The organism is Tardiphaga sp. 813_E8_N1_3 (assembly GCF_051811025.1).
Lineage (GTDB): Bacteria > Pseudomonadota > Alphaproteobacteria > Rhizobiales > Xanthobacteraceae > Tardiphaga.
The window spans coordinates 4,658,101-4,770,917 of record NZ_JBPWQE010000001.1; the positions used below are offsets into that span (position 1 = coordinate 4,658,101).

Annotated in this window: 108 protein-coding genes, 1 tRNA gene and 1 pseudogene (2 of these 110 only partly in view); 56 read left to right on the forward strand and 54 right to left on the reverse strand. The window is 62.0% G+C overall.

The window, feature by feature from the left end:
- The 4 genes from AB8A33_RS22090 to AB8A33_RS22105 form a co-directional block, all read left to right on the forward strand.
- On the forward strand, positions 1-465 hold the 3' portion of the coding sequence (locus AB8A33_RS22090; RefSeq protein WP_439094724.1) for a chlorite dismutase family protein. 93 nt of this gene lie to the left of the window's left edge; the window shows 465 of its 558 coding nt (coding positions 94-558); its start codon lies off the left edge, out of view; the stop codon is at positions 463-465.
- Between the two features lie 111 nt (positions 466-576).
- A complete protein-coding gene (locus tag AB8A33_RS22095) occupies positions 577-906 on the forward strand; it encodes a BrnT family toxin (protein WP_439094725.1) in 330 nt (109 codons plus the stop codon).
- Entirely contained in the window at positions 848-1,162 is a 315-nt protein-coding gene (locus AB8A33_RS22100) for a BrnA antitoxin family protein (protein ID WP_439094726.1), read from the forward strand. Before AB8A33_RS22095 ends, AB8A33_RS22100 begins: the two co-directional genes overlap by 59 nt.
- 174 nt (positions 1,163-1,336) lie before the next feature.
- Positions 1,337-2,554: an MFS transporter gene (locus AB8A33_RS22105; protein WP_439094727.1), complete on the forward strand. Its 1,218-nt coding sequence runs from the start codon at positions 1,337-1,339 to the stop codon at positions 2,552-2,554.
- On the opposite strand, the gene AB8A33_RS22110 is transcribed toward AB8A33_RS22105, so the two are convergent.
- Positions 2,551-2,946, reverse strand: coding sequence for a gamma-glutamylcyclotransferase family protein (locus AB8A33_RS22110; protein ID WP_439094728.1), 396 nt, complete (start codon positions 2,944-2,946; stop codon positions 2,551-2,553). The two genes, AB8A33_RS22105 and AB8A33_RS22110, sit on opposite strands and share 4 nt — an antisense overlap.
- 8 nt (positions 2,947-2,954) lie before the next feature.
- Complete coding sequence (locus AB8A33_RS22115; RefSeq protein ID WP_439096006.1) at positions 2,955-3,863, reverse strand: transglutaminase family protein; 909 nt, start codon at positions 3,861-3,863, stop codon at positions 2,955-2,957.
- Between the two features lie 115 nt (positions 3,864-3,978).
- On the opposite strand from AB8A33_RS22115, the gene AB8A33_RS22120 reads away from it, so the two are divergent.
- Positions 3,979-4,782: an N-formylglutamate amidohydrolase gene (locus AB8A33_RS22120; RefSeq protein WP_439094729.1), complete on the forward strand. Its 804-nt coding sequence runs from the start codon at positions 3,979-3,981 to the stop codon at positions 4,780-4,782.
- A gap of 49 nt (positions 4,783-4,831) precedes the next feature.
- On the opposite strand, the gene AB8A33_RS22125 is transcribed toward AB8A33_RS22120, so the two are convergent.
- The 3 genes from AB8A33_RS22125 to AB8A33_RS22135 form a co-directional block, all read right to left on the reverse strand.
- Entirely contained in the window at positions 4,832-5,806 is a 975-nt protein-coding gene (locus tag AB8A33_RS22125; protein WP_439094730.1) for a DUF3592 domain-containing protein, read from the reverse strand.
- Positions 5,807-5,885: 79 nt separating this feature from the next.
- Complete coding sequence (locus AB8A33_RS22130) at positions 5,886-6,503, reverse strand: LysE family translocator (RefSeq protein WP_439094731.1); 618 nt, start codon at positions 6,501-6,503, stop codon at positions 5,886-5,888.
- A gap of 166 nt (positions 6,504-6,669) precedes the next feature.
- Complete coding sequence (locus tag AB8A33_RS22135; RefSeq protein ID WP_439094732.1) at positions 6,670-8,280, reverse strand: acyl-CoA synthetase; 1,611 nt, start codon at positions 8,278-8,280, stop codon at positions 6,670-6,672.
- A 201-nt stretch (positions 8,281-8,481) separates the two neighbouring features.
- Between AB8A33_RS22135 and AB8A33_RS22140 the strand changes: the two genes are divergently transcribed.
- On the forward strand, positions 8,482-9,327 hold the full coding sequence (locus AB8A33_RS22140) for a DUF1499 domain-containing protein (RefSeq protein WP_439094733.1): 846 nt from the start codon (positions 8,482-8,484) through the stop codon (positions 9,325-9,327).
- Positions 9,328-9,352: 25 nt separating this feature from the next.
- Here the strand turns inward: AB8A33_RS22140 and AB8A33_RS22145 are convergent, their stop codons facing one another.
- On the reverse strand, positions 9,353-10,594 hold the full coding sequence (locus AB8A33_RS22145) for a PLP-dependent aminotransferase family protein (protein WP_439094734.1): 1,242 nt from the start codon (positions 10,592-10,594) through the stop codon (positions 9,353-9,355).
- A gap of 154 nt (positions 10,595-10,748) precedes the next feature.
- Here AB8A33_RS22145 and AB8A33_RS22150 point away from each other — a divergent pair, with 154 nt between their 5' ends.
- Complete coding sequence (locus AB8A33_RS22150; protein WP_439094735.1) at positions 10,749-12,479, forward strand: cation:proton antiporter; 1,731 nt, start codon at positions 10,749-10,751, stop codon at positions 12,477-12,479.
- A 13-nt stretch (positions 12,480-12,492) separates the two neighbouring features.
- Here the strand turns inward: AB8A33_RS22150 and AB8A33_RS22155 are convergent, their stop codons facing one another.
- Positions 12,493-13,899 (reverse strand): MFS transporter, encoded by a 1,407-nt coding sequence (locus AB8A33_RS22155; RefSeq protein WP_439094736.1) that lies wholly within the window; start codon positions 13,897-13,899, stop codon positions 12,493-12,495.
- Positions 13,900-14,024: 125 nt separating this feature from the next.
- Between AB8A33_RS22155 and AB8A33_RS22160 the strand changes: the two genes are divergently transcribed.
- The 7 genes from AB8A33_RS22160 to AB8A33_RS22190 all read left to right on the forward strand — a co-directional run bounded on the left by AB8A33_RS22160 (position 14,025) and on the right by AB8A33_RS22190 (position 20,390).
- Complete coding sequence (locus AB8A33_RS22160; protein WP_439094737.1) at positions 14,025-14,378, forward strand: hypothetical protein; 354 nt, start codon at positions 14,025-14,027, stop codon at positions 14,376-14,378.
- On the forward strand, positions 14,375-15,271 hold the full coding sequence (locus AB8A33_RS22165; protein ID WP_439094738.1) for a sigma-70 family RNA polymerase sigma factor: 897 nt from the start codon (positions 14,375-14,377) through the stop codon (positions 15,269-15,271). Before AB8A33_RS22160 ends, AB8A33_RS22165 begins: the two co-directional genes overlap by 4 nt.
- 159 nt (positions 15,272-15,430) lie before the next feature.
- On the forward strand, positions 15,431-16,507 hold the full coding sequence (ribB, locus tag AB8A33_RS22170; protein WP_439094739.1) for a 3,4-dihydroxy-2-butanone-4-phosphate synthase: 1,077 nt from the start codon (positions 15,431-15,433) through the stop codon (positions 16,505-16,507).
- A 139-nt stretch (positions 16,508-16,646) separates the two neighbouring features.
- A complete protein-coding gene (locus tag AB8A33_RS22175; RefSeq protein WP_439094740.1) occupies positions 16,647-17,858 on the forward strand; it encodes an acyl-CoA dehydrogenase in 1,212 nt (403 codons plus the stop codon).
- Positions 17,859-17,978: 120 nt separating this feature from the next.
- Positions 17,979-18,446: an RrF2 family transcriptional regulator gene (locus AB8A33_RS22180; RefSeq protein WP_315840684.1), complete on the forward strand. Its 468-nt coding sequence runs from the start codon at positions 17,979-17,981 to the stop codon at positions 18,444-18,446.
- Complete coding sequence (locus AB8A33_RS22185) at positions 18,443-19,342, forward strand: NAD(P)/FAD-dependent oxidoreductase (protein ID WP_439094741.1); 900 nt, start codon at positions 18,443-18,445, stop codon at positions 19,340-19,342. Before AB8A33_RS22180 ends, AB8A33_RS22185 begins: the two co-directional genes overlap by 4 nt.
- 112 nt (positions 19,343-19,454) lie before the next feature.
- Positions 19,455-20,390, forward strand: a complete 936-nt coding sequence (locus tag AB8A33_RS22190) for an MBL fold metallo-hydrolase (protein WP_439094742.1) — start codon at positions 19,455-19,457, stop codon at positions 20,388-20,390.
- Positions 20,391-20,437: 47 nt separating this feature from the next.
- Here AB8A33_RS22190 and AB8A33_RS22195 read toward each other — a convergent pair whose 3' ends face one another.
- Complete coding sequence (locus AB8A33_RS22195; RefSeq protein WP_439094743.1) at positions 20,438-21,589, reverse strand: lactonase family protein; 1,152 nt, start codon at positions 21,587-21,589, stop codon at positions 20,438-20,440.
- A 92-nt stretch (positions 21,590-21,681) separates the two neighbouring features.
- Positions 21,682-23,979 carry a TonB-dependent receptor gene (locus AB8A33_RS22200; RefSeq protein ID WP_439094744.1) on the reverse strand — a complete coding sequence of 766 codons (2,298 nt, stop codon included), beginning with the start codon at positions 23,977-23,979 and terminating at the stop codon, positions 21,682-21,684.
- Between the two features lie 96 nt (positions 23,980-24,075).
- Here AB8A33_RS22200 and nikR point away from each other — a divergent pair, with 96 nt between their 5' ends.
- Positions 24,076-24,516: a nickel-responsive transcriptional regulator NikR gene (nikR, locus tag AB8A33_RS22205; protein ID WP_320446859.1), complete on the forward strand. Its 441-nt coding sequence runs from the start codon at positions 24,076-24,078 to the stop codon at positions 24,514-24,516.
- 238 nt (positions 24,517-24,754) lie between these two features.
- On the opposite strand, the gene AB8A33_RS22210 is transcribed toward nikR, so the two are convergent.
- The gene (locus tag AB8A33_RS22210) at positions 24,755-25,573 is read right to left on the reverse strand and encodes an aldo/keto reductase (RefSeq protein ID WP_439094745.1); all 819 of its coding nucleotides are present in this window, start codon (positions 25,571-25,573) and stop codon (positions 24,755-24,757) included.
- Between the two features lie 125 nt (positions 25,574-25,698).
- Between AB8A33_RS22210 and AB8A33_RS22215 the strand changes: the two genes are divergently transcribed.
- The 5 genes from AB8A33_RS22215 to AB8A33_RS22235 all read left to right on the forward strand — a co-directional run bounded on the left by AB8A33_RS22215 (position 25,699) and on the right by AB8A33_RS22235 (position 30,988).
- Entirely contained in the window at positions 25,699-25,824 is a 126-nt protein-coding gene (locus AB8A33_RS22215) for a hypothetical protein (RefSeq protein WP_256461202.1), read from the forward strand.
- 109 nt (positions 25,825-25,933) lie between these two features.
- Positions 25,934-27,184, forward strand: a complete 1,251-nt coding sequence (locus AB8A33_RS22220; RefSeq protein WP_439094746.1) for a sarcosine oxidase subunit beta family protein — start codon at positions 25,934-25,936, stop codon at positions 27,182-27,184.
- 6 nt (positions 27,185-27,190) lie between these two features.
- On the forward strand, positions 27,191-27,451 hold the full coding sequence (locus AB8A33_RS22225) for a sarcosine oxidase subunit delta (RefSeq protein ID WP_439094747.1): 261 nt from the start codon (positions 27,191-27,193) through the stop codon (positions 27,449-27,451).
- On the forward strand, positions 27,448-30,414 hold the full coding sequence (locus AB8A33_RS22230) for a sarcosine oxidase subunit alpha family protein (protein WP_439094748.1): 2,967 nt from the start codon (positions 27,448-27,450) through the stop codon (positions 30,412-30,414). Before AB8A33_RS22225 ends, AB8A33_RS22230 begins: the two co-directional genes overlap by 4 nt.
- Positions 30,407-30,988, forward strand: coding sequence for a sarcosine oxidase subunit gamma (locus AB8A33_RS22235; RefSeq protein WP_439094749.1), 582 nt, complete (start codon positions 30,407-30,409; stop codon positions 30,986-30,988). Before AB8A33_RS22230 ends, AB8A33_RS22235 begins: the two co-directional genes overlap by 8 nt.
- A 1-nt stretch (position 30,989) precedes the next feature.
- On the opposite strand, the gene AB8A33_RS22240 is transcribed toward AB8A33_RS22235, so the two are convergent.
- The 6 genes from AB8A33_RS22240 to AB8A33_RS22265 all read right to left on the reverse strand — a co-directional run bounded on the left by AB8A33_RS22240 (position 30,990) and on the right by AB8A33_RS22265 (position 37,846).
- Complete coding sequence (locus AB8A33_RS22240) at positions 30,990-31,928, reverse strand: 2-hydroxyacid dehydrogenase (protein WP_439094750.1); 939 nt, start codon at positions 31,926-31,928, stop codon at positions 30,990-30,992.
- 19 nt (positions 31,929-31,947) lie between these two features.
- A complete protein-coding gene (locus AB8A33_RS22245; protein WP_439094751.1) occupies positions 31,948-33,567 on the reverse strand; it encodes an ABC transporter ATP-binding protein in 1,620 nt (539 codons plus the stop codon).
- Complete coding sequence (locus AB8A33_RS22250) at positions 33,567-34,406, reverse strand: ABC transporter permease (RefSeq protein ID WP_439094752.1); 840 nt, start codon at positions 34,404-34,406, stop codon at positions 33,567-33,569. Before AB8A33_RS22250 ends, AB8A33_RS22245 begins: the two co-directional genes overlap by 1 nt.
- Entirely contained in the window at positions 34,403-35,374 is a 972-nt protein-coding gene (locus AB8A33_RS22255; protein WP_315840671.1) for an ABC transporter permease, read from the reverse strand. Before AB8A33_RS22255 ends, AB8A33_RS22250 begins: the two co-directional genes overlap by 4 nt.
- Before the next feature lie 84 nt (positions 35,375-35,458).
- Positions 35,459-37,006 carry an ABC transporter substrate-binding protein gene (locus AB8A33_RS22260; protein WP_439094753.1) on the reverse strand — a complete coding sequence of 516 codons (1,548 nt, stop codon included), beginning with the start codon at positions 37,004-37,006 and terminating at the stop codon, positions 35,459-35,461.
- A 66-nt stretch (positions 37,007-37,072) separates the two neighbouring features.
- The gene (locus AB8A33_RS22265) at positions 37,073-37,846 is read right to left on the reverse strand and encodes a class II aldolase/adducin family protein (protein WP_439096007.1); all 774 of its coding nucleotides are present in this window, start codon (positions 37,844-37,846) and stop codon (positions 37,073-37,075) included.
- 128 nt (positions 37,847-37,974) lie between these two features.
- Between AB8A33_RS22265 and AB8A33_RS22270 the strand changes: the two genes are divergently transcribed.
- Genes AB8A33_RS22270 through AB8A33_RS22285 form a run of 4 tightly spaced genes read left to right on the forward strand, consistent with a single transcriptional unit; the run spans position 37,975 to position 42,349 of the window.
- Positions 37,975-38,682, forward strand: a complete 708-nt coding sequence (locus AB8A33_RS22270; RefSeq protein ID WP_439086421.1) for a GntR family transcriptional regulator — start codon at positions 37,975-37,977, stop codon at positions 38,680-38,682.
- Positions 38,679-39,704: a histone deacetylase family protein gene (locus tag AB8A33_RS22275; RefSeq protein ID WP_439094754.1), complete on the forward strand. Its 1,026-nt coding sequence runs from the start codon at positions 38,679-38,681 to the stop codon at positions 39,702-39,704. The genes AB8A33_RS22270 and AB8A33_RS22275 overlap by 4 nt, the downstream gene beginning before the upstream one ends.
- 47 nt (positions 39,705-39,751) lie before the next feature.
- Positions 39,752-41,029: a 4-aminobutyrate--2-oxoglutarate transaminase gene (gene gabT, locus AB8A33_RS22280; protein WP_439094755.1), complete on the forward strand. Its 1,278-nt coding sequence runs from the start codon at positions 39,752-39,754 to the stop codon at positions 41,027-41,029.
- A 30-nt stretch (positions 41,030-41,059) separates the two neighbouring features.
- Complete coding sequence (locus AB8A33_RS22285) at positions 41,060-42,349, forward strand: ArgE/DapE family deacylase (protein ID WP_439094756.1); 1,290 nt, start codon at positions 41,060-41,062, stop codon at positions 42,347-42,349.
- Between the two features lie 55 nt (positions 42,350-42,404).
- Here AB8A33_RS22285 and AB8A33_RS22290 read toward each other — a convergent pair whose 3' ends face one another.
- A complete protein-coding gene (locus AB8A33_RS22290; RefSeq protein WP_439094757.1) occupies positions 42,405-42,806 on the reverse strand; it encodes a hypothetical protein in 402 nt (133 codons plus the stop codon).
- Positions 42,807-43,036: 230 nt separating this feature from the next.
- Here AB8A33_RS22290 and AB8A33_RS22295 point away from each other — a divergent pair, with 230 nt between their 5' ends.
- From AB8A33_RS22295 to AB8A33_RS22320, 6 genes are all read left to right on the forward strand, one after another.
- Positions 43,037-43,444: a DUF6455 family protein gene (locus AB8A33_RS22295; protein WP_439094758.1), complete on the forward strand. Its 408-nt coding sequence runs from the start codon at positions 43,037-43,039 to the stop codon at positions 43,442-43,444.
- 498 nt (positions 43,445-43,942) lie between these two features.
- Entirely contained in the window at positions 43,943-45,166 is a 1,224-nt protein-coding gene (locus AB8A33_RS22300; protein WP_439094759.1) for an ABC transporter substrate-binding protein, read from the forward strand.
- Between the two features lie 131 nt (positions 45,167-45,297).
- Positions 45,298-46,152: a branched-chain amino acid ABC transporter permease gene (locus AB8A33_RS22305; protein WP_439094760.1), complete on the forward strand. Its 855-nt coding sequence runs from the start codon at positions 45,298-45,300 to the stop codon at positions 46,150-46,152.
- A gap of 1 nt (position 46,153) precedes the next feature.
- Positions 46,154-47,083, forward strand: coding sequence for a branched-chain amino acid ABC transporter permease (locus AB8A33_RS22310; protein ID WP_439094761.1), 930 nt, complete (start codon positions 46,154-46,156; stop codon positions 47,081-47,083).
- On the forward strand, positions 47,080-47,823 hold the full coding sequence (locus AB8A33_RS22315) for an ABC transporter ATP-binding protein (RefSeq protein ID WP_439094762.1): 744 nt from the start codon (positions 47,080-47,082) through the stop codon (positions 47,821-47,823). Before AB8A33_RS22310 ends, AB8A33_RS22315 begins: the two co-directional genes overlap by 4 nt.
- Positions 47,810-48,517 (forward strand): ABC transporter ATP-binding protein, encoded by a 708-nt coding sequence (locus AB8A33_RS22320; protein WP_439094763.1) that lies wholly within the window; start codon positions 47,810-47,812, stop codon positions 48,515-48,517. The genes AB8A33_RS22315 and AB8A33_RS22320 overlap by 14 nt, the downstream gene beginning before the upstream one ends.
- 179 nt (positions 48,518-48,696) lie before the next feature.
- On the opposite strand, the gene AB8A33_RS22325 is transcribed toward AB8A33_RS22320, so the two are convergent.
- Positions 48,697-49,905, reverse strand: coding sequence for a DUF3419 family protein (locus AB8A33_RS22325; protein ID WP_439094764.1), 1,209 nt, complete (start codon positions 49,903-49,905; stop codon positions 48,697-48,699).
- 169 nt (positions 49,906-50,074) lie between these two features.
- Between AB8A33_RS22325 and AB8A33_RS22330 the strand changes: the two genes are divergently transcribed.
- Complete coding sequence (locus AB8A33_RS22330) at positions 50,075-50,767, forward strand: class I SAM-dependent methyltransferase (RefSeq protein ID WP_439094765.1); 693 nt, start codon at positions 50,075-50,077, stop codon at positions 50,765-50,767.
- 1 nt (position 50,768) lies between these two features.
- Here the strand turns inward: AB8A33_RS22330 and AB8A33_RS22335 are convergent, their stop codons facing one another.
- Positions 50,769-51,647, reverse strand: a complete 879-nt coding sequence (locus AB8A33_RS22335; protein WP_439094766.1) for a lysylphosphatidylglycerol synthase transmembrane domain-containing protein — start codon at positions 51,645-51,647, stop codon at positions 50,769-50,771.
- A gap of 320 nt (positions 51,648-51,967) precedes the next feature.
- On the opposite strand from AB8A33_RS22335, the gene AB8A33_RS22340 reads away from it, so the two are divergent.
- Positions 51,968-52,189 carry a hypothetical protein gene (locus AB8A33_RS22340; RefSeq protein ID WP_092139391.1) on the forward strand — a complete coding sequence of 74 codons (222 nt, stop codon included), beginning with the start codon at positions 51,968-51,970 and terminating at the stop codon, positions 52,187-52,189.
- A 16-nt stretch (positions 52,190-52,205) separates the two neighbouring features.
- On the opposite strand, the gene AB8A33_RS22345 is transcribed toward AB8A33_RS22340, so the two are convergent.
- The 3 genes from AB8A33_RS22345 to AB8A33_RS22355 all read right to left on the reverse strand — a co-directional run bounded on the left by AB8A33_RS22345 (position 52,206) and on the right by AB8A33_RS22355 (position 55,840).
- Positions 52,206-53,033, reverse strand: coding sequence for an NAD-dependent protein deacetylase (locus tag AB8A33_RS22345; RefSeq protein WP_439094767.1), 828 nt, complete (start codon positions 53,031-53,033; stop codon positions 52,206-52,208).
- A gap of 858 nt (positions 53,034-53,891) precedes the next feature.
- Positions 53,892-55,121, reverse strand: coding sequence for an ATP-binding protein (locus AB8A33_RS22350; protein WP_439094768.1), 1,230 nt, complete (start codon positions 55,119-55,121; stop codon positions 53,892-53,894).
- Positions 55,118-55,840 (reverse strand): response regulator, encoded by a 723-nt coding sequence (locus AB8A33_RS22355; RefSeq protein ID WP_439094769.1) that lies wholly within the window; start codon positions 55,838-55,840, stop codon positions 55,118-55,120. Before AB8A33_RS22355 ends, AB8A33_RS22350 begins: the two co-directional genes overlap by 4 nt.
- 334 nt (positions 55,841-56,174) lie before the next feature.
- On the opposite strand from AB8A33_RS22355, the gene AB8A33_RS22360 reads away from it, so the two are divergent.
- On the forward strand, positions 56,175-56,996 hold the full coding sequence (locus tag AB8A33_RS22360; RefSeq protein WP_439094770.1) for a DUF3313 domain-containing protein: 822 nt from the start codon (positions 56,175-56,177) through the stop codon (positions 56,994-56,996).
- Positions 56,997-57,046: 50 nt separating this feature from the next.
- Here the strand turns inward: AB8A33_RS22360 and AB8A33_RS22365 are convergent, their stop codons facing one another.
- The 4 genes from AB8A33_RS22365 to AB8A33_RS22380 all read right to left on the reverse strand — a co-directional run bounded on the left by AB8A33_RS22365 (position 57,047) and on the right by AB8A33_RS22380 (position 61,083).
- On the reverse strand, positions 57,047-57,859 hold the full coding sequence (locus AB8A33_RS22365) for an ABC transporter permease (protein ID WP_439094771.1): 813 nt from the start codon (positions 57,857-57,859) through the stop codon (positions 57,047-57,049).
- Positions 57,860-57,868: 9 nt separating this feature from the next.
- Positions 57,869-58,753 (reverse strand): ABC transporter permease, encoded by an 885-nt coding sequence (locus AB8A33_RS22370; protein WP_439094772.1) that lies wholly within the window; start codon positions 58,751-58,753, stop codon positions 57,869-57,871.
- An 11-nt stretch (positions 58,754-58,764) separates the two neighbouring features.
- Positions 58,765-59,841, reverse strand: a complete 1,077-nt coding sequence (locus AB8A33_RS22375; RefSeq protein ID WP_439094773.1) for an ABC transporter ATP-binding protein — start codon at positions 59,839-59,841, stop codon at positions 58,765-58,767.
- 78 nt (positions 59,842-59,919) lie between these two features.
- On the reverse strand, positions 59,920-61,083 hold the full coding sequence (locus tag AB8A33_RS22380) for an ABC transporter substrate-binding protein (protein WP_439094774.1): 1,164 nt from the start codon (positions 61,081-61,083) through the stop codon (positions 59,920-59,922).
- A gap of 255 nt (positions 61,084-61,338) precedes the next feature.
- Here AB8A33_RS22380 and AB8A33_RS22385 point away from each other — a divergent pair, with 255 nt between their 5' ends.
- Positions 61,339-62,349: a Gfo/Idh/MocA family protein gene (locus tag AB8A33_RS22385; RefSeq protein ID WP_439094775.1), complete on the forward strand. Its 1,011-nt coding sequence runs from the start codon at positions 61,339-61,341 to the stop codon at positions 62,347-62,349.
- Between the two features lie 142 nt (positions 62,350-62,491).
- Complete coding sequence (locus AB8A33_RS22390) at positions 62,492-63,217, forward strand: FadR/GntR family transcriptional regulator (RefSeq protein WP_439094776.1); 726 nt, start codon at positions 62,492-62,494, stop codon at positions 63,215-63,217.
- Between the two features lie 106 nt (positions 63,218-63,323).
- Here the strand turns inward: AB8A33_RS22390 and AB8A33_RS22395 are convergent.
- Positions 63,324-63,400, reverse strand: a tRNA-Pro gene (locus AB8A33_RS22395).
- A gap of 93 nt (positions 63,401-63,493) precedes the next feature.
- Between AB8A33_RS22395 and AB8A33_RS22400 the strand changes: the two genes are divergently transcribed.
- From AB8A33_RS22400 to AB8A33_RS22410, 3 genes are read left to right on the forward strand one after another with little or no spacing between them, the layout of a single operon-like run.
- Complete coding sequence (locus AB8A33_RS22400) at positions 63,494-64,489, forward strand: L-threonylcarbamoyladenylate synthase (protein WP_439094777.1); 996 nt, start codon at positions 63,494-63,496, stop codon at positions 64,487-64,489.
- Between the two features lie 51 nt (positions 64,490-64,540).
- Positions 64,541-65,998, forward strand: coding sequence for an FAD-binding oxidoreductase (locus tag AB8A33_RS22405; RefSeq protein WP_439094778.1), 1,458 nt, complete (start codon positions 64,541-64,543; stop codon positions 65,996-65,998).
- The gene (locus tag AB8A33_RS22410; RefSeq protein ID WP_439094779.1) at positions 65,995-66,423 is read left to right on the forward strand and encodes a GNAT family acetyltransferase; all 429 of its coding nucleotides are present in this window, start codon (positions 65,995-65,997) and stop codon (positions 66,421-66,423) included. Before AB8A33_RS22405 ends, AB8A33_RS22410 begins: the two co-directional genes overlap by 4 nt.
- Before the next feature lies 1 nt (position 66,424).
- On the opposite strand, the gene AB8A33_RS22415 is transcribed toward AB8A33_RS22410, so the two are convergent.
- Positions 66,425-67,180, reverse strand: a complete 756-nt coding sequence (locus AB8A33_RS22415) for an SOS response-associated peptidase (protein WP_439094780.1) — start codon at positions 67,178-67,180, stop codon at positions 66,425-66,427.
- 61 nt (positions 67,181-67,241) lie between these two features.
- Here AB8A33_RS22415 and AB8A33_RS22420 point away from each other — a divergent pair, with 61 nt between their 5' ends.
- From AB8A33_RS22420 to AB8A33_RS22435, 4 genes are all read left to right on the forward strand, one after another.
- Entirely contained in the window at positions 67,242-67,757 is a 516-nt protein-coding gene (locus AB8A33_RS22420; protein ID WP_439094781.1) for a hypothetical protein, read from the forward strand.
- A 4-nt stretch (positions 67,758-67,761) separates the two neighbouring features.
- On the forward strand, positions 67,762-68,184 hold the full coding sequence (locus AB8A33_RS22425; RefSeq protein ID WP_092139465.1) for an NUDIX hydrolase: 423 nt from the start codon (positions 67,762-67,764) through the stop codon (positions 68,182-68,184).
- An 80-nt stretch (positions 68,185-68,264) separates the two neighbouring features.
- Positions 68,265-68,639: a TIGR02301 family protein gene (locus AB8A33_RS22430; RefSeq protein ID WP_439073186.1), complete on the forward strand. Its 375-nt coding sequence runs from the start codon at positions 68,265-68,267 to the stop codon at positions 68,637-68,639.
- A 15-nt stretch (positions 68,640-68,654) separates the two neighbouring features.
- Positions 68,655-69,290 carry an HAD family hydrolase gene (locus tag AB8A33_RS22435; protein WP_439096008.1) on the forward strand — a complete coding sequence of 212 codons (636 nt, stop codon included), beginning with the start codon at positions 68,655-68,657 and terminating at the stop codon, positions 69,288-69,290.
- Between the two features lie 9 nt (positions 69,291-69,299).
- Here AB8A33_RS22435 and AB8A33_RS22440 read toward each other — a convergent pair whose 3' ends face one another.
- Entirely contained in the window at positions 69,300-70,574 is a 1,275-nt protein-coding gene (locus tag AB8A33_RS22440) for an acyl-CoA dehydrogenase family protein (protein WP_439094782.1), read from the reverse strand.
- 146 nt (positions 70,575-70,720) lie between these two features.
- On the opposite strand from AB8A33_RS22440, the gene AB8A33_RS22445 reads away from it, so the two are divergent.
- Positions 70,721-71,500 carry an enoyl-CoA hydratase-related protein gene (locus AB8A33_RS22445; RefSeq protein WP_116661614.1) on the forward strand — a complete coding sequence of 260 codons (780 nt, stop codon included), beginning with the start codon at positions 70,721-70,723 and terminating at the stop codon, positions 71,498-71,500.
- 11 nt (positions 71,501-71,511) lie between these two features.
- Here the strand turns inward: AB8A33_RS22445 and AB8A33_RS22450 are convergent, their stop codons facing one another.
- From AB8A33_RS22450 to AB8A33_RS22460, 3 genes are read right to left on the reverse strand one after another with little or no spacing between them, the layout of a single operon-like run.
- A complete protein-coding gene (locus AB8A33_RS22450) occupies positions 71,512-71,886 on the reverse strand; it encodes a DUF6285 domain-containing protein (RefSeq protein WP_439094783.1) in 375 nt (124 codons plus the stop codon).
- A gap of 60 nt (positions 71,887-71,946) precedes the next feature.
- Positions 71,947-72,945 carry a phosphotransferase family protein gene (locus tag AB8A33_RS22455; protein ID WP_439094784.1) on the reverse strand — a complete coding sequence of 333 codons (999 nt, stop codon included), beginning with the start codon at positions 72,943-72,945 and terminating at the stop codon, positions 71,947-71,949.
- Between the two features lie 3 nt (positions 72,946-72,948).
- Positions 72,949-73,743: an enoyl-CoA hydratase/isomerase gene (locus tag AB8A33_RS22460; protein WP_092139475.1), complete on the reverse strand. Its 795-nt coding sequence runs from the start codon at positions 73,741-73,743 to the stop codon at positions 72,949-72,951.
- 163 nt (positions 73,744-73,906) lie between these two features.
- Here AB8A33_RS22460 and AB8A33_RS22465 point away from each other — a divergent pair, with 163 nt between their 5' ends.
- The gene (locus AB8A33_RS22465) at positions 73,907-74,698 is read left to right on the forward strand and encodes an SDR family NAD(P)-dependent oxidoreductase (RefSeq protein WP_439094785.1); all 792 of its coding nucleotides are present in this window, start codon (positions 73,907-73,909) and stop codon (positions 74,696-74,698) included.
- Positions 74,699-74,829: 131 nt separating this feature from the next.
- On the opposite strand, the gene AB8A33_RS22470 is transcribed toward AB8A33_RS22465, so the two are convergent.
- The gene (locus AB8A33_RS22470) at positions 74,830-76,491 is read right to left on the reverse strand and encodes a flavin-containing monooxygenase (protein ID WP_439094786.1); all 1,662 of its coding nucleotides are present in this window, start codon (positions 76,489-76,491) and stop codon (positions 74,830-74,832) included.
- A gap of 210 nt (positions 76,492-76,701) precedes the next feature.
- Between AB8A33_RS22470 and AB8A33_RS22475 the strand changes: the two genes are divergently transcribed.
- The 3 genes from AB8A33_RS22475 to AB8A33_RS22485 are packed head-to-tail and all read left to right on the forward strand — an operon-like array spanning position 76,702 to position 79,832.
- Positions 76,702-77,835: a nitronate monooxygenase gene (locus AB8A33_RS22475; RefSeq protein WP_439094787.1), complete on the forward strand. Its 1,134-nt coding sequence runs from the start codon at positions 76,702-76,704 to the stop codon at positions 77,833-77,835.
- A 17-nt stretch (positions 77,836-77,852) separates the two neighbouring features.
- Positions 77,853-79,370 carry an acetyl-CoA acetyltransferase gene (locus AB8A33_RS22480; protein WP_439094788.1) on the forward strand — a complete coding sequence of 506 codons (1,518 nt, stop codon included), beginning with the start codon at positions 77,853-77,855 and terminating at the stop codon, positions 79,368-79,370.
- Between the two features lie 6 nt (positions 79,371-79,376).
- On the forward strand, positions 79,377-79,832 hold the full coding sequence (locus AB8A33_RS22485) for a PaaI family thioesterase (protein ID WP_439094789.1): 456 nt from the start codon (positions 79,377-79,379) through the stop codon (positions 79,830-79,832).
- A 64-nt stretch (positions 79,833-79,896) separates the two neighbouring features.
- Here the strand turns inward: AB8A33_RS22485 and AB8A33_RS22490 are convergent, their stop codons facing one another.
- The 5 genes from AB8A33_RS22490 to ltnD form a co-directional block, all read right to left on the reverse strand.
- Positions 79,897-81,102 (reverse strand): efflux RND transporter periplasmic adaptor subunit, encoded by a 1,206-nt coding sequence (locus AB8A33_RS22490; RefSeq protein WP_439094790.1) that lies wholly within the window; start codon positions 81,100-81,102, stop codon positions 79,897-79,899.
- Entirely contained in the window at positions 81,092-84,289 is a 3,198-nt protein-coding gene (locus tag AB8A33_RS22495) for an efflux RND transporter permease subunit (RefSeq protein ID WP_439094791.1), read from the reverse strand. The genes AB8A33_RS22490 and AB8A33_RS22495 overlap by 11 nt, the downstream gene beginning before the upstream one ends.
- Positions 84,290-84,747: 458 nt before the next feature.
- A complete protein-coding gene (gene otnK / locus AB8A33_RS22500; protein WP_439094792.1) occupies positions 84,748-86,025 on the reverse strand; it encodes a 3-oxo-tetronate kinase in 1,278 nt (425 codons plus the stop codon).
- Entirely contained in the window at positions 86,022-86,804 is a 783-nt protein-coding gene (otnI, locus tag AB8A33_RS22505) for a 2-oxo-tetronate isomerase (RefSeq protein WP_439094793.1), read from the reverse strand. The genes otnK and otnI overlap by 4 nt, the downstream gene beginning before the upstream one ends.
- Positions 86,805-86,821: 17 nt before the next feature.
- Positions 86,822-87,754 carry an L-threonate dehydrogenase gene (gene ltnD / locus AB8A33_RS22510; protein WP_439094794.1) on the reverse strand — a complete coding sequence of 311 codons (933 nt, stop codon included), beginning with the start codon at positions 87,752-87,754 and terminating at the stop codon, positions 86,822-86,824.
- A gap of 133 nt (positions 87,755-87,887) precedes the next feature.
- Here ltnD and otnC point away from each other — a divergent pair, with 133 nt between their 5' ends.
- Positions 87,888-88,553 carry a 3-oxo-tetronate 4-phosphate decarboxylase gene (gene otnC / locus AB8A33_RS22515; protein ID WP_439094795.1) on the forward strand — a complete coding sequence of 222 codons (666 nt, stop codon included), beginning with the start codon at positions 87,888-87,890 and terminating at the stop codon, positions 88,551-88,553.
- Positions 88,554-88,574: 21 nt separating this feature from the next.
- On the opposite strand, the gene AB8A33_RS22520 is transcribed toward otnC, so the two are convergent.
- The 6 genes from AB8A33_RS22520 to AB8A33_RS22545 form a co-directional block, all read right to left on the reverse strand.
- Positions 88,575-89,279: an ABC transporter ATP-binding protein gene (locus AB8A33_RS22520; protein ID WP_439094796.1), complete on the reverse strand. Its 705-nt coding sequence runs from the start codon at positions 89,277-89,279 to the stop codon at positions 88,575-88,577.
- On the reverse strand, positions 89,263-89,997 hold the full coding sequence (locus AB8A33_RS22525; protein WP_439086464.1) for an ABC transporter ATP-binding protein: 735 nt from the start codon (positions 89,995-89,997) through the stop codon (positions 89,263-89,265). The genes AB8A33_RS22520 and AB8A33_RS22525 overlap by 17 nt, the downstream gene beginning before the upstream one ends.
- Positions 89,994-90,977 carry a branched-chain amino acid ABC transporter permease gene (locus AB8A33_RS22530; RefSeq protein ID WP_170849756.1) on the reverse strand — a complete coding sequence of 328 codons (984 nt, stop codon included), beginning with the start codon at positions 90,975-90,977 and terminating at the stop codon, positions 89,994-89,996. Before AB8A33_RS22530 ends, AB8A33_RS22525 begins: the two co-directional genes overlap by 4 nt.
- Positions 90,977-91,810 carry a branched-chain amino acid ABC transporter permease gene (locus AB8A33_RS22535; RefSeq protein WP_439096009.1) on the reverse strand — a complete coding sequence of 278 codons (834 nt, stop codon included), beginning with the start codon at positions 91,808-91,810 and terminating at the stop codon, positions 90,977-90,979. The genes AB8A33_RS22530 and AB8A33_RS22535 overlap by 1 nt, the downstream gene beginning before the upstream one ends.
- A gap of 258 nt (positions 91,811-92,068) precedes the next feature.
- On the reverse strand, positions 92,069-93,319 hold the full coding sequence (locus tag AB8A33_RS22540; protein WP_439094797.1) for an ABC transporter substrate-binding protein: 1,251 nt from the start codon (positions 93,317-93,319) through the stop codon (positions 92,069-92,071).
- A gap of 81 nt (positions 93,320-93,400) precedes the next feature.
- Positions 93,401-94,219, reverse strand: coding sequence for a putative hydro-lyase (locus tag AB8A33_RS22545; protein WP_439094798.1), 819 nt, complete (start codon positions 94,217-94,219; stop codon positions 93,401-93,403).
- Positions 94,220-94,338: 119 nt separating this feature from the next.
- Here AB8A33_RS22545 and AB8A33_RS22550 point away from each other — a divergent pair, with 119 nt between their 5' ends.
- The 3 genes from AB8A33_RS22550 to AB8A33_RS22560 are packed head-to-tail and all read left to right on the forward strand — an operon-like array spanning position 94,339 to position 97,473.
- Positions 94,339-95,256: a LysR family transcriptional regulator gene (locus tag AB8A33_RS22550; RefSeq protein ID WP_439094799.1), complete on the forward strand. Its 918-nt coding sequence runs from the start codon at positions 94,339-94,341 to the stop codon at positions 95,254-95,256.
- A 41-nt stretch (positions 95,257-95,297) separates the two neighbouring features.
- Complete coding sequence (locus AB8A33_RS22555) at positions 95,298-96,545, forward strand: Zn-dependent hydrolase (protein WP_439094800.1); 1,248 nt, start codon at positions 95,298-95,300, stop codon at positions 96,543-96,545.
- A 19-nt stretch (positions 96,546-96,564) separates the two neighbouring features.
- The gene (locus AB8A33_RS22560) at positions 96,565-97,473 is read left to right on the forward strand and encodes an NAD(P)-dependent oxidoreductase (RefSeq protein ID WP_439094801.1); all 909 of its coding nucleotides are present in this window, start codon (positions 96,565-96,567) and stop codon (positions 97,471-97,473) included.
- A 71-nt stretch (positions 97,474-97,544) separates the two neighbouring features.
- On the opposite strand, the gene AB8A33_RS22565 is transcribed toward AB8A33_RS22560, so the two are convergent.
- Complete coding sequence (locus AB8A33_RS22565) at positions 97,545-98,621, reverse strand: tartrate dehydrogenase (RefSeq protein WP_439094802.1); 1,077 nt, start codon at positions 98,619-98,621, stop codon at positions 97,545-97,547.
- 144 nt (positions 98,622-98,765) lie between these two features.
- On the opposite strand from AB8A33_RS22565, the gene AB8A33_RS22570 reads away from it, so the two are divergent.
- The gene (locus tag AB8A33_RS22570; protein ID WP_439094803.1) at positions 98,766-99,545 is read left to right on the forward strand and encodes an SDR family oxidoreductase; all 780 of its coding nucleotides are present in this window, start codon (positions 98,766-98,768) and stop codon (positions 99,543-99,545) included.
- 16 nt (positions 99,546-99,561) lie between these two features.
- On the opposite strand, the gene AB8A33_RS22575 is transcribed toward AB8A33_RS22570, so the two are convergent.
- The 3 genes from AB8A33_RS22575 to AB8A33_RS22585 all read right to left on the reverse strand — a co-directional run bounded on the left by AB8A33_RS22575 (position 99,562) and on the right by AB8A33_RS22585 (position 104,233).
- Positions 99,562-100,461 (reverse strand): 4-(cytidine 5'-diphospho)-2-C-methyl-D-erythritol kinase, encoded by a 900-nt coding sequence (locus AB8A33_RS22575; protein WP_439094804.1) that lies wholly within the window; start codon positions 100,459-100,461, stop codon positions 99,562-99,564.
- A gap of 16 nt (positions 100,462-100,477) precedes the next feature.
- Positions 100,478-102,265, reverse strand: coding sequence for a tetratricopeptide repeat protein (locus AB8A33_RS22580; protein WP_439094805.1), 1,788 nt, complete (start codon positions 102,263-102,265; stop codon positions 100,478-100,480).
- Between the two features lie 309 nt (positions 102,266-102,574).
- Entirely contained in the window at positions 102,575-104,233 is a 1,659-nt protein-coding gene (locus AB8A33_RS22585) for an electron transfer flavoprotein-ubiquinone oxidoreductase (RefSeq protein ID WP_439094806.1), read from the reverse strand.
- 155 nt (positions 104,234-104,388) lie between these two features.
- On the opposite strand from AB8A33_RS22585, the gene AB8A33_RS22590 reads away from it, so the two are divergent.
- Positions 104,389-105,222: a uracil-DNA glycosylase gene (locus tag AB8A33_RS22590; protein ID WP_439094807.1), complete on the forward strand. Its 834-nt coding sequence runs from the start codon at positions 104,389-104,391 to the stop codon at positions 105,220-105,222.
- A 14-nt stretch (positions 105,223-105,236) separates the two neighbouring features.
- Here AB8A33_RS22590 and AB8A33_RS22595 read toward each other — a convergent pair whose 3' ends face one another.
- The 4 genes from AB8A33_RS22595 to AB8A33_RS22610 all read right to left on the reverse strand — a co-directional run bounded on the left by AB8A33_RS22595 (position 105,237) and on the right by AB8A33_RS22610 (position 109,371).
- The gene (locus AB8A33_RS22595) at positions 105,237-106,745 is read right to left on the reverse strand and encodes a glycosyltransferase family 39 protein (RefSeq protein ID WP_439094808.1); all 1,509 of its coding nucleotides are present in this window, start codon (positions 106,743-106,745) and stop codon (positions 105,237-105,239) included.
- A gap of 82 nt (positions 106,746-106,827) precedes the next feature.
- Positions 106,828-107,556, reverse strand: coding sequence for a ribonuclease HII (locus AB8A33_RS22600; RefSeq protein ID WP_439094809.1), 729 nt, complete (start codon positions 107,554-107,556; stop codon positions 106,828-106,830).
- 75 nt (positions 107,557-107,631) lie between these two features.
- Complete coding sequence (locus AB8A33_RS22605) at positions 107,632-108,090, reverse strand: VOC family protein (protein ID WP_439094810.1); 459 nt, start codon at positions 108,088-108,090, stop codon at positions 107,632-107,634.
- A gap of 117 nt (positions 108,091-108,207) precedes the next feature.
- Entirely contained in the window at positions 108,208-109,371 is a 1,164-nt protein-coding gene (locus tag AB8A33_RS22610; RefSeq protein WP_439094811.1) for a PA0069 family radical SAM protein, read from the reverse strand.
- Positions 109,372-109,574: 203 nt separating this feature from the next.
- Here AB8A33_RS22610 and AB8A33_RS22615 point away from each other — a divergent pair, with 203 nt between their 5' ends.
- Together AB8A33_RS22615 and AB8A33_RS22620 are read left to right on the forward strand one after the other, a co-directional pair.
- The gene (locus AB8A33_RS22615) at positions 109,575-110,144 is read left to right on the forward strand and encodes a glycosyl transferase (protein ID WP_315840616.1); all 570 of its coding nucleotides are present in this window, start codon (positions 109,575-109,577) and stop codon (positions 110,142-110,144) included.
- Between the two features lie 32 nt (positions 110,145-110,176).
- A pseudogene (locus AB8A33_RS22620) lies at positions 110,177-110,653 on the forward strand (GNAT family N-acetyltransferase); the annotation flags it as partial.
- Here the strand turns inward: AB8A33_RS22620 and moaB are convergent.
- On the reverse strand, positions 110,650-111,213 hold the full coding sequence (gene moaB, locus AB8A33_RS22625; RefSeq protein ID WP_439094812.1) for a molybdenum cofactor biosynthesis protein B: 564 nt from the start codon (positions 111,211-111,213) through the stop codon (positions 110,650-110,652). The pseudogene AB8A33_RS22620 and the gene moaB overlap by 4 nt on opposite strands.
- Positions 111,213-112,154, reverse strand: coding sequence for a KPN_02809 family neutral zinc metallopeptidase (gene ypfJ, locus AB8A33_RS22630; protein ID WP_439094813.1), 942 nt, complete (start codon positions 112,152-112,154; stop codon positions 111,213-111,215). The genes moaB and ypfJ overlap by 1 nt, the downstream gene beginning before the upstream one ends.
- 240 nt (positions 112,155-112,394) lie before the next feature.
- Between ypfJ and AB8A33_RS22635 the strand changes: the two genes are divergently transcribed.
- A protein-coding gene (locus tag AB8A33_RS22635) for a site-specific DNA-methyltransferase (protein WP_439094814.1) crosses the window boundary here: on the forward strand, positions 112,395-112,817 show its start. The gene runs 711 nt beyond the window's last position; only the first 423 of its 1,134 coding nucleotides appear in the window; it begins with the start codon at positions 112,395-112,397; the stop codon falls past the right edge of the window.

Consider the following 112,817-nt stretch of genomic DNA (forward strand, 5'->3'; position numbering starts at 1 on the left):
CTGTCCATCACTCATGCCGACGCGATCTCGCTGCCGCTGCTGCCCTCGCAGACATCCTGGCGCCTCGCCGGCGTCGCCAGCCACGTCCGCTATGTCGAGCGTACCGAGAAGATCGCGCTGGTCGCCGCGCAGGCCGGGCTCGGCCGAACCGAGGCAACCCATGGCGCGCTGATCCCGATCAGGAAGAACGCGGCCTGGTGGGACATGACCCAGAACGAGCGCCGTCGCATCTTCGAGGACAAATCCCGCCACATCGCCGACAGCCTGAAATACCTGCCCGCCATCGCCCGCCAGCTCTATCATTCGCGCGATCTCGGCGAGCCCTACGATTTCCTCACCTGGTTCGAATACGCGCCGGAACACGCACAGGAATTCGAGGATCTCGTCGGCGGCCTGCGCGAGACGGAAGAGTGGAGCTATGTGGAGCGCGAGGTCGATGTGCGGGTGGTGAAGGCGGTGGTGTAGCTGCAATCGCGTTGACAAGAGAAATACAATTGTATATACAGATACTGACCCGGCGATTGTGCCAAATTGAAAGGAAGTCCATCAAAAAAGAGAGCTGCGAGGAAGTTGAAGATGGCAGGCGACGATGACACTTCGGACTTCTCTCGATTTGCTTCTTTTGAATGGGACGAACAAAAAGACCTCATCAATCGCACCAAGCACGACATTGACTTCGATAGTGCGATCGAGGTGTTCGATGGGCCAATCATTCTTCACCGCTCAGATCGAAATAATGAGGAGCGCTGGACCGCCTTGGGCGAATTGGGAGATCGGTTGATCGTCGTCGTGTTTACGCGGCGAGAAAACACCGTCCGAATTATCTCAGCGCGGCGCGCAAGGAAAAATGAAGAAAGAGAATATCGTAACCAGAAAATGGGGAGATCGTCGCAAGGGCAAGACTGACTGGGCCCGTTTCGACAAACTCACCGATGAGGACATCGCGAAGGCTGTTGCGGATGATCCCGACGCGGCTCCCATTGATATAGACTGGTCTAAAGGGACTCTCATCATTCCCGCAAAGAAGAAAGCCATCTCAATCCGCATCGACGAAGACGTGTTGGATTTCTTCAAGAGCGAGGGCGAAGGCTATCAGCGTCGCATGAACGCCGTACTCCGGTCTTACATGCAGCAAAAGGCGAAGCCTAAAAAACGCGCATAGCTATCGCCGAAGTTGCGAGCACGCACCCTCTTCACGTCCCCCTGCGAAACGTTCAAGATCCGGCAGTGCCGATGATGGATCCTTGCATGGCTCCTATCCGGCACGCCGCCCTTACGCGTGCGGCCTGAATATTCCATATCTCTCCACAATCGCCCCGCCCGCCTGAAAGCCTCCATGCCCCTCTCGTCCGAACATCCCGCCCGCGACTCCGGTCCCGGCGGCTGGCTGATTTTTTCCTTTGCCGTCGCCTGCGGCGTCACCGTCGCCAATATCTATTACGCGCAGCCGCTGGTGGGGCCGATCAGCGAGAGCTTTGGGATCGACCTGTCGTCGGCCGGCATCATGCTGACCATGGTGATGTTCGGCTATGTGCTGGGCCTGCTGTTCCTGGTGCCACTCGGCGATCTCGTCGAGAACAAGCGCCTGATCCTGATCACGCTGGGCAGCCTGATCGTGAGCTTGCTGATCGCCGCAGCCGCACCCACTGCAGCGATCTTCATCGCCTCGACCTTGCTGCTCGGCGTCGCCGCCGTGGGCACGCAGATGATCCTGCCGGTGGTGGCGCATCTGGCGCCGGAGCAGCGGCGCGGACAGATCGTCGGCACCGTGATGAGCGGGCTGTTGTTCGGCATTCTGCTGTCGCGGCCGCTGGCCACCATGGTGGCCGGCTCGTTCGGCTGGCGTGCCGTGTTCGTGATGTCCGCAGTGCTGATGTGCGGCGTATTCGCACTGATGGTGATCGCGCTGCCGCGCCGGCAACCGAAGCATGAGTTGACCTATGCGACCCTGATCCACTCGTTATGGGACCTGATGCTGACCACGCGGGTGCTGCAGCAGCGCTCGGCCTATCAATGCCTGCTTTACGGCTCCTTCAGCCTGTTCTGGACGGCGATGCCGCTGGTGCTGGACCAGCCGCCATTTTCGTTCGGCCATATCGCCATGTCCGCGTTCCTGCTGTCCGGCGCCGGCGGCGCATTGGTGGCGCCGCTTGCGGGACGCCTCGCCGATCGCGGCCGCGGCGATCTCGTGACCGTCACGGCCATGCTGCTGGTGCTGGTGAGCTTCGTGCTAACCTGGATCGGCGGCCACACCGGCGGCGCAACGGCCGTGACGCTGTTCGTGATCGCGGGCATCCTGATCGATGCCGGCACACAGGGCAATGTGGTCGCCGGGCAGCGCGCCATCTATGCCCTCGCCGGCCATATCCGCAGCCGGCTCAACGCGCTGTTTCTCGCCTGCGCCTTTTTCGGCGGCGCGATCGGTTCGGGCTTCAGCGGATTTGCGGTGGCATCAGGCGGCACATCGATGATCGCACTGATCGGCATCGGGGCATCGCTGATTGCGCTGGCGCTGTTCGGGCTGGAAGTCGCCAGCAGACGCAAGGCTGGTTAAGGCGCCAGGAAACGACCGGACATGATGCGTTTCGTCTCATCGACCGGCTTGTTGTAGATATAGGTCCAGGCTTCGCTGACGCTGCCATCAGCGAGCGTCACGGCGATCCGCTCGCGCAGATACAGCGCCGGCTGCGGATGGCCGGGGCCGACGCTCTCATAGTCGTCGAGCGCGGCCATCAGTTCATCAACATTCCGCAACCGGAACAGCTCGCCGAACACGACGTCATGAGCATCGTCGGAATGCAGCAGGCCGGGATAATGCGCAATCATGTAAAGCTTTCCGCGACAGGAGGCTTCACCAAGGAAATCCGCACCGGCCGAGAGCAGCTTCGACATCGGATGATCGAAGCCGCGCATCAATGTGCCGTAGACGAAAACGCGATCGGGCATGATGGCAGTCAGACTTTCTCGGCCAGTGCAGCGGCAACATCATCGCCCGCGGAGACCACATTGATACTCACATCCATGCCGAGAAACGCATCGGCCGAGCCCATATAGGTGCCGTGCAGTGGCACCGCCTGGCGCGGATCGCGCGCCACGGCGACGCGAATGAGATCCTTGCTGCCGATGATGCCGTTGGTTGGATCGAATTCGATCCAGCCTGCGGCCGGCAGATAGACCTGCACCCAGGCATGCGTGGAGCCGCCGCCCACATAATTGTGCTCGCGGTCGCCATGGATGAACAGATAGCCCGACACGAAGCGCGCGGCGATGCCGAGCCGGCGCAGCGCCTCGATCATGAACAGCGCGAAATCGCGGCAGGTGCCGGATTTGGTCTGCAGCGTATCGAGCGGATGCTGGGTGCCGTGTTCGTAGCGCTTGCGATAGGCGAACTGCTTGCGGATGCCGAGCGTCATGCCGGACAGAATATTGAAGGTCGGTGTGCGGCCCTGCGGATCGAGAAACCCGCGCGCCCATGTCGCCAGCTCTCCATCAGGATCGCCATATTGCGGCCGGATGAATTCCTGCAGATCGGGCAGTTCTTCGGCGTCGTAGAGGAACGGATAGAAATAGGCCTTGTCGTCCGCCGTGAGCGCGAACTCGTCCGACGGCAGATGTTCGATGGTTGCGGTGGATACGAAAGTGAGTTTGCGCGCGTGCTCGTCGAAGGTGGCGATCGCCACCGAATTGCCGAACACGTCATGGATCCAGCGCAGCGACAGCGGCTCGGGCGTAATCTCGAGCTTGCCGTTGAGCATGCGCAGATCATGGCCATCGCGCGGCCGCAACATGATCCGGTGCTCGCCGAATGCGACCGGATGTGCGTAGCGATATTCGGTCTTGTGATGAATCGTGAGCAGGGGCATCAATGGTTCGTTCATGCGTGATTTGTCCCGTGTAATTTATACGGAAGATGTTTTTACGGAAGGCCCGGCAATCACAGGCCGGGATGCCGCATCGTTAGGCAGATTGGGAAAGCCTTTGGACAGCCATCAGGACACAGTTCTACGCCTCGGGCCAGAGGAGGTTCCTCCGGTTCTGGAGCTCAATAGCCGGGGAACGTCTCCCTTTTTGCTGACCTGCGATCACTACGGCCGGCTGATTCCCGAGATGCTGGGCGATCTCGGCCTGCCCGAGAGCGAGCTCCTCCGCCACATCGCCTGGGATGTCGGCATCGCCGGCGTGGCCGAGCAGATGGCTCGGGCGCTCGATGCGCATCTCGTGGCGCAGCGCTATTCGCGGCTCGTCATCGACTGCAACCGCCCGCCGGACGCCGTGAGCGCGATTCCGCTGATCAGCGAGGCGACCACCGTGCCCGGCAATGACGGTCTCACGTCCGATGCGAAGGCGCGCCGGCGCGAGCTGATCTTCGATCCGTATCACCGCCGCATCGACGAGGTGATCGATGCAAGGCTGGCGAAGGGCCAGCCGACAGTGCTGGTGTCGCTGCACAGTTTCACGCCTGTCTATGCCGGCATTCCCCGCCCCTGGCATATCGGCACGCTCTATCAGCACGACAGCAAACTGCCGCCATTGCTGCTGCATCATCTGCGCGCCGAGGCCGATCTGGTGGTGGGCGACAACGAACCCTATGCGGTGTCCGATGCCACCGACTACACGATCCCCGTGCATGGCGAAAAACGCGGACTGATGAATACGGGCATCGAGATCCGGCAGGATCTGATCACCGACCCAAGCGGCCAGACCGAATGGGCGGAGCGGCTGACGCGCATCTTCAGCGAGATCGCGGCGGCGCTGATCACGCCGCGCGCCTCGCATCTCTAGGCCTTGACGTCGACGTAGCTGCCTAATGCACCCGCGTGGCATGCGGTGCCTAGCCGTGCGTCGCGATGAAATAAGCCACCACCACAAATCCCGCTGCGACCGCCCACAGGAAATAGGCCGCGCCGCCACCAGGGCTCAGCGTCGAGTCAGACGGATTGTCCGGATTGACGAAGACCTTCACGGCGTCACCGTTCTTGTAGTCCATTCCGAACAGCCGCAACTGCCATTTCGGCGGGTTCGGGTTGCTCGTGCTCAAGCTCCCGGCGGATCCGATATAGGCGACGTGCTTGAAACGATAGTTGTATTGCACGTTCCGGGTCTGCATCACGGGCCCGCTGCGGCCGGTGTCGCTGTCCCGACTCACATAGGTCTCGGGCGCGCCCAGCTTGACGATGCCGGGCACCACCGGCCACTTCTTGGCCAGAGACCCCTGCCGGTGTAGCGCCAGGCCGAACAAGGCAACGAGGAAGCCGAACCCGCAAAGCGCCGTCACAATCGGGGATCGTTTCGGATCGGCAAGATGCTCTGCGATGAATTCGTTGATGCGGGCGCCGCCAAAGATGCCACCAACCACAATCACCAGCACGATGACGGCAGCGATGCCAAGGCAGCCGCCAATGCCCTTCGGCATCTCGCGATCGAGTACGGCGTCGCGCGGGTGCCGCGGGTTGTAGTAGACCATAACGGAGGTACCAACCGGATAGCGCGCGATTGTTTCCGCGACTTCAAAATTGCCACGGTCCTCGCCGATGCTGACGCGGTTGTTCGTAAGCTTCTGTCCGCTCACGGTGTATTCGTAGACGATATTCGCAAAATTGCGCTGCTCGGTGCGCTTGCGCTCCTCGCGCGTGTCGTCGAGTACCTCGACGTTACGTACTTCGGAGGTCGAAACGGTCACCTTGCCGAATGTGGATGGCCAGTCGCTGGCAGCGCGGACCTGCAGATATTTATAGCCGGCGGCGACCAGAATCAGGCCGAACGGCGCCAGCAGCATTGCATAAACGAACCAGGGAATGTCGGGCACGGCGAAACCTCATGACGCGGCGCGGCGCGCCCCGAGGTTTGACGTGACGATGCGGCGAAAGGTTCAGCGCGATGAAAGGTCAGCGGGCTCGTGTCAGCGCCAACCAGACGCCGCCGCCGATCATGAAGCCGCCGGAGACCCGCGACAGCAGCCGCGTCCGCCGTGCCGAGAAGAATTGTCGCGCGCGGCCCGCGGCCACGGCATAGACCATGTCCGTCAGTGCCGCCGTGACCATGAACGTGGCGCCGAGGATCGCGACCTGAACGATATGGTTCTTTTCCATGTCGACGAATTGCGGAATGAAGGCGCCGAAGAACACCAGCACTTTCGGATTGCTCAGCAGCACCATCATGCCCTGCAGGAAGAACCCGCCACGCGGCGGCGCCGGCGGCGTATCCGCGTCGATGCCCTCGACCGGCGCGCGGACCATCTTGATGCCGAGCCACACCAGATAGGCCGCACCGGCAAAGCGCACCCAGTCGAACCAATAGCCCATGGTGGCCATCAGCGTCGCAAGCCCGAGCGCAACGATGCCGATGACCACGGCAAGCCCTGCTTGCGTGCCGGCAATGCTGATCATCGCCGCGCGCGTGCCGTAACGCAGGCCGTTGGCGATCACCAGCGTGACATTCGGACCGGGCAACAGCGCCAGCGCGACGCAGGCAGCGACAAAGGCGAGATAGACTTGCAGTGACATGGGCGTTTACTCCATTCCAGATTTGTTGTCTCCGTCATGCCCGGCCAGCGCGAAGCGAGACTTCGCTAGGCGTGCCGGGCATCTACGCCTTGGCGGCAAAGAAGAAAGGCGTGGATGGCCGGGACAAGCCCGGCCATGACGCGGAGAGTACAGAATATCTGCCACCCTACCCCAGCGCCCGCAATTCCCGCCTGAGCACCTTGCCCGTCGCCGTCATCGGCAGGCTCTCAGCGAACTGCACATGCCTTGGATATTCATGCGCGGCGAGTTGTGACTTGACGAAATCCTGCAGCTCGCGCGCCAGTGCATCGCTGGGCGCAAAGCCCGGACGCAGCACGATCCAGGCCTTGATGGCTTCGGTGCGGATCGGATCGGGAATACCGACCACCGCCGACAGTGCGACCGCGGGATGCTTGAGCAGCGTGTGCTCGATCTCCGAAGGGCCAATGCGATAGCCGGCGCTGGTTATCACGTCATCTTCGCGCGAGACGTACCAGAAGTAACCGTCGTCATCCTGGATGCCGAGATCGCCCGTCAGAAGAAACTCGCCGGCGAATTTCTTCGCGGTGCCTTCGGGGTTCTGCCAATAGCCGAGCATGGTGCAGGGATTGGGCTGTCTGATACCAACGATGCCCCGCTCGCCGCGCGGCAATTCCTCGCCCAGCTCATTGACGATACGCACATCGAAACCCGGCGTCGGCTTGCCCATGGAGCCCGGCCGGATCGGAAACAGATCGGCATTGTTACCGACGACGAGATTGCATTCGGTCTGGCCGTAGATCTCATGCGCGTCGATGCCGAACGTATTGCGCACCCAGTCGAGCAACTCCGAACCGAGCGACTCGCCGCCGGTGAGCATGCTGCGCAGCTTCACGCCATCATGTTGGACGTTGGCCTGCCGCATCAGCTTCAGCGCCGTCGGCGGCAGGAAGACATTGCGCACCCCGTGATCGGCCATCAGCTGCATCGCGGCGTCAGGCTCAAATTTCCTGGCGCGATAGCCGACGATCGGCACGCCGTGATACCAGGCCGGAAACAGCGCATCGAACAGCCCGCCGATCCACGCCCAGTCGGCCGGCGTCCAGTAGACGTCGCCGGGCTTGGGAAAGAAGCCGTGCACCATCTCCACATTGGGCAGATGGCCGAGCAGCACGCGATGGGCATGCAGCGCGCCCTTGGGATTTCCCGTGGTGCCCGAGGTGTAGATGATGATCGCGGGATCGTCGCAGGACGTATCGACCGTGGTGAAGTCTTCGGACGCCGCCTCGATCGCCGACCAGAACGGTTTGGCGCCGGCATGCGGTGCACTGTCCGTGACGTAGATATCTTGTAAATGAGGCAGCCGCTCGCGGATTTTCGACAGCTTGTCCCAGCCACTCGCGTCGGTGACGATGGCCTTGGCCCCAGAATTGGCAAGGCGGAATTCCAACGCGTCCTCGCCGAACAGCGTGAACAGCGGCACCGAGACCAGCCCGGACCGGAACGCCGCGAGATGCGCCACCGGCAATTCCACCGATTGCGACAAAAACACCGCAATGCGGTCGCCGCGCTGCAGGCCATCCGCCTTCAGCACATTGGCGAAGCTGCGCGAGAAAGCCTGCATCTCGTCGAAGGAGAAACGATGCGTGCCGCGGTCCTCGTCCACATAGATCAGCGCCAGCCGCCCGCTACCGTCGGCATGACGGTCGCAGGCCACCGTCGCGATGTTGAATCGCTCCGGCACATCCCAGCGAAAATTGCGGGCGAGCGTCTCATAATCCGTGGTTTCGACCAGCATGGCAGGCGGCTCCCTGCGGCCTCGTTTGCTTCTTCTCGTTATTCCAGGGGAGAAGTCTGAACGGCCGCGGCCCCATTCTTAAACGAGGAGTCCCGTCTGCCAAAGTGCCTTGAAATTCCCGGCCCGGCATGGTCTCAAGCACCCTATTCGGAACCCGGCGCTATCAGCGCCTTCGCAAGCTCAATCCGGCAGAAATTCCCCATGGCACGCAGGTTTTCGGCCGCCTACCAGTCGGAGCCAGTATCCAGCCTGGCGCTGTGGGCGCGGCGCCTCGCGGTTTTCGCCGCCATTGCCGCCATCACCTCGATCATCATCGTCCGCTTCGGGTTCCTCGAAGTGAAACCGGCCGTCATGACCTTCTTCGGGGCATTGGGATTCGCCGGCCTGTCGATCCTGGTGGCGCTCGCGGGCTTTGCAGCGATCTGGCAGAACGGCTCGCGCGGCATGAGCGTGATCATGGTGGCGCTGATGCTCGACGTCGTGATTCTGGCGTATCCCGGCTACCTTGCGTACCAGTATCGCAAGCTGCCGAAGATCCACGACATCACCACCGACCCGATCGACCCGCCGCGCTTCGAGGCTCTGGCGCGGCTGCGTATCGGCGACGACACCAACTCCGCCGTCTATTCCGGCCTTTACTCCGCCGAACAGCAGCGCGCCGCCTATCCGGATATCGAGCCGGTCGAACTCGAAGTACCGGTGCAACGTGCCTATGACGTGGCACGCGCGCTGGTCGACAAGCGCAAGTGGACGATCATCGACGAGCGTCCGCCACAGCCGCCGCGCCGCGTCGGACGTATCGAGGCCGTGGCGCGCACGCCGATCATGGGTTTCCGTGAGGACGTCGCGATCCGCATAACACCGGACGGCGAGGGTTCGCGCGTCGATATCCGTTCGTCGTCACGCTATTTCGAAGGCGATCTCGGCAGCAACGCGGCGCGCGTCACCAAGCTGATCGACGATATCAACACCGCCGTCGACAGCGCGCCGGCGCCAAAGAAGGCGGCGACGCCGGCGAAGGCTGCGGCGAAGGGCGCGAAGAAGTAGGCTCCCGCCCCTCCTCGACAAGCTCTCACCCCCGCGCCCGTTTCTCCACATTGGCGATCCGCTCGGGCACACCGAACTCCTGCCGGCAGACATCAGCGAGTACAGCAATCCCGTCGCGGATTTCCTGATGGGTCGGACTGGCGAAGCAGATGCGAATGTGACTGTGCGCATAGGCCTTATCGACAGACCACTCCGGGCCGGGATTGATCGACACGCCGGCCTTGAGCGCGGCCTGATAGAGCTTCATCGCATCGACATTGGCGGGCAGTTTCACCCACAGGAAGATGCCGCCTTTGGGTTCGTCGAATTCCGCCGCCGTGCCGAACTGCTCGTTGAGCGCGTCCATCAGCGTCTCCAGTTTGGCGCGCAACCCGCGCGTCGCCTTTGGCACATGGGTGGCGAAATGCGGCACGCAATATTCGGCGAGGACCATTTGCTCCAGCGCGCCGGAGCCGGCATCGGTCTTCAGCGCCAGCATGCGTGACATGATTTCCCAGGGCGCGACGATGTAGCCGACGCGGAGAGCAGGCGCGATCGACTTGGAGAATGAGCCGATATGGATCACGCTGCCGGTCTTATCCATCGCGTGGAGCGCCGGCGGACGCTCGCCGCTCCAGATCAGGTCGGCATAGCAATCGTCCTCGAAAATCGGGACGCCGTATCTGGCCGACAGCGCCAGCAGTTCGCGGCGACGGCTTTCTGGCATGATGGTGGCGGTCGGGTTCTGCACGGTCGGGATCGTATAGATATATTTCGGCCGGATGCCCTTCGCCTTCAGATCTTCCAATGCCGTGGCCAGCGCGTCCATCCGCATGCCGTCGTCATCCAAGGGGATGCCGACGATATTGACGCCGAGACGGGTGAGTCGGTTGATGGAGCCTTGATAGCAATCGCGCTCGATGATGACGGTGTCGCCCTTGGTCAGCAGGCTGTGATTGACGAGGTCGAGCGCCTGCAGCGAGCCGGAGACAACCAGGATGTCATCGGCGCTGCAATCGATGCTTGCGTCGCGCTTCAGCTTGCCAGCGATGAAGGTGCGCAGCGGCAGATAGCCCTGCGGACCGCTCGCCAGACCGTAGGTTGCCAGCGTGCGTCCCTCGCGCAGCATGACGGCATTGGCGGCGGCAGTCAGGCCCTCCACCGGCACCTGATCCATATCGTTGTTCCCGCCGACGAAGCTGTATTTGGCGAGACCGGTCCATTTTGCCGCAGCCGCGGGCAGGCCCGGCGGCAGCAATGGCGCGTAGTCGAACCGTGTGGTGGTCATGAGCGTCGTCTCCCTGAAGCTTTTTATGATGAAGGCTGCCTCGTTGGACCGCCCTCCGCGTGTATCGCGCGCCGAATGCCGGATATTACCCCTTTGCCCTCACGCGGCGCACCATTAGAGTGCCGCCGAAATGTAAGGTTTTTCCGGCAGGGGCATGCACGACTTAATCCGCGATATCACGCTGTGCATCCTGTTTGCGTGGGGCATCGGGCTTATTGCGCATTTCACCCGTCAGCCGTTGATTCTTGCTTATCTGATCGCCGGCTTCATCATTGGGCCATTCGGCATCGGCTGGGTCAAGTCGGACGAATCCATCAGCACGATCTCCGAACTCGGCCTGATCTTCATGCTGTTCATGATCGGTCTCGAGATCGACCTGAAGAAGATCATTCGCGCCGGCAAGGTCATTCTGTTCGCCGCGGGCGGCCAGTTGATCGCAGGCTGCGTGCTCGGTGCCGCCTTCTTCATGGCACTCGGGCTGAAGCTCGGCGGCGGTGGGTTCGATGCGCTGTATCTCAGCGTCGCATGCGCACTGTCTTCGACAGTGGTCATCGTCAAGGTGCTGTATGAGAAGCGCGAACTCGACACGCTGCCGGGCCGTATCACCCTCGGCATCCTGGTGCTGCAGGACATTTTCGCGATCCTGTTTCTGGCGGTGCAGCCGAGCCTCGCCGATCTGCAGGTCAGCGTCATCGCCCTGTCGATCGCCCGCGTCGGCGTGCTGGTCGCCACCGCGCTGATCCTGAGCCGCTATGTGCTGCCGGCGCTGTTCCACCAGATCGCACGGCGGCCGGAACTGGTGCTCCTGGGCGCGCTGGCCTGGTGCTTCCTGATCGGCGAAATCGCCGAGCGGCTGCATCTGTCTCGCGAGATGGGATCGCTGGTCGCCGGCGTATCGCTGTCGACCTTCCCCTATGCACTGGACGTCACCGCTAAGGTGACGACGCTGCGGGACTTCTTCATCACGCTGTTCTTCGTCGCCGTCGGCATGACGATCCCGATCCCGAACGGCGCGACCATCGGTCTCGCACTGATCATCGCCGTGTTCGCCGTGATCAGCCGCATGCTCACGACCTTCACGCCGCTGTATCTGATGAAGCAGGGTCTTCGCGCCAGCCTGCTGCCGGCGCTCAATCTGGCGCAGATCAGCGAATTCTCGCTGGTGGTGCTGCAAACGGGCATCGCCGCCGGCCATATCACCACACAGACCTCCAGCGCGGCGTCCTTCGCCTTCGTGATCCTGGCGGTCCTCTCCACCTTCGCGATGATGCGCAGCGACCAGATCACGCGCCTCTTGATCGGCCCGATGAAGCGCATCGGGCTGCGCGACCTCGACCACGGCCAGAGGACTCATGACGCCGATCACGCCGCCGGCCATGGCGAAGCCCGCCGCATCGTCATTCTGGGCTTCTTCCGCACGGCGTCCGCCCTGCTCGCCGAGATCGAGCGCCAGAACGAGTCGCTGCTCGATCAAATCAGCGTCGTCGACTTCAATCCGAACGTCTTCCGCACTCTGGTCGGGCGTGGCCAGCACGTGATCTATGGTGACATCAGCAATGTCGACACGCTGGTCCATGCCGGCGTCGGCAATGCAGAGATCATCATTCTCAGCGTGCCGGACTCGCTGCTCAAGGGCGCCAATAACGAGAAGCTGGTCCGCCATGTCCGCTCGATCAACCCGAACGCCAGGATCATCTCCACGGCGGACGTGCTCGGCGACGTTAACGATATTTACGCCGCCGGCGCCGACTACGTCACCGTGCCCCGCCTCTGCGACGCCCATGCGCTGTATGAGGTGATCGAGGCCATCGATCAGGGCCTGCTGGACGCCAAACGCGCTGAAATGGACGCGCAACTGGCGGAGCGGCGGGAAGTGCTGCCGTAGCTTCTGCCGACGGTTACGTCGCGGCCCTAGCGGGCGCGAGCGCTGGCCGTATGCGGTCCGGCAGTACCAGCGCGATCGCGGCGCCGCCGGCTGACAGAACGGCAGCCACGCCCAGCGCAGCCCGGAAGCCGGCGCTGAACGTCTCCGGCGTCTGCAACCCGCCGAACCGGTTGAAGACCGCGACCATAAGGGCGATGCCGAGTGCCCCGCCAAGAAAGCGGAACATGTTGAAGGCTCCCGAGGCCTTGCCGATGTCGGCGGGCGAAACCGCACTAATGACGGCATTTTGGGCGGCGGGCATCGCCAGCGATACCCCGGCGCCGGCAAGGATCATCGGCGCCACCAGCGTGGTGAAGGCTCCATCGGGCGCTGCGATCATCGCGATCCACGCCATTCCGGTCGCCTGTAGCAGCAAGCCACCGACGACCAGCGGCCGCTCGCCGAGCCGGTTGACCAGCCGCCCGCCGAGCGGCGCGAACACGAACAAGGTGGCGGTCCAGGGCATCATGCGCAGCCCGGCACCGAGTGGCCCGAAGCCCTGCGCGGTCTGAAAGAACTGCGCGATGAAGAACAGCACGCCGTACATGGCGGCATAGAGCAGCAGGCTGGCCGCGATACCGGACGATAGAGCGCGGCTGCGGAACAGCGGCATCGGCAGCATCGGCTGCGGCGTGCGCCATTCGAACGCGACAAAGCCAACCGCCAGCAGGATGCCAGAGGTCAACGCCGTCACCACTTCGGGCGCGGTCCAGCCGGCCGTGTTGGCGCGCGTCAGGCCCCAAACGATTGCAAACGCGGCGCTGCTGACCAGTGCGATGCCACCGATATCCAGCGCGGCGGCCGGGCCCCGGCTTTCCGGAATCCGCAAGTAGACCAGCGGTAGCACCACCAGGCCGACCGGCAGGTTGATCCAGAAGATCCATTGCCAGGCAAAGCCCGCGGCGATGGCGCCGCCGACAATTGGCCCGGCGATCAGCGCCAGTCCGGTGATACCGCCCAGGATACCCAGCGCTCTGGCGCGCTGCTCGCGCGGGAAAGCGACGCCGAGCAGCGCCATGGCCAGCGGCATCAGCAGCGCGGCCCCGGCCCCCTGCAACGCGCGACCTGCGATCAATGCGCCGGCGGTTTTCGACATCCCGCATATCCCGGATGCGACGACGAACAGGCCGATCCCTGCGGCGAACAGGCGGCGGCGACCGAACCGGTCACCAAGCGCGGCCCCGGTCAGCAGCAGTACCCCGAAGGACAGGTTGTAGGCGTTGACGGTCCATTGCAGCATCTCGATGGAAGCGCCCAGGTCGCTGCGGATGGTGCCGAGTGCGGTGGTCACGACCAGCGAGTCCAGTGCCGCCATGAAAGATGCGGCCGAGGTTAGTGCCAGCACCCAGGTTTTCATCGTCGTCTCGTTGCCCTGTGTCATGTCAGATCCCGCTTCAGGAGCCCGCACCTTGCAGACTGTGTCCCGAGGACGAACGAGGGGCGGCGAAGGATGCAGGAAAAAAGAAATTTCGTGCCGGCGCATCCTTTGCGCCACCAGCATCGTCCTTGGATCAGGAGCCCGGCGGTGTTGCCGGTGCGAAACGACGGAGCATTCAAATGAAGCGGACTTTGATACGCTACCGGACCAAAGACGATGCGGCTGCGGAAAATCAGCGCCTCATCGAGAACGTGTTCCGGGAGCTGCAGGCCAAGGCGCCGGAGGGAGTTCGCTACATGGTGCTCAGGCTGGGCGACGGCAGTTTTGTTCACCTTGTCGAGGACGTTGACGGGCGCAATTCGGTGCCCGAGCTTGATGCCTTCAAGTTGTTCCAGAGCGGCATCAAGGAGCGCTGCGCTGAACCGCCGGTGGCGCATGCCGCGACCATCGTCGGCAATTACCGCATGCTGGATCCACAATGAGCGATTTCGCCGCGCCGGCCGCTGGCCGTCCTGCGTTCGATCGATTGCTCAGTGAGCTCCGGCCGAAGCTTCATCGCTATTGTGCCCGCATGACCGGCTCGGTTATCGACGGCGAGGACGTGGTTCAGGAGGCGATCATCAAGGCGCTCGAGGCCTTTGCTGATGCGGGCCCGATCGCCAAGCCGGAAGGCTGGCTGTTCCGGATCGCCCACAACACTGCGCTGGATTTCCTGCGCTTCCGCGCCCGGCGCGCGGCCGACCTGTCCGACGAGGATCTGGCGATGCTGATCGAGCCGACCGATACTGTGCAGGACCGCGAAATCGCCGCCACCAGCTTGCGCACTTTCATGCGGTTGCCGGCGGCGCAGCGCTCCAGCGTTATCCTGATGGATGTGCTCGGCTACACCCTGGACGATATCGGCGGCGTGACCGGCACGACAGTGCCCGCCGTCAAGGCCGCCCTGCATCGCGGCCGCGCGCGGCTGCGCGAACAGGCAGCCGAACCCGAGGACGCGCGACCGCCTGCGCTATCGGCCCGCGAGCATGCACTGCTGACCGCCTATATCGACCGCTTCAACGCGCGCGATGTCGATGCTGTCCGTGCCATGCTGGCGGATGAGGTACGGCTCGATCTGGTTGCCCGCCACAAGCTTGCCGGCCGTGCGGAGGTCTCGAAGTATTTCACCAACTACGACAAACTGAAGGACTGGCATCTGGTCGCCGGTATGGTGGAAGGGCGCGCCGCGGCGCTGGTGTGCGATGTCCGCGATCCCGGCGGACCGCCGCTGTATTTCGTGCTGCTCGCCTGGAGTGAAGACCGCCTGCTGCACATCCGCGACTTCCGCTATGCGCGTTATGCGATCGAAAGTGCAGCCGTGGTCGCGCTGTGCTAGGCTGACGGCGCTGTGCAATTCCCCCGCTTTCTGCAGATGTGGGGGTGAATCGGGCTCAATTCCGCTCTGCGAACCCGGTACCCGCCCATCCGTTCCCGTGGGTTGCACCGCCCCCCGCTCTGCGCCATATCACTGGCCACACAGAGCAAGAGTGCACTCATGGCCGACCCGATTTCAGACGTTCTGCAAGCCTTTGCCGCCGGCGAAATGGTCGTGGTGACCGACGATGACGACCGCGAGGGAGAGGGCGACCTCATCGTTGCCGCATCGTTCTGTACCGCCGAGAAGATGGCCTTCATCATCCGGCATACCTCCGGCATTGTCTGCGCGCCGATCACCACCGAGGATGCGCGCCGGTTGCGGCTCGATCCGATGGTCGTCAACAACGATAGCAACCACACCACCGCCTTTACCGTCTCCATCGACTACAAGCCCGATGGCGGTACCGGTATTTCAGCCGATGAGCGCGCTTCCTGCTGCCGCGCACTGGCCAATCCGAACGCCGGCGCCAATGACTTTGCCCGCCCCGGTCATATCTTTCCGCTGATCGCCAGGGAGGGCGGCGTGCTGATGCGCTCCGGCCATACCGAAGCCGCCGTCGATCTCTGCAAGCTGGCCAATCTTGCGCCCGTCGGCGTCATCAGCGAATTGATGAACGACGATGGCTCAGTGATGAAGGGCCAGCAGGTCGTCGACTTCGCGGCCAAGCACAAGCTCAAGCATGTCACGATCGCTGACATGATCGCCTATCGGCAGGCGCGCGAAAAGCTGATCGAGCGCGTCTCGACCTTCACCACCGACAGCCCGATCGGCCCGCTGCACGGCTATTCCTATCGCTCGCCCTTCGATCCGATCCACCATGTTGCCTTCGTTTACGGCAGCGTCGGCGACGGCAAGAACGTGCTGACGCGCTTCTACAAGCCGAACATCGTGCGCGACGTGTTCACGGGTCCGGCCAAGATGAATGTCATCCTGGAGCGCTTCAGGAACAACGGCAGCGGCGTGCTGGTCTATCTGCGCGACGGCGCCGCGGGTGTGCCTGTCGAGCCGCTCGATGCACCGAAGTCGGCGGAAGCCGACCGCAACCGGCAGTGGCGTGAAATCGGCGTCGGTGCGCAGATCCTGCGCGATCTCGGCGTCACCTCGATCCGCCACCTGACCTCTTCGGTCCATGACTACAAGGGCCTGTCGGGTTTCGGCATCGAGATCGTCTGCAACGAACAGCTTGAAGGCTAAAGGTCGAAGACCTAAAATACCGCATTCCACATAGGCTAAGGTCACCTCTGGCGGCAATGACCTATGTGAGACGTAGATGCGCAGGCAAGGAAACCAAAAAGCCTGCGCACTAACCAGCCACGATATGAAAGGGATTTCGATGAGCGTTGCCCCCAAGGGTAAGGACAAGCCTGCTGCGAATTTTCAGTGGGACGATGCGTTCCTGCTCGATAGCCAGCTCACCGAAGACGAGCGCATGATCCGCGACACCGCGCGCGCCTATGCCCAGGATAAGCTGCTGCCGCGCGTCAACGACGCTTATCTCAATGAGCATACCGACCGCGAAATCTTCAACGAGATGGGCGAACTCGGCTTGATCGGCATCACGCTGCCGGAAGACTATGGCTGCGCCAATGCCAGCTATGTCGCCTACGGCCTCGTGGCCCGCGAAATCGAGCGCGTCGACTCCGGCTACCGCTCGATGAACTCGGTGCAGTCGTCGCTGGTGATGTATCCGATCTATGCGTATGGCAGCGAAGATCAGCGCAAGAAGTACCTGCCCAAGCTCGCCACCGGCGAGTGGGTCGGCTGCTTCGGCTTGACCGAGCCCGATGCTGGCTCCGATCCCGGCGGCATGAAGACCCGCGCCGAGAAAGTCTCAGACGGCTACAAGCTGTCGGGCGCGAAGATGTGGATCTCCAACGCGCCGATCGCCGACGTGTTCGTGGTATGGGCGAAGTCCGCAGCGCATGACAACCAGATCCGTGGCTTCATTCTCGAGAAGGGTATGAAGGGTCTGTCGGCGCCGAAGATCGGCGGCAAGCTGTCGCTGCGCGCCTCGATCACCGGCGAAATCGTCATGGACGGCGTGATCGTTCCCGAAGAGAACCTGCTGCCCAACGTGTCGGGCCTCAAGGGTCCGTTCGGCTGCCTCAACCGCGCCCGCTACGGCATCTCCTGGGGCGTGCTCGGCGCCGCCGAGGACTGCATGGCCCGCGCCCGCCAGTACACGCTGGACCGCAAGCAGTTCAACCGCCCGCTCGCGGCCACCCAGCTGGTGCAAAAGAAGCTCGCCGACATGCTGACCGAAATCTCGTTGGGCTTGCAGGGCTCGCTCCGTGTCGGCCGCCTGATGGACGAAGGCAACTTCCATCCGGACATGATCTCGGTGGTGAAGCGCAACAATTGCGGCAAGTCCCTCGACATCGCCCGCATGGCCCGCGACATGCACGGCGGCAATGGCATCCAGGCCGAATACCATGTGATGCGCCACGCGCAGAACCTGGAGACGGTGAACACCTATGAAGGCACCCATGACGTGCACGCGCTGATCCTCGGCCGCGCGATCACGGGCATCCAGGCGTTCGGTTAAGTCTACGCTTCGGACTTCAAAGCTTCGAAATGCCCGGCCTCGCGCCGGGCATTTTTCGTTTGAGGGCTTCAAAAAGGGGGCGACTTGACGCGCCCGACATCATGTATCATCATAAGTTACATGAGACGAGACAACCGCCTCTCCGCCACGTTGCATGCGCTGCTGCACATGGCCGAGCAAAACCGCCCGATGACCTCGGCCGAACTCGCAATGTGCATGACCACCAATGCGGTGGTCGTTCGCCGCACCATGGCTGGGCTGCGCGAAGCGGGCCTCGTGCGCTCCGAAAAGGGTCATGGCGGCGGCTGGGAGATCGCGCGCGATCTGTCCACGGTGACGCTGAAGGACATCTATGACGCGCTGGGCAAGCCCAGCCTGATGGCCATGGGCATTCATCTTGAAAGCCCGACCTGCCTCGTCGAGCAGGCCGTCAATCACTCGCTCACATCGGCCTTCGCGGAAGCGGAGGCAGTTCTGATCGGCCGCCTTGCGGATGTCACGCTGGCGCAGCTCGCCGCGGATTTTCACGCGCGGGCGGAGGATCATCGCAGCAAAATTCAGAGCAAGAGTTCAAGGAAGACAAAATGAGTTTCGATGCCATCGTCATCGGCGGTAGCTATGCCGGCCTCTCCGCAGCGCTGCAATTGGCGCGTGCGCGCCGCAAGGTCCTGGTCATGGATTCCGGCCAGCGCCGCAATCGCTTCGCGGCGCATTCGCATGGCTTCCTCGGTCAGGACGGCCGCGCCCCCGGCGCTATCGCCGCGGATGCCCGCGCGCAATTGCTGGCCTATCCAACAGTGCAATGGGTCGATGCAAAGGCCACCGCCGGCAAGGGCCTGGCCGATGAGTTCACCGTCAGCGCGGAGAACGACGCGCAATACGAGGCCCGGCGTATCATCCTCGCGGCCGGTGTGGTCGATGCACTGCCGGATGTCCCCGGTCTCGCCGAGCGGTGGGGCAAATACGTTTTCCATTGTCCGTATTGCCACGGCTACGAACTCGATCAGGGCCGCATCGGCGTGCTGGCGTCGTCGGAAATGTCGATGCATCACGCGCTGATGCTGCCCGATTGGGGATCAACCACGCTGTTCCTGAACGATGCCTTCACGCCAGACGCTGAGCAGATGGCTCAACTGAAGAAACGCCACGTCGCCATCGAGCACGCACCGATCGCGAAACTCTCCGGAACATCGATCGACGTCGAACTCACTGACGGCCGCGTCGTTCCGCTCGATGGCATGTTCACGCTGACGCGCACCAGCCCCGCCAGTCCGCTTGGCGCGCAGCTTGGCTGCGCCATGGAAGACGGGCCGATGGGGCCGTTCCTGCAGACCGACATGTTCAAGGAGACCACGGTTCCCGGCATATTCGCCTGCGGTGACATGGCCCGCGCAACGGGGTCCGTGGCGCTTGCGGTGGGCGATGGCGCGATGGCCGGGGTCGGCGCGCATCGGTCGCTGATGTTCGGGACGGGCCACGGCTAGAGTTGGACGCCTGGCGGCTTCAGCGCATGGCTGCAGCGAATTGTCGTGGTTTGATTTCCCCGCTCCCCTTGCTAGTCATCACAGGCCAAGAACATGCTGGGAAGGACCGACCATGAGCGACAAGGAAAACGGCGCCAACGACGACGTTCCGTTCAATCGCGAATATCCGCTGAAGCCCGGCGTCGTCGATCAGGTTCGTCCGGGTGTGCGCCGGGTTCTCTGCAACAACCCCTCGCCTTTCACCTTTACCGGCACCAACAGCTACATCGTCGGCACCGGCAAGGTCGCGATCATCGATCCCGGCCCGGCCAACGACGCCCATCTGCAGGCGCTGCTCGATGCCGTGAAGGGTGAGACCGTAACGCATATTCTCGTCACCCATACCCATAGCGACCATTCGCCGAATACCGCGGCGCTCAAGGCCGCCACCGGCGCCACGGTCTATGCCGAAGGCCCGCACCGCGCCTCGCGGCCGCGCTTCGAGAGTGAGAAACACTCGCCGGAATCCGGCAGCGATCGCGACTTCAAGCCGGACGTGCTGGTGGCGGACGGTGACGTGATCGAGGGCGACGGCTGGGCGCTCGAAGGCGTCTTCACGCCCGGCCACACCGCCAACCACATGGCCTTCGCCTGGCGCGAGAAGAAATATTTGTTTGTCGCCGATCATGTGATGGGCTGGTCGACCTCCATCGTGGCGCCGCCCGATGGATCGATGATCGACTACATGGCCTCGCTCGACAAACTCGCGGGGCGCGACGAAGACCTGTATTTCTCAGGCCACGGTCCGGATATTCCCGATGCGCAGCGCTATGTGCGCTTTCTCATTCGCCACCGCCGCGCCCGCGAGGCCTCGATCCTGCATCGCCTCGGCAAGGGCGAGGCGGATATTCCGACCATTGTGCGTGCAATCTATATCGGGCTCGATCCGCGCCTGACGGGTGCCGCCGGCTATTCGGTGCTGGCGCATCTGGAAGACCTCGTCGCTCGCGGCCTGGTGCTGACGGACGGCGATCCGGTCATTGGTGGCAGCTACCGCGTGGCGTCTTAACCCTCCCCGGCCATGCGAAGAGAGCAAGCGCTTAGCGAAAGCTTCGGCTACGGCAGATTCACGATCTCCACCCAGTTCGGATTCTTGCCCACTGCGGTTTCGCTCAGCTTGGTCAGGCTGCCCGTCGCCTTGTCGATGGAATAGGCCGTCATACTGTTCGACAACTGCCCGACCGCCAGCAGATAGCGACCTGACGGATCGATGTTGAATCCGCGTGGCTGCTTCTCCGTCGCGGTGGAGCCGAGCGATGTCAGCGCGCCGGTCTTGGGATCGATACGAAATGCCGCGATCGTGTTACTGGTGCGCTCCGATGCATAGAGAAACTTGCCGTCCGGCGTCAGATGGATATCCGCCGCCCAGGGCTTGCCGTCAAAGCCCTTCGGCAAGGCAGAGGCGACCTGCGTTTCCTTCTTCAGCGTCCCGGTCGTCGCATCCCACGGAAATACGTAGATCGCCGCGTCGAGTTCGTTGAGCAGATAGACGAACTTCTTGTCCGGCGAGAACACCAGATGGCGCGGCCCGCCCTTGGCCTTCACGCTCACGGTCGGCGGATCGTTCGGCGTCAGCTTTCCGGCCTTGGCGTCGAATTTCTGCTGATAGATGACATCACCGCCGAGGCTCGTATGCAGCACGTAGCGATTGGTGGGATCAACGATGATGCAATGCGCATTCGGCTCGGTCGCGACGACTTGCTGCGCCGGCGCGATCACGCCATTCGGCCCGATGGCATTCACCGTCACCTTGTTGCCGCCATAGGACGCGCTGAGCAGGAAGCGCCCGGTGCGATCAACCGCAATATAAGCCATGGAATCCGCCAGCGGCCCGGGGCCGACCAGTTTCAACTTGCCGGTTTTGGCATCGATATCGAAGGTCACCGCTGTGTATGGCTCGTTGCGCAAGCCGGCATAGAGCCGGTGCTTCTCGGGGCTGATGGCCAGCGGCAGCGAGCCGCCGGGCTTTGTCGGCCCCGGCACCGCGACAGTCTCGATAGGAGCGAGATTGCCATTCGCCTTCAGTTCGAGAACGCTGATGTTCTGACTGTCGGCATTGCCGACATAGACGATAGTGGCGGCGCTGGCCGATGGCATGATGGACCCTATTGCGAACGGGAGCGACACGATCGCCAGCAGCGCCTTCAAACCGGCACCAACATGCGTGAACGGCCAACGACGCGAAACGGAACGAACCCGTACGAGCATCAACGCCTCCCTGCCTCTTTTAATTAAGAGGGATGATGCTACCGCCTTCTCGAATAGGCAAGCTGCGCTGCGGCAAAGTCAGAACCGGGAGATCAGAAAAGGCCGGCCACCGTCACCCGCAGTGCCAGCGGCTCCACCGGATGCAGCACGCGGTCCATGATGCCGGTCTGGCACACTGCGGCCGGCGCTGTCGGCGCCCCGCCGCCCGCCGGGAAGCACGCGGCGAATAGTGAGTCCGTCTTCAGCAGCGAGCCATAGGCATAGGTGATCTGGTCGGACTTGCTGTCGAGAATGTTGAACGCGTCGAGCTGGATGCGCCAGCCGTTGTCGAAGCGATAGCCGACCTGCCCGTTCAGCAGACCCGTGGCTGGCGAGATGAAGGCCGCGTCTTCAGTCAGCGGACGCGGGCCGAAATAGCGATAGCGCAGCGCGCCGAACCAGCCGGTCGCTTCGCCCAGACGAATGCCGGCCGAGGCGATCATGTTGGGGGCACCAGGAATGAAATTGCCGGGCGCGTTGCCGATCTGCGAGGCCAGATAGCCGTCGAGCTCCGCATAGGCCGCCGCCTGATCGGCATTGCTGCCACGGAAGCGCGCGCGCGTCATCGCGAGATCGGCCTCGAGGCTCAGCCATGACGTGGGCTTGTAGTCGTTGGTCCATTCGAAGCCGACGCGGCGGCTGGGGCGGCTTGGTTCGGTATCGCCAGCGTCGCCGACGAACAGGATTTCCGAGGCGGAATCCAGCATGAAGAAGGCGACCGAACTGGTCAGCCCCGGAATGAGTTTGGTACGCAGTCCGATCTCGGCGCCCTTGGTCTTCACAAGAAACGGAGAGCTATCCACCGGCGAGCCATCCGACGGCGATTCCTTGATGGTCACACCGCGCGCATCGTTGCTGTGAAAGCCCTCGCCAGCATTCAGGAACAGCTCGGTCTTCGCAAAGGGACCAATCACCAGACCTGCCTTGGGGCTGCCAATGATGGCGGTGGCAGTGCCGGAATTGGCAGGATTGAAGAACGAATTGACCGTGGTGTCGTAATAGTCGCCGCGCCAGCCGATATTGGTGCGCAGCCAGTCGGTCCAGAATGTCGTGTTCTGGACGAACAGGCCGACGCTGCCTTCCTTCACGCCGTCGCTGCGCGTGGTCGACAGATATTGCCGCTGAATGGTGTTGCCGAGGCTGACATTGATATCGTCGTAGCGGCTCTGGATGCCGACCTCGGTCTCATTGCGGAAGCCCGCGATATTGTACTTGAATGTATGCGCGGCATTGATGCCGCCGAGCACGCGGTCGTCATGTTGGTGAAACTGATCGCCATTGATGGGATCGCTCAGAAAAAACGTAAAGTTGTTCCACAGATTGAGCTTGCTCTTGATGACGTAGAAATCGAGCTTTGTCGCGCTGTCGACGTCGGTCTGCCGGAGACGGCCGGACAGCGAGAAGCGCTCCGCATTGCCGCCATCGGTGGGATCGAGCGCGCCGTAGCGGCCAATCTCGCCGGAAGTGATCGCCCGCAGCGGCACCTGATCGGTGGAATTCCACTTGTTGCCATAGGCCATGCCGGTCAGTGACAGGCCATTGTCGGCGGTGCCCTGGCTGTAGCGGATCACGCCGTTGAGCTTCTGAAGCTTGTCGGGATTGTCCCACGGGCCGTTATAGAGATTGGCCTCGGCGGCCACCAGCAGCGTGCCTTCGCCGACTTTGCTCGACGTGACGCCGAAGGCGCGGTTATAACCGAAACTTCCTGATGTGATCGACGCCATGGTGCGCGCGACACTGTCGATCAGGCTGACATGGATCGCGCCCACCGAGGAGAAGTCGCCTTCGTCGGCGAAATACGGTCCCTTGCGCACATTGACTGAGCTGATCAGCTCCGGAATCAGGAAGTTGGTATCGGCATAGCCCTGGCCGTGGCCATGGGTCCGCATGTTCACCGGCATGCCGTCGACGGAGATCGCGAGATCGGTGCCGTGATCGAGATTCACGCCGCGCAGGAAGTACTGGTTGGCTTTGCCGTCACCGGAATGCTGGGTGATGATCAGACCCGGCGCCACCTCCAGCGCCTCGGCCGTACGCGACAGCGGCCGCGCATTGACCTCGGTGCCGCTGATATTCTTCTCGCTGGCAGAGGCGACCGACGCCTGCGCTGCACTGGCGCCGGGCGTGACACTCATGCCGCCGGCCCCCAACGTCGGTGCGGCAACATGGCGTGCCGCCGGGCGGCCTGCCTCATTCCCGCTGCGCGGTATGCGCGGCTTGGCTGTATGCCGCGGCGGGGCCTCGACTTCGACCGGGGACAACACCGTCGCCGGCTGCGCGGCTGAGGGCGTGATGGCTGCAAGTAACGAGGCCAGCGAGAGTCCGGCCGATGGGAAGAGAGAGCGATGCATCGGTCAGTCGGCCGGGCTATGCTGGGTTCAACCGGAACACACTGACACACCGAGTATGACGAAGTCAAAGATTCGTCATACTTTTTGAGGGGACCGATGCAGCGCATTACGATCACGCTCGACGACGACCTGATGGAAGAGCTGGATGCGATGATTGCCGAACACGGCTATCAGAATCGCTCCGAAGCGATCCGCGATTTCGCCCGTGCCGGCATGCAGCAGGCTGCGCAGGAAAAGGGCAAGGCCGGCGAATGCGTCGCCGCCCTGGTCTATGTCTATGATCACGCCCAGCGCGACCTGTCACGCCGGCTGGTCGATACCTATCACCATCACCACGACCTCTCGCTGGCGACGCTGCATGTGCATCTCGACGGCGACAACTGCATGGAAGTCACGGCGCTGCGCGGCTCGGGCAGCGAGGTGCAGCACTTTGCGGATCACATCATCGCGGAGCGCGGCGTGAAATATGGCCGGGTGGTGATGATGCCGACGGGGAAGAAGGCGGAGGGAAAGAAGAAGGGGCATAGCCACGGGTGAATGCGGAGTGCGCCACTGCCGATGGCCTCCCTCCCCCAAGCGAAGCGCGGTGGGGAGGGTCGGCCGAGCGAGGCGATGCGCAAGCATCGACGAAGTGGAGGCCGGGGTGGGGGTAGCCCCACACTCAGGTCGGAGTTTGTCGCACCCCATCCGTCACGTTTGTTCGCTACGCTCTCAAACGCGCCACCCTCCCCACTGCGCGCGGGCTACGCCGCGCTTGAGGGAGGGAGAAGCAAGATCAATCCCAATCCGGCGCGAAACCCGGATTCACCAGTCGCTGGGTCTTCGGCAATGCCGCGATCGCCTTGCGGTCGTCGTCGTCCAGCGTCACCTTCAGCGCGTCGAGATTGGCCTGCTGGCTCTCCTTGCGCGAAGCCTTCGGGATCGCAGCCACGCCATCCTGATCGAGCAACCACTTCAGCGCCACCTGCGCCGCTGACACGCCGTGCTTGGCGGCGATCTTTTTCATCACATCGTTGTCGGCCAGCCGGCCCTGGCCGAGCGGGCAATAGGCCACCAGCGGGATCGACTTCGACCGCAGGTAAGTCAGCAGCTTCGTCTGGTCGAGCAGTGCATGATATTCGACCTGGTTGCAGGCAACCGGCGCGTCGATCTCCTCCACCGCCTGCTTCATCAGCTTGACCGGAAAATTCGCGACGCCGATGGCACGGACACGGCCCTCATCCTTCAGCTTGAGCAGCGTCTCGAAGATCGCCGGCAGGTTCATGCCCTTCGAGGGCCAGTGCACCAGATAGAGATCGATGACATCGAGACCGAGTTTCTTCATGCTGGTGTCGAAGGCGCGCCTGATGGCATCTGGCGCGAGGTTCTCGTGCCAGACCTTGGTGGTGACGTGGAGATCCTTGCGGGCGATGCCCGAGGCCTTGATGCCGGCACCGACTTCGGCCTCGTTGCCATACATCTCGGCGGTGTCGATGTGGCGATAGCCGAGCCCGATCGCGCTTTCCACGCCGGCGACGCAGCCGTCGCCCGTGAGCTTGAATGTGCCGAGGCCGAGCTTCGGCACTGAAATGCCCTGCGTGTTCAGATTGTCCATGTCACTTCCTCAAGCATGTCAATTCTTCAATATGGCGAAACCGTCCGAGACGACGGCGCCTGAAGTGTTTGATACGGTGCCGGCCTGCAACGATAAACTCAAATCACCGGGAGAGTTTCAGCACCATGGAAAAGGCATTACGCGGATGGCTCGACTCCCACGGCCTGCTGGCCATCACTGCAGCCGTGCTCGGGGTCATCAGCCTGCTGGCCATGATCCTGGTGGTGGGCGGCTTCTGGCTGGCGCGCTGAGCGGCATCATCTCACGATGTCGCTGATGGGCTTCTGAATGTCGCCCATGGACTGGTGCCGCTTCCCGAAATACGCGACACTCCGGGCCTGATCGCCACCCGGATTCTCCATGCGCTATTCGCTGACGTCGCTGCTCAGGCAAACCCTCACCGGCCACAAAGGCTGGACGCCGCAATGGCGCGATGCTGCGCCGAAGCCCGAATACGACATCGTCATCGTCGGCGGCGGCGGCCATGGACTAGCGACGGCCTATTATCTGGCGAAAGAGTACGGCCTCACGAACATCGCCGTCCTCGAGAAGAGCTGGATCGGGTCAGGCAATATCGGCCGCAACACCACGATCATCCGTTCCAACTATCTGCTCTCCGAGAATATCTCGCTCTACGAGCTGTCGCTGAAACTGTGGGAAGGCCTCGAGCAGGACTTCAACTACAACGCCATGGTCAGCCAGCGCGGCGTGCTGAACCTGTATCATTCCGACGGCCAGCGCGACGCCTATGCCCGGCGCGGCAACATGATGCGGCTGAACGGTGCGGACTCGGAACTGCTCGACCGCGAGGGTGTGCGGAAACTCTACCCGTTCCTGAATTTCGATGCCGCGCGCTTCCCGATCCAGGGCGGATTGCTGCAGAAGCGCGGCGGCACCGTGCGCCATGATGCGGTGGCCTGGGGCTATGCCCGCGGCGCCAGCGACCGCGGCGTCGATGTGATCCAGAATTGCGAGGTCACGGGGATCGACATCGTCGACGGCCGCGCGGTGGGCGTGGAGACCTCGCGCGGCGCGATCAGGGCGAAGAAGATCGGCATCGCCGTTGCCGGCTCGTCGTCGCGCGTCGCGGCAATGGCGGGGATGCGACTGCCGATCGAAAGTCATGTACTGCAGGCCTTCGTCTCCGAAGGGCTGAAGCCGATTATTCCCGGCGTCATCACCTTCGGCGCCGGTCATTTCTATATCAGCCAGTCCGACAAGGGCGGGCTGGTGTTTGGCGGCGATATCGACGGCTACAACTCCTATGCCCAGCGCGGCAACCTGCCTGTGGTCGAGGACGTCTGCGAAGGCGGCATGGCCTTGATGCCGGCGATCGGCCGCGCGCGGATGCTGCGCAATTGGGGCGGTCTCGTCGACATGTCGATGGACGGCTCGCCGATCATCGACCGCACCCATATTCACGGGCTCTATCTCAATGCCGGCTGGTGCTATGGCGGCTTCAAGGCGACGCCCGGCTCCGGCTTCGTCTTCGCGCATCTGCTGGCAAAGGACGAACCGCATCCTGCCGCTAATCGCCTGCTGCTGGATCGCTTTCGCTCGGGCCATATCGTCGATGAAAAGGGCCAGGGCGCCCAACCGAACCTGCACTGAGGCCTCATGCGCATCCCCTGCCCATATTGCGGATCCCGCGACGCCTCCGAATTTTCCTATTCCGGCGATGCCACGCTGACGCGGCCCGCGCCCGACAATGCCCACGCGATGTTCGACTATGTCTATCTGCGCGACAATCCCGCAGGCATACATCAGGAACATTGGTATCACGCCGCCGGCTGCCACGCCTGGTTGAAGGTGACGCGCAACGTCTCGACGCATGAAGTGATCGACGCCGTGCTCGCCCATGACGAGGCAGCGTCATGAGCATCTCGCGTCGCCTCGCAGCCGGTGGTCTGATCGATCGGTCCAAGCCGCTCAATTTCACCTTCGATGGCAGAACCTATGGCGGCTATGCCGGCGACACGCTGGCCTCGGCGCTGCTCGCCAACGACACGATGCTGGTCGGCCGCTCGTTCAAATATCACCGCCCGCGGGGCATCTTCTCCGCCGGGCCGGAAGAGCCGAATGCGCTGGTGACGCTGCGCTCCGGTGCGCGCGCTGAGCCGAACACCAAGGCGACCACGGTAGAACTCTTTGATGGGCTGGACGCATCGAGCCAGAACTGCTGGCCGTCGCCGAATTTCGATCTGCGCGCGGTGCATCAGCTCGCCGGCCCGCTGCTCAATGCCGGCTTCTACTACAAGACCTTCATGTGGCCCGCTGCGTTCTGGGAGAAATTCTACGAACCCGCCATCCGTGCCTCGGCAGGCCTGGGTGCGCTCAGCGGTCTCGATGATCCCGATACTTATGAGAAGTCACACGCCTTCTGCGATCTGCTGGTGATTGGTGCCGGCCCGGCGGGCCTCAGCGCTGCGCTGTCCGCGGGCCGTGCCGGCGCGCGGGTCATCTTGGCGGAAGAAGACTTCGTGCTTGGCGGCCGCCTGCTCAGCGACAGCGCGCAGATCGATGGCGTCTCGGCGGCGTCATGGGCGGCGCTGGCGGAGGCCGAACTCGGCACGCTGCCAAATGTCCGCATCCTCACGCGCACCGCCGTGTTCGGCGCCTATGACGGCGAATATGGCGCCATCGAGCGCGTCAGCGATCACCTGCCGGTGCCCCCGCCTTTCGCGCCGCGCCAGCGGCTGTGGAAGATCGTCGCCAGGCAATGCGTGCTCGCGGCTGGCGCACAGGAGCGACCGCTGGTGTTTCCCGGCAATGACAGGCCCGGCATTATGCTGGCTTCGGCAATGCGCACTTATGCCAACCGCTTCGGCGTCGTACCGGGTCAGCGCATCGCGATTTTCACCACGTCGGATGACGGCTGGCGCAGTGCGTTCGAACTGCAGAAGGGCGGTGCGGAGATCGCCGTGATGATCGATGCTCGTGTGGAGGTCGCGCCCGATGTGCGCAAGCTCGCCGGCGATGCACCGCAATTTCTTGGAGCCCATGTCTCGGACACCTCGGGCTATCGCAGGCTGACCACAATCGAGATCACCGACAGCACCGGCAAGACTCGCAGCGTCGCTGCCGACACGCTCGGCGTGTCCGGCGGCTGGTCGCCGAGCATTGGCATCGCCACGCATCTCGGCGGCAAGGGAAGCTGGTCGGAGGAGCGATCGGCGTTTCTCTGTAGCGACATGCCACCGGGCATGCAGATCGCAGGTGCCGCGGCAGCGCAATGGACGCTCGCAGAAGCGTTACAACATGGCGCGCTCGGGGGCGCGAAGGCCGCCTCGCATGCTGGCCTCGAATTGCAGACGCAGAAGCCAATCGTCGCAAGTAGCGAAGCATCCGGCAACACCTCGGTCTGGCTGTTCAAGGGATCGCGCCGCAAGGCATTCGTCGATCTGCAGAACGATGTCACCGCGACTGATGTTGCTCTCGCGGCGCAGGAAGGCTTCCGTTCGGTCGAGCAGCTCAAGCGGTACACGACACTCGGCATGGCGACGGACCAAGGCAAGACGTCCAACGTCAACGGCCTTGCCATTCTCGCCGGCGAGATCAGGAAGACCATCGCCGAGACCGGCGCAACGCGCGCGCGCCCGCCGCATGTGCCGGTCGCCATCGGCGCTTTTGCGGGCCTGCACAGCGGCAAGCATTTCAAGCCGACGCGGCTAACGGCGAGCCACGCGGCCTCCGCCACGGCGAACGCCACCTTCGTCGAGGCTGGCCAATGGATGCGCGCGCAATGGTTCAGTGCGCCCGGCGAAAATGACTGGCTCACGAGCGTCACCCGTGAGGTGAAGGCCGTCCGCTCCAGCGTCGGCATCTGCGATGTCTCGACACTCGGCAAGATCGCGCTCTGCGGGTCCGATGTCGGAACGTTCCTCGACCGCGTCTATATCAACACCTTCTCGACACTCCCTGTCGGCAAGGTGCGCTATGGCGTGATGCTGCGCGAGGACGGGTTCGTCATGGACGACGGCACGACGGCGCGCCTGTCAGCTGATCACTGGGTGATGACGACCACCACGGTGAATGCCGGCAAGGTGATGCAGCATCTGGAATACTGCCATCAGGTGCTATGGCCCGAACTCGACGTGCAGATGGTCTCCGTCACCGAACAATGGGCGCAAGTTGCGGTCGCGGGACCGCAATCGCGCGACCTGCTGCAGGCGCTGCTTGGCGATGCCTTCGATGTCTCGAACGAGGCCTTTCCGTATATGGGCTGCGCCGAATTCCATGTGGTCAACATCCCGCTGCGGCTGTTTCGCGTCTCGTTCTCCGGCGAACTCGCTTATGAGATCGCCGCGCCCGCGGGCTATGGCGAGGCGCTGTTCAATGCATTGATGCAAGCCGGCAAGCCATTCGACGTCATGCCCTATGGCACCGAAGCACTCAGCGTGATGCGGATCGAAAAGGGCCATGTCGCCGGCTCCGAACTCAATGGCCAGACCGTGGCCCGCGATCTCGGGCTTGGACGGATGATGTCGGCGAAAAAGGATTATATCGGCCGCACCATGGCCGCACGTGACGCGCTGATCGATTCCAACCGGCCGACATTGGTTGGCTTGCGGCCGGTCGATCGCAGCCATCGCCTGCGCAACGGCGCGCTGCTGTTCGCGCGCGGGGTGACGCCTGCGCCGGACAACTATGCCGGCTTCATCACCTCAACGGCCTTCAGCCCGAGCAACAATCACTGGATCGGGCTCGGCCTGCTGGCGCGCGGCCCGGAGCGGCATGGCGAGATCATCCGCGCCTGGGACCCCGTACGCTCCGGCGATCTCGAACTTGAGGTCGTCGATCCCGTCTTTATCGATGCAGAAGGAGCGCGGCTGCGTGCTTGATCTCGCTCACATCTCCGCTTTCGCAGGCTTGCGATCCATCGGCGATGGCCGCGGCGTTATCGCCAGGGAACGTCGCGGCATCGCCATTGCCACAGTGATGGCGCGCAAAGGCCAGGGTGCCGCGCTCGCTGCTGCCGTGAAAGAGCAGTTCGACATCAACCTGCCGCTGGGGCCGCACGGCTCCGGAAGCGATGCGACCTCGTTTCTCGGCACCGGTCCCGGCCGCTGGCTGGTGACGCACGATGCGGGCACACCGCGTTTCGTCGATAGCCTTGCGCAGCAGCTCGATGGCCTCGCCTCCGTCGTCGATCAGTCCGACAGCGTTGGCCTGCTCCGGCTGTCAGGCCCGGCCCTGCTCGACGTGCTGGCCAAGGGTGTCGCCATCGATCTCAGCGCGACGGCCTTTCCGGCAGGCAGCGTTGCCGTCACGCAAATCGCGCATATGGGCGTGACGCTGTGGAAGGTCGACGAGACGCCGACGTTTCACATCGCGGTTGCGCGCAGCATGGCCGGCAGTTTCCTGCACTGGCTGGAAGCGTCGGCGGCCGTGACGGGACTGGTGGCGGACGGCTAGCTCAGTAACCCCGGCTGCGATCTACCGAGTCCTTCGGCTGCACACCCGCCTGCACCGCCTCGGCCGTGGCGAGGATGGTGTCACCGATGGCGGTCATGGTGACCTCGCAAGCGTCGTGCGGCGTCAGCACGATCTGCGGATGCGACCAGAACGGATGGTCCTTGGGCAGCGGTTCGGTGTGGAAGACATCGAGCGTCGCGCCGGAGAGTTGTCCGCTGGCGAGCGCATCGAGAATATCCTGCTCGACCGAGTGCTCGCCGCGACCGACCTGAATGAGATAGCTGCCGCGCGGCATTTTCGCGAACAGGTCCACATTGAGAATGCCGCGCGTTTCTTCGGTCAGCGGCAGCAGGTTCACCAGCACCTCAGAGCCCGCGAGCATCGCGTTGAGCCCGTCGCCGCCGTGAAAGCCCGTCACGCCCGGCGTCGTCGGCTTGGCCGAGCGACTCCACACCCTGACGGGAAAGCCGAGCATCGCCAGATCGGACGCGACCCGCGCACCGATGGCGCCATAGCCGAGAATGCCGATCGGAACCTCGGACGGGCGGCGTCCGCCGCCGAGGCGCTTCCACACGTGATCGCGCTGGTTCTGCAAATAAGTGCCGAACTGGCGCTGGTGATAGATCACGTTCCAGATCACGAAGCCGGACATCATCTGCGCCTGTGCCGGTTCGACCACGCGCACCACGTCAATCCCGTCGCGCAGGCTCGGGCAATTCAGGATGCTGTCGGCGCCGGCGCCGATGGAACACGCCGCCTTCAGGTTCGGATAGTGATCGAACCCATCCGCATGCGGATGCCAGCTCACCGCCATGTCGACTTTGGCAGGATCGGTACCGTCGAGGTGATCGACAAAATTGACCTTGCCGTCGAGCCGGGCGATTTCGTTGGTCAGGTATTTCCGCAGGTTGATGGTCCTGCTCAGGAAAACGCAAGTCACGGGAGACGTCGGCATAAGGTCAGGCGGCCTGGGATGGCGAACTCTGGCCGGGGACGGCGCCGAGCAATTCGCGGGTATAGGGATGTTCCGGCGATGCGAACAGTTGCGCCGTCGGCTTCAGCTCGACGATGACGCCACGCTGCATCACGGCGATGCGATCGCAGATCTGCGCGGCGACACGCAGGTCGTGGGTGATAAACAGCATCGACAGACCGAGGCGCGCCTTGAGATCTTCAAGCAGTTTCAGCACCTGCGCCTGAACGGAGACGTCGAGCGCGGAGACGGCTTCGTCGGCGACGATGATCTCCGGATCCATCGCGAGCGCGCGGGCGATGCCGAGGCGCTGACGCTGGCCGCCGGAAAACTCGTGCGGATAACGGTCAAGCGAGCCGGCATCGAGGCCGACCATACCGAGCAGATCACGCGCACGTTGCATCGCGACCTTGGGATCGGTGCCGCGAGCGATCGGGCCATCGGTGATGATCTGGCCGACCCGGCGGCGCGGATTGAGCGAGGCGAACGGGTCCTGGAAGATCATCTGGATGCGGTGGCGCTGCGCGCGCAGCGCCTTGCCTTCGAGAGCTGTAAGATCGACATCGCCGATGCGCACCGTCCCGCGGTCCGCCTCGATCAGCCGCATCACCAGACGCGCGACGGACGACTTGCCCGAACCGGACTCGCCGACCAGACCGACGGTCTCGCCCTTGGAAATCGAGAACGTCACTTCGTTCGCTGCCTGCACGCGGCGATCCGGCTTGAACCAGCCGCCCGAGGTTACATAGGTCTTGTCGAGGCCTATAACTTCGACCGCTTTGGCGTTCTCGTCGAGCGGCGCGCGCACCGGCGGGTGCATCGACGGCACGGCAGCCAGCAAAGCCTTGGTGTAATCGTGCTGCGGATTCCTGAAGACGGCGTCGATCGAACCTTCCTCGACGATCTTGCCGTGGCGCAACACCACAACGCGATCGGCGATATCGGCAACGACGCCGAAGTCGTGAGTGATGAACATCACGGCCATGTTGCGGCTCCGCTGCAGGTTGCGGATCAGCTTGAGGATCTGCGCCTGGGTGGTGACGTCGAGCGCCGTGGTCGGTTCATCCGCGACGAGCACCGATGGCTCGAGCGCGAGTGCCATGGCGATCATCGCGCGCTGGCGCTGGCCACCGGAGAGCTGGTGCGGATAGGCGCGGATGATGCGCTCGGGATCGGGCAGACCGACTTCCTTGGCGAGGCTGAGGGCCTTGGCGCGGCGCTCCTTCGGCGTCAAAAGATTATGTGCCTCGAACATTTCCATCATCTGCTCGCCAATCCGCATCAAGGGATTGAGCGCGGTCATCGGCTCCTGGAACACCATGGCGATGCCGCGGCCGCGCACTTCGCGCCAGCCGCTCTCATCGAGCTTCAGGAGATTCTGGCCCTCGAACAGAACTTCGCCGGTCTCGGTCTTCACGGTGTCCGGCAGCAGGCCCATCAGCGCGTGCGCGCACATGGATTTGCCCGAGCCGGATTCGCCGACAACGCAGACGATCTCGCCGGGAATGAGATCGATGGAGACGCCATCGACCGCATAGGGGCGCTCAGCGCTCTTCGGCAGAGCAATCTTCAGGTTCTTGATGGAAACGGCGGGGGTAGCGGTCATCAGCGGCTATCCTTCGCCAGGCGCGGATTGAGCGCGTCGTTGAGGCCTTCGCCGATCAGGTTCATGCCGAGCACCGAAATCAGGATGGCGACGCCGGGGAAGACTGTAATCCACCAGGCCTGACGGATCACCGTCCGACCCGCGCCAACCATATAGCCCCAGGACATCAGGTTGGGATCACCAAGGCCGAGAAACGACAGCGAGGACTCCAGCAGGATCGCATTTGCCACCATCAGCGACGCCAGCACGATCACCGGCGACAGCGCGTTCGGCAGAATCTCGCGCGAGATGATCCAGGTATTGCTCTGGCCGGTCACGATGGCCGCCTGGACATATTCGCGCGTCCGCAGCGACAGCACCTCGCCGCGCACCAGACGCGCCACCGGCGGCCACGAGACGATGGCGATGGAGCCAACGATGGAATAGATCGACGGCTGCAGGATCGCCACCAGCACGATAGCCAGCGGGAAGCTCGGAATGGTCTGGAAGAACTCGGTGAAGCGCATCAGGGCGTCGTCGACCTTGCCGCCGAAATAACCGGCGATGGCGCCGAGCGGCACGCCGATGGTCAGCGCCACCGTGGTCGAGACGAGACCGACGAGCAACGACACGCGGGCGCCATAGATCAGGCCGGCAAACACATCGCGACCAAGCGCATCGGTGCCAAGCGTCACCATCGGGTTGGTGAAGGGCGGCAGGAACGGCCGCTGCACCATGCGCCAGGGCGAGGTCGGGAAGATCATCTGCCCGAACAGCGCGATGAAGATCGCAATCGTGATGATGGTCAGACCGATAACGCCGCCGGGATTGCGCAGCATCAATTTCCAGAACTTCTTCATGATGCAAACTCGATGCGTGGATCGACCAGTCGATAAACGAGGTCAGTGACGAGATTGAAGATCAGGACCATCGCCGAGCAGACCACAAAGACGCCGAGCAGAAGGTTATAATCGCGTTGCAAGAGCGCCTCATAGAGCAACCGGCCGATGCCGGGCCATGCAAACACCGTCTCGGTGAGCACGGCGCCGCCGACCAGCGTGCCGGAGTGGACGCCGGCCAGCGTCACCACCGGCAGCAACGCGTTGCGCAGCACGTGGCGGCGCTGGATGATATTGTCGCGCAGGCCCTTGGCGCGGGCCGTCTTGACGAAATCCAGACGCTTGACCTCGAGCATCGAGGCCCGCGTCATGCGCGTATAGGTCGCCATGAAGAACAGGCCGATGGTCATGGCCGGCATCACCAGATGCAGAGCCACGTCCTTGACATGGGCGAGCCCTGTATAGTTCGCGCCGATGGTCTCGTAGCCGAAGCTCGGCAGCCAGCCGAGATAGACCGAGAACAGCAGGATCGACATCAGCGCGACCCAGAAGATCGGCGTGGCATAGAACAGCAGCGCCGAGACAGTGATGGCGGTGTCCGCCCATGTCCCCGCAAATCTCGCAGCCAGTGTACCGAATGTGATGCCCAGCAACAGCGATATGCCGAATGCCGTCAGCGTCAGCAGCAGCGTCGCAGGCAGCCGCTCGGCGATCAGCTTCGCGACCGGCATCTGCTGGCGGAACGAGAAACCGAGGTCGAGGGTGACGACACCCTTCACGTAAATGAACAGCTGCTCCGGCAGCGGCTTGTCCAGTGAGAACTTTTCACGCAGTTGCTGCACGAATTGCGCATCGCTGGCGCCGGCCTCACCGGCCATCACCGCAGCGGGATCGCCGGGCGCAAGACGGATCAGGAAGAAGTTCATCACGATGATCGCAATCAGGACGAACACGCCCTTCACGATCCTCTGGGCAACGAATGACAGCATCAGAGGTCCATCGCATTCAGGTCAGAGTACACAAGGAAAACCCGTGACGATCACAGAGATCGTCACGGGCATCAGGCTGAAAGCTTACTTGTCGATCCAGGCGTCGCGGAAGCCGTCATTAACGCCGATACCGGTCGTGATCAGGTTCTTGATCTTGCAGTTCGAGATAGTCGGGAACTGCAGCTCAAGCTGCCAGGCAACGGGCACATCCTCGACGAGGATCTTCTGGACCTTCTCGTAGATCTCCTTGCGCTTCGAATCCGGCGTCGCGACGGCGCCCTCTTCGAACAGCTTGTCGACCTCGGGATTGGAGTAGCCTTCCAGGTTGTTGAACAACTGGCCCTTCTGGATCGCGCTCGTCACGTAATTGCGGCCAACGCCAAGCGCCGGATCGCCGTACTGATACAGATAGGTGAACGAGATGTCGTAATCCCATTCGCTGTTCTTCTGGTTGGAACCGGGAACGTCGGTGGCGATGGTCTCGATATTCATGCCGACGTCGACGAGGTTCTGCTTCACGGCTTCACCCCAGCGCGACCAGGTTTCACCGTAGGGCAGCGGCATCAGGCGGACTTTCTCGCCCTTGTAGCCGGCTTCCTTCAGCAGCGCCTTGGCCTTGGCCGGATCGTAGGGATATTTCGGCACGTTGTCGGTGTAGAACTTGATCGCCGACGACGACGGGCCGGTGGCCACCTTGCCGAGACCGTTCCAGATCACGTCCTTGGCGAATTCGCGGTCCACCGCATACATGATCGCCTGACGAACCTTCTTGTTGGCGAGCACGGGATTGCGGTTGTTGAGCCACATCCAGGCCATCGGCGAGAAGAATTCCCAGCCGTCGCCGGTGACGCAGGTGTTCGGCAGCTTGCTGACGCGCGGCACGTCGAAGTTCTCGATCGAACCGCCGGGCAGCACATCGACCTTGCCGGTCTCGTAGGCCACCGAACGCGCAGCAGCGTCCGGAATGATCTGCCAGTAGATGCCGTCGATATAGGGCTTGCCCTGGACGTGGTAGTTCGGGTTCTTCACCAGCTGGATGAACGAGCCCTTCTTCCATTCCTTGAACATGAACGGACCAGTACCGATCGGCGTGTTGTTCGCCGGATTGGTCTTGACGTCCGTGCCTTCATAGATGTGCTTCGGGATGATCGGCATCGAACCGACTTCGAAGATGCCAATGAACGGACCGAAGGGCTGCTTCAGCGTGAAGACGACGGTGTAATCGTCCGGCGCTTCGACCTTGTCGAGCTGCACGAGGTTGTTGCGCGCACGCGCGTGGGTCACCTTCAGCGTCTCGATGGAGAACAGCACGTCGGCCGCGGTGAACGGCTTGCCGTCATGCCAGGTCACGCCCTGCTTGAGCTTGAACGTGTAGGTCTTGGCATCCGGGCTGATGGTCCAGCTCTCGGCGAGACCCGGCTGCGGCTCCAGCGTCTTGCTGTAACGCAGCAGGCCTTCATAAATGTTGCCCGAGACCATCTGCGTCGGGCCATTCTGAACCAGCGCGAGCATCAGGCCCGGCGGTTCAGGCTGGATCACCGCATTGATGGTGCCGCCGATCTTCGGCTCCTGAGCGAGCGCCATTGTGCTTACGCCGCTCAGTGCCAAAGCCAGTACAAATTTCTTCAACATATCTTTCCCCTTAGTGCCGGCTGGCACGTAACCCAGATCAGTTGACGATGTGTAGCGGAAGTCGGATCAATTTCTGTAATCGGCGTCCGTGCGCTCGAGCATGCGCTTGAAGGCCTCCCACTCGCTGTCCGGCTTGCCGCCTTCGGTGCCATGCACCTTGTCGTAACCGCGGTCATACTGGCCGGCGGTGTGTGCGGCAATGGCGTGGGACGGGCGAATGACTTCTGCGCCGGTTGAAAGAATCGCGAGCTGCGCGCGGCAGGAGCGCTCCATGTTGAACATCAGCTTGAAGGCCTCGCCAACCGAGCGGCCGCAGGTGAGCAGGCCGTGATTGCGCAGGATGAGAACCATCTTGTCGCCGAGATCGGCGACCAGACGCTCGCGCTCGGACAGGTCCAGCGCGATGCCTTCGAAGTCATGATAGGCGATACGGTCAGTGAACTGCATCGACCACTGGTTCAGCGGCTGCAGACCGTCCTTCAGGCACGACACGGCGACGCCGGCAACGGTATGCGTATGCAGCACGCACTGCGCATCATGGCGCGCAGCGTGAACGGCGCTGTGAATGGTGAAGCCAGCCGGGTTGATGCCCAGGCCGAGCGGATCATCGACAACTTTACCGTCGACATCGACGGTGACGAGGTTGCCGGCCGTCACTTCCTCGAAGCGCATGCCATAGGGATTGATCAGGAAGCGGTCCTGCGTGCCGGGGACGCGCACCGAAATATGCGTGTAAATGCTGTCATCGAGGCCGAGGCGATGGATCAGACGATAGGCCGCAGCAAGATCGATACGAACCTGCTTGGCGGCATCGAGGGTCGGCGTAAGGTTTGCATGCATGTTCACAGGCGCGGTTCCCGGCTTTTTTTAAGGTGCGGGCAGGAAACACAATCGCATGGCAGCTCGCAAGATTAAACTGTCGACAATCGACGATTAATTCTTGTACAGGGGAAGAAACGGGTCCCCGCATGCGTTTGATTACTCCTCCAGTTGGTCTGACCGCCCTCGCCGACACCGATCTTGTCGGGCAGGTCGCACGCATCCTGACCCAGGCCATCATCAAGGGGCAGCTGCTGCCCGGCGCCAAAGTCGTCGAAGCCGGCATCGCCCGCGAGCTCGGCGTCAGCCGCGCTCCTGTCCGTGAAGCGGCACGGCTGCTTGAGCAACAGGGCCTGCTGGTCTCGCATCCGCGCCGTGGCTTCTTCGTCCGCAAGCTTGAAGCAACGGATATCGACGAGATCTACGACCTGCGCATTTGCGTCGAATGTCACGCCGGCGTGCTCGCCTCGAAGAACATGACGCCTGCCAATCGCGACATGCTGCGCCGGCAGATCGACGTGATGCACGAGACCGCCGGCATCGATGATCATGCCCGGCAGATCGAGGAAGACTACAAATTTCACCGCATGATCTGCGAGATCGCCGGCAGCAAGCGTCTGCTGCGTCTGTTCGACGACCTCGCCTCGGAACTGCGCATGACGATCGGCCTGATCGGCCGGCTCTATGACGATCCGCATCGCATTGCGCAGACCCATGAGGCGCTGCTCGAAGTGCTCGAACAGGGGCATCCCGACATCATCACCGCGCGGATCGACTATCACATCGGCGCTGCCTGGCGCGAAGTCGGCAAGCTGGTCCGCGAACTTCCCTCCTCAACGAATGGAGCCGCCACGTGAAGGCAGTGTATTCCGACAAGCACAAGAGCCATGATCCGCAGTTCTTCCTTGTGCGTGGTCAGGTCCGCAAGACCACCGAGCAGCCGGAGCGCGCCGAGCGCCTGCTGAAAGGTCTTGCCGACGGCAAGCACACGATCGTCGCGCCGACCGAATTCGGCCAGGGCCCACGCGCCCGCGTGCACTCGCCGGAATATCTGCGCTTCCTCGAAGGCGCTTGGGAAGAATGGATCAAGCTGCCGGATTACGGCCCGGAGATGATCGCCAATATTCACCCGAACCGCGTGGCGGGCAGCTATCCGACCCACATCACCGGCAAGCTCGGCTGGCACACCGCGGATACCGCAGCACCGATCGGTCCTGGCACCTGGCTTGGTGCCTGCGCCTCCACCGACGTCGCCGTCACCGCGGCGCAGATGGTGATGGACGGCGAGGACGCCGTTTACGCACTCTGCCGTCCACCCGGCCACCACGCCTATCGCGACATGGCCGGCGGTTTCTGTTTCATGAACAATTCGGCGATCGCCGCCGAGCATCTGCGCACCAAGCACGAACGCGTCGCCATCCTCGATGTCGACGTACATCACGGCAACGGCACCCAGGGCATCTTCTATGCGCGTCCGGACGTGCTGACAGTGTCGATCCATGCCGATCCCATCGGCTACTATCCCTTCGTCTGGGGCTATGCCCATGAGAAGGGCGAAGGCAACGGCCTCGGCACCAATCTCAATCTCCCGCTTGCGCTCGGCACCGGCGATGACGGCTTCATCGACGCGCTCGCCGTCGCCGAGAAGACCATCAAGTCATTTGCGCCAACAGCGCTCGTGCTCGCGCTCGGCCTCGACGCGTCCGAACACGATCCGCTGGCCGCACTCAAGGTCACCACCCCGGGCTTCAGGCGCATCGGTGAAGCCGTCGCGCGCATGGGCCTGCCCACCGTGCTCGTTCAGGAAGGCGGATATCTCTCCGACATCCTGGGTGCCAACCTCACCTCGACCCTCGCCGGTTTCGAAGCCGCGCGCTGACCAGACCACCAACAATACGAAACGCAATCAAACTCGAAGGACACGATATGTCGACCAATGCAGAAATCTTCGCACGTCGCGAAGCCGCCGTTCCCCGCGGCATCGGCCACTCCACCCCGATCTCGGCGCAGCGCGCGCTGAATGCCGAAGTCTGGGACGTCGAAGGCAAGCGTTATGTCGACTTCGCCGGCGGCATCGCCGTGCTCAACACCGGCCACTGCCACCCGACCATCATGGCCGCCGTGCGTGCGCAGATGGAGAACTTCACGCACACCTGCTTCCAGGTGCTGCTGTATGAATCCTACGTGACCCTCGCCGAGCGCCTGAACAAGCTGGCGCCGATCGACGGTGCCACCAAGACCGCCTTCTTCACCACCGGCGCCGAAGCGACCGAAAACGCCATCAAGATGGCCCGCGCCGCCACCGGCCGTGCCGGCGTGATCGCTTTCACCGGCGGCTTCCATGGTCGCACCCATATGACCATGACCATGACCGGCAAGGTGTTCCCCTACAAGAAGGGCTTTGGCGGAGCCATGCCGGAAGTCTGGCACGTGCCGTTCCCGGCCGCGCCGCTTGATGTCACCGTTGAGGAATCGCTCAAGTATCTCAGCTTCCTGTTCAAGGCCGACATCGATCCGGCCCGCGTCGCAGCCATCATCATCGAGCCCGTGCAGGGCGAAGGTGGCTTCCACCAGGCGCCGCCGGAATTGATGCGCGCGCTGCGCAAGATCTGCGACGAGAATGGAATCGTCTTCATTGCCGACGAAGTGCAAACCGGTTACGGCCGCACCGGCAAGATGTTCGCGATGGAACATTACGACGTGAAGCCCGACCTCATCACCGTGGCGAAGAGCCTCGCCGGCGGTTTCCCGCTGTCGGGCGTGATCGGCAAGGCCAAGATCATGGACGCCGCCGATCCCGGCGGCCTCGGCGGCACCTATGCCGGCAACCCGCTGGCGATTGCCGCGGCGATGGCTGTGCTCGACGTGTTCGAGAAGGAGAAGCTGGTCGACCGCGCCAACCATATCGGCGAGCGCATCACCACACGCCTGAAGAAGATGCAGCAGCGCAACGATCTCGTGCCGATCGCCAGCATCCGCAATGTCGGCGCCATGATCGCCTTCGACATCGTCAAGGAGCGCGGCTCTGACACGCCTGATGCGGAGCTGACTAAGAAGGTGACGCAGAAGGCCACCGAGGAAGGCCTGATCCTGCTGTCCTGCGGCGTCAATTTCAACACCATCCGCGTACTCGTTCCGCTGACCGCCCAGGACGAGATCCTGGACGAAGGCATGGAAAAGCTCGAGCGCGCGCTGACCGCCTGAGCCCCCTCACAAAAAAAAAGGAAAAACAAAATGGCTCTCGATCCCGCTCTCCGCGACAAGATCATCGCTGCCGTCGACAAGGGCTTTGATGCCCAGGTCAAGTTCACGCAGGACATGGTGCGCCACGTCTCCACGCGCGGCAACGAACACACGATGCAGGACTTCATGTTCCGCGCCATGAAGGCGCGCGGCTACAAGATGGAGCGCTTCGAGATGGACCGCGCCGCGCTCGGCCATCATCCCGGCGCCGGCGCCTGGGACGACCTGCATTCGACTGCGCCGATCGTCGTCGGTACGCACTATCCGCGCGAGGAAAAGGGCCGCTCGCTGATCATGCAGGGCCATGTGGACGTGGTGCCGGAAGGTCCCCACGACATGTGGACCACCCCGCCCTACGACCCGGTCATCCAGGGCGACTGGATGCAGGGCCGCGGCGCCGGCGACATGAAGGCGGGCTGCGCCTCCAACATCTTCGCACTCGATGCACTGAAGAGCCTCGGCCTGCAGCCGGCGGCGACGGTGTATCTGCAGTCGGTGGTGGAAGAGGAATCCACCGGCGACGGCGCGCTGATGACGCATCTGCGCGGCTACAAGGCCGATGCCGTGGTGGTGTCGGAGCCGTCGCATGAGACGATCACCCGCGCCAATATCGGCGTGGTCTGGTTCCAGGTCGAAGTCCGCGGCGTGCCGGTGCATGTGCAGCGCATGGGCACCGGTGCCAATGCCATCGACGGCGCCTATCGGATCATCGGTGAATTGCGCAAGCTGGAAGCCAAGTGGAATGCGACCAAGGACCAGCATGAGCACTTCAAGAACATCGAGAAGCCGGTCAACCTGAACATCGGCAAGATCGCCGGCGGCGACTGGGCGTCATCGGTCCCGGCCTGGTGCAAGGTGGACTTCCGTATCTCGCTGCTGCCCGGCAAGACGGCCGAAGCGGCGAAGAAGGAGATCACCGACTGCGTCGCCGCTTTCGCGCATCAGGATCCGTTCCTGTCGAACATCCCGCCGACCGTGACCTTCAACGGCTTCCAGGCCGAAGGCTACGAACTCAAACCGGGATCTGATGCAGAAGCCACACTGGCCGCAGCCCATGAAGCCGTGTTCGGCCAGAAGCCAAAGCCGGAAATCTCGCTCGCCTATCTCGACAGCCGCGTCTATGCGCTGTTCGACAATGTGCCGACGTTGAACTACGGCTGCATCTCGCGCGGCGTCCACGGCTTCGACGAAGGCGTCAACCTGCCCTCGTTGAAGAAGACGACGACGGCACTGGCGCTGTTCATCGCTGAATGGTGCGGCGTGGAAGAGATCAAAGGCTAATCATTCAGGTCTCAGCCTGAAGACCGAATGGGCGGCGGAGAAATCCGCCGCCTTTTCATTTCTGCCAGCTACAGATGCCGCCTGTACGGCACGGCCAGACCTGAACGCGCGTGTCCGCTGCATTGGAATCCAGCGGATTGCCGCGGCGAGCGACCTTCTTCTGCGCAGCAGCGCGCTGCGCCACCGGCTTCGCGGTCTGCGCGCGTGCAACGCGCGGCGCTGCCTTCACCAGACCGGCTTTCACATCAGTCTTTGCATCGGCCTTCACATCAGTCTTGGCCTGAATCTGTACCTGCTCGAATGATGCGGGCGGACCAAGCAATTTCGGCGACAGCACGGCCTTCTGCAGGTCGAGCAGCAAGAACTCGCCGGGCTTGTATGTGTCCGCTTGCGCGGCACCAAAGCACGCCAGCAGACTGACGCCGGCCGCAATCATACTCAAACGCTTGCAACTCATTTACGCCTCCTGAGGCCGGTTCCCGGCTTCCGGACTAACAATGTCTCTAAGTTAAGCACGGATAACGCTGAATCCAGCCCTGTGTTTCGCCGAAAAGTGCCTGCAGCGCAGGGATTTCCGGCGGTAAGACTAACCGCGTATAGCTCCCGCCTCTGATTGATCCAGCGCAATGCGACTCCGCGCTGCTGGGCAGACCCTCTGCTGGACTACATTTTTCAGCGGAGACCGCCATGACATCCGTCCAGCCCTACCCCGTCGTCAGCAATCTCATCGAACGCATTGGCGACTGGTTGATCCGGCGCCGCCAGCTCAACGAACTCGGTGCACTCGACAGCGGCGAGTTCAAACGCATGGCCCATGAGCTTGGCCTTGCGCCAGGCGATCTCGATACGATCGTACGCAGAGGCGTGAATGGTGCGGAGGAATTGCCGCAGATGCTCCGTGCGCTCGGCTTTGACGAGGCCGCCATTGCCAAGATCCGGCCGCCTGACATGATGGAGATGCGCCACGCCTGCGCCGGTTGCGCGCACAAACGGGCCTGCAGGACTGACCTCGCAGCCAAGACGGCGGCGGCGAATTACGAGAACTATTGCGCCAATGCCAACGACATCACGCTGCTGGCTAGGACTGCGGAGTAGATTATTCTCCACCTCCGCCGGAAATGCTCGAAAAGCCGGCCAAGTAAGCCTAATCGGTTAGGTTAAGATTTGGTTTAAGTTGCGACAAAACCGGGCTGGGATAGCGTCGATCGCGTCGCGCAGTGGGGCGCGGAAGTCGCTTTCCAGCCCCGAATTTCAATGCACGGCACGGGACCGCCGTTATTACCTGCGTCGGCGGTCCCACCCCTTGGCAGCCCCGGCTGTACCCAACGACACCTCCCAACCAGCCACTTGAGAATGCGCATGTTGCAGCTGCTCGCAACTTGCAATGCGCTACCCGCGCCGCAGCATCGTTACATGTCATGCAAGCAGTCATCGCATCGCAGCAGAGAAACACTTTGTGAATGCTCGCAATTTAATCCGCGACACAGTGTTGCTGCGCGCAATCTTCCTTGACTTGCTCTCGCCGCACTTGGCAGTCTGAGGTCACACAAAAAGCATCGGGCAACGACCCAGATGCACCTAGGGAGAGACACCATGGACTCATTTCTGAGGCCGCTTGCGGCTGCGAGTATGATTGTTGCTGGCGCCCTTGCTTCCACTGCTCCAGCATCTGCCCAGCAAGCGCCGATCAAGATCGGCATTCCGACATCGGTCCAGCTGCAGGTCGGCCGCGACACCCAGAACGCCGCCAAGCTGGCCATTGAAGAGATCAATGCCAAGGGCGGGTTGCTCGGCCGCAAGCTCGAAATGGTTGTCGCCGACGAGACCGAGAATCCCGAACAGGGCATTGCTGCAATCAAGAAGCTCACCGCCGATGACAAGGTCAACGTGCTGATCGGCGGCTACACGTCAGGCGTGACGCTGGCCCAGCTGCCGCATATTTCCAACGCCAAGACAATCTATCTCGGTGTCGGCGCTGCGTCGCCCGCGATCACCGCCAAGGTGAAGTCGGACTACGAGAACTACAAATACATCTTCCGCGCCTTCCCCATCAACGCGGCGCATCAGGCCCGCGCGCTGGTCGACTTCATCAATGGCAAGCTCAAAGGTGAAATGGGCCTGAAGAAGATCGCCATTGTCGGGGAAAACGCCAAATGGGTGCAGGACCTCGTGCCGATCCTGAAGAAGGGCGCGACCGACGGCGGCACCGACGTGACGCTGGCCGAATTCTTCGACACCTCGACCTCCGACTTCTCGCCGCTGTTCGCCAAGGTGAAGAATTCAGGTGCGCAATATCTGATCGTCGTCCTCTCGCATGCCTCATCAGACATCTTCGTCAAGCAGTGGCATGACGCTCAGGTGCCGATTCCGATCGGCGGCATCGACGTGAAGAGCCAGGACGCCGACTTCTTCACCCGCGTCAGCGGCAAGGCCAATGCCGAGACCGTCGGTATGTTCGCAATCCGCGCTCCGCTGACCCCGAAGACCATTCCGTTCTGGGATGAATTCGTGAAGCGCTTCGGCACCGCGCCCGTCTATACCGGCATCGGCGCCTATGACGCGGTCTATGTCTATGCCGACGCCGTGAAGCGTGCCAACTCCATCGAGCCCGACGCTGTCATCAAGGAACTGGAGAAGACCGACCATGTCGGCATCGCCGGCAAGCTGGTGTTCGACGAAGTACACGACGTGAAGACCGGCCCGGGACTGCAGAATCTGCTGTTCGTGCAGTGGCAGAAGGACGGCGCCCGCGTTGTGGTCTGGCCGAAGGAAGCCGCTACCGGTCCGATGATCGCGCCGCCCTGGATGAGCAACTGATCTGTTGATCGCGGTCCTTACGGCCGCAACGTAACCGCACGGCCGGCGATCCCCTCGCCGGCCGCGAAAACGGGAGGCGCGAACTTTCACGCGTTCGCCCTCTTCTGTCCGGTCTTCAACAGCGGGTTCTCATGCTTCAGATTCTGATCTACGGCGCGGTTTCCAGCGCCATCTATGCGATGCTGGCCGTTGGCTTCACCCTGATCTTCGGCGTCGCCCGCATCCTCAATCTCGCCCATGGCTCGTTCTACGCACTCGGCGCCTACGCGGCCTATGTCCTCACCTCGCTCCTCGGCGTTCCGCTCTTCATCGCGGCTCCGCTGGCAGTGTTGATTGTCGCCGGCTTCGGCGTGGTGATGGAGCGCTTTCTGGTGCGTCCGCTGCGCTCGTCGCAGCTTGCGGTACTAATGATTACCCTCGCGGTCTCGCTCGCGGTCGAACAGGCGCTGTTCATCACCTTCGGCTCCGAATATCGCAACGTTCCCTCATTCGTCGCTGACAAGCTGTCGATCGGCGGCGTCGATATCTCCGGTCAGCGTTTGCTCGCTCTCGTCGCCGGCGTCCTCGTGCTGCTTAGCCTCTGGCTGTTCATCCAGCGTACGCGGCTCGGCGCCGCGATCCTCGCGGTGTCGCAGGATCCGGAAGCCGCGCAATATATGGGCATCCCGACCAATCGCATCTTTTCCATCGTGATGGCGATTTCCGCCGGCACCGCGGCGCTCGCTGGCGTGCTGGTGTCGCCATTCCTCACGGTGCAGCCGACCATGGGCCTGCTGCCGATGGTGAAGGCCTTTGCCATCGTCATCGTCGGCGGGCTCGGCTCGATCCCCGGCAGCATTATCGCGTCGCTGATCCTCGGCTATTCCGAGACCATCGTTGCCTATCTGATTTCGACATCATGGACGGAGCTGGTGTCGCTGGTCGCGGTCGTCGTCACGCTGATGATACGTCCGTCGGGACTCCTCGGGCGACGAGCGGCATTCTGACATGAAACGCATTGCACCTATCGACATCGCGGGCGGCATCGTCGTCGTCGCCTTTCTCGCATTGCTGCCCATGTTCGCCGCCAGCAACTATCTCACTGGCGTGCTTACTGTCTGCGTGATCTACGGCATCTGGGCATCGAGCTGGGACTTCATGTCCGGCCTCACCGGGCGCGAGAATTTCGGCCATTCGCTGTTCATCGGCGCTGGCGCCTATACCGCGGGCTTCCTGTCTTCGATCTGGTCGACAAATCCGTGGGTCAGCCTGCCGCTCGGCGTGGTGATCGCCATCGCCTTCAGCCTGCTGGTCGGCTTCCCGACGCTGCGGCTGCGTGGGCCTTATTTCGCGCTGGCAATGCTCTCCGCTTCGGCGATCCTGCAGCGTCTGTGTCTGATCTTCTGGGAATATACTGGCGGCGAGGAAGGCATCTACGGCCTCGATCCCTTGATGAAGAATCCGCTGCATTACTACTGGTTCGTGCTGGCGATTCTCGCGGTCACGGTGATCGCGCTGACACTGCTGGCGCAGTCGCATTGGGGACTCCTGCTGCGCGCGATCCGCGGCGACGAGGCGACCTGCCAGGCCGCCGGCATCAATGTCACCTTCTACAAGATCGTGTCGCTGATGATCTCGGCCGGCTTCGCAGGCTTGGGCGGCGCGCTCTACGCGCACTACCAGCTACAGGTCTCGCCACCGCTGTTCTCCGTCGTGGTGTCGATCACGGTCATCATCATGGTCTATGTCGGCGGCATCGGCTCGATCTACGGCGCTGCAGTGGCCGCAATCCTGTTGACGCTGCTCACCGAGATGCTGCGCGGCTTCGGCGAATACCGGCTGTGGATCTATACGCTGACTTTGATGCTGATCCTGTTCTTCCTGCCCAATGGACTGATCGCGCCGCTCTGGCGCCGGCTGACGGAGCGCCTGCGATGACCGATCTCCTCGAAGTCAACGGCGTAACCAAACGCTTCGGCGGCCTCACCGCCGTCAAGAACGCGAGTTTTACGCTGAAGAAGGGCGAATTCACTGGCATTCTCGGCCCCAACGGCGCCGGCAAGACGACATTGTTCAACATCCTCACCGGCTTCATGCAGCCGACCACTGGCAGCATTCACTTCAACGGCGAACTGGTGCGCGAGCTCGCCCCCTACAAGGTGGTCAATCGCGGCATGGCGCGCACCTTCCAGCTCACGCGCCCCTTTGTCGGCATGAACCTGCTGGAGAACGTGCTGGTGGCCTGCATGTCGCCGCGCGCCAGCGAGGACAAGGACAAGGAGGCGCGCGCCAGCTACCTGCTCGCCCAGGTCGGTCTCGGCGGACGCGACAAGGAGCCGGTGGAGACGCTGCCTTACGGCGACCTGCGGCGGCTCGAAATCGCCCGCGCGCTGGCGACCCGGCCGGACCTGTTGCTGCTTGACGAGCCCTTCGCAGGACTTGGCAGCAGCGAGATCGAACAGCTGGCACAGCTGATCCGCCGGCTGCACCGCGAGGAGAACCTGACCATCCTGCTGATCGAGCACAAGCTGCGCGAATTCATGGCGCTGGTATCGCGCGTCATTGCGATGAATTTCGGCGAGATCATCGCCGTCGGCCCACCGGAAGAAATCGTGAAGAACGAGAAGGTGATCGAGGCCTATATCGGCAAGACGGAGGACACCCATGCCTCTGCTTGAAGTTACCGATCTCAAGGTCAGCTACGGCAAAGCACTGGCGATCGAATCCGTCTCGATCAGGGTCGAGAAGGGTGAACTCATTGGCGTGCTCGGCCCCAACGGCGCCGGCAAGACCACACTGCTGAAGGCCATCTCGCGCAGCATTGCCTCGCAAGGCACGTTGAACTTCAAGAACGCCTCGCTGCACCCGATCGAGCCGTATAACGTCGTCGCCAAGGGCATCTGCCACTGTCCCGAGGGGCGAAAACTGTTCTCGGAACTGTCGGTGCTGAAGAACCTGCAGCTTGGCGCTTACCTCCGCAAGAACAACGCGGACGTCGAGAAAGACCTGGAGCGCGTCTTCACGCTATTTCCGGTGCTGCGCGAACGGCAATGGCAGCAGTCCAGCACATTGTCCGGCGGCGAACAGCAGATGGTGGCCATCGGCCGCGCGCTGATGGGGCGGCCGGAACTGCTGCTGCTGGACGAACCCTCGGTCGGCATCGCACCGCGACTGAAGGGGCTGATCTTCGACTCGATCCAGCAAATCCGGAGAGACGGCACCGCGATCCTGATCGTCGAACAGGACGCGACGTCAACGCTGCGGATCGCGGATCGCGTCTATGTGCTCGAGCATGGACGGACGATCCGTGAGGGAACGTCCGCAGAGATTGCTGGCGACAAGTATATCCAGCAGATTTATCTGGGGGTGTAGCTCTCGCATGTCGTCCCCGCGAAGGCGGGGACCCATACACTCTGGAGCAAAAGTTAGAGCGAGATGGTTGTGGCTCTGCCGCTTCTATCACGCTGCCCTGGTTATGGGTCCCCGCCCCGCGCACGCCTTTGGCGTGCTAGGCGGGGACGCAGGCTGAGATTCTTCGCGGATAATCCCGCTTACGCCTTCCGCGTATACAGATGAAACCCGCCATAGATGCCCGAGCGATCCGCAGCCAGACCTTCGGCACTGCGCGCCTCATCGCGCTGCCACGTCTCACGCAACGATGCATGTTCCGGATCGTCCAGCGGCGACTCGGCGCCGGCGGTGCGGAAAATTACCCGGATGCCGTCATTGCCGGCACGATCGATCGCATCCCACAGCGCACGGATTTCATCCGGCGCCATCCAGTCCTGCGAATCCAGCAGCACAACCGCGTCGATCTGGCGAGCCGGAAGGCTCTCAATGAACACACGCAGATTGGCATGCACCGGCGTGACCAGAGCGGCGCGGCTGGCGGTGTCCGCGTAACGGCTCTGCTGCAGATAGAGCGGCAAGCACTTGTCACCGGGGCCGACATAGCTGCGGCTCAGCGCCTGCCAGGCAAAATAGTTGTTGGCGTTCGGATGCACGTCGATCAGAGCGAGCAGACGCTGATGCAGCACTTCGTTGAGTGGCTGGTTGCCGCCCAGCAGCGTGCGCTGCTGCGGCGGGATGCCGAGGCTGAATAGTAGAGCGGGTGTTTTCGTCATCAGGCGGGCCAGCCGCGAATGAAACAGCCAGTGCAGGCGTTCCAGCGCGCGCTTGCGCGCCGGGGACTGCTTGTCCTCGTGCAACAATGCCTTGAGATCGATGCGGGCGAGCTTCGCCAGCGAATGCGCGAAGCCGATGAAGCGGCCGAGTGCGCCGTGACGATAGAAGCCGTCACTGAAGTAACCGTAGCGCGGGCGGCCCTGGATATCGCGCTCGTCCCAATAGCCGCGCGCTTCGGCATCGAGCAGCGGCCGCAGCCGTTCGCGATAGAGGCCCACATTGGTATCGGATGCGCCTTCGCCGAAGAATTTCCAGAAGTCCTGATAGTTCGGCAGTGCGCGCAAGCCGGCGAGCTTCAGCTTCAGCAGCGACAGATGCGCCTCGTTGAGATCGACCGCATAGACATGTTCGGGCTTCGCCGACAGATAGGACAGCGCATTACAGCCGCCGCTGGAGATCGTGACGATGGTCGAACCGGGCGCCAGTTTCAGCGCGGCCATGTCCGCCTCAGGATCTTCCCAGATCTGGGTGTAGACCAACCGACGGAACCAGAAGGCGAACAGCCTGTCCCAAATCGTCGTTTCTTCGCGACCACGGCTATTGCGAACGGCGTCGGCGATCAGATGCGTATTCATCGGCTTCTTGGACCCTTCGAATCGACAATCTGAAATTTTTATCAAGCGCAGACTGCGGTTTTGCGACAGTCATTCTAAATTTCGGCCGATTCCCGCGACGAAACTACTGTCACACCGCTGTCGTGTTGCGATGAAATGGATCGCTCATCCGGATGCGATGAGGTGCGCCATGACGATTGTCTCCGAATACGAAGACGGCGGTCAGCCCGCGTGGTCGAACGAAGCCACGCATCGCATGAACCGGATGTATCGTTGGCAGCGCTTCATCTATGACGCGACGCGCCGGTACTATCTGCTTGGCCGTGATCAGCTCATCGCGGAACTCGCGCCTGCGCCGGGTGCAATGGTACTGGAAATCGGCTGCGGCACCGGCCGCAATCTGGTTCAGGCCGCGCGGAAATATCCCCAGGCAAAATTCTACGGTATCGATATTTCGACCGAAATGCTGACCACCGCGATCGCCTCGATTGCGCGCAACGATCTCACGGATACCGTTCGCGTCGCCCATGGCAATGCGACGAATTTCGATCCGGCGCGCATCTTTGCCGTTCCGTCATTCGATCACGTCATGATTTCCTACAGCCTCTCGATGATCCCGGGCTGGCAGGATGTGCTCGACCACGCTGTCTCCCAGCTCAAGCCTGGCGGCCGACTGCATATCGTCGATTTCGGCCACCAGGAGCGGCTACCAAAGATCGCGAGCAAGCTGCTATTGCGCTGGTTGACGCTGTTCGATGTGACGCCGCGCCGCGAGCTTCTCGATGTGCTGAAGGCGCTCGCGGAGCGTTACCACGCCAATCTCGATTTCAATCGCCCGTTCCGCGGTTACGCGCAGTCCGCAGTGTTGACGCTGCCGAAGTAACTCAGGCGAGCTTGCGCCTGTTCACATTCCGATACGCCTCGACTGCACCAAACAGCGTCAGCGAGAGCACGAACGGGATCAGGTGATAGAACAGCCGGAAGAGCAACAACACGGCCAGAAGCTGTTCGGTATGTTCGCCGCCAAGCCCGACAAGGATCGTGGCGTCGAACACGCCAATACCCGCGGGTGCATGGCTGGCGAATCCCAACAGCGTCGCGGCGATGAAGACGACGATCACCTGCGCGACGCCGACATCCATCGTCTCCGGGATCAGCACATACATCGCCAGCGCCGCCGCTCCGAGATCGACGAGTCCAATGCCGATCTGGAAGAACACGTTACGCCCGCTCGGCACCGGCACCGACCAGTTGCGGCCACCAAGCGTGCGGATACCGTTCCACGTCCAGCCGACATAGGCGATGATACCCGCGAGAATTGCGACCGCGATGAAGCGGTTGATCTCGGGCGAGAGCTGATCGATACGGCTGATGGCACCGGGTTCATGCAGAGTGCTGAGCGCCAGTGCGGTGAGATTGCCGAGCCAGAAGGTCAGGCCGGTGAGAAAACAGATGCGGGCGACGCCGGCGGGGCCGATGCCATGCGGCGCGTAAATCCGGTAGCGCACTGCCGATGACACCAGCAGCACGGCGCCGGTTCCATGCGAGATCGGATAGCTGGTGAAATTGGCCAGCGCTGCAATCCTGAAGGGAATGTCCCGCCGGCCGATCATCTGCAGGGCCAGCCAGTCATACAGCGTCAGGCTGCCATAGGAGATCGCCACTAGCGCCAGCGCCAGCGCGATGCTGCCTGGCGGTACCATATGCATGGCAGACAGCACATGGGCGAAATCCACGCCCTTGAGCGCCTTGGTCAGCGCCATAAACGCAATCGTAGCAATTGCTATGCTAAGGAGCGCGCCAAGCCACCTCCAGCTGAGGCGTGTACGCATCAGCTGCATGATATTTTTCAATGCGGGTGGCACATTGTTCTACTTTTCATTAGGTCTGAGCACGCCGTGATTCGCGCATGTGTTCGCGCGTTCTGTTGCACGTCCATGTGACAGCTGCGCAAAAGCAGCGTTTTGGCGTCATCCAACAATCCGGTGATTTCCAGATTTCGCCCCCGCCATGTCGCATCAAGGTCATGCGGGTTCCGTAAGCCATGCGCATTGAATGCACCGATTCATCCAAGCAGGACACCATGTCGACCGAGACCGAATATCAGCTCACCGAAAACCAGTGGGACACACTGCGGATGCTTCGCCCCGCGATCCTGCCACCGGCCAAGCTGAACCGTTACGTTCTCGATCAGCTGGTTGCGATGGGACTGGTTGCGCTATCGGACACTGATCCGGCGCTGACGCCCACGGGCCGCGCCGTGGTTCTGCGCGGCTGTCCGCGACTGTGGGATCTAGCGGCCTGAAGCGAGGCTTGCGCCGTTAGGGCGCATCCGCCCGCTGAAGCAGAAATGCAAGCGCGTCCTCGCAGCGATCTTCAACCTTGAAGCTGAGAAACTCGTCGGCGCGCGTGCGGCCAAGATTGACCGCGGCGATGGGAATCTGCGCGCGCACCGCCGCTTGCACGAAGCGAAAGCCGGAATAGACCATCAAAGACGAACCTGCGATCAGCATGGCGTCGGCCTTATGCAGGTGGCCAAGCGCGGCATCGACGAATTCGCGCGGCACGTTCTCGCCGAAAAACACCACATCCGGCTTGAGAATACCGCCACAGATCTCACAGGCCGGAACGATGAAGGATGCGAAATCGACGCCATCCAGATCGGCATCCCCATCGGGCGCAACGGCCGCGTCGAGATCCAGCCAACCTGTGTTCAAGCGGCCCATCTCGTGCTGGAATTCATCGCGCTGGATCCGGCGTTCACATCCCATACAACGCACGAGATCGAGCCGGCCGTGAAGGTCGATGACCTTCTTGCTGCCGGCCGCCTGATGTAGCCGGTCCACATTCTGGGTCAGCAGAACTTCGCATTTTCCGATCTGTTCGAGACACGCCAATGCGTGATGCGCATCGTTCGGCCGCGCCTGACCGAACCGACGCCAGCCAATGAGACTGCGCGCCCAATAGCGCTGCCGCGTCAGTTCCTCCCCCATGAAGGCCTGAAAGGTCACCGGCTGCGTGCGCTTCCAGTTGCCGTCGGTGTCGCGATAGTCGGGAATGCCCGAATTGGTGCTGCAACCAGCGCCGGTCAGGACAAAAAGACGTTCGTGGCGATCGACGAAATCGCGAAGGGCATTGGGTGGAGTCATGCGGGAGGCATTTATCTCTCGGCGGCAAACCATGCCAAACCGCCGCGGACGCGGCATCTGGGACTGCATATGTGGGGACGGAATTTGGCGAGTCCACCCCGCGAGATCATGCCACGGCGTCGAACATCACTGGCGAGCGGATGAACCTTTTCTTCATGAGTGGAGACAAGGTGCTTGCGACACTTGGAATGACTTATTTTATCTCTGCAATTGATCGACGTGAATTGCTCAAGACCTTCTTGCCAAGGCTTCAGACCCTGGCAGAGAACATTTCTCGAAGCGCCGCGGCACTCAGGTAAATGAACGCAACAGAAGCGATCTGTCGGCAGCTAACACACGCGGTCCCTTGCCAAAACGAAATCAATGAATGCTCCGCTTGGCCCAGCCATAGGCGACCATTGCATCGTGAAGTGCATTCCTAGCGTCAACAGTGCTGACCGGATCTTCGCTCGCAGCGGTTAGCCTGCTGACGACGTCAACCCATTGAGGGGACGCGCGGGTTTCAGATCCGACGTAGCGCTGAGTCCATCTCAGCGCCGAAACAACCGACAACAGCTTCCGATCGCCCGTCGGAGTCTGGCCAGGAGCATCAGCGGTCAAAGTGATCGGCGCGAAGATGATCTGCACCGTTCCCCCGTCGGTTAGCGGATGAAGTTCCAAGCCTGTGTGGCGCGAAATACAACGTATCCGCAAAGTCTCGGAATTCAATTTGAAAAAACAGGTGCCGCAGGACTGCGCTGATGCCCATGAACCAATATGCTAACGAGAGCCCAACCGGCTGCTCGTCATCGGACTGCTCAACGTTCCATCGATCCGCGCCTCGAGCGCAGGTTCAAGATCACAACAAGAATAGATCTATCAATTTGCGATTGTCGGCAGTTCGACTACCTGCACCAGGCCACCGTCACGACCGTTGCTGATTTTTATATCGCCACCAGCCCGGCGAATGATTTCACGTGAGATCGTAAGGCCAAGTCCCGCTCCCGGGATGCTCTGAATGCGCGCCGGGTTGGTGCGAAAGAACGGTTCGAATACCTGGTCCAAAAGATCCGGAGAGATTCCCGGGCCGTCGTCGCAGATGATAATGCGTGCAGTTGCGCCGCCGGTTACGCTGACTCTGCCGCGCTCGCCATGAGTTGCCGCATTGATCAGCAGATTGCGCAACGCGCGGCTCAGAGCGACACGATTTCCCTTTACGCATGCCTTGGCGGTATCGGAGACTTCTATCTTGAAATCCTGCTCCTGCAATTCCGTCGCGACGCTCCCCACCAGGCCTTCAATACAAATGACCTCCGACAACGCACTCGTCGACTCCTCGCGCACCAGCTCAATGGCGCTGTCTGCGATATGGTCGAGCTCCTTGATGTCCCGGAGCCACAATTCGCGCTCCTCCTCGTCTGCGACGAATTCCGCGCGCAATCTCATTCGGGTAAGCGGCGTACGGAAATCATGACCCGCGCCGGCAATGAGGCGCATGCGGCTTTCGACTGCTCGCCTCAACCGGGTCGACAACGAATTTAGTGCAGCCGCAGTCGCCCGGACTTCAGCTGGACCGCGCTCGGGCAGGTGCGGCAGAATGCCGTCGGCGCTGACCATTTCGACGGCACTTTCAAGCATGACCAGCGGTCGGATCATCCGGTTCGCGGCGAGCACCGCAACGCCCCCGACTCCGATTGTGATGAAGGCAAGCCACCACAGGCGCTCGATGCTCGGCGGAAGATCGAGATCTACGATCAACCATCCTCGCGGTCCGACTCGGACTGACGCGGCCTGAAACCATCGACCTTCAAGCCCATCCTTACGCGTAACGATGACATCTAGCGGTGAACCAAGTCGCGCGGTAACAGAGCTAAAGATTTTCGTCTGCTTTTCGTCCGGCAAACCGTTCGCCGGGCTCTGGATGAGCGCACGGCCTTCAGGATCGTTCGCTGCGAGGCGCTCCATCAAGATTAGCTGCCTGGCTAGCAGATTGATGACCTCCTCGTCTGGGGCCTTGAAAATATACATTGTCGCGATCGTCATGAACATGACAACTGCAACGATCGACGAGACGAGAAGCAGAGCAATCTTTGCGCGAAGAGTGTTCATCTCTGCTCCTCCACATGGACAACCTTGGCAGCCAGTTGATAGCCGCCGTTGCGCACGGTCCTGAATAGCTGGGCAACGACACCGTCTGATAATTTGCGGCGCAGGCGGCTGATGAGAACATCAATCGATCGATCGAGCACATCGCCATCGCGACCGCGCGTCAGATCGAGCAATTGATCGCGCGACAATACGCGGCCGGGACGATCAAGAAACGCCACCAGGAGATCGAATTCCGCGCCGGTCAGTTCGATGTCTTCACCCTTCGGATCGGTCACCGAACGCGTGGACGGATCGGCCGTGAAGCCTTCGAAGACATACCGGCCGGCATCGTCTGGCGTAGAGCGGCTATTCCGACCGCGACGCAAGACCGCGCGAATACGCGCAACGAGCTCACGCGGGTTGAATGGCTTGCCGAGGTAATCGTCGGCTCCGATCTCAAGGCCGATGATCCGATCGATATCCTCTTTCAGCGCGGTGAGCAGGATGATCGGGATGTTTGATTTCATGGCCCTCAAATCACGGCAAAGGTCGAGCCCGGATCCGTCCGGCAACATCACATCGAGTACGATGAGATCAATCTGGTTAGTGACGATGCGCTCGCGAACCTCCCGGCATCTTGATGCAAGCTGGACGCGAAAGCCCTGCTCTTGCGCGTAACGCGCCAGGAGCTTTCGGATTTCGAGATCGTCGTCAACAACCAGAATTTGCGGCACATGCATGGAAATGAAATCCGTCTTACTCCCTGAGGAGCAGTAGTCGCCTCAGGGGAAACTGGAGAAGAACTTTTGTAACGAAGCATGTCCCGGGTCGATTGCGGCGGGTTTTTGACACGAAAATCGCCTGCAAAGAAATGTTTCGACACATTCGGCCGGAGTGCGAGCAACCTGGCATCCCTATGAATTGTGCAGCGACAATACTCAGGGGTTTCGAATGCACTTCCTCGCCAGTCTCCGTCAATCGACGGCTATGAAGACGGCTCCATCCTGCGGTCAGACATGCTCAGTCGGGCATCGGTCATCGATGCGGAGACAATATCATTCGCTATCCTTCGCGATGCTCGCCGTCGCAACGTTTCTGCCAGGTTGCGCGACGGTGCCTGCTGTTCAGGGAAATCGGCTCTCGTCCTACGAAGGACTCACTCCGTCCGACGGCAAGCTCACGAAATCCAGGCTCATGGTCAGGAAAGAGCAGGTTCTGGCGGCAAAGACGATCAACATTGCTCCGACAGTGTTCCCATCCACGATTGCGCCGAAGTTATCCGGAGAACAGCGAACTCTGGTGGCGAACGCCGTGAATCGCGCGTTGTGTATCAGCCTCAGCGATCGCTTTCAGGTCGTGATGCCCCATGAGCCTGCGGATCTGACTGTCCGTGCGACGGTGACGCGGGCGACGGAAACCGACGAGATTGCAGCTGGCGCTTCCGTCGCGGCGTCACTCAGCACAAGCTTCATCGACATGGGCACCAATGTGCCGATACCGATCCCGCGCATACCCTATGGCTTGGGAGATCTCGCCATCGAAGCCGAAGCAGTCGATGTGACCGGCCGGCAGCAAGCCGCCATGCTATGGGGCAGAGGCGCGGGTGTCTTTTTTAGTTCGCCGCGCGCCTCGAAAGCGAGCGATGCCTACGAACTTGCGTCGGCGTTCGGCGACGACTTCGGACATTTGCTGGTGAAAGGGGAAACTCCCTTCAAATCCATGGGGATCAACATCCCCACATGGCAGAAGGTGAACTCGAATATCGGCCTCGCACCGAAATACGCGGCCTGCGAGGCCTACGGTCGGGCTCCGGGCATTGCAGGAATGGCCGGCGCCAAGATCGGGCTGCCGCCCGAGTGGACCGATAACGGTCCACGAACATCCGCAAAACCCTAGGGAAAGCACGGCGCGACGAGATTCCTCGTCGCGCATCTTCAAAGGTGAATTTACTTGTCGAGCTTGAACACCATCTGTGTCGGGCGCACAAACCGCAAAGCGATCAGAAGCAGCGTCATCACCATCACCATGTAGATCACCGCCATGGCATCTATGGAATAGACGGGGCGAACACCACCGGCAAACATGTTGTAGAATAACGCGACGACGAGCGTCTGCGATCCACCGCCGCCGAGGAGAAATGCGAGCTCGAAATTCGATATCGTATTGACCAGCACAAGAACGCCCGCGGTCAATATTCCCGGTACCATCAGGGGAAACAGAATCCGCCTGAAAATCTGAGCCCGGCTTGCGCCAAGCATTGACCCGCTCCATTCCAGATTGACACTGATCTGCTCGAAAAATGGCATCAACACGAAGACGGCCAACGGGACCATCGGCACCAGGACCGCCAGAATCACGCCGACGACGGACCCGCCGACGCCATATCGGTAAAGAGTCGTCGCCAGCGGAATCCCGTAGGTCATCTGCGGGATCACCAACGGCAGAAAATACAGCAGCAGGATGACCGATTTGAATCGGAAATTTCGCCGGGCCAGGATGTAGGCCGCCGGAAATCCGATTGCCAGCGCAAGGACGACGACGACGACCACGATCAGCAGCGTGACACCCAGCACCTGTCCCAGATCGAAATTCTTCCACGCATAAGCGAACCAGTCAGTTGTATAGGCCGGCGGCAGCAGGCCACCGAACCAACGCTTGGCAAACGAGCTCACCACGACATGCGACACGATCCCAAGCATGTTGAGGATGAAACCCACGATGAACAGATAGAGCGAGAGCTTCCACATTCTGGTTCGCATTGTGCAGCCCTATCTCTTTCCGACGCCCATGGTCGCTGCTGGCGACAACCGTCGACGGAACAGAATGATGACGAGCAGTGCCGCCAGCTGACACAGGCCCATAACCACCGCAATCGCTGAGGCAGCCGACATGTCATATTGTTCGAAGGCCTTCTGATAGGCCGCAATAGAGATCGTGCGCGTGGTACCCGCCGGCTGCCCGAGCATGATGGCCGAGGGAAAGACCGCGAAGCTCATGACGAACACCAGCGCGAATGCGATGGCAAGACCGGGCGCGATGAGCGGCAGCATCACGCGCCGGAAGACGATCGAAGGTGTCGCACCCAGCATCCGCGCCGAGCGTTCAAGGCTGGGATCGATGCCGGATATGTATCCCAGCAGCATCAGGAAGCAGAACGGAAACTGCTGCATGAACAACGCCAGCATAACGCCAGCATAATTATGGGTCAGAATGAACGGCTCTTTGATAAGCCCTAATCCGAGAAGGACCTGATTGAACCAACCCTGCGAACCATAGAAACCCAAGATACCTTCCGAGAGCAGGATCACGCCAAGCGAAATGGGCATGATCAGGATCGTGGTCACGGTGCGCTCCATGAAAATGCCGCGACGCATGCCGTAGGCCAGCCAGAGAGCGAGCAGAAGAACAACGATCGTCGTGGGGATCGCCAGACTGAAGGTGATCCAGATCGTACCATACTGATAGGGATCGCTGAAGAACGTGAGATAGTTCGCAAAACTGAAGCCGTTGAGCTTTTGCGGCTGAAGGCTGAGATAGACCCCATACAGAAACGGATAGACGAACATGCAGAGAACGTAGAGCAACGACGGCAGTAGACAGAAGAATGCCAGCGCGTCGAATTCGCTCTTCTCATCATTGGCTACGGCGCGCATTATTTTCTCGCCTATTCCGCAGGAAGCAGGACGACCTTGTCGATCGGAAACTGAAGGCCAATCGTGTCGGCGGTTCGTATCGCCTCAGCGGTGCGTAACCAGACTCGCGTGTTGTCATTGATGCGTATGGCGGCTTCCTGTTCCCGGCCGAGATACTCGACCACTTCGACACGGCCGCTAACATCTTCGGAACCGGAAACCACCTCACCGCCCGCCCGGATATCGTCCGGGCGGATCGCCATGACCATATCTACATCCGCTCGCACATCGGCCCCTGCCCGCGCCCGAATGCGAACTCCGTCGCCGACACCTTCGGCGATTCCGTTGGACACCGACGTGATCCTGACCTTGAAGAAATTCCGGAAACCCATGAAGTCCGCCACGAAGACATTCTTGGGCCGGTCGTGGATTTCCTGCGGCGTGCCCGACTGCATCAGGACGCCATTGCGCAACACCACGATCCTGTCCGACAGCGACAGTGCTTCAGCCTGGTCGTGGGTCACGTAGATCGACGTCAACCCCAGCGCGGCGTGAATCTGCTTGATCTCCGCCCGCATCTCGACCCTCAGCTTGGCATCGAGATTCGAAAGCGGCTCATCGAACAACATCAGGCGCGGATGCAGCACAAGAGCCCGCGCAATCGCAACGCGTTGCTGCTGACCGCCGGAGAGCTGGCCCGGATAGCGCTCCTCATAGCCGGTCAATTGCACCAGTTTGAGCATCGCATCGGTGCGTTTCTTGATCTCATCCTTCGACAACGGCTTCAGGGTAAGCCCGAACGAGACGTTGTCGAACACCGTCATATGGGGAAACAGCGCGTAATTCTGGAACACCATTCCGAACGCGCGCTTCTCGGGTGGAAGATGATCGACCCGCACCCCATTGAGCCTGATCTCGCCCTCGGTCGCCGCAATGAGGCCAGCGACGATCGATAGGGCCGTCGACTTTCCGCATCCACTCGGTCCGAGGAAGGTGACGAACTCGCCCTTTCGGATATCGAGTTCAAGGTTGTCCAGCACGGTCTTGTTGCCATAGCGCTTGGTGATTCCAAGCTTCAGCGAGTCCAACGTATCTCCCGGCCCGTTCATGTCGTCCCGTTTCTGAGTAAGAAGCAACAAAGCCACCGGCGGGCCCGTACATGCGGACCCGCACGCTCATCGAATTGATTACTTCTTGACCTGGTTTGCGCCCACTTCCCGGTCCCAACGATCCATCGCGTAGCTCAATTCCTTCACGCCGAGCGGTGGAGATACCTTCCACTTGGTTCCGACCTCGTCGTATTCGGGCCGCCAAAACTCCTTCACCAGTTCCTGGATCTCCTTGGGCGCCTTCTCCATGGTGGCAGCGGTGATCGTCGGCCCAATGAAGCCCGGCCAGGAAAGGACCTGCTGCTCGGGCCGGCGCATGAACTTCATGAGATCGAGAATGACGTCGACCTGCTCTTTCGGCACGCCTGTGGGGATGCACCAGTAATGCCCATCGACCACGAAGGTCGTGTTCTGAAGAATAGTGATCTTGGAGTCCGGCGGGATGACGCTCTGGGCACGGGGCTTCATGTCCCATTCCATGATGCCGGCGATGATCCAACGTTGCCCCTGGGCGAATTCCTTCAATGTGATCGCCGTGCCCGTCGGATAGTATTCGACGTACTGCCCAAGCTCCTTCAGATAGGCCCAAGTCTTGTCCCACCCCTTGTCGGGATCGAGCGGCTTCGAGTCATTCAGAATGTGCGCCATGCCCAGCACGATCGACCGGCCCGGGCCACTGTTCGCCGGCCGCGCATACATCAGCCGGCCTGGATTTGCCTTAGCCCATGCGAGCAGTTCTTCGGCGGTCTTGGGAGGGTTCGGGACCTTGCTGGGATTGTAGACGAAGACCGGTCCGCCGGCGTTGCCCACCGACGGCACCATGTACTCGCCGCCTTCGTCATAAAGCGCCTTGCCGGCGGGCGTCATGTCGTCGCGCGGAAACTGCTTCTGGAAGTCGGGAATCTTGATCAGCTGGTTGTTCGCTGCAAGGAATGCGCCACCGTCCTGCCCGGTCAGCACAAGGTTGATGTCCAGCCGTCCAGCATCCTGCTGAGCTTTGATCTTCGCTGGCAGTTCCGGCGCCGGCGCGCGCTGGATCTTGATTTCCTTGATCTTGTCCGGATTGGCTTTCTTGTAGTTCTCGATGATGACCTGGGTGGATGCCAGATCGCCACCGGTATCGATGATCGAGAGAACGATCGGCTCGGCGGCCCTCAGGGGCTCGCCTGCGGCAGCCGTCACGGCGAGGACAGCCACGGCGCCGGCAAACGGGCGCAATAATGCATTCGGACAGATCCGCATTTCCGATTCCTCCCTGGCATATGCACCCGCGTCGCGCGCGGTTGTCATTTATTTGTAAACACAGCATCGACGAGTTGGGCGACATCTGTCAAGCATTGGGAGATCGCAATCGGCCAATCATGAGCAGGACTTGCTGATGTCGCGATGTCGCACCTTGCCCGTCTTGCTCGTTCGCATATCAATCTGTGACTTCATACCCGCCCCTAAGAGCCGACAAGTCGGCGCCTTGAGAAGGTCGGCCATCGGGAGAGACGCATGCCAATTGGAGTCGGCCTGATTGGGCTCGGAATGGCGGTGAAGCCGCATATTCTTTCGTTGCTTGAATTGCAGGCGCAGGGACGGATCACAATCGTCGGCGGGTTTGCGCCGTCAGCGGACCGGCGGTCAGCGTTTTCACAGCAGTGGGGCGTTCCGGTTTTCGATAGCCAAAAGGATTTACTGTCGCACTCCGATCTCGATCTCGTCCTGATACTGACGCCCCCTGGAACACATCTGGCGACCGTGCAGGCTGCAGCCGCAGCAGGGAAGCACATTCTGGTGGAGAAGCCCGTCGAGATATCGGTTGCCCGGGGTGAGGAACTCGCGGCCGTCACGGAGGCTGCCGGCGTGCGGTGCGGCGTGTGCCTGCAACATCGCTTTCGTCCCGCAGCACTACGCCTGAAGGCGGTGCTGGATCAGGGAGATCTGGGCGATATCCTGTCGGCGAGTGCATCGATCCGCTGGTGGCGTGATGACGCCTATTTCCGTCAACCAGGCCGCGGCATGAAGGCTCGCGATGGCGGCGGCGTGTTGCTCACGCAGGCCATCCATACGCTCGATCTGCTTCTGCATTTTGTGGGGCCGCATAAGGACGTCGCCGGTTTTGCATCAACCTCGCCGCTCCGAACGATCGATACTGAAGACGTGACGGCGGCGGCCGTGCGCTTCCGGAGCGGTGCCATCGGCGTGCTCGATGCCACCAGTATTGCGCGGCCCGGCTATCCGGAGCGTATCGAAATCGCTGGCACACGCGGCTCGGCCTATCTCGAGACGTTCCAGTTGGTCATCCATCGTCACGAAGGCCCGCCAGAGAGGGTTGGGACCGCGCAATCGGGTGGTGGAGGTGCCGATCCGATGGCATTCGATCACGGGCCGCATCGGAGCCTGATCACCGAGATGCTGGACGCAATCGAACAACGACGTGAACCGTCCAATAGCGTGCGCTCTGCCCTTCACGTGCAGCGGCTGATCGAGGCCTGGCTGTCAGACGCCGCCGTCCGCGCTTGACCGGATGCCCTCACGGCCGCTCGCGCCTAAGCAGTTTGGCGAGCACCGCAATCCCGGATTGTCAGCGGCAGTGCACCAACTTGTAAAAAAGATGTAATGTTGCCAAAGACTGGAGCATGTTCGGAGTAAGGACGGGGTGAACATGGGCTCAACGGTCAAACGGGACGACATTCCGGAGCGCCCGGCCGTGACGGGAAAGCTTAGCGACCGCGTCTACGATCATGTCCTCAGCCAGATCACGGTCGGAATCTATCCGGTCAATTCGCGGCTTCCCCCCGAGACACGCCTGGCAGATCAGCTTGGCGTTTCGCGCCCGGTCGTTCGTGAAGCACTGATGCGGCTGCGCGATGACGGCGTCGTCGCATCGCGGCAGGGCGCCGGCTCATTCGTGATGCGGCGTCCAGCGGCAGACGTTTACAACTACGCTCCCGTGGGAAGCATTGCCGATATCCAGCGTTGTTTCGTATTTCGCATCGGCATCGAAGGAGAAGCTGCCGCGCTTGCGGCGCGCGATCACGATCCGGAAGGTTTGCGCCGGATCCGCGACGCCATCACAGCACTTGATCAAGTGATCGCAGATGCCGCACTGGGCGTGGAGGAAGACATTGCGTTCCACCGCTCAGTCGCAGAGGCCACCGGCAATCGCTTCTTCGCCGCGACTCTCGCCGCGATCCAGTCTCAGGTGAGCGTGGGTATCACGCTCAATCGAAACCTCTCCCTGATCCAGCCTCGCGATCGACTTTTGCGTGGGCAAGAGGAGCACCGGGCCGTGCTCGATGCGATCGCCTCCAGAGACGAAGCCGGAGCGCGCGAAGCCATGCGGTCGCATATCGAGAATGCCCGCAAGCGCGTTTTTGAGGGCGGATAGCTGCGCGCATCATGGCTTGCGCGCCCGGGCGGCTATTCTCAGATGAAATTCAGGAGATTCTTGACAGACGGCGGCGCCGCAAAATGACGCTAAGCCATTGAAATCATGGTCGGAGTGGCAGGATTCGAACCTGCGACCCCTGCGTCCCGAACGCAGTGCTCTACCGGGCTGAGCCACACTCCGACTAAGAGCGCGGCTTATAGCCTTGGGTTTCGCATCCTGCAAGAACCCCGGTAAAGAAGCCTGACCAATTTTGAAGACAAGGATCTGCCCCGCATGGCCGTAGGCCTGACCACTCGGATGAGCCCTGCCGACGCCGCCCATATTGCGGAGGCGGCGCGCTGCCTGCACGCGGGCGGGTTGCTGGCGTTCCCGACGGAGACGGTCTACGGGCTCGGCGCCGATGCGGCCAATCCGCGGGCCGTGGCGGGGATCTATGAGGCCAAGGGCCGGCCGTCGTTCAATCCGCTGATCGCCCATGTGGCGGATCTCGCCGCTGCCCGGCGCATTGCCCGATTCGATGCGCGCGCGCTGGCGCTTGCCGAGGCGTTCTGGCCAGGGCCGCTGACGCTGGTGCTGCCCAAGGCGGCGGACTGCCCGGTGGCCGATCTGGCCACCGCCGGCCTCGACACCATTGCCATTCGTGTGCCGGCGCATCCCGTGGCCCACGCGCTCCTGCAGGCCTTTGGCGGTGCCGTGGTGGCGCCGTCGGCCAATATCTCCGGGCATGTCTCGCCGACCACCGCAGTCCATGTACTGAGCGATCTGGATGGCCGGATCGACATGATTCTCGATGGCGGCCCGGTTGAAGTGGGCGTTGAATCCACCATCGTCGGTTGTTTCGACACGCCGATGCTGCTTCGCCCCGGTGGCCTGCCACGCGAGGCGATCGAACGGGTGCTGGGCCAACCGCTGGCGAGCCCGCCGGACGAACCCGCAAGCGATACAAACCAGCCGCTGGCGCCGGGTATGCTGGCCTCGCATTATGCGCCGCGGACACGGGTGCGGCTGCTGGCCGAGACCGTGAATCCCGGCGAGGCGCTACTGGCTTTCGGATCGGCCCCGCTGCCCGGCATCGAGGCCGCCGCCGCTGTCCTGAATTTGTCCGAACAGGGCGATCTCGGGGAAGCAGCCACCAATCTTTTCGGCTATCTTCGTGCGCTCGACGCCGCTGCTATGGCTTCGGGCGCGAGCGGCATCGCGGTGATGCCGGTGCCGAACCATGGGCTCGGCGAAGCCATCAATGACCGGCTGCGCCGCGCCGCCGTGTAATTCGAACGCAAGACCAAGAAACGCGCCAAGAAAATATCCAAGGGAATAGTTATGAATATCGTCCAGCCGAAGCCGCCCACGCTTTCCCCCGAAACCATCGCGCGCTTCCGGGCCATCGTTGGCGACAAATACGCCATCACCGATCAGGCCGACGTGCATCAATACGTCACCGAGGATCGCAACCTGTTTTTCGGCACCTCGCCGCTGGTGCTGCGCCCGGGCTCGACCGCCGAGGTCGCCGCCATCTGCAAACTCGCCACCGAGACCCGCACCGCGCTGGTGCCGCAAGGCGGCAATACTGGGCTCGTCGGCGGCCAGACGCCTTATGGCGGCGAGGTCGTGCTGTCGATGCGCCGGATGGACAAGGTGCGCGATCTGGACACGTCATCCAACACTATGACGGTGGAAGCCGGCCTCGTGCTGCAGGTCGCGCAGCAGCGCGCCGCGGAAGCCGATCGGCTGTTTCCGCTGTCACTGGGCTCGGAAGGCAGCTGCACCATCGGCGGCAATCTCTCCAGCAATGCCGGCGGCACCACTGCCCTCGCCTATGGCGTCGCGCGCGAGATGGCTCTCGGCCTCGAAGTCGTGCTGGCCGATGGCCGCATTCTCAATGGCCTGTCAAAGCTGAAGAAAGACAACACGGGCTACGACCTGCGCAACATCTTCATCGGCGCTGAGGGCTCGCTCGGCATCATTACCGCGGCAACGCTGAAGCTGTTTCCAAAGCCGCGCGCGGTCGAGACCGCCTTTGTCGGCCTGAAGTCGCCGGACGATGCGCTGAAGCTGCTCAGCATCTCCCGCTCCGAAGCCGCCGGCAACCTCACCAGTTTCGAACTGATCGCCGATATCGCTGTGGATTTCAGCGTCCGCCATGGCATCGGCATTCGCGACCCGCTCTCCAGCAAACACGCCTGGTATGTCTTGATGGAATTGTCGTCAGGTCGCGACGATGCCCGCGCGACATTGGAGGCGATCCTCGAACGCGGCTTTGAAGACGGCATCGTGGATGACGCCGTGATCGCCGAGAATATCGCCCAGCGTCAGGCGTTCTGGAAACTGCGCGAGGAAATCTCGCCGGCGCAGAAACCAGAAGGCGGATCGATCAAGCACGATATCTCGGTGCCGGTCGCTTCCGTGCCCGCCTTCATCGCCGAAGCCAATGCGGCCGTCGTGAAGCTGATGCCCGGCGCACGCCCGGTGCCGTTCGGCCATCTCGGCGACGGCAACATCCACTACAATGTCACGCAGCCCAAGGAAACGCTCGGCGACAGCGACGGCCGCGAGAAATTCCTGGCGCGCTGGCACGACGTCAACGAAGTCGTCTTCGACGTCGTGCTGCGCATGGGCGGCTCGATCTCCGCCGAACATGGCATCGGCCAGATGAAGGCGGCTGAGCTGCCCTCGGTGAAGGACCCCGTCGCCATCGAACTGATGCGCAGCCTGAAGGCGATGCTGGATCCGCTGAACATTCTCAATCCGGGCAAGGTGCTGCTGCCGGTGCAACATTGAAAGTTGCCCGGCTCGTCGACACCGACATTCAAGCGGTCGTTCAGCTCTGGCTGCGCTGCGGACTGGTCCGGCCCTGGAACGATCCGGAGGCCGATATCAGGCTGGCGCGCGCAGGCACCAATGCCGACGTCCTGGTCGGCCGCAGGGGAAGGACCATCGTCGCCTCCGTGCTGGTCGGCCATGATGGCCATCGCGGCTGGGTCTATTACGTCTCGGTCGATCCCGACCACCAGCGCCAGGATTTCGGCCGCGGTATCATGGCGGCCGCCGAAGATTGGCTGCGCGAGCGCGGCATCGAGAAGATGCAGCTCATGGTGCGCTCGGATAACACCAAGGTGCAGGCATTCTACGAGTCGCTCGGCTACGGCGAACAGAAGCGCGTGATCTATGCGAAATGGCTCGATGGCCGGCCGCTGACGCCGTGAGCTAGAACAACGAGCCCTGGCCGTCGTCTTCGCTCACCACAACCTTGCGCGGCGCCCTCGTCGGCTTCACCTGCTCCACGGCAGCTTCTTCTGCCGAGATCGGCAGGATCAGTTGCGCTTCGTCATTGGCCACCTTGTTGACGGCCATCGCCACGGGATGCCAGGCAAAGGTGCCGTCTGCGGGCGCAGCGAGCATCGTCATCACGTCGGACGCGCTATCCGAACTGCAATCGAGCCACTGGCCGAAATGATCGGGTGCGATCGTCACCGGCACGCGATGGTGCAGTACCGACATGCCCGTGCTGGCTTCCGCAGTAATGATTGCGACTGTGTCGACTTCTTCGCCGTTCGGTCCCATCCAGGTCTCGGCAAGACCTGCGAATCCCATAGGCCCGCCTGCGCTTGGGTGGATAAAATACGGTTGTTTTCGTTCACCGCGGTTTTGCCATTCGTAATAGCCATCGGCCGGAATCAGACAGCGGCGACGGCGAATCGCGTTTTTGAAGGCCGGCTTTTCTTGCACCGTCTCGGCACGTGCATTAATCAGAAGCGTAAACTTCCGCGGGTCCTTGACCCAGGAGGGTAAAAGGCCCCATCGCATTAGACGGAAATGCCGGAATCCGTTTTCAACGATGACAACAGGAACCGGCTGCGTCGGCGCAATATTGTACCTCGCGGGAAAATTCGGTTGCTCGATATAACTGAATACCTGCCGTAACGCTTCCGGCGCTGATGTAATGACAAACCGCCCGCACATTCTCGATTCGCAATCCTGCCTCTTCAGGCGGTTTTAACCCAAAACACCAACAGTGCGACATATGACCCTGACGGCCATACAACCGGCGCAGCATGACCATCACGATCTGGCCAGTGCCAGTGCAGGCCCCGTTGCGTCAGCTGCCGAGCTGATGGCCGCCAATATCAATCCGCGCACGGGTCTGGCGACCGACTATCTCAACCACTTCAACGAAGCCATCATGTTGCTCGAGCTGATCCCGGACATGCCGGACTGCTATGAGCTGTTTCTGGAATGGCAGCCGCTCAGCTATGCCGAGCACTTCATCAAATCCAACTTCAAGGCCCGCGATCTCGCCATCGCATCCTATGAGGCTGCACGCCCTGCCATCCGTGCAGAATTCGATGCACTGGTCGCGAACATGACGCAGATCCTGATCACGGTCGGTGAAGCCATGCGCACCGTGCAACAGGATCGAACCCGTGCCATGCTGGCCGAACAGGCCGCCGGCTGGGTCAAGCCGATGGTCGGCACCGCCGGCGGCATCATCAACGGCCGCGATCAGGAATCCGACGTCGACAGCATCATGGCGCAATGACCTCGTGACCGACACGCCTCCCGCTCATCCACAACTCGCCACCAGCGCCGCCATCTTCCGGGATGGCAAGGTGCTGCTGGTCCGTCGCGCCCGCTCGCCCGGCAAGGGCTTCTATTCACTGCCCGGCGGACGCGTGGAATTCGGCGAATCCCTCGCCGTAGCCCTTGCCCGCGAGGTAATGGAAGAAACCGGACTGACCATCGACATTGTCGGCCTGTCCGGCTTTCGCGAAGTCCTGCCCAACGACAAGGTGGCCGGGCACTACCTGATCATGTCCTTTGCCGCACGCTGGGTGGCTGGCGAGCCCGAGCTGAATGACGAACTTGACGATTTCCAGTGGGTCGCGCCGGACGATCTCGGCGCCTTCAAGACCACCGATGGCCTCGGTCCGATCCTCGCCATGGCGGAAGATCTGGTCGGACCATAAATAGCTCCTTGTCGCACCAGCAGCGTTGCCTTGCTTCAGACGCCTTGAAAAGGCATATCAGCCGGGTTCCGGGACCATTCATGTTGAAGCATCTGCTCATCATTCTGACCATTGCGATGACCTGCGCTGGCTCTGCCCGGGCACAGGACGCGGCTGCGCCGTTCGACAATGACCTGCAGCGGATGTCAGAAATTCTCGGCGCGCTGCATTACCTGCGCGGCATCTGCGGCAACAACGAAGGCAACAAGTGGCGCAACGAGATGCAGGCGCTGGTCGATGCCGAGACGCCGTCCGGCGAGCGCCGCGCCCGCATGATCGCCGGCTTCAACCGCGGCTATAACGGCTTCCAGCAGACCTACCGGACCTGCACGCCTGCCGCCAGTATCGCCATCCGCCGCTATATCGACGAAGGCTCGCGAATCTCACGCGATCTCACCGCAAGGTATGCGAACTAGATGAAGCCACATGCCATCGACACGGTCTTTTTCGATCTTGACGGAACACTCACCGATCCCAAGATCGGCATCACGGGTTCGATCCAGTATGCGCTCGGCAAGCTCGGGCTTCCCGTCCCGACACAGGACGAACTGACCTGGTGCATCGGTCCACCGCTGCGCGCCAGCTTCGTGGCGCTGCTCGGCGGCGATAAGGATGCCGATCGCGGCGTCGAACTCTATCGCGAACGCTTCGGCACGATCGGCCTGTTCGAGAACACGCTTTATGATGGCATCACCGCGACGCTCGATACGTTGCACGCAACAGGCCGCCGGCTGTTTGTCGCCACCAGCAAGCCGCATGTGTTCGCCGATCGCATCGTCGATCACTTCGGCCTGCGCAAATACTTCACGCGCGTATTTGGCTCAGAGCTCGATGGCACTCGCGTCGACAAGAGCGACCTGCTGCGTTATGCGCTCGACGAGACCTCCGCCGATCCCGCCCGGGCGATCATGATCGGCGATCGCAAGCACGACATCATCGGCGCTGCGAATAATGGCATTTCGGGGATCGGCGTGCTCTATGGCTATGGCGGCCGCGAGGAGCTGACCACCGCGGGCGCACGACATTTGGTTGCCTCGCCTGCGGAAATTCCAGGCTACATCAACTGACGCAGCACATCAGTGCTTGTTGACGCCCATATAGCCAAACAGGAATCCCGCGACCTTGCGTTTCTGGATTTCTTCGCTGCCTTCGGTGATGCGGTAGCGGCGGTGATGGCGATAAATGTGCTCGAACGGCTTGTGGCGTGAATAGCCCATGCCGCCATGCACCTGCATCGCGCGGTCGGCGGACTCGCAACACAGCCGATTAGCCCAGTAGTTACACATCGACACCTTGTCCGACAGCGTGTGTTCGACCTGCGCCTGGGTGAGCTGGTCCATCTCCCACGCCGTCTTGCGGATCAGCAGCCGCAGCATCTCCGCCTGCGTCGCCAGCTCGACCAACGGAAACTGGATGCCCTGGTTGCGCGCCAGTTCCTCGCCGAACGGCTTTCGCTCGCGCGCGTATTTCACGCTCTCATTGATGCAATAGACCGCGGCGCCCAACGAGCTGGCCGCCTGACGGATGCGGTTCTCATGCACGAAGCACTGCGCCAGCGACAGACCACGACCGATCTCGCCGAACAGCGCATCATCCGGCACAAACACATCGGTGAACGACACACGCGGATGGTCTGTGGGCATGTTGAAGGTCCACATATATTCTTCGATCTTTACGCCTGCGGCCTTAGCCGGCACCAGGAAACAGGTGATGCCGCGCGCATCGCCGTCGTTCCCCGACGTGCGCGCGAACAGCGCGCAATGCGTGGCCACATGCATGCCGGTGGTCCACATCTTCTCGCCGTTGATGATCCAGCCCTTGACGCCGTCGCGCGTTGCCTCGACTGCGGTCGTCTCCATATGCGTCGCGTCGGAGCCGTGCTCCGGCTCGGTCAAACCGAAGGTGATGCGATATTTTCCAGTGATCGAGCCTTCGATCATCTCCTTCTGGTCGTCGCGACCATAGCGATCCAGCATCGTCACCAGCGGCAGATTGCCGACGATGGAATGTTCGTTCTGCAGATCATTGTGCAGGCCGAGGCCTTTGGCGGCGAAATGTTCGCGGATCACAGCCATCCAGAGATTGCTGCCGTCCTTGCCGCCATAGCGCTTCGGGATCGCAAAGCGCAGATGGCCGGCATTGTCGGCGAGATTCTTCGCCTGACGCAGCAGCTGCTCCCATTCATGTCGCGGCAACCCGCCATTGTCGAAATCGGTGCGCGCCCATTCGCGGCGATGATCGAAGAAGCGGATATTGTCATCCCGCTCTTCGAGCGGCTTGATCTCGCGCAGGATGAATGAATCGAGTTCGGCGAGATAGGCGACCAGATCGGCTGGCAGGGAAAAATCCAAGGCGCTCTCCCGATTGTTTTCCGAGCTTTGTTGCTCTTGTTAATCGAGCGATTAAGATGGCATCGTCCGATCAAGTCAAGCGCGGCAAGTCAGGTACGCTTTGGCGTCATAAATTCTGCGTAACGAAAAACAAAAGGGAGGCCGCGATGGCTCTGCAATTCTCAACCGTGACCCGCAAGGGACCGATCACCATCGTGACGCTGTCGCGCCCGGAAGTTTACAACGCGCTGCACACCGACGCGCATAACGAGCTGCACGAGGTGTTCAACGACTTCGCTAGCGATCCCGAACAGTGGGTGGCGATCGTCACCGGCGCCGGCGACAAGGCGTTCTGCGCCGGCAACGATCTGAAATGGCAGGCCGCCGGCGGCAAGCGCGGCTGGAACACGTCGGGCTTCGCGGGCCTCACTGCGCGCTTCGATTGCGACAAGCCGATCATCGCTGCGGTGAACGGCGTCGCCATGGGTGGCGGCTTCGAGATTGCGCTGGCCTGCGACCTGATCATCGCTGCGGAAAATGCGACCTTTGCCCTGCCCGAGCCCCGCGTCGGCCTTGCTGCACTCGCGGGCGGTCTGCAGCGACTGCCGCGCCAGATCGGCATGAAGCGCGCCATGGGCATGATCCTCACCGCGCGCCATGTGAAGCCGCAGGAAGGCTATGAGCTCGGCTTCGTCAACGAAGTGGTGCCGCAGGGCGAAGCCCTGAACGCCGCACTGCGCTGGGCCGAAACGATCTGCCAGAATTCACCGATGTCCATCCGCGCCTCCAAGCAGGCGATTCAGAAGGGCATGGCGGTGTCGCTGGAACAGGCCATCACCGAGCAGCGCGAATACCCCGCAGTGAAGGCCATGGCGGCGTCGGAGGATTATATCGAAGGTCCGAAGGCGTTTTCGGAGAAGCGCAAGCCGAACTGGAAGGGGAAGTAGCGCTTCGGCGCTTACTTCGGTTCCAGCTCGCGCTTGTAGGAACCATAGTTAGGCTGATCGACGGCGAGCTTCGCCAGTGTCGTCTGCCACAGATGCTCTTTCACACCGGGCGTCGTGAGATCGATGTCGCCTTGCGCAATACGATCGGCGAGATCCCGGTTCAATCTCTCCAGCGTGCCGTGAACACCGAGCAGCATTGTCAATCCATGCAACTCGGCCGTGTCACTATCGCCGGCCAGCGTCAATTGCCGTGTCACCAGATCGAGCGCGTTGATCGCGACACGCAGCTTGAAGGCGGCATGACCTGAGATTTGAGGTGCAATGTCGTTGCGAAGGAAATCCGCGACGGCCTTTACCAGTTCATCGGGTCTCGGTTCATCTTGCATGTCATCACCTTGTGCTTTTGCGCATGATCTAATCCGAAAACCGGCCGCCACTTCTCGGGATCATGCGCGCGGTGCCAACAACCTGAGTAGATCGATTTCCGTTTCAGACGATCGACGCCCGATCATCGCGCGCTCCATCGAATGATCCGGGCCGAGACGAAACCGCTGCATCATGCCGACGCACATCACGCCCCAGCGCAGCGTCCCCATTACTTCCCAGAATTTGACGCGTGCCACATCGACCGCGGTGCCGCTGGCCGCCTCATAACCCGAGAACAACTCCTCATAGGTGCCAAACCCGCCAACCGGCTTGTCGACGACACCGAAGCGCCAGGAATTGACGCAGATCCAGCCGAGATCCTCCATGGGATCGCCGAGATGCGCGAGTTCCCAGTCCAGCACGGCCCGCACGCCATCAGGATCAATCATCAGATTGCCGTGACGAAAATCGCCATGCACCAAGGTGACGCGTTCTGATGGGCCGGGATCGTTGTCGCGCAGCCAGCGCAGCGCCAGCTGGAACACCGGGCGCGGCCAGCCGAAGCCGCCGATCTCATGCTGCAGTTCGGCGATTTCTGCTGCTGCATTCATGCAACGGAGTTGCGGCAGGCTTGCAGCGGACAGCCCATGGATGCCGGCGAGGATCTCGCCGCATTGCCGGGCGAGTTTGGGCCGCGCCCCTGCGAATTCATCGTCGCGCAAAATCTTGCGCGGGATGGTTTCGCCAGCGACTCGCTGCATGATGAAGCCGGTTCCCAATCCATCACCCGGTTTGAGAACATGCAGCACCTTCGGCGATGGTACACCCGCATCGAAGGCCAGCTGCATCAGTACCGCTTCGGCATCGAGCCCTGCAGCACGGCCGGGCGCCGCGCCATAACCCGACGGTGCGCGACGCAGGATTGCGGCGATGGCACCATCAGGATGCGTGATATCGAACGACCACGTCTCCTGGCTGGCACCACCGGACAAACGCTTTGCATCCGTCACGCCGGTGGCGCCATTGCACCACGACACGACGCTGCGTCCGAGCAGCTCCGCGACGGAAGCTGAACTCAAGGCTTACTTGCCCGTGAACTTGGCCGGGCGCTTCTCGAGGAATGCGGCCACGCCTTCCTTGAAGTCCGGCGACGCACCGGCAATCCGCTGCGACTGCACTTCGAGATTGATCTGGTCCTCGAAGGAATTTTCCGGGCTGTCCCAATAGAGCTTACGGATCAGCGACAGCGCCACAGTCGGGCCATTGGCGAGATCGTGGGCGAGCTTCATCGCCTCGTCCATCAGCGCAGCGTCGTCATAGACACGATTGACGAGACCCCATTCCAGCGCCTTCTCGGCGGGCAACTTTTCGCCGAGCAGCGACAGCTCCACCGAGCGCGCCTTGCCGATCAGGCGGGGCAGAATCCAGGTCGAACCACAATCCGGCACAAGGCCGATACGACGGAACGCCTGCAGAAAATAGGACGACTTCGCACAGAGAATGAGATCGCCCATCAGCGCGAAGCTCATGCCCGCGCCGGCCGCCGGGCCGTTCACGGCGGTGACGATCGGACAATGCAGGTTCTGCAACCGGCGCAGGAACGGATGGAAAGCGGTCTCCAGCGTCGCGCCCGCGCTGCTCCGCGACTTGGTCACCTGATTGTTGCGGCCCTGAAGATTTGCGCCGGTGCAAAAGGCGCGGCCGGCGCCGGTGATCACCAGACAGCGCACATTGTCGCGGCGCTCATCGATTTCTTCCAGCGCCTCGGTGAGGCCGCCAAGCATATCGACCGATACCGCATTCATCACCTCCTGATGATCGAGCTTCAGGATGGCGACATTACCGTCGAAATCGAGCGTGACGTGTTTGAACTGCATGGTTTCCTCACGGGATGGTCCGCGTGTTTATTCCGCGGTGTGGAAGCATTGTATGTCAGGCAGCATATTTGATTTTTCAGACGCGCTTGTCCATGCTTCCTGGGGAACACCAGCCCACCAACGGACGAACGGCATAACGCGCGCCAAACATGGAAACGCTGACATGGCAACGCCTACACAGATATTCGACCTCAGCGGCCGCGTGGCCGTCATCACCGGCGGCAATGGCGGTATCGGCCTCGGCATCGCGCAGGCGCTGGCCACCGCCGGCTGCAACGTCTCGATCTGGGGCCGCAACGCCGAGAAGAACAAGGCCGCGGCCGCCACCATGGCGGACTGCGCTGGCAAGGTCGATACCCTGGTCTGCGACGTCACCGACACCGCCTCGGTCAAGTCGGCGATGGATGCCACGCTGAAGAAATTCGGCCGCGTCGACGGCTGTTTCGCCAATGCCGGCATCGGCGGCGGCGGCCGGCACAATTTCATCGACCGCACCGAAGAGCAGTGGCGCACCATGTTCGCCACCAATCTCGACGGTGTCTTCCATGCCTTCCAGGTCGCCGCACGCCACATGACCGAACGCGCCGAAGCCGGTGACAAGTTCGGCCGGCTGGTTGCGACTTCGAGCCTCGCCTCGATCTTTGGCACCGCGCGCAACGAGCACTATGCGGCGACCAAGGCCGCCATCAACGCGCTGGTGCGTGCCCTCGCCGTCGAACTGGCGCGGCAGGGTGTGACGGCGAATGCAATCCTGCCGGGCTGGATCAAGAGCGACATGACGGCAGGGATCATGGGCAACGAGAAATTCGTCGCCAATGTCATGCCGCGCATCCCGGTGCGCCGCTTCGGCGAACCGTCGGACTTCGGCGGCATCGCTGTCTATCTGATGAGCAAGGCGTCATCGTATCACACGGCGGATACATTCGTGATCGATGGCGGGTATACGGCGTTTTAGCCAAAAACACAGGGGTCATCCCCGGGCCTGTCTCGGGGATTCACGCCTTGGCCCCAGTGCGAAGTAAGACGTGGATGGCCGGGACAAGCCCGGCCATGACGACCGAGGGGACTTAGCTTCTCGGCCCACCTCTAGGACGCCACCGCCGCCTTCGCCTCCGCCCCTACCGTCATCGCAAACCCCTCATAGTCCTTCGCTGCGACATCGTTGCAGATCTGCCGGTAGACGCCGACGCCGCCGATATAGGGCATGAATATCTGCGGTTTGCCAGGAATGTTCGCGCCCATGTACCAGGAATTGGCCTGCGGATAGAGCGTGCCGGCCGCAACCTCATTGACATGCGCGACCCACTTGTCCTCCGCGGAACGCGTTGCCTCGATCACCCCTGCGCCACGATCACGCATGTAAGCGACGCAGTCGGTGATCCAGTCGACATGCTGCTCGATGGACACAATCATGTTGGACAGCACCGAGGGCGAGCCGGGGCCAGTGACGATGAACAGGTTCGGAAAGCCCACGCTCATCAGGCCGAGGTAGGTTCGCGGGCCTTCCGCCCACTTGTCGTTCAGCGTCTGGCCGCCGCGGCCGCGAATGTCGATCTTGGCGACTGAGCCGGTCATCGCATCGAAGCCAGTGGCCAGCACAAGCGCATCGACCTGGTAGTCCTTGCCGCCGGTCCGTACGGCATTCGGCAGTATCTGCTCAACCGGATGGGCCTTGATATCGACCAGCGTCACATGCGGGCGATTGAAGCTCGCATAGTAATCTGTGTCGACGCAGATACGCTTCGAACCAACCGGATGATCGGTCGGCTGGAGCAGCCTTGCCGTTTCGGGATCGCTGACGATTTCTGAAATTCTTTCGCGGATAAAATCGGCGGCGGTATCGTTGGCGCGCTGATCCAAGACCAGGTTATTGTAGACGCCCATGAAGGTAAGCCCGCCCGATGTCCATCGCGCATGATACTTCTCACGCCTTTCATGCTCCGGATCGTCGAGCGCGCCGCGGTCCGGAATCGGCTGCACGATGCCGTTCTTGAAATCCTCACGCGCTTGCCGGCGGATTTCGGAATAGTTGTCGCGGAACGACTTGCGCTCTTCATCACTGAGCGGCGCATTGCGCGCCGGCACACTGAAATTCGCAGTGCGCTGGAATACGTAGAGTTGGCTCGCCTGCTCGGCGATAAGCGGGACCGACTGGATTGCTGACGATCCCGTGCCGATGACACCCACGCGCAGGCCGGTGAAATCGACTGTCTCATGCGGCCAATTGCCGGTGTGATAGACCTTGCCCTTGAAATCCTTCATGCCCCTGAATTCGGGCGTACGCGCATTCGACAGGCAACCCGTCGCGAGCACGACATGCTGCGCGATGGTGGCCTGACCATCGCAAGTCGTTACCGTCCATCGATTGGCGCGTTCGTCGAAGACTGCAGATTTGACCGTCGTGTTGAACTGGATGTCCTTCCGCAGATCGTAGCGATCGGCGACATGGCCGGCATAGCGCAGAATTTCGGGCTGCGGCGCATAGCGCTCGCTCCAGTCCCATTCCTGCTGCAACCTGTCATCGAACGAGAACGAATACTGCATGCTCTCGACATCGCAGCGCGCGCCGGGATAGCGGTTCCAGTACCAAGTGCCGCCGACATCGCCGCCCTGTTCGAAGACTTTCACATGGAAACCGAGGCCGCGCAATTTGTGCAGCAAATAAAGCCCCGCGAACCCGGCGCCGACGACCACGACATCGATACGCGCGTTCTGATGTGAGACAGATTGCGGCTGTGCAGCGGCCATGCGTTCCCTCCCGTATTTATTGCTTTGCTTGTTGCTGACAGCATTTCCCGCGTGGCGCGAAAGTGCAAGCAGGAAATCGGACGCTGTTGCCGTGGTATTTTGTCGGACGGAATGACATTCGTCCGCTTGGCATCATCCTTCCCTATGCGCTAGCGTTCATCACGAACCTGCCACATGAAGCGGGTCACAAGACATTGGGGAGATGCGCTGATGAAATCGCCAATCTGCGAGATGCTGGGCATCGCGTTTCCATTACTCGCCTTCAGCCATTGCCGCGACGTGGTTGCCGCCGTCAGCCGCGCCGGCGGCTTCGGTGTGCTCGGCGCCACCGCGCATTCGCCGGAAACGCTGGAGCAGGAACTGAGGTGGATCGACGATCACGTCGACGGCAAGCCTTACGGCATCGATGTACTGATCCCGGAGAACATCTCCACCGCAGGCGAGAAGGACGTCACCTGGAAGTCGCTGGAGCGCCGCATCACGCCGGAACATCGCGCTTTCACCAGGAGCCTGCTGAAAAAATACGGCGTCGATCTCAAGATCACCGAAGTCTCCGCCGATCAGCCGCAACCATTCGATGGCGAGACTGCACTGCGACTGCTCGACGTCTCCTTCAATCATCCGATCCGGCTGATCGCCAATGCACTCGGCGTGCCACCGAAGGCGATGATCGAGATGGGCAAAGCCCATGGCGTCCCGGTGGCGGCGCTCGTCGGTGCCAAGGAACATGCGATCCGGCAGGTTGCGGCCGGCGTCGATATTCTCGTGGCGCAGGGCACCGAGGCCGGCGGCCATTGCGGCGAGGTCTCGACCATGGTGCTGGTGCCGGAGGTGATCAAGGCCATCAAACCGATGCGCGAGGTCCCGGTTCTCGCCGCCGGCGGCATCATGACCGGGCGGCAAATGGCAGGATGCATGGCGATGGGCGCTGCAGGCGTCTGGACCGGTTCGGTGTGGCTCGCGACAACGGAATCCGAAACCTCCGAAATCTTTCGCGAGAAGATGATTGCCGCCTCATCGCGGGATGCTATCCGCTCCAGGGGACGCACAGGCAAGCCCGCACGGCAGTTGCGCTCGGTCTGGACTGATGCGTGGGATCGCGGCGAAGACAGCCCCGGCGCGCTACCGATGCCACTGCAGAGCCTGATCAGCCGCGATGCCTTCGCCTCCATCGATCGGTCAGCCGCAGCCGGCAATGCGCAGGCACGGGATCTGGTCAGCTATTTCGTCGGACAGGGCGTCGGTCTGATTGACAGCGTCAAGTCCGCAGGCGCAGTTGTGCAGGAATTCAAGGAAGACTTTGCCGAAGCGGCGGAGCACCTCACCATGCTGGTTTCCGAATAAAGGCAAGAGCAAGAACAATGGCAGTATCGAACCAAGCTGAAGACCGCATCCCCGTCATTGTCGGCGTCGGCGAATTCTCGGATCATCCGAAGGAGCTTAGAGAAGGCCTTGAGCCGCTCGCCTTGATGATCGAGGCGTTGAAGCGCGCGGAGCAGGATTCAGGCGCAAAACTTCTCAAGGATATCGACTCGCTCGACATCGTGAACTTCCTGAGCTGGCGCTACACCGCCCCGGAAAAGCAGCTCAGCGAGAAGCTCGGCATCAATCCGAAGCACGCCTATTACGGCCCGGTCGGCGGCGAGAGCCCGATCCGCTATATCCACGAAGCAGCCAAGCGTATCGCTCGCGGCGAATCCCAGGTCGCGGCGATTACAGGTGCGGAATCGCAGGGCACGGCCACCAAGGCAGAACGCGCGAAGGTCGACCTGCCCTGGACGCCCTTCGCCAAGGATGCGCCGGAGCCGCTGCGCGGCGCCAACTATCAGAAGCCGATGGCGACCAAGCTCGGCGTGGCCAAACCGGTCACGGTCTACCCGTTCTATGAAGCCGCCTCTGCCGCGCATTGGGGCCAGACGCCGCGGGAGGCGCATCGCGAATCCGGCGAGTTGTGGTCACGCTATGCGGGCGTCGCCGCGAGTAATCCCGAGGCCTGGATCAAGAAGGCTTACACGCCAGAGCAGATCACTACGCCGACGCCCGACAACCGGCTGATCGCCTGGCCCTATACCAAGCTGATGGTGGCCAATCCAATGGTCAACCAGTCCGCCGCGATCCTCGTCACCAGCCTTGCGAAAGCGCGCGCCGCCGGCGTGCCCGAGAACCGCATTGTCCATATCTGGGGCGGCGCCTCGGCCGAAGAGCCGCGCGACTATCTCGACCGCGACCAGTATGCGGAAAGCCACGCGCAGAATGCCGTGCTGAAAGTCGCCATGGATCTGGTCGGTGGCTCGGGCAAGAACTTTGGCGCCATCGAGCTGTATAGCTGCTTCCCCTGCGTGCCGAAGATGGCCCGCCGCACCCTCGGCCTTGGCAGTGACGTGCAGCCGACTGTGACCGGCGGTCTCACCTTCTTTGGTGCGCCACTGAACGACTACATGGCACATGCCGCATGCGCGATGGTGCGCAAGATCCGCGCTGGTACGAAGACTGGATTGCTCTACGCGCAAGGCGGCTTCGTCACCAAACACCACGCGCTGGTGGTATCGAAGGAGATGCCCAAGGCAGCGATCGCGCAGGACACTGGCGTGCAGGTTGACGCCGATCGCAATCGCAAGCCCGTCCCGAGATATGTCACCGAAGCTTCGGGCAACGGCACTGTCGAAAGCTTCACGGTGATCTACGGCCGCGGTGGCGAGATCGAACATGGCGTGGTGATCCTGCGCACTGCTGCCAATGAACGCGCGCTGGCGCGTGTGCCGGTGCAGGACCAGGCGACGCTGGCGTTCTTGATGGATCAGGATAAGACGCCGGTGGGAGCGTCGGGGCCGATCAGCACGGCGGGTGATGGCGTGCTGGAATGGCGAAAGGCGCCGTAGAGCGAGATGACCAAATTCATTCCAAAGGATGAAAACTTCGAGTCCCGCGTGCAGGCGAGCTTCGCCCGCCAAACGGCGATGGCGACACTGGGCATCGAAGTTGCTCGCCAGGCAGCCGGCGAAGTCGAACTAAAAATGCCGTACAACACCGCCTTTACGCAGCAGCATGGGTTCATTCATGCCGGCATCATCACGACAGCGCTGGATACGGCCTGCGGATATGCCGCCTTCTCGCTGATGCCCCACAATGCCGCAGTACTTACCGTCGAATTCAAGACCAATTTTCTGGCCCCGGCACGCGGCGAGTACTTCCTGTTTCGGGCTCATGTTCTCAAGCCCGGCAGAACGATAACGGTTTCTGAGGGTCAGGCCTTTGCGGTGGAGCAAGACGAGGAGAAGCTGATCGCAACAATGAGCTGCACCTTAATGGCGCTGTTCGATCGCGAGGGCATCACGCACTAGGCGATCGTAAACGCAGGGGTGCTATACCGGGCATACGAGCCCGGCATAGCGAGGCGTCAACGCCCTAGCCCTTCACTTCCTTCTTGTCCGTCTCTGCCGTCGGCTTGCCGCTCTTCGGCGCGCTGCCGCCGGTAATGCGGACCTTGTCGCCGTCGTTGAGGCCATCCGGCGGCGCGATGACGATACGATCGTCCGCGGTAATGCCAGATCCGAGTTCGATGTCGCGGCCGAGGTCGCGGGCGATCGTCACGGTCTTGAACAGGATCTTGTCGTCCGGCCCAACGGTCGCAACGCGCATGCCGCTCTTGTTGAAAATCAGCGCTGAGGCCGGAACATGGAGCGGCGCGGAATCTCGCGCCAAGCTCATCTTCACATTCGCATAGCCGCCCGGCAGCAACTCGCCGCTCGGATTGTCGAGCACGAGCTGCATGCGCGTGGTGCCCGACGCCACATCGACAGCCTGCGATGAGGCCTCCACCGTGGCGGGGAATGTCTTGTTCGGATGATCGGGCACGCTGATGATCGCCTTGGCACCAACCCTGATCGCCGGCACATAGCTCTGCGGCACGTCGACATAGACGCGCAGCTTCTTGATGTCGGACACCACGAACATCGCGGCGCCGGTACCGGTGCCGCCCGAGATCAGCGCGCCGACGTCGGTGTTGCGCTGGGTCACGACGCCATCGAACGGCGCGGAAATCTTCTTATAACCGGCCAGCGCTTCCAGACGCTCGACATTAGCTTGGCCGGAATTCACGGCGGCGCGTTTGTTGTTCAGATCGGCGGTACGTTCGTCGATTTCCTGCGCCGAGACGAAATTCGACGCGACCAGTGTCTTGCGGCGGTTCAGCGTCGCTTCGGACAGTTTGGCGCTGGACTGTTGGCTGACGAGGTCAGCGCGGGCCTGCAGCAACTGCTGATCGAGGTCCGGGGCCTCGATCTCGGCGATCACCTGACCGGCTTTAACCTGCGCGCCGATATCGGCGCTCCAGTTCTTCAGATAGCCGGAGACGCGGGCAAAAATCGGCGCGCGGTAATAGGCTTCGAGCCGACCCGGCAGATCGAGCGTGGCACTGAGCACGCGCGCATCTGGCGGAGCCACCGCGACGGTCGGGATCGCCTGATCGTCGGTCCAGGCCTTCAGCTCGGTTTCCGTCTTGGCGCGGGCCATGATGCCGGTGACGACAATGGCGCCCGCCGCGACGAGGCCGATCACTCCGACCAGGCCGAGCTTGCGGCGTGACACCGGGGGGGTCTGCTCAGTGGGCATGCAACGTCTCCGAGGTAGCCACATCAGCCACAGGCTGATTTTCGGGCTGCTGTTTCTTGTGAACCATGCTGAAAACCACCGGCACGAACATCAGCGTAGCGATGGTAGCAAAAATCAGGCCGCCGATGACAGCGCGGCCAAGTGGCGCATTCTGCTCGCCGCCCTCGCCGAGGCCCAGAGCCATCGGCGCCATACCGATGATCATGGCCAGCGCCGTCATGAGTACCGGGCGGAACCGGACGAAACCGGCTTCGGACGCAGCCTTGATGGGATCGCCGAGGATCGCATAGCGCTCGCGGGCAAAGGAAATCACCAGCACCGAGTTGGCGGTGGCGACGCCCATACACATGATGGCGCCGGTCAATGCCGGAACCGACAGCGTCGTCTGCGTCGTGAACAGCATCCAGACGATGCCGGCCAATGCCGCCGGCAGCGCGGTGATGATCACGAACGGATCGGACCAGGACTGGAAGTTCACGACGATCAAGAGATAGATCAGCACGATGGCGCCGAGCAGGCCGAACAACAGGCCGGCAAAGGCGCTGTTCATGGTCTGCACCTGACCGAGCAGCGCCACATTGCTGCCCTTCGGCACATCCGCCCTGGTTTCTTCCAGCGCCTTGTAGATATCGTTGGACACGGAGCCGAGATCACGGCCCTGCGTGGTGGCATAGATCTGCACCATGGACTGGATGTCATATTGCGACACCACGGCATTCGAGACCGAGCGATTGATATTGGCTATGCCGCCGAGCATCGGCGTATTGTTGCTGGCATTCACTGCCGTGATCGGCAGCGTTTCCAGCGCGCCCAGCGAATCCAGCTTGTATTGTGGCGTTTGCATCACGATCGAATAGGACACGCCGTTATCGGGATTGAGATAATAGGTCGGCGCGACCTGCGATGAACCGGCGAGGTTGACCACGAGGCTGTTGGTGACATCGCGCTCGGTCAGGCCGACATATTGCGCACGGGTGCGATCCACATCGATGTTGAAGCCGGGATTGTTCGGCGACTGCTGGATGCGCGCATCGGCAATGCCCGGGATCCGACGGATCTTGCCGAGCAGCTTGTTCGCATATTCAAAATTCGCCGCCAGGTTGGCACCGCGGATCTGCAGGTCGATCGGCGCCGGCGCACCGAAGTTCAGGATCTGACTAACGATATCCGCCGGCAGGAAGGCAAAGCTGACGCCGGGGAATTGACGCGGCAGCTGTTCGCGCAGTTGCCGGACATATTCTTCGGTCGGCCTGTGGCCTTCCTTCAGCTTGATCTGGAAGTCGCCATCCTGCGGGCCGATCACGCCGGTGTTGTTATAGGTCAGATTGATGCCAGATACGGGCATGCCGATATTGTCGGTCATGGTCTCGATCTGATCCGGCGGAATGATCTTGCGCACCGCCTTGGTAATGTCCGCGAACTGGTTGGCGGTTTCCTCGATGCGGGTGCCAACCTGGGCGCGGACATGCATCAGGATGGCGCCGCCATCGACCGACGGGAAGAAGTTACGACCAAGGAACGGCACCAGCAGAAACGACACGCCGACGACGCCGAGGAAGCCGATCACAAAAACGGGGCGCCGCGCCAGCGCCATATCCAGCAGACCATGATAGCCGCCGCGGATACGCTCGAAGCCGGCCTCGAAGCCACGCTGGAAACGCACCAGTGGATTGCGGGTCGGCGGCTTCTCGCCCTCATGATGGACATGCGGCTGCAGCAGATACTTGGCCATGGTCGGCACCAGCGTGCGCGACAGCAGGAACGACCAGACCATCGCGAACATCACCGCTTCGGCCATCGGCACGAACAGGAAGCGCGCGATGCCGTTGAGGAAGAACATCGGCACGAACACGATACAGATACACAGCAGCGATACGAAAGCCGGCGTCACAATTTGCGCCGCGCCGTCCATGATCGAGGTTTCGACGTCCTTGCCCTGCTCGAGATGGTAATTAATGTTCTCGATGGTCACCGTGGCGTCGTCGACGAGAATGCCGACCGCAAGCGCCAGACCGCCCAGCGTCATGATGTTAAGCGTTTCGCCAATCATCGACAGCATGATGATGGCGCCGAGCACCGCCAGCGGGATCGACACCGCGATGATGACGGTGGAACGCCAGCTGCCGAGGAACAGCAGGATCATCACCGACGTCAGCAAGGCCGCAATAACGCCTTCCACGGCCACGCCCTCGATGGCGCCGCGCACGAAGCCGGATTGGTCACCGATATAGCTGATCTTCAACGCGTCCGGCAGCGCGGCGCGATAATCGATCACCTTCTGCTTGATGCCGGATATGATATCCAGCGTCGAAACCGAACCGGCCTTCAGCACCTGCATCAGCACCGAGCGATTGCCATCCACATGCACGATATTGGTCTGCGGCGGATTACCGTCGCGCACGGTAGCGACGTCATCCACATAGACCATGGCGCCGTTGACGCTCTTGATCGGTAACCGACCGAGCTCTTCAATCTTCAGCGGCGAGTTGTTGAGATTGATCGTGTATTCGAACTCGCCGATCTTCTGCGTGCCGACCGGCGTGATCAAGTTCTGCGCCGCCAGTGCATTGGCGACATCCTGGCCCGAGAGACTGCGCGCCTGCAGCGCGCCGGGATTGAGGTCGATCTGGATCTGGCGCTGCTTGCCGCCGAACGGATATGGGATCGCGGCACCTGGCACGGTGACCAGCGGCGTGCGCAACTGATTGATGCCGATGTCGGCGAGGTTCTGTTCTGTGAGACCATCGCCTGACAGAGCAACGTTGATGATCGGAACCGTCGAAGCTGAGTAATTCAGAATCAACGGCGGCGTGGCGCCGGGCGGCAACTGCTTGATCAGTGTCTGCGAGATCGCGGTGACCTGCGCATTGGCGGTGCGGATATCCACATTGGGTTGGAAGAATATCTTGATGATGCCGAAGCCGGCATAGGAATTGGCGGTGATGTGCTCGATGTCATTGACGGTGGTGGTGAGCGCACGCTGGAACGGCGTGGTGATACGGCCGGACATCTGATCCGGAGGGAGGCCGGTATACTGCCAGACCACTCCGATGACCGGAATGCGAATATCAGGGAAAATATCGGTTGGCGTGCGAAGCGCGGCCAGCGGCCCGACAATCAGCAACAGCAGGGCCAGCACCACAAAGGTGTAAGGCCGGGTCAGAGCAATACGCACCAACGAGATCATGAACGGGTAGTCCTCGATACATTGACGAGAGGGGCATTGCGGAAACCCGCCTGCCCACGATCGAATTCATCTGTTTAGAGAGATCGTCCGCATCCGATTAGTGAGCCGGGCCGGCATAAGCTTATCGGCTCGGTTCATGAATGAACGGGCAATCCTCTTTGCATGAGGGGCTGCGAACCGGCGGTCCTCGCGCCTGCCTACGCCAGCAGATTTACCCGACCTGCGACAAAATAGCTAACGCGCGAAGCCTCACTGCAATTCACTTCGGCGGTATTGTTAATTGTTTCCGGGCCGCCGTGGCGTCTGCACAACAGTTTTAGGCTTAAAGAGACGCTATTACGGCCCACGGCGCCGAAGATGTCACGGACCGGTCAAGATGAACTATCTGTAATGCGCGCGGCGAGAGCAACGCCCTGCCTATTCGGGCAGCCTGTCGCCCCTGGATTGGGCGACACCCATTATGTCATCAGGGCAAGCGCATCTTCAAAAAAAGCCGGTCCACCGAAATTGCCGGACTTCAGCGCCAGCAGCATCTGGCGCTCCGCCGCACCGACGGCGCGCAACACCGGCACACCGGCGGCGATTTCCTCACCGACCAGAAAACCCGGAATGCCCAAACGATCCACAACGGCACCGGAGGTCTCACCGCCAGCCACCACGAGGCGTTGCACGCCGGCCCGGACGAGACCTTCAGCGAGATCGGCCATCGCCTGCTCGATGGCATGCCCCGCGGCATCGCGGCCATGGCGCTTTTGCAGCGCCGTCACCTGATCCGGCGTCGAACTGCTGGCGATCAGGACCGGCCCCTTGGCCAACCGCTCCTTCGCCCAACCGAGTGCGCGCTGCACTTCGGCACCGCCAGCAATCACCTGCTCGGGATCGAGATGCAGCACCGGCATCACCTGTTCGGCGCGCGCGATCTGCTGCAGCGTCGCCTGCGAACAACTGCCAGCCAGACAAGCTGCAGCGCCGCCCACAGGCGTGTCCTTGATCGAGGTCACCGCATTCGGCTTGACGCGGCCGGACGCAACCAGTGCACGCGCGAGACCAAGGCCCATGCCGGATGCACCGACAGAGACGCGATGACCCAGGGCGACCGCACCGATGGTTTCCAGGTCGCTGGCGAACACAGCGTCGATGATCGCCGCGCCAAAGCCACTCTCCGACAGCCCGTCGAGATGCGTCCGCACCACATCGGCGCCGCAGGCGACAACTCCGAGATCGACCAGCCCGATATTGGTCGCGCTCTGGCGCGCCAGCACGCGCACCAGATTAGAGTCGTGCATCGGATTGAGCGGGTGATCCTTCAGCGGGCTCTCGTTCAGCGGCACCGAGCCAACGAACAGATTGCCCTGATAGACCGTGCGGCCGGTCTCGGGGAATGCCGGCGTCACCAGCACGATATTGTCACCGGAATCGATCCGCAACGCGTCCATCACCGGGCCGATATTGCCGGCATCGGTGGAGTCGAATGTCGAGCAAATCTTGAACAGCACATGATCCGCGCCACGGCTGCGCATCCATTTTTCGGCGGCGCGCGATTTCTCGACCGCCTTGCTGGCCGCGATCGAGCGGCTCTTCAACGACACGACAACGGCATCGACGTCCGGCAACTGCAGATCATCAGCAGGAATGCCGATGGTCTGCACGGTGCGCAGACCGCAGCGGGTCAGCGTGTTGGCCAGATCGGACGCACCAGTGTAGTCGTCAGCTATGCAGCCCAGCGCCAGCGTCATGCTTTCACTCCGGCATAGGGCTTGAACCAGCCGAGTCCTGCGACCGTATCACCGGCAGGCCGATATTCGCAGCCGATATAATTGTCATAGCCGATCCGATCGAGTTCATCGAACAGGAACGGATAGTTCAGCTCCTCGCCGGACGGCTCGTTACGCGACGGCACGCTGGCGATCTGGATATGCCCGATCCACGGCAGCATCTCGCGCAGCCGCATCGTGACGTCACCGTGAATGATCTGGCAGTGATAGATATCGAACTGCAACCCGAGATTCGGAATCTTCATGTCAGCGATGATGTCGCGCGCGAACATAAAGTCGTTGAGAAAATAGCCGGGCACGTCGCGCGGGTTGATCGGCTCAATCACCACGTCGACGCCATGTTCGCCGAGAAAATTCGCGGCCCATTCAACGGATTTGCGGAAGGCCGCAACGGCCTTCGGATCCTTGCGATCGGCGAGACCCGCCATCATGTGCAGGCGGCGGACATTGGTGGCCAGGGCGTAAGGCAGTGCCGTGTGAATGCTCTGCCGGAGCTCATCGAACTTGTCGGGACGTGCGGCAAAACCCTTTTCGCCGGCATTCCAGTCGCCCGGCGGCAGATTGAACAGCACCTGCTTCAAGCCGTTGCGCTCGAGCCGTTCGGCGATCGCTTCCGGTGGATGCTCATAGGGAAACAGGAATTCCACCGCCGTGAAGCCGGCCTTGGCCGCTGCATCAAAGCGATCGAGGAAGGCATGTTCGTTGAACATCATGCTGAGATTGGCAGCGAAGCGGGGCATCGATCGTCCTCGTGTTCTTAATTCGGTTCGCCCGGCAGCTTGGTACCGGTGACCTTGGCATACATCCGCGCCACCGAGGCATCGTCATCGCGGCCCATGCCGGAGGCCGAGGTCATCAGGAACATCTGCAATGCCGCAGCCGAGACCGGCACCGGGAATTTGGCGGTTCGTGCCATGTCCTGGATGATGCCAAGATCCTTGACGAAGATATCGACCGCGCTGCGCGGCGTGTAATCGCCATCGAGCACATGCGGCATGCGATTCTCGAACATCCAAGAGTTGCCGGCGGAGGCGGTGATCACCTCGTAGACCTTGCGGATATCAAGACCCTGCTTGGCCGCGAAGGCGATGGCTTCCGAGGCGGCGGCGATATGTACGCCCGCAAGGAGCTGGTTGATCATCTTGAAAGCGGCGCCCTGCCCGGCGGCATCACCGAGTTCGTAGAGCTTGGCGGCCATCGCATCGAGCGCCGGCCGCGCCTTGGCAAAGGCAGCCTCGCTGCCAGAGGCGAGAATGGTGAGTTCACCCTGCGCCGCGCGCTGTGCACCGCCGGAGATCGGGGCATCGAGGTAATGTCGGCCTGTGGCTTCGAGATCCCCAGCGAGACGGCGGGCGACATCGGGATCCATCGTCGCGGACGATACGAATACCGCACCTTTCGGCAGTGTTTCGGCAACGCCATCCGTCCCAAACAGGATGGTCGCCGTCTGCGCCGCATTGACGACGACGCTGATGACGATATCTGCGCCCTGCGCTGCGCCGGCCGGGGTATCAGCGCCCTGCCCTCCGTCAGCCACGAAGCGCTTCACCGCATCCGCCGAGACGTCGCAGCCGGTCACCGTGAAGCCAGCCTTCTTGAGCGACAGGGCCATGCCATAGCCCATCGACCCCAGACCAATAACGGCGACGCGTGATTTCTCAGAACTTGGTTTTTCAGATGCAGGTGACATGCGGCAATTCCCTAGGGGTCCTCGATGGCCAGCTTGAGGCGGCCTTGCCTCTCGGTAACACGGCTTGGCCATCATGCCAAAGCGTGGGAAAAAGCATCACGAGGAAATGCCAAGAAAAGACCGAGGACATCCGGTGACTGACACAAAGCTACGTGAAGAGATCTGCCGGCTCGGCCGCTCGCTGTTCGACCGAGGGCTGACGCCGGGCTCATCAGGCAATATCAGTGTGCGCTGCGATGATGGCGGCTGGCTCGTGAGCCCGACCAATGCGTCACTGGGCTCACTCGATCCGGCCCGGCTGTCGCGCCTCGGCAGCAACGGCCGCCTCATATCTGGCGATGCACCGACCAAAGAGGTTCCGCTGCATACGGCACTGTATGAGACCCGCAGCGCCGCCCGCGCCGTGGTGCATCTGCATTCGACCCATTCGGTGGCGGTGTCGATGCTGCCGGAGATCGATCCCCGCGCCGCGCTGCCGCCGATGACGCCCTATTACCTGATGAAATGCGGCGCGACGGCCCTGGTGCCGTATTATCGGCCGGGCGATCCGGCGGTCGCCGATGCCATCAAGGGCCTCGCCGGCAAATATTCATCCGTGCTGCTGGCCAATCACGGCCCGGTCGTGTCCGGCGACACTCTGGAGGCGGCGGTCTACGCCATCGAGGAACTCGAAGAAACCGCGAAGCTCTATCTGCTGCTGCGCGGGCTCAACCCGCGGCACCTGACGCCGGCGCAAGTGAAGGACTTGGTGGCGACGTTCGGGCTGGTGCTGCCGGATCATGATGGACATGGGCACTAGTCGCCCACGTCCTTCGACAACTTACAGCCCCAGATAAGCCTTCCGCACATCCGGATTGGTCGCGATCTCCGACGCCTTGCCCTGCATCTGGACGCGGCCGGTCTGCAGGATGTAGGCGCGGTCGGCGATCTCCAGCACTTCGGCCATGCGCTGCTCGACGATCAGCACGGTCATGCCGGTGCTGCGGATCTTGACGACGGCCTGGAAGATCTCATCGACCAGCTTCGGCATGATGCCCTGCGAGGGCTCGTCGAGCATCAGGAGCCGCGGCCGGGTCATCAGCGCGCGGCCGATGGCCAGCATTTGCTGCTCGCCCCCGGATAGTGTCTCGGCGCGCTGCTCAAGCCGTTCCGACAGACGCGGGAACAGTTCGAACACCAGCTTCAACGGCTCGTCGCGGTCGGCCTTACCGCGATACATGTAACTGCCGAGCCGGAGATTGTCGTGCACCGACAGCCGCGGAAACAGCCGGCGGTTTTCCGGCACATAAGCGAGGCCCCGCGCCGTGATGAGATGCTGCGCGATGCCGTTGATCTGCTCACCGTCGAAGGTGACGGTGCCCGAACGCGGACGCTCTGCGCCGGCGATGGTCTTGATCAGCGTCGACTTGCCGGCGCCATTGGCGCCGCAGACAGCGACGATCTCGCCCTTGGCGACGTCGATGGTGACGTCCGAAATGGCGACCAGCCCCTGATAGGCGGTGGTGGCTTCACGCACCGACAGCATGACGATCCCCGAGATAAGCGCTGATGACTTCCGGATGCCGCACGACATCGGTGGGTTTGCCCTCGACAAGCTTCTTGCCGAGATTGAGCACGATGGCGCGGTCGACCAGCGGCATCACGATTTCCATGACGTGTTCGACCATCAGCACGGTGACGCCGGTCTCGCGGACCTTGCGCACCAATGCCACGCCGGACTGCGCCTCAAGTGGCGTGAGCCCGGTAAGACACTCGTCGAGCATCAGGAGCTTCGGCTCGGTGGCCAGCGCACGCGCGACTTCAAGCCGGCGTTTCTCCGACGGAATGAGATCGCGCGCGAGCTTGTCGGCTCGCGGGGCGAGGCCGCAGAACTCGAGCACCTCATGCGCCTTGCGGCGAGCGTCGCGCATCTTGTCATTGCGGATCAACGCACCGACAATGACGTTGTCGATGACCGTCATCGTCTCGAAGCTCTTCACGACCTGGAACGTGCGTGCAATGCCGAGCGCGCAACGCTCGGCCGCGGGTAGGCTCGTGACGTCCTTGCCGTCGAACCAGATCGTTCCCTGCGTCGGCGGCAATACGCCGGCGATCAGGTTGAACAGCGTGGACTTGCCGGCACCATTCGGGCCGATCAGGCCGACGATCTCGCCAGTACCGACCGAGATCGACACGTCGCTATTGGCGATCAGGCCGCCGAAGCGCTGCCAAACACCGCGGGTCTCTAACAGAGGCGCACTCATTGCGGCACTCCCTTCGAGGCCGGGCGGCGCGAGAACAGGCCGATCAGACCATCTGGCCGCGCCAACGAGATCACCACAATCACCGCACCATACAGAATGAGATCGACGCCGCGACCGGAGCCGCCGATGAAGGAGCGCGTGAGCTCAGTCATCGGGATCAGGATGACGGCGCCGAGCACGGGTCCCCATAGCGTGCCGATCCCACCTAGCACCGCCGGCAGCGCCATCAGCAGCGAGAACTGGAAGGTCATGACGCTTTCGGGATCGATATAGGAGACGAATTGCGCGTAAAACGCGCCGCCGATCGCGGTGAGGAAGGCCGATACGGCAGCGGCGCCCATCTTGGAATTGAACACCACGACGCCGAGGCTCTCGGCCGCATCGGGATTGTCCTTCACCGCGCGCCACCAGAAGCCCCATTTGGAGTCTTCCAGCCACCAGGTGATGAACCAGGCGACGCAGCAGAACACGAGGGCGAAGTAGTAGAAGGGCAGCTTGCTGCGGGTGAACTGGAACTTGGCCCAGCTATCGCCGCGTACCGGGATGTCGATGCCGAGCGCCGCACCCGCATAGTCCCAATTGTGGAACAGCAGGAAGCCAATTTCGGCGATGACGATGGTGGCGATGACGAAATAATGGCCGCGCAGGCGGAAGGTCGGATAGCCCAAGGCGAGCGCGATCAGCGCGGAGATGATGCCGCCGCCGAGCATGCCAAACCACGGCAGCACGCCGAATTTGGTGAACAGCAGCGCCGTCGTATAGGCACCGAGGCCGAAATAGAGCGCATGGCCGAGCGAGATCTGGCCGCAATAGCCGCCAAGGATATTCCAGGCCTGCGACAGTGCCGCATACATCAGGGTCAGCACCATGATGTTCTGGACATAGACGTCCTTGACGAAGAACGGCACGCAGGCGGCAATGGCTGCAAGCGCGGCGGCGAGGATGAGGTCGCGGCGGCGACGTTGGGTAAAGCTGTCCATCAGATCGATCCGAACAGGCCGCGCGGCCGGACAAAGACAACGAGGAGATAGACGGCATAGATGCCGACCGATTTGAGCGACGGCGGCAGGATCATCGCCGTGGTCGCCTCGACCAGACCGACGATGATGCCGCCCGCGAACGCGCCGAACACGCTGCCAAAGCCACCGAGCGCCACGGTGACGTAAGCGATCAGCGCAAAGGACGCGCCAACGTCGGGATAGATGTAGAAGAAGATCGCCATCACGCCGCCGGCGAGACCGATCAGCGCGGAACCGAGGCCCCAGCCGAGGGCAAACACCTTGTTCTTGTCTATGCCGACCAGCGCCACGGCACCGGCATCCTCACGGGTCGCTTCGAGCGCGCGGCCGAAATCGGTCTTCTTCATAAAGAAGTAGAGGGCACCGAAGGCGGCGATCGAGATCAGCGCGCCGACCAGTTGCGGCACCGGCAGAAACACGCCGAAGATCGAGATGGTCTTGCCGCCGAGGAACGATGCCGGGATGCTGCGATAATCCGGGGTAAAGAAGAACTGCGCGAGGCCGCGCATCAGGATCGCGAGGCCGAAGGTCGCAAAAATTTGCACCATGCCGATATTGGCCTTGGCCCGCATCGCAAACCGTATGACGACAAGATAGATGACTGCGCCGAATACGAACATGCCTGCGGCGACAATCGGGATCGACAGCAGCGGGTCGACAGCCCAGAACATGAACAGGAAGAAGGTGAGGTACATCGCCAACATCAGGAATTCGCCATGGGCGAAGTTGGTGACGTCCATCAGGCCGAAGATCAGCGCGAGGCCGACCGCAAGCAGGCCGTAGAGCAGCCCCATCAGCAATCCGCTGGCAAGGCTCTGGATGATGGTCGCGGCGGTCAAAGGCTTCCCCTTCTCAAGTCGTCAGAGCGTGGCGATAAGACGCCAACACTCTCAGATGTCATCCCCGCCTAGCACGCCGGAGGCGTGCGAGGAGCGGGGATCCATAACCTCCGCCGTCACGATGAGCGACGGCGGAGAGGCTATGTCCAGACCAATTCTTCGGAGCGTATGGGTCCCCGCTTTCGCGGGGACGACACCGAGTATGAGACTGCCTTACGGCATCGGCCAGATCGCATCCGCCACGGCGGCCTGCGGCGGGAAGATGGTGACGAACTTGCCGCCATTATACTGCAGTAGCACCGGGTCGGCGTTGTTGTTCTGGCCCAACTCGTCGAACTTGACCTTGGCCCACGGCATGATCGTGCTTTCGCCCGGCATGTCGGTGGCGACCAGCGCTTCGCGGATCTTCTCGCCATCGGTGGACTTGGCGCGGTTGATGGCATCGGCCATCACGATCAGGCCCATGAACTGGCGCGACGAATAATCGTTGAAGTCCTTGCCGGACTTCTCCTTGAACATGTCGTTGATCTTGCCGACCATCGGACGCTTGGCGGCGAGATCGAGCGAGAAAGAACCGCGCGAGATCACGCCCGGAATCTTGTCGCCGACCGCATCATACAGCGCCTTCTCGGAGAAGCCGGCGTCCTGTGCGACGATGTTCTTGGCCTTGTAGCCGAGTTCGCCCATAGTCTTGATGAGCAGGATGCCATCGGTGGTGTAGCTCGAGGGCATCAGCACGTCGGCATTGGCAGCCTTGAGCTGCTGCACTTCGGCAGTGAGTGACGGCGAATTGGCGCGATACTTGATGTCGGCGACGATCTTGTAACCGCGGTCAGCAGCGAGCTTGAGCTGTGCGTTGGCCGAGTCGGTACCGAAAATGGTATCTTCGTGGAACAGCGCCAGCGTCTCGATCTTCTGGCCCTTCTTCTTCAGTGCATCGAAGAAGTCGAACATCGCGGTCGAGAACATTTCGTCATGCGGAGCGGCGCGGAAGTAGTACTTCAAACCACGACGATGCAGGCTCGGCGACGAGTTATCGGCCGACAGGAACGGGATCTGGTACCGTTCACAGATCTGGCTGACGGTGACGGCGACGGCGCTCTGGTAGGTACCGACGATGGCCGAGACCTTCTCCTGGGTGATGAGACGCTCGGCTTCAGCGCGGCCCTTCTGCGGATCAGCCTGATGGTCGGCGAATACGAGACGCACCTTGGCGCCACCAAGACCGGAGAAGCCTTCGCCCTTCGCCATCGGCAGCGCGAAATCGTAATCCTTGTTGATGATGTCGGCAGCCGTTTCGAAAGCCTTCTGCGCGTCGACGCCGATCTGCGCGCTGGCGCCGGACAGCGGATAAATCACGCCAATCACAACTTCCTTGACCTGTGCGCGCGCAGGCTTGGCGAGAGGCAGCAGCGCAGCGGAAGCAGCGCCTCCGAGCAACACGTTTCGGCGAGAAATCGTCATGTCTTTATCCTTTGTGACCGGCGGCTATCGATGAAACTAATCAAGGTTACGGTAAAGCCCGAAAGATCGGCAAGCTGCTTCTTATAAAACAGCCAAATGCTTATTCTTCAGGTCCGTGACGAGCATGACACCCGGCGCATGCGTAATAGCGAACGGCACACGCGCTGCAGCAATGACGGCTTGCGGCGTCACGCCACAGGCCCAGAACACCGGGATCTCGTCATCGTTGATGTGCACCGCATCGCCGTAATCGGGCTTGTTGATATCCTTGATGCCGATCGACTGCGGCAGACCCAGATGTACCGGCGCACCGTGCACGGCCGGAAAACGCGAAGTGATCTGCACGGCACGGATCGCATCGGCGGGCTTCAGCGGCCGCATCGACACCACCATCGGCCCGGCGAAGGGACCTGCGGACTTGCATGGAATGTTGGTGCGATACATCGGCACCAGAACATCCTGCTCGATATGACGGATCGGCAGGTCATCGGCCATCATGGCTTCTTCGAACGAATACGAACATCCGATGACGAAAGACACGAGATCGTCGCGCCAGTACTTGGTCACCTCGTAAGGTCGATCGATCGCCTCGCCGTCCTTCCAGACGACATATTGCGGAATGTCAGTCCGGATATCGAGATCGAGACCGAGGGCGGGAATGCTGGGATTGCCCACATCCGACATGCCGATGATCGGGCACGGCTTCGGATTGAGCTGACAGAAGCGATGAAAGGCTGCGGCCTGGGCTTCCGGCAAGATGACCAGATTTCCCTGGACGTATCCGGGAGCGACGCCGGCGGTGCTGCCATATTTGCCGGCGCGATATTCGCGGCGAGCGACCACGCTGGGCAAATCCGAGGATCCATCGTCGCTTTGCTGCGCTGCCGAAGAAATAGCCATCTTGGTGCCCTGCCTAATTCTGCCTCGACACGCACTGAAACTCAGGGCTAGTATAATGTCTAATCGTTGTTTTTAATCAGCATACATAAATTCTACTTATCGAAAGCCGGATTGTATCCATGGCGGACTTCAAGGCGCTGGAGACCTTTCTCTGGGTCGTCAATCTCGGCAGCTTCCGCGGCGCCGCCCAGAAGCTCAACACCACCCAGCCGGCGATCTCCCAACGCATCGCGCAGCTTGAGCACGAGATGGGTGTCCGGCTTCTGCAGCGTGACCGCCGTATCGCCTCGCCGACGCCGGCCGGACGGCAGATGCTGGTCTATGCCGAAAAGCTGATCGGCCTGCGCTCGGAGATGATGGCGGCGGTTGGCGATCGCTCGGCAATGCGCGGCGTGCTGCGGCTCGGCGTCGCCGAAACCATCGTCCACACTTTGCTGACGCGGCTGATCAAGCACGTCAACATCTCGTATCCGAATCTGTCGCTCGAAATCGAGGTCGACATCACGCCGAACCTGAACGCGCGGTTGCAGGCACAGGAGATTGATCTCGCTTTTGTGCTCGGACCGCTTTCAACATCCAACATTCGCAACCGTGTGCTGTGCGACTACCCCGTCGGCTTTCTCGCCAGCCCCTCACTCGGGCTCGGCAATGATCTGCTCTCGATCCATGACCTCGCGAAATTTCCCATCATCACCTTCTCGCGCAAGACCCGGCCCTACGAGATCGCGCGCTCGCTGTTCAACCGGCCCGACCTGCCACCGATCCGGCTGCACGCCAGCGCGTCGCTGTCTACCGTGATGCATATGGCGATTGAGGGCTTAGGCATCGCACTGATCCCGACAGCCATCATCGAGAACGAACTCGCGGACGGACGGCTGCAATTGCTCAATACCAACCTGCAGCTCCAGCCGCTGACATTTTCGGCAAGCTGGCTCGCGTCACCCGACACGGCCGCGATCGAACTCGTCGCAGGCATTGCTGCGCAACTGGCGCAGAACAGCCCATTGGTTGACGAGCCGGCATCGTCGGGTCATTGAAAAGCTGGCCTCTTCAACACAAACTTCTCGGGACAGACCGCATGACCAAGCTTGGCGACAACCTCAAAATCGATTCCGCGCGGCTCTGGGATACGATCAACGAGACAGCGAAATTCGGCGGCACGCCGAAAGGCGGCGTACGACGCCTGACGCTCGGGCCTGAAGACAAGCTGGTGCGCAACTGGTTTCGCAAAGCCTGCGAGGATGCCGGCCTGGAGGTGCATGTCGACGCCCTCGGTTCGATGTTCGCGCTGCGCAAGGGCCGCGATATGTCGAAGGCACCGATCGGCGTCGGTTCGCATCTCGATACCCAGCCGACCGGCGGCAAGTTCGACGGCATTCTCGGCGTGCTTGGCGCACTCGAGGTCGTCCGCACGCTGAATGATGCCGGCATCGAGACCGACATGCCTATCTGCATCGCCAACTGGACCAATGAAGAGGGCTCGCGCTTTGCGCCGGCGATGATGGCCTCCGCCGCCTATGTCGGCGACTTCACCACCGACGATATTCTGTCGCGCAAGGACATTGCAGGTGTCACCGTTGGCGAAGCGCTCGACGAGATCGGCTATCGCGGCGACGTGCCGGTGGGCACGCAGAAATTCTCCGGCTTCGTCGAACTGCATATCGAGCAGGGCCCGATCCTGGAGGCCGAAAGCAAGACCATCGGCGTTGTCGATTCCGGCCAGGGCGTGCTGTGGTTCGACGGCAAGATCACCGGCTTCGAGAGCCATGCGGGTTCGACGCCGATGCCACTGCGCAAGGATGCGCTAGCAACTTTGTCGGAGATCGTGCTGGCCACTGAACGTGTCGTCAGCAACATCGGCGCGCTCGGCACCATCGGCGAAGCCGTGATCGCCAATCCGTCGCGCAACGTGATCCCCGGCGAGATCGCCTTCACTATGGATCTGCGCAGCGCCGACGCCGGCAAGCTGGACGCCATCGAGAAAGGCGTACGCGATGCCATCAAGGAGATCGCCGCGCACCGCAAGGTCGACGTCGCCTTCGACAAGGTCTGGCACAAGCCGCCGACGCACTTCAACAAGGACTTCGTCGATGCGGTTGAGACCGCTGCGACGTCGCTCGGCTACTCGCACCGTCGCATCACCTCTGGCGCCGGCCACGACGCCTGCAACCTCAACAACATCATGCCGACGGCGATGGTATTCATCCCGAGCAAGGACGGCATCAGCCACAACGAGCTGGAAAGCTCGACGCAGGAAGATTGCGCCGCCGGCACTAATGTATTGATGCATACGGTGCTGGCGCTCGCCGGCGTCGCATCGAAGTAACGAGAGACAGGGGACAAGAATGCGGGGCGTATTCGTCGATGCCAGTGAAGAGCTGGCGAAGATTCTGGAACGGCTGACGGAGCCGGGCGACATCGCAGTCAAGATCAACCGCGATGAAGACATCAAGCCCGCCGACCTGCCCGGCGTGCTGGATGGTGCCGAGATCGCCATCGTCGACCACACCTATCTGCCGACCGACGTGGCCAAACAGTGCACCGGCCTGAAGCATGTCGTGTTTCTCGGCACCGGCGCGCGCAGCTATATGCATATCGAGGAGCTTGGTGCGCTGGGGATCGAGGTGCACCTGATCCGCGGCTATGGCGATACCGCCGTCGCCGAATGCGCCATTGCGCATATGTGGGCTGCCGCGCGCGGCCTTGCTCAGCAAGACCGTGAGATGCGGGCCGGCAACTGGCTGCGCGATGAAGGCATGGAACTGACGGGCAAGACCATCGGCCTGATCGGCTTCGGCGGCATCGCCGCGGAAGTCGCACGCATTGCGCTCGGCTCGGGCATGAAGGTGCTGGCCTGGAATCGCTCGCCGAAGTCCCATTCCGGCGTGGAATTCACCGACATGGAGACAGTGCTGGCCAAGAGCGACGTCGTCTCGATCCATCTGCTGCTGAACGACGAGACCCGCGGCATGATCACCCGCGAGCGCATCGGCCAGATGAAGAAGGGTGCGATCCTCATCAACACCGCGCGCGGGGCGGTGGTCGATGAAGCCGCGATGATCGAAGCGCTAAGGTCCGGTCACTTGCGTCATGCTGGTCTCGACGTTTTCGACATCGAGCCGTTGCCGGCAGGCCATGTGCTGACGACGATCCCGAACGTGACGCTATCGGCGCATTCAGCGTTCCGCACGCCCGAGGCGAGCGAGAATCTGATCGCGGCGGCGTGGAAGCATTGCCGGCGGATTGCCGCCTAATCTTCGAGCCCCCTGAAACGAAAATGCCCGGCATGAAGCCGGGCATTTTTTTGCGTGTCAGTGGCAGGAGCTTATTCAATCATCTCCGCGACGGCCTTGCCGCAAGCGCCTGTATCGGCCTGACCGCCGAGATCGCGCGTCCGCAGCGTCCGCTCTTCGAGGGCGCGTTCGATCGCCTTGACGATGGAATCCGCGGCAGCCTTCTCGCCGAGATGTTCCAGCATCATCGCGCCGGACCAGATCATACCGATCGGGTTCGCAATGCCCTGCCCGGCAATATCCGGCGCCGAGCCATGCACCGGCTCGAACACCGACGGGAAATCGCCAGTCGGGTTGATGTTGCCGGACGGTGCGATGCCGATGGTGCCGGTGCAGGCCGGGCCGAGATCAGAGAGGATGTCGCCGAACAGGTTGGAAGCAACCACGACGTCGAACCAGTCCGGATGCATCACGAAATTCGCAGTGAGAATATCGATGTGATACTGGTCCCACTTCACGTCGGGATAGTTGGCGCCCATCGCCTTCACGCGCTCATCCCAATAGGGCATCGTGATCGAAATGCCGTTGGACTTGGTCGCCGAAGTCAGGTGCTTCTTCGGCCGCGACTGGGCGAGATCGAACGCGAATTTCAGGATGCGATCGACGCCTGTGCGGGTCATCACCGTCTGCTGAGTGACGAATTCGCGGTCGGTGTCCGGGAACATGCGGCCACCGACGGATGAATATTCGCCCTCGGTGTTCTCGCGCACCACCCAGAAGTCGATGTCGCCCGGCTTACGTCCCACCAGCGGACACGGCACGCCGGGCATCAAGCGCACCGGGCGCAGATTGACGTATTGATCGAATTCGCGGCGGAACTTGATCAGCGAGCCCCACAACGAAATGTGATCCGGAATTTTCGCCGGCAGGCCGACAGCGCCGAAATAAATCGCATCGTGCTTGCCGATCTGCGCCTTCCAGTCGTCCGGCATCATCTGACCGTGCTTCTCGTAATAGTCATAGGACGAGAAATCGTAGTGATCGAAATGCACCTTCACGCGATGCTTTTTCGCTGCCGCTTCAAGGACGCGCAGGCCTTCCGGCATCACTTCCTTGCCGATGCCGTCGCCGGGGATGACTGCGATCCGATATTCTTTTTGTGCGCTCACGAGCAGGTTTCCTTCGCCAGTAATTCGGGCTCAGATGTGGACCAATCCCGGCCCGCGATCAACGCTGCACTGCAATGTTGACCGCTTTTGCCGCAGGGGCCTAACTCTGTCGCAGACACCCCTCCTGCAATCCAGAGGCATTCCATGGATCTTCATTTGCGCGGCAAGCGCGTCCTGATCACGGGCGCATCCAAGGGTATCGGCGCGGCGGCCGCGGAAGCGTTTGCTGAAGAAGGCTGCGATCTCCGCCTCGCCGCCCGCAATGTCGAGCAGATGCAGGCGCTGGCGGACCGATTGCGGTCCAGCCACCAGATCGATGTCGCCGTGCATGGCGTCGATCTGCGCAAGCCGGATGACCTCGCCGCGCTGGCGGCTGCCGCCGGCGACATCGACATTCTCGTCAACAATGCCGGCGATATTCCCGGCGGCGCCATCGACAAGATCGACGAGCCGACCTGGCGCCATGCCTGGGACCTTAAAGTGTTCGGCTTCATCAATCTGACGCGCCTCGTCTATGCGCAGATGAAGGCGCGCGGTCATGGCGTGATCGTCAACGACATCGGCGCTGCCGGCGAGAAGTTCGATGCCAATTACATCTGCGGCAGCGCCGGCAATGCGGCGCTGATGGCCTTTACGCGGGCGCTGGGCGGCAAGAGCTTAAAGGATAATATCCGCGTCGTCGGCATCAATCCTGGCCCGGTGGAAACCGAGCGTCACGTCACGCTGATGAAGACGCGCGCCAAGACCCAATTGGGTGACGAGAACCGCTTCCGGGAATTGCAGCAAGGCTTGCCGCTAGGTCGCGCCGCGAAGCCGCGTGAGATCGCCGACATGATGACATTTCTCGCGTCAGATCGCGCCGGTTACACGACGGGCGTGATCTACACGGTAGATGGCGGCCACAGCGCCGGCTGGAGCAGCTAGTGCTGCGCTCGGCGCGTTAGCTCAGCGCGCCGGCATGCACCCACCACAGCGGGTGGGCGAGTTGAATGGCACCGGCTGCGCGCTGCGCATCGGTGTCATTGCTAAACAGCGCAAAGCAGGTCGCGCCAGAGCCCGACATGCGGGCCAACCGGACACCTTCAGCGTCACGCAAGGCCGACAGCACCGTATCAATCACTGGCTCAACCTTCAGCGCGGGCGCTTCGAGATCGTTGGTTCCGGCATTGAGCGCATCGATCCAGGCATCGAGCGAACCGTCTTCATTCGGCCAGGTGGCGCGCTTCAACACGTCCTTTACGCCGACACGGAGTTCGCCGTTCTTCAGGCCGAGCTCCTTGAACACATCCTTTGTCGCCACCGGCACGCGCGGATTGACCATCACGCAGGGCAAACGCGGAATGCTGAGCGGCAGCAGATTTTCGCCGACGCCCGTCATCACGCAGGCGTGCGACGGCACGCAGACCGGCACATCGGCGCCGGTGAGACGCGCCACTTCAAGCACGCGCGGATCGTCCATTTCGAGATTGTTGGCGCGCGCCAGAAGACGCAGCGCCGCAGCAGCATCCGCCGAACCGCCACCGATTCCGGCGGCAACAGGCAAATGCTTGTCGAGCGCAAAGCGCCCGAACGTAAGGCCTTCGACGCGCTCACCCAGCAGGCGCGCAGCCTTGATGACGAGATTGTCGGCGGTGTCGCCGCATTCCAGAGCGCGCGGGCCGGTCGCGATCAGCGACAGGTCGCCACCGACATCCAACGTCAATCTGTCGGCGCAATCGGCAAAAGCCACGACGCTTTCGAGATCATGATAGCCGTCAGCCCGACGACCGATGACGCGCAGGGTCAGATTGACCTTGGCGCGCGCGTCTTCTTCGAGAACCGGGCTCGTTGAGCCGGTCATGCCCCCAACCATGGAATTAGCCGCCTTTGCCGTCTTCTTTTTTCTTGTCGTTGGATGCAGCCGACGACGATGGCTCGTCCGACAGACCGTTTTCCATCTTCGCCTCGATCTTCGGAATCTCTTCGGCTTCCGGCTTCAGATCCTTGGCGTGCTGCCACTGGAATTTGGCTTCGAGCTTGCGCCCGACGCGCCAGTAGGCATCGCCGAGATGGTCGTTGATGGTCGGATCTTCCGGCTTAAGATCGATAGCGCGTTCGAGCTGCTTCACGGCGTCATCGAAATTGCCGATGCGGTAATAGGCCCAGCCGAGCGAGTCGACGATGTAGCCATCATCCGGACGCTGATCGACGGCGCGCTTGATCATCTTCATGGCGTCGTCGAGGTTGATGCCCTGATCGATCCAGGAATAGCCGAGATAGTTCAGCACATGCGGTTGCTCGGGCTGCAATTCGAGCGCCTTGCGCATATCGACTTCGGCCTTGGCCCACTGCTTCGAACGCTCCAGGCAGATGCCGCGGAAGTAGAAATACACCCAGTTCGGCTTGTCCTGGTTGGCGGAAATGACGTCGATGCCCTTGGTATAGGTCTCCGAGCAGTCGGCGAACTTCTTGCGCCCACGCTCGATATTGCCGAGTGCCATGATGGCTTCGAGATCCTTCGGATCGTCGGCGACGACGCCCTTGAGAATCTTGATGCCTTCGTCGCTGCGATCGGCCGCATCGAGATCGGTGGCCTGCTGGATCTGCGCGTTGCGCTTCAGCGCCGAATTGGCGGGCACGCGCTCATAGACCTTGATGGCCATCTGCGGCTTCTTCACCGACTCATAGAGGTCGGCGAGCGACAGCAGCGCCAGCGAGTGGTCCGGCTTGAGATAGAGCGAGAGCTGCAGATAGACCAGCGCGAGGTCTTCACCGCCGCGGCGGGTCAGCGACGCGCCGATGCCATAAAGCGCTTCGGCAGCGCCAGCCTGCGGGCTGTCGACCAGCGGTGCCAGTTTCTTGCCAGCCTTGGTCTCGCGGATACCTTCCAGCACCAGCGGGTGACGGGCGAGCTTCTTGTTGAAGGTCTCGTAGATGCCGAGCGCCGCAGCATCGTCCTTGTTGCGCGAGGTCCAGCGGCCATAGGCATCGACCACGCGCAGCGCGGAGTCGTCGAGCTTGTAGGCGCGCTCGAAGCGGGCGCCCGCATCCTTCTGCTTGTTGGCAAGATCGAGGATCAGGCCGGCATGCAGATCCTTGAAGATCGGATACCATTCCGGACCGGCCAGCTTGTCTATATTGGCAATTGCCGTCTTGCTCTCACCGGCGCCGTAGCCGGCCCAGGCGGAGAGCAGCGTCGCAACGAGGTCGGTGATCGGGCCGCGGACCGACTGGTTGATATTGGTCTGCGCGGCGGCGTATTTCTTCAGCTTGAGATCACGCACACCCACCACAAGACGGGCGACGCGGTTCGACTTGTCGATGGTCAGGATGCGATCGGCGAGCTTGACGGCCTCATCGATATCGCCATCGGCGAGCGAGGAGATGAAAGCGCGATCGAGCAGTTCATTGTTCTTCGGATCGGTGCGCAGCGCGGAGCGGTAAAACGCCGCAGCCGAGGTGGCATCGCGCTCGACGCTGGCATGGCGGGCGGCGAGATAACTGCCGGCGGTGGTGAGCGACTTCAGGTCACGGGAGGTGGGAAACTGGGCAGCCGAGCTATCGCCGGTATGATCCGGGGTTTGCGCCAGCAGCTGACCGGGCATCGCGAGGACGGCGACCGTGGCGGCAGCGAACGTCAAACGATTGAAACGGATGGACAACATAGGGTTCGCCTAGCTCCAGGATTTACGGGCAGGATATCGAGCAAAATGCGAGCAGGACTGCAAGACAGGCTCGGATGCGCAGCCGACCCGGCAATAGTGCGCGTGCCAACAATGCCGCGTTTGGCGGTCAATCGCAAGGATCGGGGGCGCGATCGCACCAATGGCACCTTGAAGCCTGTCAGCAATTGGGCCGCCGGATTGCGCCACTGCCCCTGAGAACGCTCGCACTGTGGCGTTATCGTGACAGCAAGCCCATGTGGCGGCCCACCGGCAGGTGGGGCCGCTCACACAATCGTAATCGGGCGCTTATTACATCGCCTCGTAATTAGGCCCGCCGCCACCTTCCGGCGGAACCCAGGTGATGTTGCCGTTCGGATCCTTGATGTCGCAAGTTTTGCAGTGGACGCAATTCTGCGAGTTGATCTGGAAGCGCGGGCCGGTCGATTCCTCGACCCACTCATAGACGCCTGCCGGACAATAACGGTTCGACGGGCCGGCAAAGACGTCATGCTCGGACTTCTTCTGCAGCTCGATATCCGCAACCTTGAGGTGGATCGGCTGGTCTTCCTCGTGATTGGTGTTCGACATGAACACCGAGGACAGACGATCGAAGGTCAGCTTGCCGTCCGGCTTCGGATAGGGGATCGGCTTGTATTCTTTTGCCGGCTTGAGCGTCTTTCGATCCGGCTTGGCATGGCTGAGCGTGCCGAACAGCGAGAAGCCCAGCGTGTTGCACCACATGTCGAAACCGGCCAGTAGCATGCCGATCCGGTTGCCGAACTTGGACAGCAGCGGCTTAACGTTGCGGACCTTGTGCAGGTCCACGCCAATCGCCGAACCACGCCAACCGGTCTCGTATTCAGTCAGTTCGTCATTGGCGCGACCGGCGGCCAGCGCGGCCGACACCTGCTCCGCGGCCTGCATGCCGCTGGCCATCGCATTGTGCACGCCCTTGATACGCGGCACATTGACGAAGCCCGCCGCGCAGCCGATCAGAGCGCCGCCCGGGAACACAAGCTTCGGCACCGACTGATAGCCACCCTCGGTGATCGCGCGCGAGCCATAGGCCAGGCGCTTGGCGCCGGCGAAGGTGTCGCGGATCATCGGATGGGTCTTCATCCGCTGGAATTCCTCGAACGGATACAGATACGGATTGTCGTAGTTGAGGTGCACCACGAAACCGACGGCCACGAGGTTGTCGTCGTAGTGGTACAGGAACGAGCCGCCGCCGGTGTTGTCGTCGAGCGGCCAGCCAAGCGTGTGCTGGACCAGGCCCTTCTTGTGCTTGGCGGGATCGATCTGCCAGATTTCCTTGAGGCCAATACCGAACTTGCCGGGCTCGCAATCCTTGTCGAGCGCGAACTTGGCGATGACCTGCTTGGTCAGCGAACCACGTGCGCCTTCGGCGAACAGCGTGTACTTGCCGAGCAGTTCCATACCGCGCGTGAAGGAATCCTTAGGCTTGCCGTCACGGCCGATGCCCATGTCGCCGGTGGCGATACCGCGCACGGCTCCGTTCTCGTCATACAGCGTCTCGGCAGCCGCAAAACCCGGATAGATTTCAACGCCGAGCGCTTCAGCCTTGGCGCCGAGCCAGCGGCACACCATGCCGAGCGAGGTGATGTAGCAGTGATGATTGTTCATCAGCGGCGGATTGATGAAATTCGGCAAACGGATGCCGCCGGTCTCGCTGGTCAGGATGAACTGGTCGTCCTTCACCTGGGTCTTAAGCGGGCAGTCGGCATCGTCGCGCCAGTCGGGAATCAGCTTGTCGAGGGAGACCGGATCAATCACTGCGCCCGAGAGGATATGCGCACCGACTTCGGAACCCTTTTCGACCACAACGACGGACAGGTCCGCATTGAGCTGTTTCAGCCGGATCGCGGCCGACAGACCGGAGGGCCCGGCACCGACGATAACGACGTCGAATTCCATGGACTCGCGCGGCGGAAGTTCTTCAGTGCTCATAATCTCGTCTCAGACCCGTTTCCAACCCGTTCAGAACGCTTCTAAGGGGTGTTGTTTCCGATTTTTCGCGGAAGAACAACCACCTAAATGCACAGAGGGCGTTTCGCTGGGCAACGATCCGGCCTAGATTGCCGGCATGCCTGTGACCTCCAGCCATGACGCCTGACCCCCATCCCAGCGTTGCGCAACTACTCGCCTTTTATCTGGAGGCCGGGGTCGATTGCGCATTGATGGATGAGCCGGTGAACCGGCTGTCGGACGACCTCCCGCCGCCTGCCCGGGAGCTGTCCGACAGCGCGCCGAAGCGACCACCGCTGAATGGCATGCCGCCGCCCCCGCCACGCCCACCCGCCCGCGTTGAGGTCGCCCCGGACGTCGCGATTGCCGCCGCCCGCGACGCCGCGCGCACCGCCCCCTCGCTCGAGGTGCTGCGTGGCATGCTGGATACATTCGACGGCAGCGCCCTGAAATCGACCGCGACCCAGCTGGTGTTTGCCGACGGCAATCCGCAGGCACGGATCATGTTTGTCGGCGAGGCGCCGGGCCGTGACGAGGATATCGAGGGCCTGCCCTTTGTCGGCCGCTCCGGCAAACTGCTCGACCTGATGATGCGCGCGATCGGCCTGAAGCGCACCGATGTTTATATCGCCAATGTGATTCCATGGCGGCCGCCAGGCAACCGCACACCGACGCCGCAGGAGACCCAGATCTGCCTTCCGTTCATCCAGCGCCAGATCGAGCTGGTGAATCCGGACATCCTCGTCACGCTGGGCAATCCCTCGACACAGACGCTGCTGCAGACCCGCGACGGCATCATGAAGTCGCGCGGCCGCTGGGTCGACTACGACACCGGCACTCGCAAGATCAAAGCGCTGGCGACGTTTCACCCGGCCTATCTGCTGCGCTCGCCGTCTTATAAGCGGATGACCTGGATGGATCTGCGCTCAATCGCGAAGGCGCTGGAAGCGCCATCGGGCAGGACCAGCTAGCAAAGGCGTTTCGTCTAGGGCGCTTTCGGCCGCACGATCGCCCAACCGATCCGCAGCAACGGCTGCCGGCCATTCACCAGACGTTCGAAGGCGCGCGGCACTTCCGCCACAAGGTCCGGAAAGCGCTGCGCGATATCCGCGGGCGGCGTGCCGATCGTATCTGCTGCGCGCCACACCACGACTCCGCCGGTCTCGGCGAACTTCGCTGGCGTGATCCACGGCGTGCGCGAAGGCACGGCATCGTTCAGCAGATGCGGCCGTGACGCGCTCATGCCGATCAAAGCGGCCAGTTGCGCATCGCCCGCGACCGCCGACAGTGGACGATTGGTGCGACGTTCGAAACTCTCACCGAAGAAGCGCCCGATCTCGCGCGCGGGAAGCGCTGTGACATCCTCGGGGCCATCCACCCATGGCAAAATCACGAGACTAGCGAAAGCTGCCAGCGCAGGCGCGATGATCGCAAAGGCCCAGACCTTACGCAGGATCCGCTGGCGCCGCAGCGCGATCAGATCGCCCGATGCCACGACGACGGCGAGACCCGACATGACCAGAGCGATGCCGGCACCGCCAACCACGCGATCGAGGCCGTAGAGCGCCGCGAACAGACTGCCGAGCAATCCGGGTACAAGCGCGAAGAAAAACACATAGTCCCGCGCCAGCGGATCGACCGGCGGGCGGAAGATGATCGGAGCTTCCTCGGCCTTCGGAACGATGCGGCCCCAGTTCATCACCGTGAGCACGATCACGCCCGTGATGGCCGCAAGCAGCCAGGCGATCAGGATAGCCCACTGCCGCGCCTTTCCGGCGAGATCGTCCAGGTGCGGGAGCGCCGGCAGCACGGGCGCGCCGGCCCGGATCACCCACATCGCCCATGGCAATGTCAGCACGACGATCACCAGCAGCGCGTAGAGCGGATCGAACGAAGCAAGGTTACGCCTGCCGCGCGATGTCGCGAGACCGAAGACGAGCGGCAGCGGCAGCAGCCACATCGCATGGGGCGTCGTCAGCAGCAGCAGGCCAGCCTCGATCGACAGTGCGAACCAGGCATTGCGACGGCCCTGCCCTATCGCCAGCCAGGCATGCAGCAGGAACATCGCCCAGAGCGGACGCCCCAGAATCAGCGGGCCGAATTCGATGCCGGGCGTACTGAAGGCCGTGACCGTCATCGTCAGCAGCACGGCGATCACCGCCTGCGGGCCACCGACGATGGCGCTGCCCAGCTGATAGACCGCGCGGAAGGTCAGGACAGCGCAGATTTGCGCCAGCAGATACACGCCGAAGACGTGATTGCCGGCGGCCCGGAAGGCGATGTCGGCCAGCCAGAACGCCAGCGGCGGACCCATATGGGTGCCGACCTGATATTCCCGGCCATAGGCCAGCACGGTGGCGAGATCGCCCGGCGGGCCGCGATAAAGCAGCAGAGGCACGAACAGCCAGATCGCCGCCTGACACAACACAACGATCCAGAACACCAGCCGTGGCCGGGCGCGGATCAGTTCGACGATCAGGGAGGTGAAACGCATTGAACGTCTGAACCGGCCAGCAAGGAATGAAGCTTGCTCAGGTGATACGGCGCGGAGCCGGGAGAGGCAACCACCTGAGCGCTCAGGCGGAAATCTCGATGTCGAGGATGGTCTGGGTCTCGATCAGGCCCGCCGCACGGGCGCTCGCCTGGTGTCGCGCACGCGCCGCCGCCACCGGCGCGAACAGGCTGCGGTGATGAATAGTAGGCCCCAATTCGTTCAGCGCAGTCATATGCTGCGGCACGCCATAGCCTTTATGGACCTCGAAGCCATAGCCCGGACAATTCTCGGCGAGCCGGCACATCAGCCGGTCGCGCGAGACTTTTGCGATGATCGACGCTGCTGCGATGGACAACACCAGTGCGTCACCGCCAATAACCGCCTCGCAATCGGCCGTCGTGTCGATCTTGTCGCGGCCATCGACGAACACATGTTTCGGCGCATCCGGCAGCGACGCGACCGCGCGGGCCAGCGCCCAGAGCGAGGCCCGCAGGATATTGTCGCGTTCGATCCGGCCGGGTGATGCATAGGCAACGCCGAATGATGCCGTAGCGCAAATTTCCTCGAACAGCGCCTCGCGCTTGCTCTCCGTCAGTTTCTTGGAATCGTCGAGCCCCTTGGGAATGTTGTTCGGGTCCAGAACAACCGCCGCAGCCACTACCGGACCGGCCAGCGGACCTCGGCCGGCCTCATCGCAGCCCGCTACCGGCCAAATGCCCTTCTTGAGCAGTGCGCGCTCACGCGTGAAGCTCGGCGCGACCACGATCTTGCGCGGCTTGGCCGGCGCTTTCTTCTTCTCATCCCGAATCATCGGGGGATCGTGCTGAAGCAGTCCCTATAGCGCAACCGGGAACTCGGGATCGTTCCCGCTATTCAGGTCGGGCCTTCAATCGTCCAGATGCACCCGCCGGTCGTCGCCGACCTCGATCCCCGGTGCAGTTACCACGTCCCAGGCGTGCCCGTCCGGGTCCGCAAAGTAGCCGGAATAGCCACCGTAATCGGTCTTTCGCGCCGGCTTCAAAAGCGAACCGCCGCAATCGACGGCGAAAGCGAGGACCGCATCGACCTCGCCTTCGGAGCGACAATTCCACGCCAACGTGCTGCCGCGAAACGCCTGCGGCCTTGGATGGTCAGGCAATGTCGCGTCCTGCGCCAGTTGATCCCACGGAAACAGCGCGAGGACGCTGGCGCCGGTTTCGAAAAAGGCGATGGCCTCGCCTGTCGCCCTGGCCTTGCGGGCAAAGCCGAGCTCCTCATAGAACGCGATGCTCTTGCGCATATCCTGAACGCCGAGCGTGATGACGGTCATGCGTGGCACCAACGGGGTCTGTTGTTTGGCTGTCATGTCTTCACCTTCATTCACTCAACGCAAAAAGCGGAGAAAGGATCACCGGCTGGCTCTGGTTTCCGGCCGATGACCCTTCCTCCGAGGTGACTCCCCAGTTTGCGAGACCGTAAGGAGTTAGAACAGATTCAATTGCTTACCAGCGCCTGCCGGCTTCTCGAAATGATCGAGGGTGAGCTTCGAACGACGTTTGTTGAGGCCAAGCTTCGTGCAGGCGATCTCGAAGCGGCGACCGATCATCCAGGCCATCGGTCCGGTGCCCTTCATGCGCGTGCCCCATTGCGAGTCGTAATCGCGGCCACCGCGCATTTCGCGGATCAGCGTGAAGACGTGGCGATAGCGGTCCGGATAATTCGCGATCAGCCATTCGCGAAACAGATCGCGCACTTCCATCGGCAGCCGCAGCAAAACGTAGCTGGCTTCCTTGACGCCGGCATGAGCTGCAGCATCGAGAATGCGTTCGATCTCGCTGTCGTTCAGCGCGGGGATCACCGGTGCCACCATCACCGTGGTCGGAATGCCAACCTCGGATAGCTGCCGCAAAGCTTCCAGCCGCTTCGACGGCGTCGAAGCGCGCGGCTCCATGCTGCGCGCGAGTTTCGGATCGAGTGACGTCACCGACAACGCCACCTTGACCAGATTTCGCTTCGCCATCCGCGCCAGGATATCGATGTCGCGTGTCACCAAAGCTGACTTGGTGACGATGCCGACAGGATGACCCGTCTTCTCCAGCACTTCGAGAATGCCACGCATCACCTGACGCTCGCGCTCGATCGGCTGATACGGATCGGTGTTGGTGCCGATGGCGATCATCTTCGGTTCGTATTCGGCGGCGGCAAGCTCCTTCTCAAGCAGACCAGGCGCATCGGGCTTCACGAACAGTTTGGATTCGAAATCGAGCCCGGGCGAGAGACCGAGATAGGCGTGGGTCGGCCGCGCGAAACAATAGACGCAGCCATGCTCGCAGCCGCGATAGGGATTGATCGAACGATCAAAGCCGATATCCGGCGATTCATTGCGCGTGATGACCTTGCGCGCGGTGTCCGTCGCAACGGTCGTCTTGAACGGCGGCAATTCATCGAGGCTCTGCCAGCCATCATCAAAGGCGACCCGGGCCTCGGCCTCGTAGCGCCCGCTGTCGTTGGACTGGGCACCACGGCCGCGCCGCCGCTGCTTGTCGATCGCCACCGCGATCTCGGGAAAAGGGGAAAGCGCACCCGCCGGCTTATCGGAGGGCGCCGGGACCGGCGGGTGCTTTAGGGCAGCGATCTGGCGACTCATGAAGCCACGATAGCGCACACATGGAACAAAGCAAGAACATAAATAGGGTGGCACACGGCCGGGGCACTGTGCATTCTCCCGCCGCCTTGCAGGGCGGCCGAAAAATCGAACCGTCCCGAAATTGCAGCAGCCGCCAGCGCCGCATAGACTATGACGAAATGATAACGCGGCCACCCCGTTGTCTAAAGGTATTAACAGACACCATGCTGAGCGTGATCATCCCCACTGAAGGCGTCGAGCAGCCCGCTGTTGCCACACTGGCAGCGCTGGTGCCGGGCGCTGCTGCCGGTGTGATCCGCGAAGTGCTGCTGGTCGATCGCGCCGGCACAGACGTCATCGAACGCGTCGCCGATGTCGCCGGCTGTGGCTTCCTGACCTCGCAAGGATCGCGCGCCGCGGCGATGGCCGCCGGCGCCAAGCAGGCGCGTTCGCCCTGGCTGATGTTTCTCCATGCCGGCGCCGTGCTCGATGCGGGCTGGATCGAGGAGACCCAGCAATTCATCCAGCGCGTCTCGACCAGCGAGCGCCCCCGCGCAGGTATTTTCCGCTATGCGCGTTCGCCCTATGACGAGACCAATTTTCGCGATGGCCTGAAGCACCTGGTCCGGATGATCACAGGCCCCAAGGCCGATCAGGGCCTGCTGATCGCCCGCGAGCACTACGACCGTCTCGGAGGCTATGCACCCGATGCCCGGCGCTCCGAGGCCCGGTTGCTGCGCCAGCTCGGCCGCTCCTCACGCACATTGCTGCGCAGCCGGATCATCGTCGCCTGACCATGGCCGCCCAAGCCCCCGATGCCGTTCGGCCCGCAGTGCTACGCGATCTCCAGCCTGGCGACATAGACTGGGTGATCCGCAGCCACGGCGAGCTCTATGCGAGTGAATACGGGTTCGACGTGTCCTTCAAAGCGCTGGTGGCTGACATCGCCGCGGAATTCGTCGCCTCATGCGATCCTGCGTGCGAGCGATGCTGGATCGCCGAGATGGATGGCGCGCCCGTCGGCTCGCTGTTTCTCGTGAAGGCATCCGACGACGTCGCCAAGTTTCGGCTCTTGCTGATCGATCCCAAGGCGCGCGGACAAAAGCTCGGCCAACGCATGGTGACGGAATCCATCGCCTTTGCGCGCCAATGCGGTTATCGCAGGATCACGCTGTGGACCCAGAGCAATCTGCGCGCGGCGCGGAAAATCTATCAGGATGCGGGTTTCGCGCTGGTCGCCACCGAGCCGCATCGCAGTTTCGGGCAGGATTTGATCGGCGAGACCTGGGAACTCGTGCTCTAGACCGACGCGCCCTTCGCTTTCGGACGTCGCAGATGCTCATCGAGCCGCGGCATGATCTCGACGAAGTTGCACGGCTTTGTGCGGTAATCCAGTTGCGCTGCGAGAATGCCATCCCAGCCGTCACGGCAGGCGCCGGGCGAACCCGGCAGGCAGAAGATAAACGTCGCGCCGGCGGTGCCAGCAGTCGCGCGGCTCTGGATCGTCGAGGCGCCGATCTTGGCATGGCTCAGCATGTGAAATGCAATCGAGAAACCATCCATCCGTTTCTCGAACAGCGGCTCGATGGCTTCCGGCGTGACATCGCGGCCGGTGAATCCCGTGCCGCCGGTCGTGATGATGGCGTCTACGCCGGGATCGGCGATCCATACGCGCACGATCTTGCGGATCGCTTCGACATCGTCCGTGACGATCTCGCGCTTCGCCAGCCTGTGACCGGCCGATGTCAGCCGATCGGCCAGTGTCGCGCCGGACTTGTCGTCCTCGAGCGACCGCGTGTCGGAAATCGTCAGCACCGCGATGTTGAGTGGCACGAAGTCTTTCGTCACATCGGTCGATGTCATCACAGCCGATCCGTCGCAAATGTGTTGCAGGCCTGCACGGTGCCTTGCTGATAGCCGGTCATGAACCAGCGCTTGCGCTGTTCGGCCGAGCCATGCGTGAACGAGTCCGGCACGACGCGGCCCTGTGCCTGACGTTGCAGCGTATCGTCGCCGATGGCGGACGCGGTCTGCAGCGCGGCATCGATGTCACCGGCTTCCAGGAAACCGGGCCGCTTCTTCGATTCGCGATTGACCCAGACGCCGGACAAACAATCCGCCTGTAGTTCGACACGGACCTGCAGCAGATTGGCCTCAGCCTTGCTGCCTGCCTGCTGCTGCAGCCGCGTCACGCGCGGGATGATGCCGAGCAGGTTCTGGATGTGATGGCCCGCTTCATGCGCGATGATATAGGCGGCGGTGAATTTGCAGGCATTGCCCGAGCAACCGCGAAATTTGGTTTCGACCTGACGGAAGAAGCCGGTGTCGAGATAGATCTTCTTGTCGGGCGGACAGTAGAAAGGCCCCATCGCCGACTGCGCATTGCCGCAGCGCCCACCATTGGTGGCGTTGCGAAACAGCACGATCTGCGGCCCCACATATTTCTGTCCGCTCTCTTTGAAGATCTCGTCCCAACGATCGTCAATCTCGCCCAGCACGCCGGAGATCATGCTGCCCATCTCGTCCGTGGGTGCGCCTGACTTCGTCGGCGCCGAGCGACGGTCGGTCTGATAGGTCGGCGCCTGCTGTCCGCCGGTTAGAATCTCTGCGCCGCCGATCAGGATGCGCGGATCGATGCCGAACGCCCAGCCGACGAGGCCAAGCACGATCACCGTGCCGATGCCGAGACCGCCGCCGCCACCCGGAATTCCGAAACCGCCACCACCTCCGCCACCATATCCACCACCGCTATCGTCACGACGGTCGTCGATATTATCGCTGCGACGGAAGTCATCGTAACGCATGGGGCAATTCCTTCATTTCAAGTCGCAGCATTTTAGACCGGTTTGGCGCGATCCGCCCACCATAACGCAATTGCGGCGCAAAATTTCCATTCCATTAAGCATTAACCTGCCCGGCAAAACTTGCCTAGTTCGAACTCGTTACCAATTAAGTCGATTTTTACTTTGCCCGGTCAATGTCTGCCTGTCGGTTGTTTAGTCCCGCGTCGCCGACAGCGTCGCCTGAGTCAGAGTAATTGAGTCATGGTTGTTTCGCGTCGCGGGGCGTCTGCAAGGGCGCCCCGCTCTCACTTCGAAACCTCTCCGAGCAGCAGCATCATCATTGGTGATTGCGTCGCAGAGATGTCAAAACTCCCGGCAGGGTCGGTCGATCTGGTATTCGCAGATCCGCCGTACAATCTGCAGCTGAAGGGCGATCTCAAACGCCCCGATGAATCCCATGTCGATGCGGTGAATAATGACTGGGACAAGTTCTCATCATTCGCCGCCTATGACGACTTCACGCGCGCGTGGCTCCTGGCCGCACGCCGCATCATGAAGCCGTCGGCGACTTTGTGGGTGATCGGCTCGTATCACAACATTTTCCGCGTCGGCGCGATCATGCAGGACCTCGGCTTCTGGGTTCTGAACGATATCGTGTGGCGCAAATCGAATCCGATGCCGAAT

Coding starts and splice junctions, on each gene's coding strand:
- gabT (WP_439094755.1), top strand. CDS start 39,752: ATGTCGACCAATGCAGAAATCTTCGCACGTCGCGAAGCCGCCGTTCCC.
- AB8A33_RS22550 (WP_439094799.1), top strand. CDS start 94,339: ATGGCGGACTTCAAGGCGCTGGAGACCTTTCTCTGGGTCGTCAATCTC.
- AB8A33_RS22285 (WP_439094756.1), top strand. CDS start 41,060: ATGGCTCTCGATCCCGCTCTCCGCGACAAGATCATCGCTGCCGTCGAC.
- otnK (WP_439094792.1), bottom strand. CDS start 86,025: ATGACGCTGGCGCTGGGCTGCATAGCTGACGACTACACTGGTGCGTCC.
- AB8A33_RS22325 (WP_439094764.1), bottom strand. CDS start 49,905: ATGAATACGCATCTGATCGCCGACGCCGTTCGCAATAGCCGTGGTCGC.
- AB8A33_RS22575 (WP_439094804.1), bottom strand. CDS start 100,461: ATGACCGGCTCAACGAGCCCGGTTCTCGAAGAAGACGCGCGCGCCAAG.
- AB8A33_RS22370 (WP_439094772.1), bottom strand. CDS start 58,753: ATGCGCGCCGTAGCCAATGATGAGAAGAGCGAATTCGACGCGCTGGCA.
- AB8A33_RS22095 (WP_439094725.1), top strand. CDS start 577: ATGGCAGGCGACGATGACACTTCGGACTTCTCTCGATTTGCTTCTTTT.
- AB8A33_RS22155 (WP_439094736.1), bottom strand. CDS start 13,899: ATGACACAGGGCAACGAGACGACGATGAAAACCTGGGTGCTGGCACTA.
- AB8A33_RS22180 (WP_315840684.1), top strand. CDS start 17,979: ATGAGACGAGACAACCGCCTCTCCGCCACGTTGCATGCGCTGCTGCAC.
- AB8A33_RS22445 (WP_116661614.1), top strand. CDS start 70,721: ATGGCTCTGCAATTCTCAACCGTGACCCGCAAGGGACCGATCACCATC.
- AB8A33_RS22450 (WP_439094783.1), bottom strand. CDS start 71,886: ATGCAAGATGAACCGAGACCCGATGAACTGGTAAAGGCCGTCGCGGAT.
- AB8A33_RS22305 (WP_439094760.1), top strand. CDS start 45,298: ATGCTTCAGATTCTGATCTACGGCGCGGTTTCCAGCGCCATCTATGCG.
- AB8A33_RS22375 (WP_439094773.1), bottom strand. CDS start 59,841: ATGAACGGGCCGGGAGATACGTTGGACTCGCTGAAGCTTGGAATCACC.
- AB8A33_RS22165 (WP_439094738.1), top strand. CDS start 14,375: ATGAGCGATTTCGCCGCGCCGGCCGCTGGCCGTCCTGCGTTCGATCGA.
- AB8A33_RS22610 (WP_439094811.1), bottom strand. CDS start 109,371: ATGAGTCGCCAGATCGCTGCCCTAAAGCACCCGCCGGTCCCGGCGCCC.
- AB8A33_RS22400 (WP_439094777.1), top strand. CDS start 63,494: ATGGCCGTAGGCCTGACCACTCGGATGAGCCCTGCCGACGCCGCCCAT.
- AB8A33_RS22270 (WP_439086421.1), top strand. CDS start 37,975: ATGCGTTTGATTACTCCTCCAGTTGGTCTGACCGCCCTCGCCGACACC.
- AB8A33_RS22200 (WP_439094744.1), bottom strand. CDS start 23,979: ATGCATCGCTCTCTCTTCCCATCGGCCGGACTCTCGCTGGCCTCGTTA.
- AB8A33_RS22405 (WP_439094778.1), top strand. CDS start 64,541: ATGAATATCGTCCAGCCGAAGCCGCCCACGCTTTCCCCCGAAACCATC.
- AB8A33_RS22545 (WP_439094798.1), bottom strand. CDS start 94,219: ATGGCTATTTCTTCGGCAGCGCAGCAAAGCGACGATGGATCCTCGGAT.
- AB8A33_RS22300 (WP_439094759.1), top strand. CDS start 43,943: ATGGACTCATTTCTGAGGCCGCTTGCGGCTGCGAGTATGATTGTTGCT.
- AB8A33_RS22255 (WP_315840671.1), bottom strand. CDS start 35,374: ATGCTGTCATTCGTTGCCCAGAGGATCGTGAAGGGCGTGTTCGTCCTG.
- AB8A33_RS22595 (WP_439094808.1), bottom strand. CDS start 106,745: ATGCGTTTCACCTCCCTGATCGTCGAACTGATCCGCGCCCGGCCACGG.
- AB8A33_RS22535 (WP_439096009.1), bottom strand. CDS start 91,810: ATGGGGCTGCTCTACGGCCTGCTTGCGGTCGGCCTCGCGCTGATCTTC.
- AB8A33_RS22520 (WP_439094796.1), bottom strand. CDS start 89,279: ATGCTGTCGGTGCGTGAAGCCACCACCGCCTATCAGGGGCTGGTCGCC.
- AB8A33_RS22580 (WP_439094805.1), bottom strand. CDS start 102,265: ATGTTGTCCATCCGTTTCAATCGTTTGACGTTCGCTGCCGCCACGGTC.
- AB8A33_RS22335 (WP_439094766.1), bottom strand. CDS start 51,647: ATGGCGCTGACCAAGGCGCTCAAGGGCGTGGATTTCGCCCATGTGCTG.
- AB8A33_RS22145 (WP_439094734.1), bottom strand. CDS start 10,594: ATGACCACCACACGGTTCGACTACGCGCCATTGCTGCCGCCGGGCCTG.
- AB8A33_RS22480 (WP_439094788.1), top strand. CDS start 77,853: ATGGCAGTATCGAACCAAGCTGAAGACCGCATCCCCGTCATTGTCGGC.
- AB8A33_RS22250 (WP_439094752.1), bottom strand. CDS start 34,406: ATGAAGAAGTTCTGGAAATTGATGCTGCGCAATCCCGGCGGCGTTATC.
- AB8A33_RS22380 (WP_439094774.1), bottom strand. CDS start 61,083: ATGCGGATCTGTCCGAATGCATTATTGCGCCCGTTTGCCGGCGCCGTG.
- moaB (WP_439094812.1), bottom strand. CDS start 111,213: ATGACATCGACCGATGTGACGAAAGACTTCGTGCCACTCAACATCGCG.
- AB8A33_RS22110 (WP_439094728.1), bottom strand. CDS start 2,946: ATGCCCGATCGCGTTTTCGTCTACGGCACATTGATGCGCGGCTTCGAT.
- otnI (WP_439094793.1), bottom strand. CDS start 86,804: ATGCCCCGCTTCGCTGCCAATCTCAGCATGATGTTCAACGAACATGCC.
- AB8A33_RS22210 (WP_439094745.1), bottom strand. CDS start 25,573: ATGGACAATCTGAACACGCAGGGCATTTCAGTGCCGAAGCTCGGCCTC.
- AB8A33_RS22290 (WP_439094757.1), bottom strand. CDS start 42,806: ATGAGTTGCAAGCGTTTGAGTATGATTGCGGCCGGCGTCAGTCTGCTG.
- AB8A33_RS22485 (WP_439094789.1), top strand. CDS start 79,377: ATGACCAAATTCATTCCAAAGGATGAAAACTTCGAGTCCCGCGTGCAG.
- AB8A33_RS22175 (WP_439094740.1), top strand. CDS start 16,647: ATGAGCGTTGCCCCCAAGGGTAAGGACAAGCCTGCTGCGAATTTTCAG.
- AB8A33_RS22465 (WP_439094785.1), top strand. CDS start 73,907: ATGGCAACGCCTACACAGATATTCGACCTCAGCGGCCGCGTGGCCGTC.
- AB8A33_RS22105 (WP_439094727.1), top strand. CDS start 1,337: ATGCCCCTCTCGTCCGAACATCCCGCCCGCGACTCCGGTCCCGGCGGC.
- AB8A33_RS22220 (WP_439094746.1), top strand. CDS start 25,934: ATGCGCTATTCGCTGACGTCGCTGCTCAGGCAAACCCTCACCGGCCAC.
- AB8A33_RS22560 (WP_439094801.1), top strand. CDS start 96,565: ATGCGGGGCGTATTCGTCGATGCCAGTGAAGAGCTGGCGAAGATTCTG.
- AB8A33_RS22470 (WP_439094786.1), bottom strand. CDS start 76,491: ATGGCCGCTGCACAGCCGCAATCTGTCTCACATCAGAACGCGCGTATC.
- AB8A33_RS22355 (WP_439094769.1), bottom strand. CDS start 55,840: ATGCATGTGCCGCAAATTCTGGTTGTTGACGACGATCTCGAAATCCGA.
- AB8A33_RS22190 (WP_439094742.1), top strand. CDS start 19,455: ATGAGCGACAAGGAAAACGGCGCCAACGACGACGTTCCGTTCAATCGC.
- AB8A33_RS22350 (WP_439094768.1), bottom strand. CDS start 55,121: ATGAACACTCTTCGCGCAAAGATTGCTCTGCTTCTCGTCTCGTCGATC.
- AB8A33_RS22415 (WP_439094780.1), bottom strand. CDS start 67,180: ATGTGCGGGCGGTTTGTCATTACATCAGCGCCGGAAGCGTTACGGCAG.
- AB8A33_RS22540 (WP_439094797.1), bottom strand. CDS start 93,319: ATGACGATTTCTCGCCGAAACGTGTTGCTCGGAGGCGCTGCTTCCGCT.
- AB8A33_RS22530 (WP_170849756.1), bottom strand. CDS start 90,977: ATGGACAGCTTTACCCAACGTCGCCGCCGCGACCTCATCCTCGCCGCC.
- AB8A33_RS22525 (WP_439086464.1), bottom strand. CDS start 89,997: ATGAGTGCGCCTCTGTTAGAGACCCGCGGTGTTTGGCAGCGCTTCGGC.
- AB8A33_RS22600 (WP_439094809.1), bottom strand. CDS start 107,556: ATGATTCGGGATGAGAAGAAGAAAGCGCCGGCCAAGCCGCGCAAGATC.
- ltnD (WP_439094794.1), bottom strand. CDS start 87,754: ATGTCACCTGCATCTGAAAAACCAAGTTCTGAGAAATCACGCGTCGCC.
- AB8A33_RS22570 (WP_439094803.1), top strand. CDS start 98,766: ATGGATCTTCATTTGCGCGGCAAGCGCGTCCTGATCACGGGCGCATCC.
- AB8A33_RS22100 (WP_439094726.1), top strand. CDS start 848: ATGAAGAAAGAGAATATCGTAACCAGAAAATGGGGAGATCGTCGCAAG.
- AB8A33_RS22365 (WP_439094771.1), bottom strand. CDS start 57,859: ATGCGAACCAGAATGTGGAAGCTCTCGCTCTATCTGTTCATCGTGGGT.
- AB8A33_RS22340 (WP_092139391.1), top strand. CDS start 51,968: ATGTCGACCGAGACCGAATATCAGCTCACCGAAAACCAGTGGGACACA.
- AB8A33_RS22390 (WP_439094776.1), top strand. CDS start 62,492: ATGGGCTCAACGGTCAAACGGGACGACATTCCGGAGCGCCCGGCCGTG.
- AB8A33_RS22135 (WP_439094732.1), bottom strand. CDS start 8,280: ATGCTGGTCGAAACCACGGATTATGAGACGCTCGCCCGCAATTTTCGC.
- AB8A33_RS22185 (WP_439094741.1), top strand. CDS start 18,443: ATGAGTTTCGATGCCATCGTCATCGGCGGTAGCTATGCCGGCCTCTCC.
- AB8A33_RS22245 (WP_439094751.1), bottom strand. CDS start 33,567: ATGACCGCTACCCCCGCCGTTTCCATCAAGAACCTGAAGATTGCTCTG.
- AB8A33_RS22460 (WP_092139475.1), bottom strand. CDS start 73,743: ATGCAGTTCAAACACGTCACGCTCGATTTCGACGGTAATGTCGCCATC.
- AB8A33_RS22345 (WP_439094767.1), bottom strand. CDS start 53,033: ATGACTCCACCCAATGCCCTTCGCGATTTCGTCGATCGCCACGAACGT.
- AB8A33_RS22295 (WP_439094758.1), top strand. CDS start 43,037: ATGACATCCGTCCAGCCCTACCCCGTCGTCAGCAATCTCATCGAACGC.
- nikR (WP_320446859.1), top strand. CDS start 24,076: ATGCAGCGCATTACGATCACGCTCGACGACGACCTGATGGAAGAGCTG.
- AB8A33_RS22605 (WP_439094810.1), bottom strand. CDS start 108,090: ATGACAGCCAAACAACAGACCCCGTTGGTGCCACGCATGACCGTCATC.
- AB8A33_RS22130 (WP_439094731.1), bottom strand. CDS start 6,503: ATGTCACTGCAAGTCTATCTCGCCTTTGTCGCTGCCTGCGTCGCGCTG.
- AB8A33_RS22260 (WP_439094753.1), bottom strand. CDS start 37,006: ATGTTGAAGAAATTTGTACTGGCTTTGGCACTGAGCGGCGTAAGCACA.
- ribB (WP_439094739.1), top strand. CDS start 15,431: ATGGCCGACCCGATTTCAGACGTTCTGCAAGCCTTTGCCGCCGGCGAA.
- AB8A33_RS22320 (WP_439094763.1), top strand. CDS start 47,810: ATGCCTCTGCTTGAAGTTACCGATCTCAAGGTCAGCTACGGCAAAGCA.
- AB8A33_RS22115 (WP_439096006.1), bottom strand. CDS start 3,863: ATGCCCCTGCTCACGATTCATCACAAGACCGAATATCGCTACGCACAT.
- AB8A33_RS22195 (WP_439094743.1), bottom strand. CDS start 21,589: ATGCTCGTACGGGTTCGTTCCGTTTCGCGTCGTTGGCCGTTCACGCAT.
- AB8A33_RS22430 (WP_439073186.1), top strand. CDS start 68,265: ATGTTGAAGCATCTGCTCATCATTCTGACCATTGCGATGACCTGCGCT.
- AB8A33_RS22315 (WP_439094762.1), top strand. CDS start 47,080: ATGACCGATCTCCTCGAAGTCAACGGCGTAACCAAACGCTTCGGCGGC.
- AB8A33_RS22230 (WP_439094748.1), top strand. CDS start 27,448: ATGAGCATCTCGCGTCGCCTCGCAGCCGGTGGTCTGATCGATCGGTCC.
- AB8A33_RS22140 (WP_439094733.1), top strand. CDS start 8,482: ATGGCACGCAGGTTTTCGGCCGCCTACCAGTCGGAGCCAGTATCCAGC.
- AB8A33_RS22475 (WP_439094787.1), top strand. CDS start 76,702: ATGAAATCGCCAATCTGCGAGATGCTGGGCATCGCGTTTCCATTACTC.
- AB8A33_RS22215 (WP_256461202.1), top strand. CDS start 25,699: ATGGAAAAGGCATTACGCGGATGGCTCGACTCCCACGGCCTGCTGGCC.
- AB8A33_RS22225 (WP_439094747.1), top strand. CDS start 27,191: ATGCGCATCCCCTGCCCATATTGCGGATCCCGCGACGCCTCCGAATTT.
- ypfJ (WP_439094813.1), bottom strand. CDS start 112,154: ATGCGTTACGATGACTTCCGTCGCAGCGATAATATCGACGACCGTCGT.
- AB8A33_RS22555 (WP_439094800.1), top strand. CDS start 95,298: ATGACCAAGCTTGGCGACAACCTCAAAATCGATTCCGCGCGGCTCTGG.
- AB8A33_RS22150 (WP_439094735.1), top strand. CDS start 10,749: ATGCACGACTTAATCCGCGATATCACGCTGTGCATCCTGTTTGCGTGG.
- AB8A33_RS22310 (WP_439094761.1), top strand. CDS start 46,154: ATGAAACGCATTGCACCTATCGACATCGCGGGCGGCATCGTCGTCGTC.
- AB8A33_RS22590 (WP_439094807.1), top strand. CDS start 104,389: ATGACGCCTGACCCCCATCCCAGCGTTGCGCAACTACTCGCCTTTTAT.
- AB8A33_RS22585 (WP_439094806.1), bottom strand. CDS start 104,233: ATGAGCACTGAAGAACTTCCGCCGCGCGAGTCCATGGAATTCGACGTC.
- AB8A33_RS22360 (WP_439094770.1), top strand. CDS start 56,175: ATGCTCGCCGTCGCAACGTTTCTGCCAGGTTGCGCGACGGTGCCTGCT.
- AB8A33_RS22615 (WP_315840616.1), top strand. CDS start 109,575: ATGCTGAGCGTGATCATCCCCACTGAAGGCGTCGAGCAGCCCGCTGTT.
- AB8A33_RS22495 (WP_439094791.1), bottom strand. CDS start 84,289: ATGATCTCGTTGGTGCGTATTGCTCTGACCCGGCCTTACACCTTTGTG.
- AB8A33_RS22330 (WP_439094765.1), top strand. CDS start 50,075: ATGACGATTGTCTCCGAATACGAAGACGGCGGTCAGCCCGCGTGGTCG.
- AB8A33_RS22420 (WP_439094781.1), top strand. CDS start 67,242: ATGACCCTGACGGCCATACAACCGGCGCAGCATGACCATCACGATCTG.
- AB8A33_RS22265 (WP_439096007.1), bottom strand. CDS start 37,846: ATGCATGCAAACCTTACGCCGACCCTCGATGCCGCCAAGCAGGTTCGT.
- AB8A33_RS22490 (WP_439094790.1), bottom strand. CDS start 81,102: ATGCCCACTGAGCAGACCCCCCCGGTGTCACGCCGCAAGCTCGGCCTG.
- AB8A33_RS22385 (WP_439094775.1), top strand. CDS start 61,339: ATGCCAATTGGAGTCGGCCTGATTGGGCTCGGAATGGCGGTGAAGCCG.